The following is a 105,794-nucleotide window of genomic DNA, read 5'->3' on the forward strand; positions in this document are numbered from 1 at the left end:
GCCCGGCGATGTCTCCATCTTTGAAGTTATCAAAATTCTCACTGTACCACACGTCGCAAAACGCATTGAACCCCAAAAACAAGAGGACACAACTGAATGCCAAACTTCGCTTTAACATCTTCATAATAAGCCTCCTAAAAGTTTTGCTACTATAAAGTTTTGCTACTACACGGTGTCACACCATCAATTGTGGCTTCTATGCCGAAGAAATGCGTCTATTATATCAGAACTTCTGACCAAAGTCAAACGCCTTTTGAAAAAACACTTTAGTCCGACACACGAGGCCGAGACTGTCTCCGAAACCGGCTCCCCACGTCCGAGGTATCGGATACCTCCGAGACACGGACTCAGGATTAGATCTTAGTCTCGGAAACTGTGATAAAGCGAAAAAATTCGTATTATTCCGCGACTTCAACGGTGTCGTGGACATCATCTTCGTCTTCAGGAATCGCGCCAGCACCGGCATCTGGTGCCATACTCATTGCTGCCCGGATTTTCGCCTCAATTTCCGCGGCGATGTCAGGGTTGTCCTCCAAATACTTCTTGGCATTAGATCTACCTTGCCCAATGCGTTCACCGTTATAGGCGAACCAAGACCCGCTCTTCTGGATAAACTCATTATCAACGGCGATATCCAAGAGATTCCCCTCCTTGGAAATCCCCTTCCCGAAGGTAACGTCGTATTCCGTTTCCTTGAAAGGCGGTGCTACTTTATTTTTTGCCACTTTGACGCGCACACTGCTTCCAAGAATCTCATTCCCCTCTTTGATCTGCGTGCCACGGCGGAGTTCTAACCGGACAGAGGCGTGGAACTTGAGTGCGAGTCCACCCGGTGTAGTGTCCGGGTTACCGAACATGATTCCAATTTTCTGTCGGATCTGGTTCGTAAAGATAACACACGTCTGAGACTTATTGGTAACACCGGATAACTTTCGCAGCGCCTTGGACATCAAGCGCGGCAACAACCCGACGTGCGAGTCGCTCATTTCACCCTCAATTTCGGCTTGTGGTGTCAACGCCGCGACGGAATCAACAACGACAAGATCAATAGCACCGCTCCGGATGAGTGTCTCAACAATCTCCAATGCTTGTTCGCCTGCATCGGGTTGCGCAATCAATAGGTTCTCCATGTTGACACCGATACTTCTTGCGTAGGTGGTATCCAGTGCGTGTTCAACATCAATAAACACAGCAGTGCCTCCCATTTTTTGGACTTCGGAGACGATATGCAATGCGAGGGTTGTCTTTCCTGTGCCTTCATGCCCGAAAATCTCAATGATTCTGCCACGGGGTACACCACCGATACCCAGGGCAAGGTCAAGCGAGAGGGCACCGGTCGGGATCGCTTCGACAGGGACAACATCACTGTCTGTGAAACGCATGATCGCACCTTTACCGAATTCACGTTCCACCTGTGAGATCGCCTGGTCGATAGCTTTCTGTTTTTGTTCATCTAACATGTTCTAAAGTTTCTCCTTTATGGCACCTACCACCAAAGGCAGTGCCGCAGGTTGTGTTGTACTACGCCGAAAAATGACAGACGTTTAGAGGCGTATAGATCGCTCCATTAGGGTGAAGTTGACTTTGCATGACAGTGATTTCATTGACGTTCACCGTTGCACCATCAATTGTATCATATTTACGTAGAATACTTTTTAGCGGTTGCAGATTCACCGGACTTCTGAGCCGCCCGAGTGTAAGATGCGGATGAAAGCGGTTGTCCGTTGGAAAACCGAGATGTTTCAGGTCAAGGTTCACGGCTTTCGCAAGGTTTGAGACAGTCGCTGCGCCGTGTTTAATACCCACCCAGATAACGCGCGGACGCGCAAGCGTCGGAAACGCCCCAATACCCCCGAATTCAATAGAAAATGGACACTGTGTCGCAGCGACGTTTTCAACGGCTTCACTCACAGCACCTATCGCTTCAGGACGAACATCACCGAGAAACTTTAGGGTGAGATGGAAGTTGCCAGGCTTTGTCCACGAAGCTTTGCGAATCGGCGAAAGCACGCCATCACGATGATCTGCCGAAGCGACCCATCCCGATGATCCGGATCGGGCGACTTCAGAGGGATCGCGTGACTTTCCCAAGGATTGAAGGCGTGTTTGCACAGGCTTTAGCAACGCCTGTACCGGTTTTGGTATTTCAATCGCTACAAAACAGCGGACTCCATCACCTTTAGCTGCGGACATCAGGCACCTGCTTCTGGATCGTAACGGGTTGAAAAAATCAGTGCGGATAACGCTTTGCGGTTATTGACGAGAAACTCCACACCAGACCCAATTGTGAGTGCTAACGGTAGATACATCATAAAATAGATCGGACCGTGGGATTTCAAAATAAATGCAGTGGTCTGCTCATTCTGGACCGCGAGCAAAACTAAACCGATAATCATGACAGTTAGCTGGGAAGTCATTTTATATTTTCCCCACTGACTCGCGGAGACCACCTGCCCGTACTTTGCAGCGAAAACAACTCGCAAAAGTGTAACGAGAACTTCACGCCCCATAATGATAACAACCATCCATATCGGGACGAGTCCACCATCAATGCCCTCAAAAAGGGTTAAACAGATTAAGGCAGCCCCGATCAATAACTTATCTGCGAGCGGATCCATAAACTTCCCGAAACTGGTGACCCCTTGTTTCCGCGCGACTTTTCCATCAATATTGTCTGTTAGCGCAGCGAGGACAAAAATGGCGAGGGCAGGCACCATCATATCTGCCTGAAAACAAAAAATGAAGGGCGGTATCAAGAATAGCCGTAAAATCGTTAGGAGATTTGCCAACCGAAGAAGCGTACCGAAATCCATAATATATATTGCCGACATATCAGAAATTATCTCATAATCGGAAATAGTTTCTAATTTTCGGAAAGATTGATGACCTCGGCATCTTTAGGCACCACAAATTTGAAAAAGTCCGGTGTAAGTTTTTTATCTCGTTTAATCTCCGAAAACTTAACAATTGCGCTTTGGCGGGATCCGTCTTCAAGTTCAATTTCGTGCCCAACTTGAACGGGGAGCCATCCATCGGATTTGACCCAGATTTGAAACTTCTCCTTGACGTTCGGATTCGCGAATTCCTTTTTAGGGGTTAACTCAATGTTGTGTATACCTTTCGGATTCGCGAATTCGTCAGGAACAAGTACCATATCAAATCTCGCTTCAAAATCGTCAAGCGATGCGCCGATACCCGGAAATAACTGACCTTTTGGGTTGTTCAATTTCATCTTATTCACTTGGTTGAGCGTCGGTGTATACGTCCAACCGTACTTCCCATCAAAAACAGTAATTTGGATGACTTTAGAGGCATCTTTTCGACCCACATACTCTCTACGGAGCAAATTCGGTTTCCTAAAAACAATTCGCCCGCGCGCAACGCTTTTTTTCTTCGCAAACAGCGTTGTCTCCTCAAAATTCGCGCTAAAATTATCAGATTTGTCATACGCCTGTTTGAAATTTTGAAAAATTTCATCAACATTTTGCGGATACGCATTACTAACAAACAGCAAAGAAAGGAACAACGCCACGAATAGAAAATTTAGGAATCTGGTAGATTTCCCCGAGGCATTACTCCAATAGGTTCGTTGGATCATTGCCGTCTCCTGTTTCTCCAAATCGTGTTTTGGAAACTGATTTTCACCTAATATTATACCTATTTTATTTTTGGATGTCAACGCATTTTTTTGGCGATTAACTCGCCAATCGTGTCCAGTTTGTCAGAATGACCTCGGCATCGTTGGGTTCGTCCAAAGCATGCGCGACGAGCCGTTCCAAAACTTCGGCGACTGGTGGCTCCCGGAATATCGCCTGAAACCAGTTCGCAAAGGTTTTGATGGCATCCGGGGACTCGGCAGATACCCAGAAAACAACCCGACAGAAATCGAGACCTTCGTCTACTGATTTTTCAGAAATCCAGACATCTTCTGGGAAACCGTGAAAAATTGGCAAGAGATCCGCTATGAGAACCGGGAGGTCTTCATTGAGATAAGAAATCTCTGGAAGGATGTCAAAATGGATGGCGTATTTATGGGAATGTGGTGAACGTTGCAGTTCTTCGTTTCGGTTTTGCATGGGCATCTCGTAGACTTTAAATGGACAAAGTGGCTTTTGATGTGGTATATTATAACACGTAATGTATGCATAGGACGGCCGCATGTCGCACTATGATAGCATAAATAGCAGTTGGCTGTTAGGATGTTTTTGCCTAACAAAGTGTTTCTCTACCCGTAGCTCGTAATGTAATGGAGAGCGGATTTATGGAACGCACTTTATCGTTAAAACGTATGTTCTGCCTCCGCAAGGTAAATTAAAAATATGGTAAATTAAAAATATGGTAGATGCTGAACGAATAACATATCTTAAAAACGAACTGGAAAAACGGATACTAATTCTTGACGGTGCGATGGGATCACTGTTGCAGACCTATCGGCTGACAGAAGCAGATTTTCGCGGCAATCAGTTTGCAGATCACTCCTGCGAACTTAAAGGTTATAACGACCTACTCTCTATAACACAACCCCACATTGTCCGAGAAATACACGCAAGCTATTGCAGTGCAGGTGCGGACATCATCGAAACAAACACCTTTACCAGCACATCCGTCTCAATGGCGGATTATCAACTCCAAGATATTGCGTATCAGGTAAACTATGCAGCTGCACAAATCGCTCGTGAAGTCGCAGATAAATGGACATCACCAAATAAACCGCGTTTCGTTGCCGGAAGCATGGGACCTACGAATCGCAGCTGCACCATTTCGCCGAACGTCAACGATCCTGGCTATCGGAATATCACGTTCTCACAACTCGTTTCTGCCTATACAACGCAAGCAGAGGGCTTAATTGACGGTGGTGCTGATTTCCTCCTCGTCGAAACCGTCATGGACACACTCAATTGCAAAGCCGCCCTCTTTGCGATACAGACCCTCTCAGAGACGCGAGGCATCGATATCCCGCTTATCGTCTCCTCTGACAGAAGTGGCGGTGGTGGACGTAATCTTTCAGGGCAAACGGTTGAAGCGTTTTGGAACTCCGTTCGGCATGCCAACCTGCTCGCTGTCGGATTGAACTGCGGGTTTGGTGCGCAACAAATCCGTCCGTACCTCGCAGAGATGGCAAAAATGGCGGACATACCCGTTATCTGCTACCCGAACGCTGGACTCCCCAACGAACTCGGTCAGTATACACAGACACCAGCGAAAATGGGGGATTGGATGCATGAATTCGCGCAAAACGGCTTCGTCAATATCATCGGTGGATGTTGCGGCAGCCAACCTGAACATATCGAAACGATTGCCAAAGTCGCCGCTGAATACCCGCCGCGTCAACCGACACCACAAGAACGCGCCTGCCGTCTCAGCGGTTTAGAAGCGTTTAACATCACACCGGATTCTCTCTTTGTTAACGTTGGTGAACGGACAAACGTAACAGGTTCACGCCGATTCGCGACACTCATTAAAAATGAGGACTACGAAACCGCGTTAGAGGTTGCTCGCGACCAAGTAGAAAACGGGGCACAACTCATCGATATTAACATGGATGCAGGCATGTTAGATGCCAAAACCGCAATCGTCAAGTTCTTGAACCTGATTGCCGCTGAACCGGACATTAGCCGTGTACCTATCATGCTGGATTCGAGCCGGTGGGAGGTGATAGAAGCGGGATTGGCGTGCGTTCAGGGGAAAGGGGTCGTCAACTCGATTAGCTTAAAAGAAGGGGAGGAAGATTTCTTAGCCAAAGCGCGACTGATCCGTCGATACGGTGCCGCCGTTATTGTCATGGCGTTTGACGAAGCCGGGCAAGCCGATACCTATGACCGGAAGGTGGAGATCTGCCGTAGGGCGTACCGACTCCTGACAGAAGCAGTCGGGTTCCCACCAGAGGACATCATCTTTGATCCGAACATCTTCGCCGTTGCAACCGGCATTGAGGAACACAACACATACGCGAAGGCGTTTATTGAGGCGTGTGAGGCGATTAAAGCCACCTGTCCGGATGCCTTGGTGAGCGGCGGCGTTAGCAATATCTCCTTTGCCTTCCGTGGTAACGATACGGTACGAGAGGCGATGCACGCAGCGTTCCTCTACCACGCCATCAATGCCGGTATGGACATGGGAATTGTCAATGCCGGGCAGCTCGCCGTCTATGACGACCTACCGAAACCGCTTCTCGAAGCAGTGGAGGATGTCCTATTCGACCGACGAGAAGATGCCACGGATAGGCTTGTCAACCTCGCTGGCACGCTGCAAAGGAAAGGGAAAAAGAAGCGTGTGAGCCGAAAATGGCGGAAACTTCCGGTCAAAGAACGACTCAGTCATGCACTCGTTGAAGGCATTATCGAATACATTGAAGCAGACACGGAAGAAGCACGGCTGACATACGAACGGCCGATACAGGTGATCGAAGGCCCGTTGATGGACGGCATGAACCGCGTCGGTGAACTCTTCGGCGATGGTAAAATGTTCCTGCCGCAAGTGGTTAAAAGCGCGCGTGTGATGAAAAAGGCGGTCGCGCATCTCATCCCCTTTATTGAAAAAGAACAAGCGGAAGGGGCTATCCAATCGAGGGGCAAAATTGTGATGGCGACGGTGAAAGGCGATGTACACGACATCGGTAAGAATATTGTCGGTGTTGTGCTTGGCTGCAACAACTACGAAGTTATTGATCTCGGTGTGATGGTGCCTGCGGAAGAGATTCTGGAGACGGCACGGAAAGAAAATGCCGATATTATCGGATTGAGTGGACTCATCACACCGTCATTAGATGAGATGGTGTATGTCGCTGAAGAGATGGCGCGCGAAGGTTTCCGCATCCCACTTCTCATCGGCGGCGCGACAACTTCCAAGATACATACCGCTGTGCAAATCGAACCTACTTACAACGGCGCAACGATTCACGTCAAAGATGCCTCCCGAAGCGTTGGCGTTGTCAGCGATTTGATGAGCAGTGAAAGACACGAGGGGTTCACCAAACAAATCCGTGAAGAATATACAGAAATCCGAGAACACCGTGCAAAAAACCGCAAACAAGCGAACCTGCTACCGTTCGATGTCGCGCAACAACGGAAATTCACACCCGACTGGCAGAATTACCGTCCTTCTACACCTTCTACGATAGGCGTTACGGTTTTTGATGACTACGATCTGGCAAAACTTGTTGACTACATCGACTGGAGTCCATTCTTTATGACTTGGGGACTCCGTGGCAAATACCCGAATATTTTGGAGAATTCGGACGTCGGTAAGGAAGCAGTCAAACTCCTAAAAGATGCCGAAACACTTCTGCGTATCATTGTCGAAGAGAAAAGGTTTCAGGCGCGGGCTGTCGTCGGACTTTTCCCTGCCAGCGGTGTCGGTGAAGCGACCGAAATCTACGCGGATGAAGCGCGGACGGACGCGATCGGTACACTGTACCACCTACGTCAACAGACGGAACAGCCATTCACGAGGCCGAATCTCAGCCTCGGTGATTTCATCGCGCCGAAAGTGACAACAGTGTCAGACTATATCGGCGCGTTTGCGGTGACAACGGGTATCGGTGTCTCTGAATTCTGTGCCGAATTTGAGCAGCAGCAGGACGATTATAATAGCATTATGGCGAAGGCATTGGCAGACCGACTCGCAGAGGCTTTCGCGGAGCGGATGCATCAGTACGTCCGCACAAAACTTTGGGGGTATGCCGCTGACGAGACGTTGGATAACGATGCCTTGATTGGCGAAAAATACCGAGGGATCCGTCCAGCACCGGGCTACCCTGCCTGTCCCGACCATAACCAGAAACGGGTGTTGTTTGACTTATTGAAGGTTACAGAAAACACGGGTATCTCCCTCACCGAGAGTCTGGCGATGTTCCCGGCGGCATCCGTGAGTGGATGGTATTATTCGCATCCAGAGGCGCGGTATTTCAGCATCGGCAGAATCGGGGAGGATCAGGTTGCGGATTACGCGGAACGCACCGGCATGGACATCGAAACGGCGAAACGCTGGCTAAAACCGTTGCTGACCTAAGTTTCCCTACAATGAAAAAGAAACAGGACGGTGAAATTCAGTTTACCGTCCTGTTTGTTGTGCGTCTCTGCGTTAAAGCTGCGATTTCAGATTGGTGCGATCGCAGATTCGATATTTACGCCTCAGGTTTATACAAACCGAGACAGTTCCCGCTTGGGTCAAGGAACATAGCAAAAGATCCGTTGCCTCCCGGAATAACGGTAGGAGGTACACAGGTTTTGCCACCGAGACTTTCAGCCTTGTCAAGTGATGCCTGAAGGTCTTCAACCTCAACATAAATCGAGACATAGTTGGAGACAGGCATGTCGTCGGTTGTCGGAAGTATGTGTCCACATACCTTGTTTTCCGCTGCCGGTTCCAATCCGTAAACACCACCTGGAATTTGGCCGGCTGCATCCCAATCAAACAACGAACTATAAAATTCGCTCAATGATTCCGCATCCTTTCCGGCTATTTCAAAATGTACGACGGGATTTCCCATTGGAATTAATTCCTTTCTTTACATAAAATTATTTTATATTAAGTAATTATACATTAATATTTATAAAAAAGCAAATTTATTTTTTCATTTAGAACGGAACCGTTTTAGATCAAGTTTATCAGTCTGCTGCCGCGTTAATTTTCCGATTTCTGATTCGGGTGGCCGCTGTGTGGTTCGTGAGGAATGCTTTGTCTTGGGGCATATAGGCCGATGCAATTACCGCTCGGGTCGAGAAACAGTGCGAAGGACCCCATGCCACTTGGAATCGCCCGGGGCGGTACAAGTGTCTGTCCACCGAGCCCCTCTGCTTTCTCAAGCGATGCCTGAAGGTCATCAACCTCAACATAAATTGTAACGCCGTTAGTAGAGCACATATCATCGGTGGTTGTAAAGATGTGTCCATCTACGCCGTTCTCCGACTCTGGGTCCACACTATAGATGCCGTGCGTGTTGTAGTTAATATTCCAACCAAAGGCGGAACGATAAAATTCGCTCAATGCTTCGCCATCCTTGCCTGATATCTCAAAATGTACAACTGGATTTCCCATTAAATTTATTTCCTTTCTAAAATGGAACATAATTGGCACCCACAAGGAATGCCTCTACAAGATGTCTACCCCTAACAGTATAACATGCATCTGGCGAGGTATCAAACTTCGTCAGTGTATGGGTTTTACAATCTTCGCTGCAACAGACCGATCTTGTTGCCACTCGGATCACGGAACATCGCGAAGTGGCTTGCATTGCCCGGAATTTCTTGTGGTGGTATAAGGATCTGACCGCCGAGATTTTCCACCCGTGATAGACATACCTGTATATCATCAACCTCCACATAGATGATGACGTTGTTTGCAGAATCCGTTTCTTCGGTTGCTTGAAATAGATGCCCTTGTATCCCTTTGTCTGATCCCGGATCCGCAATATGCAATTCATCGCTTAACGGAATTATGTCCCACGCAAACACAGCCCCGTAGAATTCGATTAACTTTTCGACATCCTTTCCGCCAATTTCAAAATGCACGACTGGATTTCCCATTCAGATACTCCTTAGTATGCGTATTATGAACTTTGATATTAATTATACACCAAACCATCACCCAAAATGCGAATTAATCTTTTCATGCTCCCGTAGTTTTCTATTCCTTGAATTTCAGTTGATATTCAAGCAAATTTTTGTTATAATTGAACTTCAAGATTTAGGAGTTAAACAATGAAGTGCGATATTTGTGGAGAAGAGGGTGCGCTAACGTTATGTTTCGCGAAGTTATGGCAAAGGTGAGTCACTTCTCGTCATCGAAAATGTGCCTACGATCCATTGTCCGAATTGTGGTGAGGGATACTTGACGGCGCAGACCCTAAAAGAAATTGAACGTATTAAGCAGAATCAGCAAACTGTCGCGCCAAAACGCCCAGTGTCAGTCGCCGTTTTCGACTAATTTGGTAAACGAAAAACATGCAAACATCTCATAAATATTTAGATCCGGTTGCACTTTCTCGGATTGGCGGTATGGAACTCGTCGCACGGCTCGTCGTCGAAGGGTTCGTCACGGGTCTGCACAAAAGTCCGTATCAAGGGTTCAGTGTCGAATTCGCGGAACACCGGCAATATATGCCCGGCGATGAAATCCGCTATATCGATTGGAAGGTCTTCGGGAAATCTGACCGGTATTACGTCAAAAAGTTTGAAGAAGAGACGAACCTACGTGCCTATATTCTACTCGACACCAGCGCGTCAATGAACTATAAACACGCAGAGGAAGGATTGACGAAGTTTGAATACGGCTGTTACCTCGCGGCGACGCTCACTTATCTCATGCTGAAACAGAGGGATTCTGTTGGATTGGCACTCTTTGATACGGACATTACACAATACATTCCACCACGGGGTGCAGCAACACACCTTCAAGCGATTATGTCCGCATTGGAGAACGCGACTCCCGGTCAGGAAACCAAGTTGAGCAGTCTTTTCCACGAACTCGCCAAACGGATTGTGCGCCGCGGTTTGGTCATCGTTATCTCGGATCTGCTCGATGAACCCTCGCAAGTTATCTCGGCATTGAAACATCTCCGCCACCAGAAACATGAAGTGATCGTCTTTCACCTGCTTGATCCTGCCGAACTTACCTTCCCTTATACCGGCTCTGTCGTTTTTCGGGATATGGAAACGGGGGAGACACTTTCAACCCAAGCAGATACACTGAAAACGGACTACCTTGAAAAACTGAACGGGTTTATTCAGAGTTACCGTCGTGGGTGCGGGGCAAGCCAGATCGATTACGTGCAGATGGATACCGCGACACCCTTCGACTACGCGCTGTCTGCGTACTTATCTCGCCGAAAGTAGACATTCGTACGCTGCCGTTTCCGATGCTACATCGGCAATAACATCCCTACCCAGATGCAGACACGCGTTTGATAACAACAAGCGTCAAATCATCGTACTGTTCTGCTTCTTCAACAAACCTCTGAACATCTTCAACGATATGTTGAATCACTTCCTCAGCGGTACATTCGTTTCGGATTTGGGAAACCAATGCTTTTAAGCGATCAGTCCCGTACATTTCTTCGTCAGGGTTGAGGGCTTCAATCAGACCATCGGAATGGAAGATAAGCACATCGCCTTCAGCGAAATCAAAAGTGATAGATTCATATTGAACACTCTTCATACTACCGAGCGGTAGTTCACTACTTTCGATTTCAATGATTTCAGAACCTCTTTTGAGAATAGGGTAAGGTTGCCCACCATTGGCGTAGTCAACACGTTTCTCGGATTCATTCAAGATTGCTAAGTTGAGAGCGACAAAGCTGGGTCCGTACATTCGGGGTGCTAATCCTGCATTGAGGGTAGTGAGAATGACATCTGCCCTGGATTTGAACCTGGCAACTTCATGCAGCATCCCGTTCGTGAGCACGGCATTCATTGCACCGCGTAATCCTTTTCCTGCGGCATCTGCGACTGCAATAGCAGTTTGTCCGTTTGCGACGGTCAGGTACTCGTAAAAATCGCCGCCCACCTGCGTTGCAGGGACCGACACGCCAGCAATATCAAATCCTTTTGTGTCTGGTGATTCTGTAGGGAGTAGCCCCATTTGAATGTTTTGTGCCTCGTCCAACTCAGCACGGATCCGCTGTATTTCTGCTTCCTCCTTTTGCGACATTTCGTTGCGAAGCTGCACAGTGCGCCTTCGGGTGATGAACAACCTACCGATAAGCGCGAGGACAATCGTCATGAACATGAATGTCGGGAGATATGTTCGCCACTGAGCCCAGAAGGGTGGCGGGATACTAAAGTCGACCACGGCGGGGGACTGTGTATAGGGCCAATCTTTTCGGAAAGCCTTGACGATGAAACTGTAGGTGCCCGCTTTGAGTCCGGTATATCGTATACATAGAATACCATTTTGGTTTTGAAATTCCTGATGCACACCATCATTGTCCGTAGGTTGTTGCGTTGCTAATCCGGATGCAGGAAACCATCTATTAGATAGAACGCCGGAAACACTCGCAGGCAAAAGTGAAAACTCCTCCGCTGACAGCTCTGTCCAGCCAGGACTCTCTAACCCGACTATTTTAAATTGATAGGAGAGGTCTTCCCGGAGCGAACTGATACCACGGACATAAAAGGTGATATGCTTGTTTCGGCGTGCCGGTAGGGTAATATTGGATGAGAGGTCAGTGTAGGTCTTATCAGTCTGTAGGGCAGTCAGTCGATAAAAAGGGAGTCCACCGCGCGTCGGTGTATATTGTGTAACGCCACCTTCAGTTGCGAACCAAATATCTTTGTCAGCAGATTCATAAATTTTCGAGATGTTGTTATGTGCCAAACCGTCCTTTGTAGTGAGCGTATCAAAAGTCTCACCATCATAGCGGACGATGCCGCCGCCCTTTGTTGCGAACCATAGACTCCCGTGACTATCCTCTATCACATCCTGTACATTATCGACAAGAAATCTCTCTTTCCTGGGATTCTGGGATGTACTTTTAGTTGTATACGTTATGAGTCTTTTCCCGTCATAGCGAACCGCTCCATGAGATGTAGCGAGCCAGAGATCGCCTTCCTGAGAGATCAAGGACGCGTTTACTGAAGCCAGCTCAATATCATTCGTTGTGATTAACTCTTTGTCAAGATATGTCTTAAGAGCATCTGGAAAGAGGAAAGTGACTTTTCCATACAGTTCTTTCGGGTTCTGCCACACACCGAGCGGGGCAGCATTAGAATTTCGCTTGAGCACTGCTGGTTTATGCGGCTCGGAGATATTCCAACGTATCAACTTCCCAGTCACGGCGTTGTAAAACCATTTATCACCTGATGGCATTTTCAACATTTTTGTGACTTTAATCAGGCGCGGAAGGGTGTCCGGCTGAATATTTATAGCAGTTGCGGGGCCAATTGTTTTTGGATAGGACTGCACTTTTCCGTTCTCATAAAGCACCCATAATTTGTCGTTAGCATCTGTATGCAAGGCATTTATAGGGGATTCAGCATGCTCGATTTCTAAATCTGTTTGGAAAGGAATTCTCTGGAAGTGGTTTGTAAACCATGATAACCCAGTCGCGTCTGCTTTGAAGATATGCCCGCCAAAAGCCATCCATCGGTGTTCTCCATCAGTAACAAATAGATTAGGATTCCTATCAGAGCGTCTCCTGATGTGCCCTGGCCTGGGTTTAATAAAGACCGAAACCTGATCAAAGAGTTCGTTTCTGTACCGGAAGAACGTGTATTGCGTAACATCTTCGCTGAATATCGGTTTGTTAACAAACCAGATATATCCGTCAATTTCAAATACTTTTACAATGTCTGTCCATAATGCAAAATTCGATTTCCCTCGAACGCTACTACCGGTGCCGGTCCCATGATTCTGAATTGCGGGTATCGGGTTAAATACTGTCGCGCCATTATCATGTCCAAACCATAAATCCCCGTTAATCGCCTCAAAAATGGTGTGAACTCGGTCAATACCGAGCCCCCCACTGACACGATAAGGCGTTAACTTAAGCGTCGCGTCGTATTGGTGTACCTCACCCCGCGCATCAGTAAACCACAAATTTCCCCAGGCGTCCTCAATTTTAAAGACCTCTTGCATATTGCTGGAGGTTTGCAGTTGTGAACCATCCCACCACCTTGTGAGACGACCATCACTAAACCAGAGCCGTCCTTTCGTGTCCGTCTCGAATGCGGCTTGCTTGAGAGATCTATACCGCTCAAGATTGCTTTGTCCTGAACGTAAAGGGAGCATCTGGTCGAAGGTTTCTCCATCAAACTTCAGGAGCAGGTTATAACCTCCGAACCAAAGATTCCCGGAAGTATCTTCCGTTATCGCCTCAATAGCACCAGCGACATTAACGGTATCGTAACGCGTAAACCCGATATTCGGTTGGATGCGCGATGTTTCGGTTTCTGCTTTCTTATTTCCGCTTGCCCGATGCGCCTCACGAAAACTAAGGATTACCGCGCTTTTTTCCCGTGTGCCTTCACTACCGCCAAGCCAGAAGGTTCCATCTTCGCTTTGAAAGATAACCTTTATTGTCAATGTTTCTTCCGTCGATTGGTCTGGCACCTTACCTTCAATTGCGTTGCGATGTTCCTCCGGACGTTTTTGGACACCTGAGGTGACGTACTTCGTTAGCCACCGATTTTCGCTAACCCACACGTCGCCCCAGTTGTCAACAATTAATAAGTTTCCTGTTCCTATCAGTTTGATGGAAATGCCATCAAAACGACTGACGCGCCCCGTTTCTTCTGAATCATCTCGCGTAAGAAACCAGATGTGTCCCCACTTATCTTCAACAATTTGCCGCGTCCGTCCGAGCAATGCCCCGGCGTGAACGCCAGATGCTGGTACCTCCTCCAAAGTGATCGGGGAAGCCATGTAAGGCAGAAAAGTTGTACCATCAAAACGACTGACCCCGCCCCTACCAGAACCGAACCAAAGCACCCCTCGACTGTCCTCAAAAATAACTGGAATTATAGGACCCACAAGACCATCAGCAACTGTATAGGTTTCCAACCGCTCGAAAGCTAAGGAAGATTGAACAAAAATGATGAAGAAACATAAAATTAAGATGAATACAAATTTTATCAAGCTATTCACTGCAAACCCCCTTTAAGGGTTCAAAAAAACCACTTAGAATGCCATTGTGAAAAAGACTGAATCCGAGAAATAGCCTTTGAATTAGTGCATTATAGTAAAGCCCATAATTATTTGGACGGGCTGTTGCTCGTAGGCGTGTTTTTGCTGAGGTGTTTCTTCGAGGGCAACCGGTTTCCCCTACGAGCGGGCAACGTTATCGTGGAGTGTCAACTTATCTGCGTGCTTTACTATAAAATAAATAAGAAAAATCAGGCATAATTTCTTAGGACTTACGAACTGCTTCTTAAAGTCCTCCTGATAAAGGGCGGGGAATGCCCATACGGGGAATGCCATAAGGCATTCATACCGTTGATTCTGAGTCTTTAGGGGGTTAAAAACATGGGAAATATCGCTTTTTTGCGTCCAAACGTCCGATATTTGCTCAGCTTGCGTAAGTCCTATTTTATTATCTTGAAAAAATAACAGACTTGAGAAATCAAGTCAAGAAAAATCAAACCCGTTGACCTCTTAAACGAATTATGATACATTATGATACAATGGAAACATCAACAGTATAGGCAAACGGACGAAGGATAATCAAGCGTGCGAAAGGAGATAACCATGAAAACATATCGGATCGGAATTTTGGGATGTAGAGGACGCGGTAGCGCAGCGGCACGGGCATATCATGCCCATCCACGCACAGAAATTGTCGCGCTCTGTGATCTAATTGAAGAACGCCTGAATACCCTGGGCGAAGAAGTCAGCGTCACAGCACGGTTCACGGATTTAGACGAGATGATCCAACAGACGCAACCCGACATCGTCGCGATCCCGACCGGCACGGAGTTCCATTACGATCTGTGTATGCGTGTGTTGGAACACGGGGTCAATATTGAGGTCGAAAAACCGATGTGCGTAGATCTCGTGCAAGCGGATGCTGTTATCGCTAAAGCGAAAGAGAAAGGCGTGCAGGTTGCAGTGCATCATCAGGGACGCGTTGGTGCGTCTATGCAGGCACTCGCGCGCGCTTTTGACGCAGGTAAAATCGGTGAACTGCGCTATATGTACGGCAGCGGGAAAGGCTATTACGGCGGCTACGGATTGATGAACATCGGCACACACATGCTGAACAATATGCTGCACTTCGGGAAACGCTGCGAAAGCGTTGTCGCACACCTAACGACGGGGGCAAAACAGATCACGCCTACAGATGTTGTACCCTCACCGAGCGGTATGGGAACGATCGCGGGCGAATACATCACCGCGACATTACAATATGAAGGTCACGTTACCGGCACGCTGCTCCAACACCGGTTTCATAAGATGGATACCGATGCGTATTCTATGGAACTCTACGGCACTGAGGGACGGCTTTTCTGGAAGAGCGGCGGCGCATGGTGTCTGCCGACACCGCACTATCTCCCCGACGGCACACACGACCAGTGGGAAACGCTGGAACTTATCTACCCTGAACACTATGACCCCAAAAGTAGTGCCTCGGAAGCCGATTACTGGTTCGTGGAGGATTATGTCAACGCTTTAGATGAAGGCAGACCGCATACGTGCAGCGGTACTGAGGGACGACACATCATTGAGATGATGATGGGGATATTTGAGTCGGCGGCTTACGGCACCCGTGTTGATCTTCCGCAATCCGATCGGCGGCACCCATTGCTACGATGGCGTGAAGAATCGGGATTGGAATCGCCAACAGAGATGCCAAGAGCCTATGGAGATTGGCTGACTTTAGAATCCAACCGAATTCGTTAAAAGTAGTAGGCACACGCCGTGTGCCGTCCCCCAAACGCCCTACTACAAGCAGAACCGTTCGTAGTAGGGCGATTCATCGCCCGTCGTCTAATCCAAATGATTTAACTTATTTCCCTATCTACGTTCAACGGCACCGAACCCAAATCAAGAAAAACACTTACATTATTTCCGCGATAATTGCATTCGTCCGCAACCCCGACTCACCTGAGCACCGGATCGGTTCACCCGTCTTGAGATGATTCACAAAATCTTCTACGAGACCCGTATGCGTATGCGGCAACGGAGTCTGATGCAGTTCAACCAATCCTTCTGACTTCGTTTCAAGCGTCAGATTCCCCGAATTCAAAGGCGAACACCGCATACCCCCTTCTGTGCCGTAGACCTCCACATCGTCAATCGAGACACCGACATTCCAATTGATATTCGCAACGGCATGCGCGCCACTCTCGAAACGGAGCGTAAACACAGCAGAATCGTCAACGTCAATGTCCAGATGGACTGCCTCGGCGTAACCTTGCACAGATGCGATGTCCCCCATTAGATACTGCAGGAGCGAGATCCTGTGGCTACCGAGATCCATCAGTACACCGCCACCACTGATTTCGGGATCCACCCGCCAACTGCTTAGGTCGTGTCGATTCGGGTTATAGAAACCGGTATGATTCACCTTCGCAAGCACCACATCACCGATAGTCCCCTCATCTATCAACGTCTTCATCTTTACGATGTTCGGATAGAAGTTCCGGTAATAAGCGAGCATCAAGGTGACACCGGCATCGTGGCAGGCATCCACCATTCGCTGGCACTCGTCTACCGTCATCGCCATCGGTTTCTCACAGAGAACGTGCTTACCAGCTTCTGCCGTGCGGATAACGTGCTCACAGTGCAGATACGGCGGCGTCGCGATGTAGATCGCATTGAGTTCATCATCTGCGAGGAGTGCGTCAACATCGGTATAGACGCGTTTCGCGCCGTGTCGCTCAGCGAAAGATTCCGCTTTGGCACGGTCTCGTCGCATCACAGCAATGAGTTCCGAATCATCAACACCATAAAGCGGCGGTCCGCCCTTATATTCAGCGACATCGCCACAACCGAGTATGCCCCATCTGAGCGTTGCCATGAAATCTGTTCCTCATGGTTAGTGAAAGGTAGTAACTGAAAGCGACCTATAAACACCCGCTACGATACTTCAAAAGCAGTGACGGTTAGCGCGAGTCGTTGCCATTCGTCGTTACGATTAAGCCTAAAGTTTGCCAGAACGCCTCAAGGCTCGGTGTCTGTAGTGCCTCACGGCGCAACTGTCTGAGACGTTGCACGTCGTCTACGTGTTCAAGTGTTGATGCCACCACTTGCAAGTTACGTGCATTGAAACGGACTTCCAAATTTTCAAGGATCCCCTCAACAATACTTTCGCGTGTTCCGCGTTCAATGCCTTGTTCAATGCCTTGTTCAATGCCTTGTTCAATGCCTTGTTCAATGCCTTTCTGTAGGAAATGTTGGATAACTGATGATTCTTGCATGATCGTCTCCATTATGGTCTCACGAACAGTTGGATAATCAAATACTAACCCGCCCAAAATCGCTAAATCTGCCAAATAATCCGCCTTTGCTATATCATCTTGTGGTACAGAGTCGGCGGCTTCAACGCATTGCCGGATCCATTCTTTAGGTTCCATATTTTCAGGGGCTTCATTAACGGCGTAAAAGGTATCAAACCCTTCATCCCTCCTTCCAGAAACGGTGAACCTTCTAAATCATACAAGCGGATCACCTTGTATTTGATGCGAATCTCATAATCTTGCATCTCTTGAATATATTCACCCGGGTCTGTTCTACCCGCCCGTGGGTGCAGATAGATAACGTGTGAATAAATTGGCAGCTGAAAAGACTCAATACCCCTGCCAGCATAACCTGCCATACGATACGGCATCGGTACCTCTCTGCTGTCGTGCGTTTGCATTTCCAAATGCACAATAACTTCTTTGCCGTGGACATTCGCGCGTATAAAACTATCCGCACGATTGGATTTGACAGTAGGCTGCTCGGTTTCAAGCACCTCAATCACCTCTGCTTCCGGGATGCCGAGGCTAAATCTCAACCAGTCTTCAGGATTTTGGTGAATCAGTGCTTTTGAAGCAGTATCATATTGTCCGCGCGCGTTGGAAGCCGGAAGTTCCTGTTTTCTTGCCATATCGGATACACTTATTGCGGATGCAAGGTCTGTGCTGTTCTCTCCATTCTCGTTGATATGTCGCTGTTGCAGTTTACCATACATCAACCATGAGTGTCAAATAATTTTCGGTTCCTGCAGAGTTATTTATGTTCGGCAATTGGGACGTGCAGATGTCAAGTGGCCCGTGGGAATGTGACGTTTTTTCGCTATTTTTCCGTGTGAGTTATTGACTTGATTCAATTTTAACCTTTAGTTATGAATACACTTTAGTTATGTAACATTTTAGTTAAAAAATGTTACACCAGTGTAACATTTGGTGTACAGGGTATATCACCAGAGAACCCAGTGGATATAAGGGTTTATAGACGTTTTATTTTCCGATTTTCCGCGGTGAAAAAAATAATTCGGTGGAAGTGTAACATCTTGGATCCTGTAAAGGACATCAGGGTAAAACATGAATCCTATTTCCTGTATAGTATAATTATATCATGTATTTGTGCAGGTGTCAAGTTTTTTAGTTTCTTGAATACGGGCGGGAAATCTGTTAGGATATTGGAGAAAAAACAATCAGGAGGATGGACAATGGCAAACAACGCAACACTTGAGAGAATCTACCCATTTTTTATCGTCGATAACCTTGCGGCGTCGATTGACTTCTACAATCAAAAACTCGGTTTCGAGACAGATCTACTTGTCCCAGAAGATGACCCGTTTTTTGGGATTGTGTCTCGTGATAACGTGCGGATACTCCTCAAACATATCACTGAATTTATTCATCCCGTACCGAACCATACCCGACACGAGTGGGCAAGATGGGACGCTTTTATTTTTACTCCCGATCCGGATACGCTGTTTGCCGAGTATCAGTCGCGTGGATTGGAATTCCACGAACCGCTTGCAGACACCGACGACGGTCTACGAGCGTTTGAACTCAAGGATCATGATGGATATGTTTTGTGTTTTGGGAAACCGCTTTGAACAGACAGATTGAGATTTGATAAACTATTGTTGGATGTTTTCAATCACTCTCAAAAGATTTCGGGCGAGCCGATAATTAGCCTCAATTTCTATAGCCCGCTCAACAGAACTCTCCGCTTCTTTACGGGCACCACTTCTGAGATGAGCAAAACCCAAGTTGTAGTACGCTTCTTTAAATTCAGGATCAATGGCTACAGCCTCACTAAACGAACTTATAGCCTCGGAAAACTCTTTTGTTTGCAAGTAGGTACACCCAAGATTGTAATGTACTATTGCAGGCTTTGCGTCCGTTTTTATCGCCGTTCTGAAATGTGCAATTGCTTTGTTATAATCTTTACGGTTAAAGGCTATAACCCCTTGATTATTATGAGACCCTGCTCCAGAAATAACATTCTGAATTTCCTTAAGGGGTTCTGGGCCAACTACCGTATTAGTATCTTCCTGACTGGTTTTGTTCAATTGATTTCGTAAAGTGGTATTCTCGTTGCGCAAACTTTTGTTCTGAGCAGTGAGCACCTCTTTTTCATCCCGCAATTTCTGATTTTGACGTTGTATCTCTATTTTTTCCTCTTTTAACAACTGGCTGGCAGCATTTTGATCTTTAGTCCCGGATTCACCTCCATCTATTTGACCCTGCAACGGTCGGTTTTTGCTGAGCATAGTCGCATTGTCGTTTCGTAACTGCCGGATTTCAGCATCTTTTTTAACGAGTTGACCCTGCAAATTTCGATTTTCACCTTTCAGTGTATCCAGCTGTCTCTGCAAACTTACTACACTCTTAGATGTTGTTCCTCTCGAAGAAATTCCATCACTGTCTCGGTTTTCCGATCCATTAATTTTTTGACTGAGCGTTTCATTTTCATCTGCTAAGGTTTGAACCGAAGTATTTAGGCTTTGAATTTCCTGATTTTTTCGACGAATTTCAGATATCTTTTTATCAAGCTGACCTGTCAACACAGCGTTTTGGTGCACTGCATCCTCTGTTGCATTCCTTTGCATTAGAAATAGAACACCCATGAAAAAAAATAAAACAAAACCGACAATACCTAAAGGAATAACAATAGGCTGCCAACGGTGGAGTTTTGATTTTAGGTTCTCTAAGTGCTGCATCTCAATCTCCTATTCTGATTTTCAGTTTCTTTCGTCTTTGTTGTGCCATTATGTCTCTCTCGCATTTGTTTCAGAGTATATAAAGCCGCTGTTTCATACTGCTTTTGTTGTAGGCGTGATCACCCGCGGTGCTGTAGTCCGTTCAGCCGTTACAATAAGTATACCGTAAAACGCTAAATTTTTCAACTGTTTCTTCAAGGATCAACAAGGCTGTTTAGTTTTCCGGTTTGGAAACTCATTTTCAATACCAATTTCTGCTACTGAACCGAATTTATTCATCCAGTCCCGAACCATACTCGGCATGAGTGGCAAAATGGAACACTTTCATTCTAACTTCCGATCCGGATGCGCTGTTTGCTGAGTTTCAGCCACGTGGATTGGAATTCCACGACCCCTCTCGGACACCGACGACAGTCTCCGTGCCTTTGAATTCAAGGACCATGATGGATATGTTTTGTGTTTCGGGAAACCGCTTTGAAAAGATATGGAATGAAAATAGATATTTGGTCTTTTATTCTTTAATCGTGTTCGGGGCAAAATTTGCATAGCATCTGAATAATTCGGTTTAATTAAAGGTTGGCTACCCGCGGTCGGAAAACCTCATCTAACCTTTCAAGATTCAAACGAAGCCATTCAAATTGATCGCGCCAGTCTTCCTCATTCATCCAATCTACGTTGTTGTAAAAGCCCAGCCTATAAGGTACATTGCGAGAGGATTTCCACCATTTAAATTCTCCATCAAATCCAGATTGGTGATTGTCCAGATGGGCTTTCAGCGTAGAAAAGTGCTCTTTGGCTACACCGGACAGATGGAGATTAGCAGCAATCTGTCTCTGTCTTGGATCTAGCCATGCTGCTATCCAAATTTGGTCTGTAGAAACACCAATGTCAAAACCCAAATAGAACGGGTTACCAGATTGAAAAATATTAGCCGCAATCGGACTGTTCACCTCTTCAGTCAAATATTCACGAAATTTGGACCGGAACCGCACGCGCCAATCACCCTCTATTACTGGAGGGACCCAATTTTTGGGTTTGGCAATAATAGTGAATTTTGGTGCTGGACGCGAATCATCAATCTGAATTAACTCAAGTTTCACGGCAAAAAATTGAAATCGTTCATCCATATTTTCATTCAGCCAGTCAAAGGTGTTGCGATGTTCATTCGTGAATTCTGCTGCAATCCAGATGACCGTAACCGCACCCAATTCAGCCGCATAAGCCAATACTTTACCAAGGTGATCATGGTCAGTTTCTCCTAACTGATTTTCAATAACTACATGTGAATTATCAGCTGTGTTACAGCATACAATATCCGCATAAAATTGCCCTACCTCCATTTCTTTCTCTAAAGGGTCAAATTTCATATTCAAAACATCAGCTAGTCGGGTTAGGTTTTCCTCCTTAAACAGCCACGGTGTGAAGTCTTCATCCTCGCGGGGCCAGATGTGGCGTAAGTCAATAGATTTAAGGTTACCAAGCTCAGGCATAATTCGGTATTTCCTCTATTTTTCTTTATTAAGTTCTTGAAGCAGTTGTTCTACATCGGCTTTGAGATCCTCTTTACCTTGCTGTTCCGAGAGTTCCAAAGCGATCTGAGAATCCGATTTTGCTTCCTCACATCTACCAAGAGCATACTTCGCATTTCCTCGATTGTAGTAAGCATCAACATAATCTGGATCTATGCGAATAACTTCATCAAAGTCGGTGATAGCAGCTTCGTGTTGTTTAAGAATGCCCTTCGCAGCCCCGCGGTTATAGTAAGCATCAATGTAGTTTGGGTTTAAATGGATAGCGTTATTAAAGTCCGTAATAGCAGCATCATATTGACTGAATATCATCTTGGCAATTCCGCGACTGTAGCGGATCTCGGCAAATTTTGGGCTTAGGTGGATGGCTTTATCGTAATCGGCAAAGGTTTCGTTATACTGACCAAGCCTTGCATTCACATTTCCTCTATTCGCGTAGGCTTTAGCTAAAGTTGGATTAAGATCAATTGCTTTATCATAGTCTTCAATGGCGGCCTCAAGTTGACCTAAATCAGCCTTGGCAGCTCCCGATTGACATACACCTCTGCATCATTCTTTTTACCGCTAATCGCCTTATCATAGTCCTTAATGGCAGCCTCAAGTTGACCTATCCTACTTTTTGCATTGCCCCGATTGTAGTAGGCATCAGTGTTGTCAGGGTCTAGTTCAATTGCTTTATCATGATCAGCAACGGCTTCCTTATGTTTACCAATCTCGCTTTTCACAATACCTCGATTAGAATAGGCCCCTGCATAATCCGGTTTAAGAGCAATCGCTTTATCATGGTCTGCGATGGCTTTCTTATACTGACCCAATTCTAGCATCACAGTTCCCCGGTTCGTGTAAGGCTCGGCTAAATTCGGATTTAGGTGAATCGTTTTATCAAAGTCTGCAACAGCTTCCTTATATAGACCTAAGGCTTTTTTAGAGGCACCACGATTATTATAAGCCTCGGCATAATCTGATTTCAGGCGGAGTGCCAAATCGTAGGCACAAATAGTCTCTTCTACCTTGCCTGCTTCTGAAAGGATGAAGCCAACCGAGAAGAAAACTGTAGCAGCAAGATCTGTTTCAGTTTGCTCTAACGTAGAAGCACTACAGTTAGGACCTTCACTAGCCAATTCAACCTTTATTTTCTTTGCCAATTCAGGATAGAGATCTGCTAACTTTGGAAAGTGGGCATCCTCATACGCTTTAATAAGCATACCGACCAATGCCATTGTTTCCGACAAGGGGTGATCCTCGTCTTCACCAATACCATAGATTAAATCCTCCAGCACTGCTAAAAGTTGTTGGTACTCGGTTTCTGTTACCGTGAGGAGGCTAAGGTCTTCATTCCGATTCACAATACCTACTAATAGATTTAGCAAACCGATAAGCCACTGTGTGGTACTATCTGGGCAGGGCGCAACATCAACAGATTCCTGAGTGGAGGGTTGTGTGGATTTAAGTGACACCTGTTTTTCTAAGTCCTGTGTTGTGTTTAAGAATTCCTTAGTTCATATTGAATGTTTCGATAGAAGTATGCTTGCCGACAACGCTAAACCTCTACCTTCTATCCTGTTAAGTACCATGCAAATTATACATCGATTTACAAAAAATTTCAAGGAAAAGAGATCACAAGAACAGAGTCATTCAGTTTTAAGAAATTATAGAGTTTCTCGTCTTTTTTCAGGATCCGGTCCGGTTAGGAACGCAGATCGCAAATGTAAAGCATTCTCACTGGAAAGCAAAATTCGGTTTCCGCGTGTGGGAAACCAAATTTGGGTGTGTACACCGCAAAACCGCACCTACCGGGCTTGGGGGGTTCAAAATTGGACTAAAAAACCGAGAGCTGAATGGTTCTGATCAGAAGAATAAATTTGACTTTTTAGATTAAATATGTTATCATATATATTGTATTAACGACTCTTTTCAACAAAATCTAAGCCTACAAAACCACCTTCAGAATTAACAGTAAGTTAACAATAAAAAATGAGGTAAAATCACATTTCGTGAACAATGTAAAAATGAACCAACATCATCGTGTGCCATCATGCCTTGTATCCATTGGCTTTATAGCACCTCAAAGCAAAGTTCACTGAAAAAAATATTGCCCAATTGTTCACAAAAATTCCGAAAATATAGAATTTTAGAACCCCACAAACCTATGTAACCAGTGGTGTGAAAGCCTTACAAATTCACCTATAAGCATCGTGAACAATTTCATGAACAATCATGAACAAAGCAGCATCGCATGAGAGACAAATTATCGAAACGAACGTAGTCTATGGCTCACTTCAGAGGCTGTCACCCTGCAAATATAAAAAATGAACATTTCGCAATTGTTCATGATTTTTCATGGCATGTTCACGAAATGTTCATAAAATCCCCAGATTTTACACCCCAAGATCAAGAAGAAACAACGGTTGAAAAAAGTTAACGTTTAGGTAATTTTAGATAAATTATCGGATTTTCTCAATTTTTGAATCTTCTTTTTCAAGTCTGAATAACCCAGCCCCATTCGCAGGATCACGGCAACACATCCCCGCTTGCAAAGTTACCCGAAACACTGTATAATAGACGCAAATTTGGGCTTCAGCAGGAATGGGAATGGAAACCAACGGAAACAGGAAACAGAACCTCGTCAAACCGCATATTCTACTGATTGGGTTGGTACTCGTCGCTTTTAATAGCTACTGGTGCCTGATGGGGACAGAGGTATGGCACTCCACGCAGTTGACAATCGCCTCGCTGTTCTTTAATGCCGTTTTCACCCTCCTCGTTTTCGTGCTTGTCAATCTACTCTTCCAGCGATTCATGCCGCGGCTGGCGATGTCCGAAGCAGATTTGCAAACCATTTATGTCATGGTCGTGATGGTATCAACCATCAGCGGACATACAATGATGGGGTACCTCATCCCTGTCCTCGCGCATACATTTCAGTTCGCAACCCCCGAAAATGAGTGGCTATCGCTCTTTGGGAACAGCATCCCGAGTTGGATCGCCGTCAAAAGCCCGCGTATCGTAGACGGGTTCTACAACGGAGATTCTACCCTCTATAATTCCGCCACTTTAAACGCATGGATACCGCCGGTGCTATCTTGGTCGAGTTTTGTGATTGCGCTCTGGCTGACGTTATTAGCCGTAACGATCTTCCTCCGTAAGCAATGGACAGAAAATGAACGCCTGAATTATCCGATCGTTCAACTCCCGCTGGCATTGACGAGCAACCCGAAACGTTTTTTTACTTCACCGTGGATGTGGCTCGGATTCGCACTTGCGGGGAGTGCGGAACTGCTAAATGGACTGAGTTTCCTGTTTCCAGAGATCCCTTCCTTACCGATTAGAAATAAATCGCTTGGACAATTCAGTTCAAAACCGTGGAGTGCGATGGGACAGATTCGCATCTCCTTCTATCCGTTTAGCATCGGGTTGATGTTCTTCACACCGCTGGATCTCTCGTTTTCGTGCTGGTTCTTCTGGCTCCTGACCCGCCTTCAGATGGTCGTGACAGATATGTTTGGCGCACGCAATATCTATAACCTCGAACAGCAGACGGGTGCTTGGATCGCGTTCGGATGCATCCCGTTGTGGATGGGACGACGGCACTATGGACGCATCATTCGGAAGGTATTCGGGATCACGCAACGCCGTGGCGAACCACCGCCTGACGATTCCGGTGAACCGATGCGTTACCGCACGGCTGCCGGACTGTTCACTGTAGGGTTGATATTCCTTTTCTTCTTCTGCTTTCAAATGGGGATGACGTTCTGGGCGATTGGACTCTTTTTTCTTTTCTACTTTCCGATGATTCTCGGTATCACGCGTATCCGCGCCGAAATTGGGCCGCCCCTGCATCAACTCGTCCTTGTAGATCCGGGGCGGACGATGGTATTGGCGTTAGGCACACGCCGTTTAGGCACAGGTAATCTAATGGGACTGACGTTCCTCTATCCGTTTGTCCGCTGTTTCCGCGCGCACCCGACACCAAGTGAACTGGAGGCGTTCCGTCTCGCAGAACGGACGAACATCGGGTATCGGCAACTCCTTATCGGGATGATATTGGCGATTGTATTCGGTATCCTGATAACGTTTTGGGCATATCTACACGTCCTCTACGATATGGGTGCAGGAAGCAAAGCACGCGGCTGGATTGTGTATATGGGGTGGGAAACGTTCAACCGCCTGCAAACGTGGCTTGTCAGTCCACGGGAGACGAGCGTACCGGAACTCGGCGTTATCGGTAGCAGTTTCCTCTTCACGATATTCCTGATGGTCATGAAAATACGGTTCCTGTGGTGGCCCCTACATCCTGCCGGTTACGTGTTAGTCAGCGGCACGGGAATGGGACGGTTGTGGTTCACTATTTTCCTCGGTTGGCTGGCGAAGGCGATCGTGCTAAAGATTGGCGGCGTGAAACTCTACCGACAAGCCATCCCGTTCTTTCTGGGACTAATCTTAGGCGATTATACGCTCGGATGTGTCTGGAGCCTCATCGGGTTGGTGCTGGAAATACCGACCTATATTGTGTGGCATTGAGGATTTAGTTGTCAGTTATCAGTTGTCAGTTGTCAGTTTGCCTCACAGTGAGAATCCTATAGCGAAAGGACCTTGATTGGGATAACTGAATGTTTCTGAAGTGAAACACATCCACCCTTGCAAACTTATGTAAAAGGCGGTATAATAGACGGAAACTTCTGCTGAGGTGCTACCCAATTGAGCGACGTTCCGAAAACACATCCCCGATACCTTTCACTCACACTCAGAGATACCATCGTTGCAGGCGTAGAACAAGGGATTACCTCTATCCACGGACTCATCGCGCATGGACGCGGGGAGGCTTTTGACTACCTTCTCGGAGAGGCGACACAACCGTTTGCGATTGAGGCAATTCACGCTGCGGCAGCGATGCTCTGTCTGGCAGAACACCCCGTCATCTCCGTCAACGGGAATGTGGCAGCGTTAGCACCGGACAGACTCATCGAACTGGGGCAGGTCCTGAACGCGCCGTTAGAGGTGAACATCTTCCATACGGAAACGGGACGGGAACAGAAAATCCGAGCGTACCTCCTAAAGCACGGCGCGCCAGATGTACTGATGCCGACAACCGATGCGCAACTCTCCTATATCGACTCCAACCGGAAGTTCGTGCATCCAGAGGGCATCTTTAAAGCGGATGTCGTCTTTGTGCCGCTTGAGGACGGCGACCGATGTGAGGCACTCCGAAAGATGGGTAAAGATGTCGTGACCGTTGACCTGAACCCGATGTCGCGCACCGCGAAGCAGGCGAGCATCACGATTGTGGATAACGTTGTGCGGGCATTGCCACTGTTATGCGAAAAGATTCGGGAACTGTCAAGTGATGCTACAGCACAAGACCTTCTGAAAAGATACAGCAACACAGCGGTTTTACAGCAAGCACTACAGTACATCAGCAGGAGCGGGAATGGAAACCAACGGAAACAGTAAAATCAATCTCGTCAAACCGCATATTCTGCTGATTGGGTTGGTTCTCGTCGCTTTTAATAGTTACTGGTGCCTGATGGGGACGGAGGTATGGCACTCTACGCAGCTGACGATTGCCTCGCTGTTCTTCAATGCGGTTTTCACGCTCCTCGTCTTCGTGCTTGCCAACCTATTGCTACAGCGATTCATGCCGCGGCTGGCGATGTCCCAAGCCGACTTGCAAACCATCTATGTCATGGTCGTGATGCTGACAACGATCAGTGGGCATACCATGATGGGGTACCTCATCCCCGTCCTCGCGCACACTTTCCAATTCGCATCGCCAGAAAACGAATGGATCCCACTTTTTGGACATCATATCCCGACGTGGATCGCCGTCAAAAGCCCGCGTATCTTGGACGGCTTCTACAACGGAGATTCTACACTCTACACCTCTACCACCCTAAACGCATGGATACCACCGGTGTTATCTTGGTCAAGTTTTGTCATCGCGCTCTGGCTGACGTTGTTAGCCGTAACTGTCTTTCTCCGTAAGCAGTGGACAGAAAACGAACGCCTGAATTACCCAATTGTGCAACTTCCGTTGGCATTGACGAGCAACCCGAAACGTTTCTTTACTTCACCGTGGATGTGGCTCGGATTCGCACTCGCGGGCAGCGCAGAATTACTGAATGGTTTGAACTATCTGTTTCCTGATGTACCCGCGCTACCCATCAAAGGCAAAACCATCGGGCAATTCAGCTCAAGACCGTGGAGTGCGATGGGCCCGATACATATCTCCTTTTATCCATTCAGTATCGGGTTGATGTTTTTCACACCACTGGACCTCTCGTTTTCGTGCTGGTTCTTCTGGCTTCTCAGTCGCATCCAACTGATTGTGACAGATGCGTTCGGGGCGCGGAATATCTATCATCTCGAACAGCAGACAGGTGCGTGGATAGCGTTCGGGTGTATTCCGTTATGGATGGGACGGAAACACTACGGACGCATTATTCGGAAGGTATTCGGCATCGCACAACGCAGAGGTGAAGCCGCACCCGACGATTCCCGTGAACCGATGCGCTATCGCACTGCGGCAGGACTGTTTACTGTCGGGATGCTGTTTCTGTTCTTCTTCTGTTATCAAATGGGGATGACCTTCTGGGCAATCGGACTCTTTTTTCTCTTCTATTTCCCATTGGTTATCGGCATTACCCGTATCCGTGCCGAAATCGGACCGCCACTGCATCAACTCATTTTTGTTGACCCCGGGCGGACGATGGTGCTTGCACTCGGAACACGCCGACTCGGTGCAGGCAACCTGACGGGACTAACGTTTCTCTATCCGTTTGTCCGCTGTTTCCGCGCACATCCGACACCGAGTGAGTTAGAGGCATTTCGTTTGGCAGAGCGGAGTCGCATCGGGTACCGACAATTGCTTATTGGGATGATACTGGCGATTGTGTTCGGTATCCTGATAACGTTCTGGGCATACCTGCATGTCCTCTACGATATGGGTGCGGGGAGCAAAGCACGTGGCTGGATCGTCTATATGGGATGGGAGACGTTCAACCGCCTGCAAACGTGGCTTGTTAGTCCACGCGAGACGAGCGTACCGGAACTCGGCGTTATCGGCAGCAGTTTCCTGTTTACGATATTCCTGATGATTATGAAGATCCGATTCCTGTGGTGGCCCCTGCATCCAGGTGGCTATGTACTCGTAAGCGGGACAGGGATGGGTGGCTTGTGGTTTCCGATATTTTTGAGTTGGTTAGCAAAGGCAGTTGTGCTGAAGATTGGCGGTGTGAAACTCTATCGGCAAGCCGTGCCGTTCTTTCTGGGACTGATCTTGGGGGATTATACGCTTGGATGTGTATGGAGTCTCATCGGGTTGGTGCTGCAAATGCCGACTTATATTGTCTGGCATTGAGGCGTTAATATCTCCTCTAAATCATCCACAAAAAATTAGCATTTTAAGTGTCTGTATGGTATGCTATATAGTAGTGTAGTATAGGCGAATCAGTCAAACTCGAAAAAGACGGCTCTAAAGGAGATACGAGAATGGCTCACGTTTGGAGAAAAGAATATAAAAACCACAATAGAATCCTTGATAAATTCTACACTAAACAGGCAGTCGTCAAAAGGTGTTTAGATGAAGTAAATAAATTACCTTACAGATATGATTGCGTGATAGAACCGTCTGCAGGGGATGGTGCTTTCTACAAAAATATAGAACATGAGACCAAAATAGGAATTGATATCGATCCGCAACATGATGAGATTATCAAAGGTGACTGGTTCAATTATAATATTAGTGAAATGTACAAGTACGTATTGGTTATAGGGAATCCGCCATTTGGTCAATATCAGAAACTATCTTCAAAATTTATATCTCATGCTCTCTCATTTAATAATGTCCAAACAATCGCTTTTATTTTACCAGATGTTTATAGAAAACATACACGGCAAAAAATATTGCCTTATGATTGGAGAATAGTCTCTATCACTGAATTAGGAAGGGATTGTTTTACACTGGAAGGGGAGGCATACCATGTGCCTGCAAGTTTCTTCATTTTTGATAAATCAGAAGGAAAAGATCTAAGAGTTAATCCGAATGCCTACACAGAAACGAATGATTTTAAATTCTCCAATAAAGAGGATTTTGACATATTTGTATTTGGTGCTTCCCCAAAAAGAATTACCAAAACGCCGACACCAAACAACCGAGGCTACTTCCTTAAATCGAAAATTCCAGTGGAAGATTTAATAGCCAGAATCAAAGCTGTTGATTGGAGTGGCAATTCTTGTGCAAACGGTGGTGTGTATTGGCTAACAAAATTTGAATTTTTGGAACAATATATAAAATGCCATGAGCCGAATAGAACTGAAGAAAACCAAGGGAGCTTGTTTGATCTCCTTTAGGTTGAACATGTTAAATGCTATGAACAGGAAAGAATTAAATGAAACGATAAGCTTCATATTAGACAATATAGATAGCAGTAGAATCGTGATGAATAGCGTAGCAAGTATTCGGCATCAATTAATTGATTTAACCATTGAAGAACAAGTTATTTCTGAAGAGGATTTTTACAAAATAAGCAGCGTTCTGTCCACACAATCAAGGAGTCCTTTGTGGGAAAACTATTTCATAAAAAAGCATGATTGTGAAAGAGTTAGTAAAAATGAGAATAGAGGGGATCTAAAAAAGAACGGCAGATACTATGAGTATAAAAGTTCTGGTTACAATCAGAATAATTCCGTTAATATTCTTCAAATTAGACCGTGGCAGGATTGCGATTACATTATTCAGTCAATCTCCGATGATGGAGCAACCACGTTTGTTTTAGCACATGAAGAAATGATGTTAGAAATGGATAAACTTAAAGCCTCTCCCGCACATGGAACTCAAGAAGCTTTAGAAGATAACAAAACCATAGAATACATGATGAGAGTAGAAAGAGATTCTGCGGATTGGGATAGATGGATTAGCAACGATTGCAAAGAGGGTGATATTTTCAATCCGGAAACAGAATGAAACCGTCCGTATCGCCTATTCTTCTACAAACTTCTTTTACCCTCCTGCCCCTTATATTGCAACTGATACAACCGATAATAGATACCAGCCTGTTGCAACAACTCGTTATGTGTACCGGTCTCCCGGATTTCGCCGCGGTGCATGACGATAATCTTATCCGCATTCTGGATGGTTGAAAGCCGGTGCGCGATGACGACAGAGGTGCGATTTTCCATCAGACGGCTCACCGCATCTTCAATCAGGAGCTCAGTTTCGGTGTCAACACTTGAGGTCGCTTCGTCAAGGATGAGGACACTCGGATCGGAGGCTAAGGCACGCGCAAAGGCGACCAACTGCTTCTGCCCAACGGATAACCCAGCCCCATCCTCTTTAATCTCCGTGCCGTAGACCTCCGGCATTTTCTGCACAAACCTGTCCAAATGTACATCTTCCGATGCACGTTTCACCTGCTCCGACGAAATCGATGGATCTCCTAAAGTGATATTCCGCTCAATAGAGTCAGAAAACAGAAAGATATTCTGTTGTACGATACTAACCGCGCCTCGTAGATCTTCCAAGTTCATCTCTCGGATATCTACCCCGTCAATCAAGATCTGTCCCTTGTTGATCTCATAGAACCGGCAGAGCAGGTTGATGATAGAGGTTTTCCCTGCCCCCGTATGCCCTACGAGTGCGACCTTCTCCCCCGGTTTCACCTTGAACGAGACATCCCGTAAGACGTAATCATCATCGTTATAGGCGAACCAGACGTTTTTGAATTCAATCTCGCCTTTCAGACTGTCGGTGCCAGTTTTAGGTGCTGCAGAAATGATAGACGGTTGTGTATCGAGGAGTTGGAAAATCCGTTCCGAGGACGCCATCGCGTTTTGGAAGATGGTATATTTTTCGCTCAGTTCGCGGATGGGCCAGAAGAACTGTTGCGCGTAGCCCATGAACATCACCAGCCCGCCAAACGTCAGTGCATTTTGTATAATTTGTCCGCCGCCATACCAGATAATCACAGCTGTTGCGAGCGATGCCGCCACCTCTATCAGCGGGTGAAAGATCGAAAAATAGAAGATGCTCTTCAGGTTGGCAGCGAGGTATCGCCGATTGCGCTCGTTAAAGCGGAGATGGCTTCGCCGTTCTTGTGCGAACAGCTTCATTGTCGTCATACCGACGATGTTTTCTTGTAGAAAAGCATTGATACGCGCAAGCTGCTTACGTTGCTCTCGAAACGCGCGACGCGAATAGATCTGATAAACAAGCGTCGCGCCGAAAATAATTGGGATCACCGTGAACGTAACGAGTGCGAGCTTCCAATTATAGAGAAGCATCACCACGACAATGCCACAAATACGGAGCAGATTCGCGAAGATGGTAATCACACCGGAGGAAAAGAGTTCATTGAGGACTTGAACGTCGCCCATAACGCGGGTCATCAATCTACCGACCGGATTTTTATCAAAAAACTGTACGTCCAAGCGTTGTAAATGCGAAAAAAGCCCCTGACGGAGATCGCGCATGACATGTTGCCCGATCATCTGTGTGCGATACTCTTCAGAGTACCCGAACACGAACAGACTCATCAATGAGAACACGTAAAGCGTCGCTATTGTACTTAAGCCTTCTCGTGTACCGGGGGTAATATAGTCGTCAATGGCAAGTTGCATCAGAAACGGTCCTGCCAATTGCGAGAGTGTATTCCCGATCATGAGAAATCCGATGATGAGCAGCTGGACTTTGTACGGTTTGAGGTACGCCAGAAGTCGCTTCATCAACACTCGGTCATAGACTTTTCCGAGGTCTTGTTCTTCATCGCTATATTCGTATAGGTCACTGCCCATGCCAAACATTGGTGGATTTCCCCTTTGATAACACGTTGTTGCTCGGCGCGCTTACAAACCGCGCCCGCAGCTGCGTAAGTTATAGTTTCTCAAGTTCCTCTTGCAAGAGTTGTGTTTCATAGATACCGGCATAAATCCCGTTCTGTTCGAGAAGTTGTTCGTGTGTGCCTGCCTCAACAATGCTGCCCTCGTCAAGGACGACGATGTGGTCGGCACCCTTCACGGTAGAGATACGATGTGAAATGAGGATAGTCGTGCGATCCTTCATAATTTCGGTGAGCCGACTGAGAATCGTGTCTTCTGTTTGGGTATCCACATTTGCGAATGCGTCGTCAAGGATCAAAATTTTCGGTTTAATGATAATCGCGCGAGCGAGTGCGGTCCGTTGGCGTTGCCCCCCTGAAATTGTCATCCCACGTTCACCGAGGAAGGTTTCTAACCCATCGGGGAACTCCTCAATCTGTTCAAGGAGATCTGCGGTGTGCGCTGCGTCTTTTATCTGTACCTCGTCCGGTGTTTCGAGACCGTAGGCGATATTATTTTGCAAATAGTCAGAGAAAAGGAACGGTTCCTGCTCGACGACCCCGACGCTGGATCGGAGAACATTTAACGGTATATCCTGAATGTCTACGCCATCGACAAAGACGGTGCCACGTGCTGCTTGACGGATGCGTGGAATGAGGTTGACAAGTGTAGATTTCCCAGACCCCGTTCCACCGACAATCGCAAGCGTCTTACCGCGTTCAATTTTGAGGTTAATGCCCTTAAGCACAGGTGTTCCATCGGGATACGCAAAATTAAGGTCTCTAAATTCGATCTCACCTTCAATATCTTTGATCCCCCATTTCACCTGCTCGCCATCAAAGATTTCAGGCTTCTCATTGAGAATCGCTTGGATGCGTCCCATAGACGCTGCGCCGCGTTCAAAGGTGTTGACGATGAAGCCGAGCGTAATCATCGGACGGATGAGCATCATGAGATAGGCGTGGAACGCGACGAAATCGCCGAGCGACATTTCGCCGTCAATGACCCGGAGCCCACCCATCCAAAGCAGGACGACAATACCGATCCCTGGCAAACAGCGGAAGATTGGGAAAAAGAAAGTCATCAGTCGGATCTGTTCGTGGTTACGGTCAACAAACTCTCGGTTCAATGCTTGGAAGTGTTCGATTTCGCTCGCTTCGAGTGTGTACGCTTTCACCACGCGGACCCCAGACAAATTCTCCTGCACTTTGGTGTTCAACGTTGAGAACGCCTCTTGGATTCGCTCATAACGTGCATGCAACCGTTTTCCAAGAAAGCGAATCAGGAGTGCGAGCACTGGATAGGGCAGCAGTGCGACAAGGGTCAAACCTACATCAATACGAAGCATAATGGTGAGTGCGAGTCCGAAAAATACGATTGCGTCTGCTGTATACATGACAGCACTGCTCAGCACCATTCTGATGGCATTTAGATCGCTGGTTGCCCGCGTCATCAGGTCGCCGGTACGGACGTTATCGTAATACGCTGCCGAGAGTTTTTGAAGATGCAGAAAGAAGTCGGCACGGAGGTGGAACTCCATCTGCCGCGCGACCCCTTGGATGGTGCGCCGTTGGATGAAGCGTAGGATACCCGCAAAGAGCGCGATCCCAAAGATAAGTAGCGCGAAAAAGAGGATGCGTTCCGGAGAGATCGTAAAGAGTGGCCCCACATAATCCGGATCATAAGCACTTTTCCAAGCGAGGCCTAACTCATCAACAACCGTCTTGAGGATTTGGGGGCTAATCAGGAGAAGCACATTCGTCACGACCACAAGAAAGAAACTGAATATAATGGCGTACCGGTACCGAATGACATACTTCTTAAGACCGAGTAGACTACGAATGGTGAAACTCCTTTTGGGCAGGTAAACCGCGCGTGATTATTTTATATTTTGACGTAAATGTTAGATATGTGTTTAATCAAGTTTTCGGTCATAGTAAGAAGCCTCTTTCTGTAGGATCGAGCTGTGCTTGCGACTTCTGGAAATGTATGTTCTGTAGGAGCGAGCTGCGCTCGAGATTCTTGGGAAGTGTGTGAAGGTGCATCCAAAGATGTGCATAGATGAACCATTATCTGTATACGGTGTAACGAAATCTATCTATGCAACCTTTATTACAAAGAACTATCATTAAGGAGTCAATATGAAACAAAATCGAAGACCGGCACCATTCAATGTTGTGCCGAGTGACACCGAAGGAATTACATGGGCATTACCAGAAGGCGCAATCGCCCGACTTGGGAAAGGAATTGCCTTGTCCAGTGGAGGACCAAAACTGGGACTCCCTCCCGGCGGCGTGTATTTCGCCGTTCAAACCCGTATAGGTCTCTGGTGGTATGAAATGTCGTCAAAGTCGCCTATAGCATTGTGGGAAACAGAGCGCGGAATGATCTCCACTGTCGATTTCTCGCAAGATGGTGAGTGGATTGCTATCGCCAATTACGACGGTATCATTAAGGTGGTGGATATTCAGAGTGGTGAATGCCTCGCGCAGATGAAGCGGACGGAAGAACATAATATCTATTGGCGCATTAACTTTTCTCCGGATTGTAAATGGATCGCCACCGCGAATTTTAGCGGCATCGTTGAAGTGTTAGATGTCCATCGCGGTGTGTGCATCGCAGAGATGGATCGAGGTGAACGTGAAGTTGTATCAGCTGATATTTATGGATTGGAATTCTCCCCAAATGGACAGTACGTCGCTGCGACTGCAGATAATCTTGGCACAGAAGGCACACAAACTTACATCTGGGACCCTGAGACAGGCAAGTTAATTTTCAAGTTTGCGGGTGGAAATTTTAACTTCTCTCAAGACAGTTGTCTACTGGCAGGAGTGACCTCTGACGATCCCATTGGTGATGCCGATCCTATTAATCACTACATCTCAGTATGGAATATAACGACAGGTAAACGTATCTCTCACTTTAGCGTGAAAAGTGCTTGGATGGATACTATTATCTTTTCACCTTGCGGCGAGTTCCTCGCATCCAGTAGTAGAGATGAAAGCTTACGCGTGTGGGACGTAGCAAAGGGTGCGCAAAAGATGGCTTATAATGACTTTCAAACGCCTCGGACAGTGCCATTTTATTCAACAGATGGGGAGTTATTTGCAATTGTGGATAGGCAAGACACTATTGAAGTCTGGAATATGGAACATCGTGAAAAAATACAGATCCTAGAACTACATCCGAGGAGTATTGATGCCGCATGGTTTAGAGAATTTCCGCAGGTGGCTCTTGCTGACATGTGTACCGACACTACACAGAACAAAAAGCGTCAGCCTGGTAACATACATACATTCTCAACACTTCGTGAATCTGCCTGTTTTCCAGATCCGGTTATGTTTTTACCGGATGGAAAGACACTGGCAACAAGAGGGTATCGGAACGGTATCGTGTTATGGGATGTTGAAAGTAAGCAGGTTCAGGAAACATTATTGGAAGATCAGCGTATTGCCTCTTTTACTGTGTTGCCCTCTGGGAACATACTATCTGCCCATAGTGAAGACAACAACATCAAAGTTTGGGATGCCGAGAAACCTGATGCACCGATTGCGGAATTCACTGAAACCGATCCGGTCCGATTGATATGGAACATCGCATTCGCACCGACAGGTGATCTACTTGCAGTTGGAAGTAGAGAAGGTACTATCTATCTATACGATTTCATACGTAAGGCGCGGTTAAAACCGCTCATAGGGCATACCGAGCACATTTGGTCGGTGTGCTTCTCGCCAGATGGCAAACGACTGGTAAGCGGCTCAGATGATAGAATCGCTCGGCTATGGGATGTTGAATCCGGTGAAGAAATTGCCACATTGCCATTAGGTGAACCTCACACACTTATGGATATAGCATTTTCACCGTGTGGTAACTTGATCGCGGGTGGACTGTCCGGCGAACTCCGTTTATGGAACGCCGAAACCTTAACAACCCTTTTTGCAATACCACATCCAGAGAGTCGGGCACCTTGGGCATTGGCATTCTCGCCGTGTGGTAAGTATCTGGCATCGGGCACTTGGTGGGAGGAAGGCATGGAGAAGATGGCAATTCGGTTATGGGAAGTGGCGAGCGGTGAGAATATCGCGACCCTGTGGGGACATCCGACAGACATTCAGTCGCTTGCATTTTCGCCAGATAGCACAATTTTGGCGAGTGGCAGTTTTGACTGCTCCACCCTGCTATGGGATTTGAAACCTTTTATAGATTCTTAAAACTCAACCACTTCTTCTTTATTTTTCTATTGACATTATTGCCTCCTACAGTGTATGATATGAAAAATACACACTATCATAGGAGGAAAATAGATTTGGCGGCAGATATTGGACTCATCGGATTAGCAGTGATGGGCGAAAACCTCGCACTGAACATGGAAAGCAAAGGCTTTGAGGTGGCGGTCTTTAACCGGACTGTCTCACGTGTAGACGCTTTCATAGAAGGTGCAGCAAACGGCAAAAATATCACTGGCGCGCACTCAATTCCAGAATTCATTGGGAAATTAGATACACCTCGGAAAATCATTTTAATGGTGAAAGCAGGGGAACCGGTCGACGCGTTTATTGAGTTATTGGTCCCTCACCTCTCAAAAGGCGACCTCATTATTGACGGCGGGAACTCTAATTTCAACGATACCGTCCGCAGACACGCCGAGCTGGCTGAACAGGATATCCTGTTTATCGGCACAGGTATCTCCGGTGGTGAAGAAGGAGCACTCAAAGGACCCGCAATGATGCCCGGAGGTTCAGCCGAGGCTTACGCGCTTGTAGAGCCGATCTTTACGAAAATTGCGGCGCAGGTAGATGGCACGCCGTGCTGCTCCTACATCGGACCCGATGGCGCGGGGCATTACGTCAAGATGGTGCACAATGGCATCGAATACGGCGACATGCAACTGATATGCGAAGCCTACTCGCTGATGAAAAGTGTCTTGGGCATGAACGCGGACGAGATGCACGCCGTTTTTAGCGAATGGAACAGCGGCGAACTGAATTCCTACCTCATCGAAATCACCGCTGACATCTTCACACAACTCGATAGCAGCGGCACACCTTTTGTGGATGTTGTGTTGGACCAAGCGGGGCAAAAAGGTACTGGCAAATGGACAAGTATCTCGGCACTGGATCTCGGCATCTCCGCACCGACGATTGCTGAGGCGGTTTTTGCACGTTGTATCTCTGCTGTTAAAAGCGAACGTGTTGCAGCGGAAGAGGTTATTCAAGGACCAGTGGGAACATTCCAAGGCGACCGAGATGAAGCATTAAAAGCGATTCACGACGCACTCTACGCCGCGAAAATCTGCTCTTATGCCCAAGGTTTCGCCTTAATGCGGGAAGCCAGCGAAGAATTCGGGTGGAACTTAGACCTCGGTCAAATCAGTCTCGGTTGGCGTGGTGGGTGTATCATCCGCGCAAAATTCCTACATCGGATTGCTGAGGCGTTTGAACGCAACCCGGAACTCCCGAATCTACTCCTCGATTCCTATTTCCGAGGCGTGATTGAAGCGGCACAACCGAACTGGCGAAACGTCATCGGCACCGCCACGCAACTCGGTGTCCCGATTCCGGCATTCAGCTCGGCTTTAGCCTATTTCGATAGCTACCGTAGCGGCAGGCTCTCTGCAAATCTCATCCAAGCGATGCGCGACTACTTCGGCGCTCACACCTATCATAAACTCGATGCAGACGGGAACACGGTTCTCGGAAAAGACGGCGAGCCGACGGTCTTCCATACCGAATGGATGCTCGAAGGTCGTCCAGAAGTCGTTATTGAGTAAAGTAGCAGGCATGCTCCGCCGTGCCGTAGCCATTGAGCGTTCCAAAGTAGCAGGCACGCCCCGCCGTGCCGTAGCCATTGAGCGTTCCAAAGTAGCAGGCACGCTCCGCGTGCCGTAGCCATTGAGCGTTCTAAAGTAACAGGCACGCCCCGCCGTGCCGTAGCCATTGAGCGTTCTAAAGTAGCAGGCACGCCCCGCCGTGCCGTAGCCCAAGATACTAAGCGTTTTTTGAAAGGAAAATGTATGGCTCAAGAACCCCAACAAGCACTCTACGATTTTGAACCACAGCACGAGTTTTTTGTCGGCATCGACTCAGACGGTTGCGTTTTCAACAGCATGGAGGTCAAACACAACGACTGCTTCAGCGTGAACCTCGTCAAGCATTTCGGATTGGCATCCATCTCACGACAAGTGCATCAGGCATGGGATTTTGTGAATCTCTACTCAAAGACGCGTGGCACGAATCGGTTCAAGGCAATCCTGTTGGTGTGCGATTTCTTACGCGAGATGTCGCTCGTGCAGAAGATGGGTGTCGTAGTGCCGGAACTGCCCTACCTACGCGAATGGTCAGAAACGGAAACGAAACTCGGTAATCCTGCCCTACAAACTGCCATTGACAACGCCACCGGTGAGAGGCTCGACGAACTGAACCAAGTCATGGCGTGGAGTCTCGGTGTGAACGAAAGTGTCGCTGAGATCGTCTATAACCTCCCACCGTTTCCCGGCGTGCGTGAAACGTTGCAGCGACTTCAAGGCAAAGCAGATGTCATCGTTGTCTCTGCTACACCGGACGAGGCACTTCAACGTGAATGGGATGAACACGAAATTGATACTTATGTCGCGCTGATCGCCGGTCAAGAGATGGGGACGAAAACGGAACACCTCACGATAACGACGAAAGATAGGTATCCCGAAAACCACGTCCTAATGCTCGGTGATTCACCCGGCGACCTGAAAGCAGCACAGGATGTAGGCGCACTATTCTTTCCTGTTAATCCGGGTGCCGAGGACACATCGTGGCAACTGTTCCTCGATGAAGCGATGGGCAAATTTTTTGATGGACAATACGCAGGTGCCTATGAGGATGCATTGATTGATAAATTTCAGGAATTGTTGCCCGAAACCCCACCGTGGCAATAAAAATCAGAGGGTACGGTGGAAGAAGGACGGAAATTTGGAAGGAACCGTTCCTTCGCTTACCCATTCCATTCTTCCATTCTTCCACGCTTCCAATTACCTATATCGCATTACGAAAGGAAATCTATGAAAATTCTACTTCAAGGACGTGTTGAAGGTGAACTCCTCCAGAGATTGGAAAGTATCGTCGGTGATGAACACACCTACGTTGCTCCAGATTCACGCGAGGCACTGATTGAGGAAGGCAAAGATGCCGATATCTTCTACGGCTACTGTAGCGAGGACCTTTTCCCGCACTTTCCGAACATCAAATGGATCCAATCTTCCAGTGCAGGCATGGACCGGCACATGTATCCCGCGCTCCGTGAGAGTGATGTTCTTTTGACAAACGCTGCTGGCTTATATGGAACGCATGTTGCTGACCAAGCGTTCGCACTCCTGCTCGGCTTGGCGCGTGGTATTCATGAATCCGTTCGGAATCAGGACAACCACCAATGGGGCGGTGCAAGGACAATGCCGATGATCGAGATTGACGGGTTCAAGATCGGTATCGTTGGGATGGGTGGCATCGGGATGCAGATGGCAAAACGCGCAAAAGGGTTCGATATGCACGTTATCGCTGTCGATGCCTACCGCACCGATAAACCGGATAACGTCGATGAATTGGTGCCGATGGATCAACTCTCAAACATGATGAGTCAAGTGGATGTCGTGATGATTGCGTGTCCGTTGACTGAAGAGACACGGGGTCTTATCAATAAGGATAACCTATCAGTGATGCAACCGACAGCGTTTTTTATTAATGTCGCTCGCGGACCGATCGTCAACGAACCCGATTTGATTGAGATTCTACAAGCCGGTAAAATCGCTGCGGCTGGTTTAGATGTAACTGAGGTCGAGCCTCTCCAAGAAGACAGCCCATTGTGGGATTTTGACAACGTTATCATTTCGCCACATTCCGCAGGTGGTTCACAGCACCGCATGCGCCGTATCACCGAGTTCTTCTTGGATAACTTGGAACGGTACCTGAAGGGTGAGGAACTGAAGAACGTTGTAAATAAGCAGCTTGGATTTTAGCAGAAATATCCATTTTTTTAGTGCCTTGATCTTGAAATCAAGGCACTGCTTTGAGAGCCATGATCGAATACAAAAGTTATATCGGCGCTGTTGATTTTGCCCAGAAATAGACCCCTTTCATGGAACAGTGATTAATACACAGGACGTAATCACATTTTATGGTGCCTCTGTAACTGAACTACGGGAAAAGATGCAAAAGTCACTTGAGGTCTACTTCGAGGTTTGTGAAGAACAAGGAAAAGTGCCAGACAAACCTTTGGCTGAAAAACCACAAGGGAAACAGACATGAGAAGGTTTGGTACGCAGGGACCTGTGAACCCTGAACAGCACTATGTTGTCGCTCGGACTGACGAACTCGCGGAGTTCATAAAGCGCGTTAAGGAGGGACGTTATATTGTCATCTTCGCACCACGGCAGACGGGGAAGACGACTTTTTTCCAACGCGCAGTTGAAGTCCTCACTGCTGAAGACTTAACTTACTTTCCCATTCAACTGAATTTTGAAACCTATGAAGACTGCACGCGTTCTGAATTTTACGACTCTCTCACGAAACAAATTCGCAAGGAAGTTGAACGGATTTTCCAAGGGCGCGGAGAAGGATTTGACAAAATCTTAAAGCATTTTCTTGATAATGCTCAGATAACCACCCATTTGTCAATGATGGAGTTCTTTGAACAACTTCAGGAACTCTTGAAATACGCGAAGGTCGTCCTGATTATCGACGAATTTGATGGTATCCCCCGATCCGCGCTGAAGGGTTTTTTACACGCGTTTCGACATATTTATATCTCTCACGTGACACCTCGATGTCCCTACAGTCTTGGTATCATTGGTGTCAAGAGCATCGCACAACTTAACTACGATCGCTCTGTTTCTCCGTTCAATATCCAAGATGAATTCGGTTTGGCTAATTTTACGCTTCCCCAAGTGCAAGAACTTTTCGGACAATACACCGCCGAGGTTGGACAAGTTTTCGCCCCGGAAGTCATTGAATCCATTCACACACAGACAGGCGGACAGCCTTTTCTTGTCAATCGATACGCACAGATACTCACAGAGGAACTGGACATCCCTAAAACCGAAGTAATTGCGATGGCGCACTTCGCAACAGCACATACCCAACTCCTTGACGAACGCAACACCAATATTGAACATCTTCTAACCAATATCCGCAAAGACCGCCGCTTTGAGACCCTCCTCATGCAAATCGTCTCTTATGAGAACAGCGTGCAATTCAATCCTGACAATGACATCATCAATGAACTCACTACTTATGGTGTCATCGCGAGAGGTGCTGACAGAAGATGTGAGATTGTCAATCCGATTTACCTGCACCGTATCATACAAGCGTTCAAACCGATAGTCAACGGACTGGAGCGCGATTACTTCCCCGAAGATACCGATGGATTTCAGTACCTCACCGACACTGGACAGATTCAGATGGAACGGCTCTTGGATAACTTCCGAGACTTTATTGCCCGCGCAGGCTTTAGGATCCTGCAAGTCCCGGAAACCCCTCAAGAGTTCATCGGACAGCACCTGCTCTTTGCCTATCTTGATCAGTTCATTACCAGCGTGAACGGGGCAATGTATATGGAAGTCCCAACCGGACGCGGTAGGATGGATCTGATCATTCTCCACAACCAGAGAAAATATGTCGTTGAAACAAAGATATGGAGAAGTGAAAGGGGTTATGCCGAAGGGAAGCAACAACTCGCGGCGTATCTATCAACAGAAGGCGTTGTGCGGGGTTACTACGTCGTGTTCGATCACCGCGAGGCACCGGAACCGCGCACAGAGACGGAGGCGATAGACGGCCTGACGATTCGGAGCTACGTCATTCCTGTGGTGCAAGAGCGGCCTTCAAGAGATGACGCTTGATAGCTGCCCCTTCTCTCCCATCTGCTATGAATCTTCAGCCTCAATCCGCACGGCGCAGAATTTTAACTCCGGTTGCTTAGACACCGGATCGAGCGCAGGATTCGTCACGTAATTCGCATTCGTTTCTGCATGGAAGAGATCGCCCCAATGGAACGGTGTGAAGAGCAAGCCTCGACGAATCGCCTCTGTGACACGTGCCTTCGCATAACACCTTCCACGTCGCCCAACAAGATAAACCCATTCACCGTCTTCAACATTGTTCTCTATAGCATCGTCCGGATGGATTTCCACAAACGGTTCCGGATCCTTACGCACCAGCTGCGGCACTTTGCCTGTACGGGTGCGGGTATGCCACTGGCTCTCAATCCGTCCCGTCGTCAATCCGAGCGGGAACGCCTCATTTACCTCCTCATCGGGTGGCTGATAGACCGGCGTTTTGAACTGTGCCTTTCCAGAATCGGTAAAAAACTTCGTGCGGACATATCGGCGCGCCGTACCCGGATGCCGTGGATGCGGACAGGGCCAGCGCAATGATGTCTTCGCGAGTCGTTCATTCGTCATTCCCATCTGATCACACGGTGTGCCTGCAGTCAGCATCCGATATTCGTCCCATACCTCCTCAGCAGTATAGAAGTCGAAATTCCGCTTGTATCCCATCGCTCTCGCGACCTGCGTGAATATCCACCAATCCGGCTTCGCTTCACCGGGTGGGGTCAGGAACTGATCGCTGCGGACGACGAGCCGTTCGCTGTTTGTCATTGTACCTCGCTTTTCGCCCCACTGCGCCGCGGGGAGCAGCACGTCCGCATACTCGGCAGTCTCTGTCGGGTAATAGCAATCCTGCACGATGACCAAGTCCGCCCGACGCAACCCTTCTTGCGAAACCTTTGTATCGGGCATGCTGACGGCTGGATTCGTGCAGGCGATCCAGAGTGCGCGAACCTTACCCTCAGCCGCCGCCTCAAACATTGGCACTGCCGTCAAACCCGGATTCGGATCAATGCTACCCGGTGGTACTCGCCACGCGCCTTCCAGATAGGCACGGTGCATATCATTAGTGACGACACGATAGCCGGGGAGTTGGTGCGACAGATAACCGACCTCTCTGCCACCCATCGCATTCGGTTGTCCCGTCAACGAAAACGGACCCGCGCCCCTTTTGCCAACTTCACCCAACTGTAGATGTAAGTTGATGAGGGCGACATTTTTGTCAACGCCGCTTGTGCTCTGATTGGTGCCTTGGCAGTAGAAACTGAGTAACCGACTCGGTTTAGAGAGATATTCAACGATCTCGTCAATACGTGCGGGATGAATATCACAGGCAGCGAGCAGCGCGTCTTCGTCTAAACTCTTCAGATGGTTCTCATAAGCACTGAAGTTTTCTGTACTTCTGCGGATGAAACGGCTATTGACTCGTCCGACGGCAAGGAGACGCTTGGCAATGAGTTGAAGGAAAGCAACGTCACTCCCGGGCGCGAGCGGCACATGGATATCTGAGAAATCGGCAGTCTTCGTGCGGCGCGGATCTACGGCGATAATCCGTGTATTTGGCTCAACTGCCCGCCGTTTCCGAATCATCTGGAAGAGCACGGGATGATTCACCGCCATGTTCGCACCGATAATCAGGAAAACATCGGCGTGCTGAATATCATCATAGCAGGTAGGAGGTCCATCTGAACCGAACGCCTGCATGTAACCGACCACCGCGGACGACATACAGAGCCGACTATTTGTGTCTACGTTATTCGTGCGGAGAAATCCTTTGAACAATTTGTTGAACACGTAGGAAGTCTCTGTATCCAACTGTCCAGAACCGTAGAGCGCAATAGAATCCTTGCCGTGCTCCAGTCGGATTTCGTGAAGCCGATTTGCCGTGAAAGCGATCGCCTCGTCCCACGAAACCTGGCGCGGGGGTTCACCACGGCGATCCCGAATCATGGGATACGCGAGTCTACCGTCATGATTTTGAAAGACCTGTTTCAGATGCGCGCCTTTTGGACAGAGCATTCCATAATTAGGAGCGACATCATCGTCTGCTGAGATTCTCGTAATTTTATTATCTTGGACGGTTGCTTGGATGACGCAACCGACCCCACAATAGGGACATACCGCTTTTCCCGTCGAATTTTGCACTGGTTTCTCCATTGTCAAAGATCTCATATTATTTCGTTCCGGTGCGGTTAGAATGCAAATCACATTTGAGCGAGTACGCCGCAAAACCGCACCTACCGGCTTGGGAATGGACTTTAGGATAAAGCACCTGCTTCGGTTTTCAGCCGTTGTCTCTCCGCGAGTGCTGCATCAAACGCCTTTTGCTCTGCAGCTTGGACTGCGGGCGAGAATCTCACTAACACTGTCCCAAACGAAGCAACTGCAACCATTACACCGAGATACAGCAAGCCTTGCTGCATCGTGATACTCTCAGACCGGAACAGGAAACCCGCTGCAACGGCACCAGCATTGCCACCCGCGCCGACGATACCGGCTACGGCTCCTAACGCCTTTCTATTGATAAACGGAACGATTCCAAACGTCGCGCCTTCCGACATCTGCACGAAAAGACTGAAGACAATCATCGTTCCAACGGCAAGCACGAGCACCGCCATTTGTGAGAACACCATCAACAGGATCCCTTCACCTAACAGTCCCACGAAGAGGAACATGACACGCCCGCGGAGTCCCATCCTTTTCGCAAAGAAATCGGAGAAAAACCCACCGAGACTTCGGGCAAAAATATTCATCAAACCGAACAAGCCAGCGATGAGTCCCGCGGTCTTGACATCCAAGTGGAACTGATCGTGATAGTAGAGCGCAGCGACGTTGTTAATGGTTAATTCCACCCCGAAACAAGCGGCATAAATAAAGAAAAGTGCCCAGACGCGGTAGTCTTTAATCGCCAGCATGAAAGATTCCTTGCCTTTGCCCTCTGAAGGTTCAAGTTCACCGCGTTCACGGAGTTCCTTATAGTTTCCATCGGGGGCATCTTGGGTCAAGAAGTAATAAGCAAACCCAGTGATAAACAGCGCGATACCGGGAACAATCATCGCCAATCGCCATCCGAGGAATTCGCTCACACCGAAGCTGAGAATAGCCGTAAAAATGAGCGGCATGACCATCTGCGTAACACCGCCGCCGAGGTTCCCCCACCCGGCTGTCGTCGCATTCGCTGTGCCGATAACATTCGGTGCGAACATCACCGACGTGTGATACTGCGTGATGACGAACGACGCACCGATTGCACCGATTGCCAGTCGGAACAGCAGAAACGATTCGTAATTCTGAGCGAGTCCGATACCCATGACAGGCAGCGAACCGAGGATCAGGAGCCATGTATACGCCTTTCGGGAACCGATCTTATCGCAGAGCGGTCCGATTAAGACACGCACCAGCACCGTAATTGCCACAGAGGCGATAATCGTATTACCGATCTGTGTTTTTGTTAACATTAGGTCTTCGCGCACAATCGCCATAAGCGGAGCAATCCCAAACCAACCGAAAAATGCGAGGAAGAACGCGAACCATGTGGTATGAAAGGTTCGCATCTGGATCGTTTTTAAGCTAAAGAGATTTATCCGTGTTGCTTTATTTTTTATATCCATAATTTTATATTTCCTTGCGGATAAGTTTCATTGATTGGTAACTTGACCGTTTTCGAGTCGCTTTGAACGTTGTTCAAAGCTAATACTATTTTTCGACATTCGGCAAAAGCGATATTACCGCCGTGAAAGGTAAGGGACGAGTCCTTCAAGCACTTGCGGTAAATCGTCACAAGGTACATTTTCCAATACTTTGGGCGCGACTTTCGGGTTTGCACCAGCATCTCCTTTGAGGAACACGTCCACCGCATCGGTAACAACACCATCAATCTTAATTCTCTTACCAAGCAGTCCAATATCAGCGGCAGCGTGATTGCCACACCCGTTCGGACAGCCAGACCAATGTATCGTGAGCGGTTTCGTATTGCCAAGCCTCGCTTCCAAATGCCGGATCGCTTCCATCGCGCGTTCTTTCGTTTCAATCAGTGAGAAGTGGCAGTAGTCGATACCTGTGCAACTCACCATACCGCGCATGACTTCCGAAGGATCATAGCGGAGTTCGTGTAGGAGCGGTTCTGCGGTTAATTCTCCGAGCTTTGCGTCCGGTACGTTGGTAATAATCAGGTTCTGTCCCTGCGTGAGACGGATATCGCCGTTGCCATATTCCTCCGCGAGCCGAGCGACCTCGAAAAGTTGTGTTGTCGTAATACGTCCGACAGGGACAACAAGCCCGACGTAGTTGAGATGTGGCTGTTTCTGTGAGAAGATACCGGTATGGTCAGTCTTCTTCTTCCCGCGCGCATCTTTACCCGCCCTCAGGAGCGGTTGTTTTCTATGCCGACGACTTTCTAATTCTTCCCGGAATTTTTCTACACCCCAGTCTGCAATCAGAAAAGCGAGGCGAGATTTATTACGAGCCGTCCGAGGTCCGTGATCTCGAAAAATTAGCGTAATATCCGCACACAAAACCGAGGCTTCCTCAGGGATAATAAACACATCAAGTGGTTGTGCCAGTGTGTACCCCCCAGACCCCATCTTTCCGCCAACAGCGACGTTAAAGCCTTTTGTCTCCTGACCATCAATCTCCTTTACCGCAGGCGTAAGCGCGATGTCTTGTGAGGCGGTATGCGTACAGTTATCCAAACATCCCGTGATACCGACATTAAACTTGCGTGGAATATCGGTGAATTCCTTGTTGCCGACAATGAGGTTCGTGAATTCCCTGCCGACATGCGAAGCGTCAAACAATTCGTTCGGCGTTAACCCAGCGACGGGGCACCCAATTACACCGCGAATGTTATCGAAACCGGTTTGGAGTGAACCTAAACCGACCGCTTCCAGCCGATTCCAGATGTGCTGAACATTTTCAATCGTGAAACCGCGGAGCTGTATCTGCTGACGCGTCGTGAGATCCACAAATCCCGGTCCGTGTGCCTCACTGATTTCAGCGATGGCGCGGAACTGTTCGGCGTTGCTAAAACCGCTGGACATGCGGAGCCGCATCATAAATGCCCCAGGGGTCTGTTTTCGGTAAAAGACACCTACCCATTTGAGTCGGTCGCGTTCGTTTGCCGGAATAGATTCCCAACCGTTCCGAATGTAGTTCGGAATGTCGTTGATCACCTCAAGCCCGTTTTTTTCTTGTTTGAGGACCTCTGCGGCGTTTATCTTGGGCTTCCTTTTTTTCGCAGCCGCCGTTGGTGCTGAACGCACCTTTCGACTTGCAGGAATAACTTTCTTTTTTGATCTTGATTCGTTCACCTTTGAACCTCCTTCAGAAATAAATGGCATTCAAACGGATACATAACCTGAATATAAAGACAGAAAAAAAGGCATCTATCGGCAAGCACAATGCTTCGCCAAATAGACACCTGTGTCTGGTTCCAGACCGTCTTTGGTTGGAATCGTCGTTATTATCTATTATGCCTAATAACACAAAACATATTCATCTGTATTAGGCAAAATCGGTAATTCTCATGTGTACGTTTCGTTCATCCTTGAACATACGTACTTTCAAAGCGGAAATGGATATATCCGCCTATAATTTATTTGTCAACACTTCTGCAACCGACAGAATATCCTGCGAGACTTCTGCGAGCCGCTTTCTGCGATTCATCGCCATTTTTCGTAAAATTTGATACGCCTGCGCTTCATTACAGCCACGTTGCTGGGCGACAAGCTCCTTTGCACGTTCAATGATTTTGCGTTCAGCAAGGTTTGTTTTTGTCTTTTCGAGTTCCTCTTGCAATGCCCGGAATTCATAAAATCGAGCGATGGCTGCCTCGATGATCGTTTTAACTCTGGCACCGGTGAGTTTCCCGACCGCATACGCCGACACACCCGCACGTGTCGCCGCCTGAATCGTCTCCGACCGTTCATCGCGCGAAAACATGACCGTCGGACACGGATAGTCCTCATGAAGTGCCGCAACCCAATCGAGTATTGCGTGCCCCGGAAAATCGACACCGATCAGTATGATGTCCGGCTTTATGCGTGAGACTTGATCCGCCAAACCTTCCTGTAGACGCAGCGGCACAGCGACGTTGTACCGACTCGCTTCCAGAATTTGGACTAACGAAGTTGCACGCTCTGGGTTGTTATCAATGATTAAAACGCTCGGTGTTGTGGTGCTTGCTCCCATCTGCGACCCTTCCGAAGTTAATGCCTTGTAAATGTGCTGAAATGACAAGGCATGTTAACCTTACATATCAGCATTAGCAAGAACCTTGCCAAAAGTCCGAATTATTGATTTCCGTAGGGCGCGTAAGGTTTCTGGAAAATGAAAGCTGCAGAGAGCGTCCGCGGGGTGCGAATTTTTGCCTATTTTTTTAGCAGAATTTACGCGTATTTTCCTATTTTTTGGGCAATACAGAAAAAGAAGACTGGAAGATTGGAGGAAGAGAAAACCGGAAATGGGATTACAACGCCTTTCACGCGTTTACGCGTCGGACGGTGTAGATAGAAACTCGGTTAGTCCTTCCGTCCAACTTAACAGGATAAATAGATTTCTGATAGGTAAAGCCGTTGTCATTGAGCAATTTGAAAAATCCGATAGCGTTCTTTCGGTTTGGCTCGGAAAAGAGGGCAACACCGTTTGGGGTAAGGTAATCTTGAAGTAAAGTCGCAATCGGTTGCCAGTGGTGTTCTTCATAGATAACATCGGCGGCGAGAATATAGCGGAATTTGCAGTTGAAGCAGGGCGTATTCCAATCCATCTGGACGAAATCGGCTCTCTTTTCAACGCCGTTTTGTTCCGCGTTGTGGTGCGCGAAGCGGAGTGCTTCGCGTTCCGCGTCCGTGAAAACCACTTTCGCATCCATCCGACATGCGACAATTCCTGTGAGTCCAAACCCACACCCGATCTCAAGAGTCGGTGCTTCTCTGAGTTGTGCGCCAAGTGTCTCTACATGGCGAGCAAGACCGATAGAAGATTCCCAGAGATAGGTCCAGTAAGGGAGATAGAGTTTACCTTCAGTGTCCTCTCGACTGAGTTGTTCGAGGAACCAATCGGGTTCTTCTATAAGTGTGAGTTGTACGCGACCGGTCTTCAACTTAACGACGGTACTTGTGAGGGGGTAGTCTCGTAATTGGGTGTCCATTTCCGCTATGATACCCCAAAATCAAGTCGTATTCAAGAAAATTGTCCTGAAATATAGCACTTTACTTGAAATTGGTTATAGAGTTGGAAGGGAAAAAGAAAGGGCAGCTACCTGTTGATATGATGGTGACACGAACGTGCTCGTTTCGGTTCTGTAAGGGAGTCGCGACCGGGAGTGCTTCGCAGTGAGAATTCCACAGAAACATGTCGGGATTGAAATCCCTCCTACGGCAAATCTGAAAAACTTGCACTTTAAGATATTTTGTTATATCATAATAGTATAAGGTGAAAGTGGAAGGATAACTGAGAAATGACGAAATTGAGAAATAAAACACAGAATAAATCGCGGGGTTTGAAGGTCTGGTTTTTGCTTGCGCTGACTGTTCCGGTTTGTGTGTTGGTGCAAGCCGATGAGCATGTTCCTGATGTTGAAACTATCGTCAAAAAGATTGATCAACTCTATCGGAGCGAGACAAGCCATGCCGAGATGGAGATGCACATCGTCACGCCACATTGGGAACGCACGCTCGCAATGACGGTTTGGACACAGGGGATGAACAAGACTTTTATCCGAATTACGGCACCCAAGAAAGAACAGGGAGTCGCGACACTGCGTATCGGGAACGAGATGTGGAACTATCTGCCGAAGACAAACAAGACGATGAAGATCCCGCCATCAATGATGATGGGGTCGTGGATGGGTTCCGATTTTACGAATGACGACTTGGTCCGGGAGTCGTCGATGCTCGACGATTATACTTATCAGTACGTTACACCAGAAGACGCATCCGCGGATCATCTCTATGTCCAGCTGACACCAAAAGAGGATTCTCCAATCGTTTGGGGCAAGATTGTTGCCGCCGTGCAGTCCGACGATTATATACCGGTGTGGCAGCGGTTCTATGACGAGAAAGGGAACCTGATGCGAGTGATGAACTTCAAAGAGATCAAGACCTTTGGTGACAAAATCGCGCCATCCCTGATGGAGATGATTCCACAGAACAAAGAAGGACACAAAACGGTTGTCCGATGGTTGAATGCAACTTTCGATTCGGACATCGACGATAAAATCTTCACACGCCGAAATCTTCAGAGAAGAAGATAGGTTAGACGGCACGCGGCGCGTGCCTACTACTATGATACTTAAGATTGCGTTTCGTAATATCTTCCGCCAAAAACGGCGTACAATCCTTACCGCCCTCGCGATGATTGTCGGTTTTACGCTCTTATCGCTAACTATTGGCTTGTCCGACGGTGCGTATGGGAATATTATTGCGATGTTTACGCGCAACCGTATCGGACACATTCAGGTGCATCGCGACGGGTATCTCGATAAACCGTCGCTCTACAAAACGATCGACAACACCTCTGCTGTAGGTGAGACGATTCAGCGTATTGTAGGCGTTGAAGCGTGGACCCCACGTGTCTACGGGGCAGGACTCGGCTCGGTTGGTGAAAAGAGTACAGGTGTACAAATCATTGGGGTTGATGTGGCACGTGAAACCGCAGCAACCCGTTTTGACCAAAAAGTCGTTGAAGGTAGGACACTCAGCGAAACGCCATCGCATGAGGCAGTTATTGGGAAAGGGTTGGCGAAAATTGTGTCTGCAACGGTTGACAGTGAAATTGTAATCGTTTCACAGGGGGCTGACGGTTCGATTGCGAACGACGTGTATAAAATCGTCGGTATCGCAGAGAGCGGAGACGACCTAACGGACCGCGTGGCGTGTTATCTGCACATTGAAGACGCTCAAGAATTGCTTGTGCTCGCCGAACGCGTTCACGAAATTGTTGTGATTGTCTCAAACATCAACCGGGTCAATAAAATTACGGGCGCAATCGAAACGCAACTCAATGATCCGACGCTTGATGTAGCACCGTGGCAGGTGGTCGCCAAATCCTTTTATCGCGCCATGCGAACCGATCAACAAGGTGATATGATCGGTCGTCTGGTGATTATGCTGATTGTTGCTATGGGTGTCCTCAATACAGTGCTGATGTCGGTGCTGGAACGGACGCGTGAATACGGTGTGCTGAAGGCAGTCGGGACAAAACCGGTGCAAATCTTCTGGCTCGTCGTTTGCGAAGTGGTCATCATAGCACTGGGCAGTATCTGTGTTGGCGCGCTCCTTGGGGCCTTGATTAACTATCTGTTCTCTATATACGGTTTCCCTTACCCTGAAGAAATTACCTATGGCGGCATGAAACTCAAGACGTTGTATGCTGAAGTCAACGTTCGATGTCTGGTTACTCCAGCTATCATCGTTATGTTATCAGCGACGATCTTCAGTCTGTTTCCTGCGATAAAAGCTGCGCGTATTATGCCTGCGAAGGCGATGCGGACACATTGATATAGTTGTCAGTTATCAGTTATCAGTTAAGAGGTTTTCGGGGTATCCTAAAGTCTCTTTCTGATAACCGAACTGTTCTCACTGCGAAGCATGACGACTACTGAAAACTGATAACTATTACACAGAAAAACCGAACTGTTCTCACTGCGAAGCATGACGACTACTGAAAACTGGAAGGTTTTTTTGAAAAAAAAACGAACTGACAACTGATAACTATGTCTTGGATTTTAATTAAACTCGCTTGGCGAAATATCTTTCGGAATAAACGGCGTACGATTATTGCTGCAACAGCGATCGGCCTCGGTTTGGCTGCGCTGATTTTTGTTGATGCGTTAATGATCGGGATGACAGACAATATGGTGCGGACTGCCACTGCCTCTTTCCTCGGCGACGCGCAGATTCATCGGGCAGGTTTTCGAGACGTACAAGAGGTCTCATTGACGATTCAGGCACTTGACGAAGTAACGGAGAGTCTCGCTCAGGAAGGGATTGTCGAACATTTCACCCAAAGGGTACTTGCGCCAGGTATGATTACGTCTCCAGCGAATGTCAGTGCAATTGCGCTTGTGGGGGTTCATCCGCCGACAGAAAAATTTCTGTCCCAAATTGATGATGCGATCACGGAAGGTGTCTATTTTGAAGGCGGTAGCAGCCGTGAGATCGTTATTGGTGCGAAACTTGCAGAAATCTTGGAAATTGGGCTTGGGGACCGAGTGGTCGTGACAGTCGCGCAAGCCGAAACCGGAGACCTCTCCCAAGAGATGTTCAGGATTTCCGGTATCTATTATTTTGCGAGTGAAGAAATGAACGCCGCCATGGCATTTGTTCGGATTGAAAAAGCACAAGAGATGCTCGCGATTGGGAACGCTGCACATGAAATCGCCATTAAATTTACTGCTCTTGCCTACTCGCAAGATCCAGCACTGCCGTTTTGGGAGGCGTATTCCCGACACGGCAACGAAGTCTTAAGTTGGACGGAACTGATGTCGCAATTAACAGCGATATTAGAAATGACAAAATACAGCAAATACATCATGGGGGGCATCTTGTTTGTTTTGGTTGCCTTTGGAATTATCAACACGCTTTTTATGTCGTTGTACGAGCGGATGTTTGAGTTTGGTGTGTTACGTGCTGTCGGAACGCGTCCTTTCGGGATGGCACGCGTTATCTTGTTTGAAGCGGGTGCCTTAGCGATCGTGAGTATTGGGCTCGGGGCGACACTTGGATTTGTTTTGACAGCAGTTTTTGCGCATGTCGGAATTAATTATATAGGCATTGAATTTGCTGGCGTGACCGTACAGGAGTTCATCCGTCCGGTCATGACGGTTGAACAGTTCACTGCTTATCCGGTGTGGTTTTTTATTTTTACGATCATCGCTGGACTCTATCCGGCACGCTACACAGCGAAAATGTCGCCAGCAGCGGCAATGCGGCGGAGTTTTTAAATTTTTTACCTATGAAGTTCTCGCTCTGCTTTTTTCTACGTCAAAAGCGGGTTTTCGCTAAATTCAGATCCAACTTGACAAAACAGTTTTTTAGGAAGTCACAATGGAACAGGTACAGAACACAGATGTTATTGTTACAGCAGGTGTGACGAAGGTTTATGAAGCGGATGGGATTCCTGTCAACGCGCTTAACGGGATCGATTTAACCATTCAGTCGAGGGAATTTACGGCACTGGTGGGGCCATCTGGTTCCGGCAAAACAACCTTTCTCAACATCATTTCCGGGTTGGATAACCCTACAGCAGGGAAAGTGTGGCTTGCGGGTAAGGTGCTATCGGAGATGAGTGGCAACGAACTCTCTGACTTTCGGCGTGATAACATCGGATTCATCTTTCAGGCTTACAACCTGATACCTGTGCTGACAGTCGAGGAAAACGTTGAGTACATCATGCTCTTGGCGGGTGTCCCGAAAGCGGAGCGGCACGAGCGGGTTATCGCAATGCTTGAAACGGTCGGGTTGAAGGGGGTTGCCGACCGAAAACCGACGCAGCTTTCAGGTGGACAGCAACAGCGCGTCGCTATCGCACGTGCGATGGTCTCTGAACCTGAGATTATCCTTGCCGATGAACCAACAGCGAATCTCGACTCGAAAACGGGTGCCGATCTGCTTGAGATGATGCGTCACCTCAATGAAGAAACGGGTATGACGTTCATCTTCTCGACCCATGATCCGATGGTGATGGAGAGTGCAACGCGTCTGATTACGCTTCGCGACGGGCGGGTAGATACGGATGAGACGAAATAATAGTTGTCAGTTGTCAGTTTTAATAGTTTTCAGTTTTCGGTTATCAGTTATCAGTTAAGAAAAATAAGAATTTCTGATGAAAAAGATCCTGGTACTCGTCATCTATTTAGTAACAACGCTCCTTGTACGGATCGCTGATGCTGAATTCCGAGTTGGTGGTTACTACAAAAACTTTTCCACTGTATTCAATTCACCACTTCCAGACGCACCAATAACGGGGATCGTGGTCAATCGGCTACGGCTTAATCTCTCCTACGCCCCCGCGGACGCGCTTTCATTTGCTTTCGCTTACGATTTTACGCCTCGTGTTCAAGACCCGTTACTCTTTTCGCAGTCGCCGTTTGCTGTCGGTGTCGCTTCGTCGAGTTACCGCATCGCAGATTTGGACTCGCCAATCTATCCGAGTGAAGAAGAACCAGTTGGCAGTGTCGGTATTTATCATAATCTCGATCGCGCCTCGGTTCAGTTCAGCACAGAATTCGCTGATTTTTCCATCGGTCGAGACGCTATTGCTTGGGGGAGTGCGCGGATCATAAATCCAACCGATGTTATCGCGCCCTATACTTACGATCAACTGGATACGGAAGACCGCGTTGGGGTAGACGCTATCCGGGTGCGGATTCCTGTCGGTGTGATGGGAGAGGTAGATGCCGGTTACATCGCCGGTGCCGATTTTGATTTTGATAAGAGTGCGGTCTTTCTCCGAACACAATTGAACGCCGCGGAAACGGACTTTTCAATTTTACTGTTGGAATTTCAGAGGGATCTGCTTGTCGGTTTGGATATCGCTCGCGGTATTGGCGGTGCGGGGTTCTGGTTGGAAACGGCTTATGTTTTGACTACTCCGTTTGATGATGAACCTGATGCATCGGCAGATTATCTGCGTACCTCTGTCGGTTTGGACTATAGCTTCGGCGGCGAGACTTACGCCTTTATTGAATATCATTTCAATGGCGCGGGTGCGAGGAACTCCGAAAATTACCTCACCAATTTAGAGCGATCAGCGTATACCCGTGGTGGTGTTTATCTACTGGGTAGGCACTATCTCGCTCCCGGATTCACCCATCAACTGACCCCGCTGGTGAGTTTCAGCGGACAGATGCTGTTTAATCTATCCGATCCATCGACTTTCGTTGCGCCACAGATAGCCTATAACGTCGCCGAGGATATTCACCTCTCTATGGGTGGTTTTGTTAGTATCGGCAAGCGACCTAAAAACGGTGAATCACCCAAATTCCAATCGGAATTTGGTAGTTACCCGAATCTTTTCTTTTCCTCATTTCGCGTCTATTTTTGAGACTTTGACAAGTTGTACGAAAACTGGTATAATGTGTGGTACAAATCAGAAATCATTGGACGAAAAAAATAAAGTATGAATAAAAAACGGATGCTTTTCATAGGTATTTTCGGCATTGTGGTTTTGTGCGTAGGACTCTTCTATTGGCATACCCAACGCCAAGCGAACTACGCGAAAACACGAGAACTTTTCGCGCCTATCTATGAATATTCGGGAAGACTCACACCAGAAGAACAAAAACGTTATTCTGAATTCACGCATTCGATTATGAACGTTGAACTTTCTGTGGCGAAAAAATACGTCTTACCCAAGCGAGAGATGCTTCAGTTAGAGGCACACAGCATGACGTTATATCGCAACAATCCTGAACTGATGTTTGTGAACAGTACGCCGCCTTACCCCGCCGGCACGGATGTCGAGCCGTTTATACGACATTTCAGTATCTTGGCACTGATCGCTAAAACCAAGTTAGCAGATTTGCCTGCTGACAGCAGAAAGTCAATAATCTCGCACCTTGAAGCGTTCCAAAAACGCCTGACGAAAAATAGCGTTGAGGTCTATATTCAAGAAGTCAGAGATATGTCTTTGCGTCCGAGCCAAAAACTGCCGCCGATGCGTTTCGGCGTTGCGTCTGCTCCGCAAACAGCAGGCGGGGGTGTTATCCAAATCACTGATACTTATGAAAATATGTACGAGGTTGATTTGGATGATCCAACGGATACGGGAACAACAGAGGATACCACCGAATTGTATGCGAAGATTGACCGGATTTTTGAACATCTTACCGATGCGGAGTTCCAACGGCTTTCGGATCTCAATAAGGCAGACCGTTCGGCAGAAATCGAGAAATTGTTTTTAACAGAATAGATGTGTCCTGTCACCAAATGAGACGGGCAATGAAGGGTTTTCCTACTACGAACCCTTATTTTTTAGTTCCAGTTGTTTCATTCCATCCACTTGGTATATAAGTCCCTTTTCCCACAGAAACAGTTGTCAGCATTGGTTGATCGCTTGTCGTAATTCTGTCTCTTGCGTTGCAGGTTGGCTTGTGCTAAACTGATGTATTATGCGAAAGCAAGACTTGACAAAAGACAAGACTGACGGCACTGCCCTTATCAAAACGGACCCGTTGCTGAAACCGTATAGAACACAACTGCGTGAGCGGTTCGCGCACTATCAACGCTTTAAAGCCGAGATTGAGAAGAGAGGCGGTGTATTAGGCGAGATAAGCCGAGGACACCGATATTTCGGTTTCAACCATGGTGAACACGAAGGCGAAGCTGGTGTCTGGTACCGCGAATGGGCACCGGGTGCGGAGAGGCTTGCGCTTATCGGCGATTTTAACGACTGGTCGCGCGATGCGAACCCGATGTCCGTTGATGATTGGGGTGTGTGGCACATCTTTTTGCCAGACAGCGAACATGCTGATAGGTTCACACACGGCAGCCTCGTTAAGGTGCATATCGTCTCTGAATTCGGTGGACTTGATCGGATTCCGGCATATATTCAGCGCGTCGTTCAGGAAGGCGATGCTGATTTCATAGGTCAGTATTGGGCACCCCCGCATCCGTATCAGTGGCAGCACCGCGCACCCGATTTTGACATCAACACTGAGGGATTACGGATTTACGAGGCGCACGTCGGCATGGCACAAGAGGCGGAGAGAGTCGGGACTTTCGCTGAGTTTGCGCAAAACATCTTGCCCCGGATTGTGGATTTAGGCTATAACGCTGTGCAGCTAATGGCGGTGATGGAGCATCCCTACTATGCAAGTTTTGGGTATCATGTAAGCAACTTTTTCGCTGTTTCAAGCCGTTTCGGGACCCCCGAAGAACTCAAAGAGCTGGTTGATACGGCACACGGTCTGGGGTTGCTGGTTATCATGGATCTCGTGCATAGCCATGCGGTTAAAAATCTCAACGAAGGGTTGAGCCGTTTTGATGGCACGGAACATCAGTATTTCCACGCCGGTGCGAAAGGTGAACACGTCGCATGGGATTCGCTATGTTTTGATTATAGCAAGTACGAGGTACAACGTTTCCTGTTGAGCAATATTCGCTACTGGTTGGAGACCTATCGGTTTGATGGATTTAGGTTTGATGGTGTCACGAGTATGCTCTATAGCGACCACGGGTTAGAGCGAAAATTTACGGGCTATGCCGATTACTTTGACACCGATGTTGAACCGGACGCTATCGCCTACCTCATGTTGGCAAATGAGGTTGTTCATGCTGTCAACCCCGCTGCCATTTCGATTGCTGAAGACATGAGCGGTATGCCTGGTCTCGCACGGCCTATCGAAGAAGGTGGACTCGGCTTCGATTATCGGCTTGCAATGGGTATCCCGGATTATTGGATTCGATTGTTAAAAGAGAAACAGGACGAAGCGTGGCACATCGGCGAGATTTACGGCATGTTACGCAACCGCCGCGCAGGCGAAAAAAATATCGCTTATGTTGAGAGCCACGACCAGTCAATTGTCGGCGATAAGACGCTTGCTATGCAACTCATGGACGCTGAACTCTATACGAACATGAGTATTTCCACGACGAGCCATCTTATTTCTCGCGGCATCGCGCTCCACAAACTCATTCGACTCCTGACGTTTAGTTTAGGGGGTGAGGGGTATCTGAACTTTATAGGAAATGAGTTTGGACATCCTGAGTGGATTGATTTCCCACGTGCGGGGAACAATAATTCCTACTGGTATGCGCGCAGGCAGTGGCATCTTGTCGAAGATGAAACCCTCCGCTACAAAGACCTCAACGCTTTTGACGGCGCGATGCAGCACCTTGATAAAGCGTCCCATTTACTTACTGATACGGACATCCAGTTATTATTCATTCATGAGGAAGCGAAGCAGATCGTCTATGCGCGGGGTGGACTTGTTTTTGCCTTCAACTTTCATCCGACTGAATCTGTTACAGATTGGCGGGTCCCTGTCCCTGAGAAGGCGGATTACCGACTCGTTCTCAATACCGATGATCCAGTATATGGTGGTTATGGTGCCGTAGCGGGGGTCCACTATCCGTGGCAGGATGTCGCGATAGAGGGGCAGGCACAGTCGATTCAACTCTACGTCCCTGCCCGAAGTGCGCAGGTGTTAGGGTCTGAATCATGAATAGTATTTGTTTTGACGATTAGACCTTTATAACATAAAGTCAAGTGAAAAATAGAAAAGGCAGGATTCCGCAAAAATATTCACTTTTTTGACCAATTGTGATATGATTCTGAAAAAATGTTGAGAGGTGAAAAATGAAAAAATCGAGACAACGCACGGATCGCAATCGCTGGGTACCTGTGCTGGCTGGGTTGCTTTTTTTGTCACTTATTATTGTCGGCATTGTATTTGAGAATAGGAGCCAAAAGAGTTCAGAACCTCGTATTTCTAAGCCAACCCCACAGTTTAAGGATGTAGAATCTCAAGTTAGCGAGCCTACTTATCAACCAACGGTCACATCTATTTCGGCGGATAAACTTTATGAAGCGTATGACGCAAACGCTATTGATGCAGATATGACATACAAAGGCAGAACCATAAATATTTATGGAACAATAAAAAATATTGGGACCGATATTCTCAACCAACCTTATTTAGTTGTTGGAGGGAGCGGATTTCTTGATGGTGTTCAATGTATATTTCCTAAAGAGCAAATGTCTTCTCTTGCTAAATTATCAAAAAATCAGTACGTTCGTATCAGAGGCGAGGTCCAAGGCAAAGTGGTTGGTAATGTTTTAATGAAAAAATGCCTTTTGCTACCAAACTAATAATGACGAAATGAGCGATATAGCATAAGGCACGCCTTTTTCTTTTATAAAAAAAGACAAAGAAAAAATCGCGATAAATGACAAAACCGTGCTGACAAAGGGTTCTGATAATTTTCATAATGTCCTCGTTTCTGTCACTTCTTTATCCTCATGCCTCTCGTGTAAAATCCGCCCGTAATGCAAAATCGCCTATTTTTGAGTTGAATTCTGTGTTTCATACGACTAAGTGTAGATCGCCAAGCATGTGTTTCGGTCGTACAGGCGTTTTTTAGCCGTTTCAAGTTTGAATTTTAGGTTATGTTCGTAGTAGTGCAATCTTGCGGTGTACTCGCCCAAATGTGCTCTGCATTATTGCACTACTTCGCAGCGAGAACACGCCCCAAACGGGCAATAAATTGCCCTACTACAAACCACATTGTCTACTTCCAATTTCAAAATGGACAAAACACTATGCTTCTCGATCGCGCCGAATTGACCTTTGTCATCACGTGGTATTATTATCCAACGAATACGCACGGTTTCCACCCGGACCGCCACCAATTGCCCATGTGCCACGGAACAACGATTGGCGTTTCGGTGGCATCGTTTCGATAATTTCGTGGCTCAGGTTCAGCCGATGCCACTGTGCCCAGATGGAGTTATAGCAATTGAAAACAGCGCACCGTGGATTCGATGGATTCGTCCAATCGTTGGCAGCATGGACGAGACTTTCCGTGAAGATGACAACAGAACCCGGTGGGCAGCTATAGTCATCCATCATCTCACGCATGCTCCCTTCCCACGGTGATTCGCCGATATTCGGACGATACTTGTCAGGACCGCCGTAGTTGAAATGCGCTTTATGGGATCCACTGAGGAAAGAGGTAGCACCTTGTCCTGCCTTCACCTCTTCAAGTTCCCAGACGACACGCGTTAGCCCCGCAAAAATCTTTTCACCGGCGACCTGATACCGCATCGCGTTCGCCTGCTGCGGTGGACGTACAACGTGCGGCAGCCCGTTATCGCCACGTTCCGACACAGTCCAACCGGGTTCTCGGACAGTAGTAAAAGACCCCTCACACCGAAATCCGTAGCAATCGTCGTGTTGTACAAAAGGGGCTTCGGACAGAATTTCATTTAGAACCCCTACAATTGCAGGATGGTCAAGGAGGTTCTGAAGTGCGCCTTGATAACTTTGTCTTGCACCCGCATACACTTCTGCTTTCATCTCTTCGATTTCTGAGTCCGATAATATTGATGGCAATAAAATCCAACCCCGTAAATCGAAGAAAAACTTCTGTTCTGGGGTCATCGGCACGGGTTGATCATTAAACGTTTCTTTTGTCATGGATATCTCCTTGTAACTTGAAAAGTCTTTGAATTATGTGGTGTTATTCTCCAGCGAATATGCACGATTCCCACCGGGACCACCACCTATTGCCCAAGTGCCACGGAATAAAGATTGACGTTTCGGCGGCATCTTTTCTATGATTTCATGACTTAGATTCAGTCGAAACCATTGCGCCCATATTGAATTGTAACAATTAAACACAGCACAACGCGGATTGTCAGGGTTCGTCCAGTTGTTGGTAGCATGTACAACGCTCTCAGTAAAAATAAGCACCGACCCAGGCGGACAACTATAGTCCTCCATCATATCCTTTATCTTATTCTCCCAAGGGGATTCACTAATATTCGGACGGTATGGGTCCGGTCCACCATAGTCGAAATGCGCCTTATGAGACCCATTCAGAAAAGTCGTGCCCCCTTGTCCGGCTTTCACCTCTTCAAGTTCCCAAATCACACGTGTGAGTCCTGCGAATATCTTTCCACCGGCAACCTGATACCGCATCGCATTTGCTTGTTGTGGCGGTCGTACGACATGTGGCACCGCAGTACCCCTATCAGAAGCAGTGCTCCAGCCAGGTTTCCTGACCGTCGTAACCGAATTCTCACATCGAAAGCCGTAGCAATCGTCAAAGATAAATCGTTCATCAGCAAGGATTTCGTTGAGAATCCCTACAAGCGCAGGATGATCCAGTAAATTCTGGAGTGCTCCCTGATAACTATGTCTGGCACCCGCATAGACTTCCGCTTTCATCTCTTCGATTTCCGACGCTGATAATACCGATGGTAATAAAATCCAACCCCGTAAGTCGAAGAAAAACTTCTGTTCGGGTGTCATCAATTTCTCTCCGGGAGCCAATGGCATTGGATCATTAGAATTACGGACTTCTCGCATAATAACCAAATCCTTTTATGGACAAACTGTCCAAATATTACAACGCCTGTTTCAATCCAGGCAAGAAATAATCCTTAACGACAACCTCCCAACTCATCCGGGAAGCGATGTCGTAGCCTTCTCGCAGCATGTCCTCTACATCACGGGGTTTACGCGGCAAGCGTCCTAAAAGCTTCGCCGCGATGTCTCGGCTATTCTCCATTTCAATCGCGTTCCGTTCCGCTAAGCCAATGTGCAGCACATCATCCAACGATTTCGGCGGGATCTGTAGCTGCGTATAGTCGGCAACGACAATATTCGGGACTTCGCGGTTGTCGGTGGCACGTTGAATGAAACCGCAACATCCGCACACATTGCTAACGACACAAATCGCGCCGAAACTCAGCGGTTCCACTTGGGCGATTCCGAAGGGTTCATAAATAGACTGCCCAAACTCTGCATCACTTCCCTTACGGATGTCCATGAACTCCATCTCTACCGGCATCCGTTTGCCGCAAGCGTCCTGGCTCCATCCAAACTGATTGACAAAGACGACTTTGATTGCCTTAGATTGTAGGTTGAAAGCCGAGACACCGTTGTTCAATTCGATTTCTGCGCCGACCAAATCCGGATAACCGATTTTATGGTACATGGGCCATCCGTAGGCTTCCTCCATTTCGTGAATGCTTTCGTTCGGTCTTCCTGTTGCAATTTCTGTGGAGAGGATGAACAGCACAGCGGTTTTATCGTTAGAAGCGAGGAGGTCATCAAGATGCATGAGCACCTGTAAATCGCGCCACAAGCCTTTGCTTTTAACGAGCCGCGTTACGTGTGTAAAGACGTAATCGGGACGATAATCTAACAATGTTTTCGCATATTTTTGGAGCAGGGCTTTCGATGTTAACTTTTCTTGTAGACTCACCTCAAACGCCGGGATACCGTTATAAACAAGGTTAATCGGAAAATCCTCAAACGGTTTTGCCAAGAACCGGAGTTCGTCTACAACGAGATCTCCGACCGCAAAAATGGTATCACAAAGGTGTGATTTGTCAATCAAGGCGTGCTTGAAATACCAGAACGGATCGTCAAACACATCGCGGATGGATTGTCCTTGCGCTTTTGCCTGATCTAAAGCGTTGTAAAAACGGACATCGTGGCCGGGATGCCCTTCAACAATCGGACGTATCGTTGCCACTTCGTGCGCGTAGAAGACGGTGCGCATGTTCTGCGCTTTTTCATTCTTCTTCCGTTCAATAAGCACTTTGAGCGCAAGGGGCATCCCCATGAATTCGTGCGAGACAACAAACACAGGGGTCGTTGTCTCTTCACCGATGATTGCCTGCAGTGCCGCATACGCGGGTTCGGCAAGACGGACGTATTCCTCAAATTCCCATTCGCTTTCGTAACGATTTGATTCTATTTGGAAGTGTTCATAAAGCTGCCATTTGAATTGACCAGTCAGTGCTTCGTTGCTGCTGGAGACGTTCACCAAGATGACATCTGTGAGGATTGTAACTTTCTGACTTTTGTCCTCAAATTGTCGTTGTCCATAGACGAGTTCCACATGGTAGGTCTGCTCAATCTCACTAAGCACCTTTGCGTGCGGTGTATCTATTATCCCACTGCTCGCGTGGTACAAGAGGGTATCTAATCCCCCTAAATCGGCACCCGAAAAGAGAGGACCCACGAGAAAAGTGCGCTCAATCGCTGCGTTGTAGCTGCGGGTTGTCAATAATCCTTCCAAAACTGCACCGATGCCCCCCATTTTTTGGATGGCTTCGTGTGTAACGTGAACAACAATGCTCAAATTTTTACCTCGTTTAGCGTTTTTTATATAGGTCTGCAAGTAAAGTCCTAAAAGAATAAAAAGATAATAAGGACGGTTCAGGAATCATATATCCGTTGCGAAATTATAACACAATGTTCAAATAGATGTCAAATTCGTGTCAGTGTCTATTACGCTTGACAACCCCACCGAAAGTAACTATAATATATTCTCGAGCCTTGTGCGGCACCTTTTGATTTACTATAAGAAATTTTCGGCGTAAACTGTACAAGGCATAGGCTAAAATGTATTCAAAAAATCCCTCAATTTTTATATGCTTTTGGAGGTAGCAATGTTAGAAGATATTGGAAGCGTAGCGGGTGCTATCTGGCACTACCTTGAAGAAAATAGCGAAGCCACCGTTACCAAATTAACACGCGAACTCGGTGAGACCGAACGCACTGTTCTCATGGCGATCGGTTGGCTTGCCCGCGAAGGCAAATTAGATTTTGAAAAACGGAAACAGGGTACTTATATCACACTAAAAACACAACACTCAGACGCAGCAGCGGCATAGATCTCGGAAGGAGAACGGAATTAAATGAAGCCACTTCACCAACTCACAGTGGTGCCTACCTTACCCGCGAATCTTGAACCCCTGCGTGAACTTGCTTTAAACCTATGGTGGACCTGGGATCGCGAAGCATTGGATCTGTTTCATCATCTCGATGCGGAATTGTGGGAAAAAACCTATCATAACCCCGTCGCAATGCTCGGTCAGATCTCACAAGAACGGTTGGAGACGACTTCAAAAAACAGCGTGTTCCTCGCACGGCTTGAGGTCATCCACAAGAAGTTTAGAGAATACCATAAAACCCCTTCATGGTTTGAGACAAATTACAAAGATGATACACTCAAGAACCTACAAATTGCCTATTTTTCAATGGAGTATGGCTTGACGGAGTGCATGCCGCTCTACTCTGGCGGTTTAGGGGTCTTAGCAGGCGACCATCTAAAATCCACGAGTTACTTAGGACTCCCTTTCGTCGCAGTTGGGCTGCTCTATCAGCACGGCTACTTCCGCCAGACCCTTACCGCCGATGGCTGGCAGATGGCGGATTACCCCACCAATGACTTTTACAATATGCCAATTCAGCCAGCGACACTCGCTGATGGGGCCCCGCTTTTCGTCGAAGTCGAATATCCAGAAGGCAAAGCGATCGCTAAAGTCTGGTGTGCCCAGGTCGGGCGCATTTCGCTGTATCTGCTGGATACAAATATCCCCGAAAACCAGAACGAAGAGTTGCGGAGTATCACGGATTACCTATATGGTGGTGATGAGCGCCTCCGTATCAAACAGGAAATTCTGCTCGGTATTGGTGGCTATCGTGCCTTAACAGCACTCGGCATCCAACCAACCGTTTGCCACATGAATGAGGGGCACGCCGCGTTTCTCGCGATTGAGCGTATCCGGCAGATGATGTCGCAGACAGGTATCCGTTTTGAAGAAGCCTGCGAAGCGACAAAGGCAGGAAATATCTTCACGACACATACGCCTGTTCCGGCTGGCATCGACTGGTTTCCGCCCGATTTAGTCAACCACTACTTCAGCAGTTATTACCGTGAACTCGGTGTCTCCATGGATACCTTTCTCGGTCTCGGTAGAACGAATCCGTTGAACACGCATAGTGAATTCAGCCCCGCGCTTCTTGCCCTTCGGCTCTCCGCAATGTGCAACGGCGTGAGCCAACTGCACGGAGAGGTTGCCCGTGAGATGTGGAAAGACCTCTGGCCCGGTACGCCTGTACATGAGGTGCCTATTGGTGCGATTACGAACGGCATTCACACGCGTTCATGGGTCTCTGGCGATATGCAGAGCCTTTTTGACAGATACCTTGGACCTCGTTGGATAGTCGAACTCACGAATCAAGCAGTGTGGACACAAATCTCGCAAATACCGGACTCCGAACTGTGGCGAACCCACGAACGAAGGCGTGAGCGTCTGATTACATTCGCTCGTCAACGGCAGGAACAGAAGCAGGCACTCGGCGGCAGCATTTCCAAGCGTCCGCAAGAGAGTGACACCATGGCAACGAAAACACTCAATTCAGCGGCGTTGACGATTGGCTTTGCGCGTCGGTTTGCGACTTATAAACGCGCGACCTTACTGTTCCATGATGTTGATCGGCTTGATAAGATTCTCAACCACCCGGAACGTTCTGTTCAACTGATTTTCGCGGGGAAAGCGCATCCACATGACTATGAGGGAAAATTGCTTATCCAGCGTATCGCTCGGATCGCTGCGGAACCGCGATTTTATCATAAAATCGTCTTCATCGAAAATTACGATATTTGTGTCGGACGTTATCTCGTTGAAGGTGTTGATGTGTGGCTTAACAACCCGTTACGTCCAAATGAAGCGAGCGGTACGAGCGGTATGAAGGCTGCAGCGAACGGGGTGCTGAATCTCAGCATCGCAGACGGCTGGTGGGCTGAGGCAAATCATCTGGGCGGTGGGTGGACGATTGACACGGGCCCCGTTATAGAGGATTCCAAATCCACCAATAAAGCGCACGCGAATGCCATCTATGATCTCCTTGAAAACGAGATTGTGCCGCTTTTCTACCAACGTAACTCCGTTGACGATGTTCCGCATGAATGGGTCGCACGGATGAAGACTGCAATGCAGAATCTCGCACCTATTTTCAATACAAAACGGATGGTGTCAGAATACGCAGAGCAGTTATATTTTCCGGCACATCGGCGTTGGCAAGAACTCAATGCATCCGAGACGAAGCGTAGCATCGCCTTAGCGCGTTGGAAAAGTCATATCCGAGACCATTGGAGCGACCTTCGAGTTGAGGAAAAGCGGACGGATGCGAAAACCACTGCCGCGCAAAACGCTGAGCTTGGGGTGGGTGAGTCAACAACAGTGAAAGCCGTCGTCCGAACCGACGTGCTGTTTCCTCACGAACTCGCCGTGCAAATCTATCACGGTGTATTAGATGAAGCAGGCGAAATTCACAATGGAACTGTGAGTCCAATGGCGTATAAAGACGACCTCGGGGGCGGTACTTACCTTTTTGAAGGGACGCTGACCTTGAAACAGACAGGCTTGCACGGCTATACTGTGCGCGCCTTGCCCAACCATGAGGATCTGCAATCTCCACACGAACTTGGGTTAGTGACGTGGGCTTAACGGTATACCTTCCATCTTTTGGGCGGGAGGGTTGCTTTTGCGTTGCTGAAAACCATTTTTAAGCGTATAATAGTTAAGTAAGACACCTGTGTACTCGTGTCTCGAAAAAAGAGAGATTTCCTAACTTCGTAAAGCGTTCCCTTTAACGAAAACCCGTTTTCTGACAACGGAAGAAAACGGAGCAGAAAGGCCCATAGTTAAAAAATCGGTATGGACAGAAAAGTAGCAATTGCCCGCGAAACAGCAGAGACCCGCATCCAGCTCAGTCTTGACCTCGACGGAACAGGGGCATCCACTATTAATACGGGTGTCGGATTCTTGGATCACATGTTAGAACTCTTTGCCAAACACGGGTTCTTTGACCTTGAGATTGAGGCAAAGGGTGATTTACATGTAGATGCACATCATACGACGGAGGATGTCGGCATCTGCCTTGGACAAGCCCTCCAAAAAGCAGTACTTGACAAAGCGGGGATGCAACGGTTCGGCAGTTTTAGCGTTCCGATGTATGAATCCCTCGCCAAAGTTGACTTGGATGTCTGCGGACGGCCTTACCTCCACTTTGAGACACCGCTGAGTTCCGGGAAAGTCGGTGATTTCGATATTGAACTCGCCGAAGAATTTTTTCACGGATTTGTGAACCATAGCGGTACAACCTTGCACATCAACGTCCCGTACGGCACGAATCAACACCACATCATTGAAGCCATCTTTAAGGCGGTTGCGAAGGCGTTGCATATTGCAACACGCCTTGATGAAAATATCACGGGTGTACTGTCCACTAAAGGGAGTTTATAGTAATGAGTAACGGGAGCGTTATTGCGGTTATTCTTGGCGGCGGTCGCGGCACACGGCTATTTCCACTGACACGAGATCGAGCGAAACCGAGTGTCCCGATTGCAGGCAAATTTCGACTGGTGGACATACCAATTAGCAATTGCCTCCATTCAGGATTGGAAAAAATCTATGTTTTGACGCAATTCAACTCTGTCTCCTTGAATCGACATATTGCACAAACGTATCGCTTTGATACCTATCGCCGCGGATTCGTCCAAATTCTCGCAGCGCAACAGACGCTGATGGGCGAAGAGTGGTATCAAGGAACAGCGGATGCCATCAAGCACAATGAACCTTATATTCTCAACCCTCGCTTCAAAGACGACCATGTTCTCATCCTTGCCGGTGACCATCTCTATCGGATGGATTATCAAAAAATGTTGGCTGTTCACACTGAATCCAATGCGGACATCACAGTCTCTGTTATCCCGGTGGAGAAAGAGGTCACGAGCGGACTCGGCATTCTCCAAGCAGATGCGAATGGACGTATCGTTGATTTCGTTGAAAAACCGCAAACGGAGGATGAACTTCAGCGGCTGCGCGTTGAACCTGAGGTCTTTACATCACGGGACATTGAACCACAAGGAAGGGAATACATCGCTTCAATGGGGATCTATATTTTTAATCGTGAGGTCTTACAAGAGGTGCTTCGAGATGAATCAAATGTAGACTTCGGTAAGGATATTATTCCAAAGAGCATTCAGGCGCGTACGGTCTCAGCCTATTTTTTCGATGGCTATTGGGAGGATATTGGTACGATCCACGCTTTCTATTCGGCAAATATAGCACTCACGGATGCTACACCGGCGTTCAACTTCTACGATGAACAGGCACCGATTTATACCAACCGTCGGCACCTACCAAGCACGAAAGTCAACAGCAGTAGTGTCCGTTCATCGATTCTTGCCGAAGGTTCTATCATTGATGATTCTGAACTCGATAGAACGATTGTCGGCATCCGAAGTATCATCTCCGGTGGCAGTCGAATTTACCAGTCTATACTTATGGGAGCAGATTACTATGAGTCAGATGTATCGCGAGTGGAGCATGAAAAGTCAGGTATTCCTAATGTCGGTATTGGACGCAATTGCCTGATCCAGAATGCAATTATTGACAAAAATGCGCGTATCGGTGATAATTCAGTACTTGTAAACCGAGACGGAATTGACAACTACGATGGTGAAGACTACTACATTCGGGATGGTATTGTGATTGTTCCAAAAGACGCGACGATCCCTCCCGAAACCGTCGTCTAAACGATAGCCTTGAATTTCAGCATCAAGGTCTGTTTAAAACGGGGAGTTTTTGATGTACAGAGTACTAACATTTTTAATCCTGAGTCTTTTTGCGCTAATGCATCTCATAGCAACACAGGTCGTAGCACTGGATACAGACGGTCTTGTTGGTGCGTGGTTGTTCGATGAAGGCAAAGGAGAAACCGTTACGGATTCCTCCGATAACGGATTGGATGGAAAAATCGCGCAGGGTAAACCGAAGTGGGTTGATGGCAAATTTGATGGTGCGATGGAATTCGGCGGGCAAGATATGGTAACCGTTGATGATGATAATGCGCTTGATTTAGCGGAATTCACAATCGCCGCATGGGTGAATATCCCGAAAGTCTCCGGTGCGTGGCAAATTATTGCCACTAAAGAAAACCGTAATCCGACGGGCAGAAACTATGGGCTTTTCGGTCATATTAACTCCGGTGTTGTCCATTACTCCTTCACAACAAATTCCGGATGGAAATCATTTGATGCCAAAACTGTTGTAACGGATGGTGACTGGCATCACGTTGCAGGCACTTACGATGGCTCAGACTTCAAATTCTATCTTGATGGAGCGATTGATGCACAAGTCGCACCCGGAACAAAACCGGATAACCACGATAATTTCCTGTTTATTGGGGGCTGCGACATCGGTAACTACTGGATGACAGGCACTATTGACGAGGTGGTTCTCTATGACAGAGCCCTCAGCGAGAAGGAACTCAACGAACTAATGGAAGATGGGATGTCTGTCGCGTTAGACGTGCAACCCGGCGGAAAACTGGTGACGACTTGGAGTCGAATTAAGACGCAATAACGTCCAAGGCGGGCAGGTCTCATAAGCGCGTTTACAGAGCGTGTTCCAAGGAAGGCTAACTCTCAACATGTCTGAATTAAGACAAAAACTTCTGGTGCTGCATCTGCACACACCTGACCTCAATAGTAGCGTTGTCGCTTGGGCAATGTACGATGGTACTGGTGAGAAACGCCATACGACAGGTGATAGCGAGGCACCGCCGTATAATTCGGTGATGGAAGCGATGCGTGATGGCTGGCGGGTAATTCAGTTTCCACAACAATTCCCTGCCTACCCCGGCATGGAATATCATACTTCATATCTCAGGTTTGAATATATCCTGGAGAAATTGGAGGAAATCCAATGATTGACAAAAAGTATTTGCTCACTACAGAACAGATGGCGAATTTCGTTGCGGACGGTTACCTCCGCTTCGATAAGTTAATCCCTGATGAATTAAATAAAGCCGCACATGCGGAGATGGAAGCCGGTGTGAGTGTCCGTGGCGGCGGCGGCACGGTTTTAAACGATGTCTGGAACGATGCGTCTGCAGTCGGCAGCGTTTTCGGGATGCCAGAGGTGCAGGGCATTGTTCAGAGCCTTGTCGGTGAGGATCCGCTCTACGATCACCACGCCGTTCACATCGTCCGTCCGCAAAACGAGGTCGGTCAGATTTGGCATGCCGACGCGATCATTGACTTGCGGATGCATTTTGATATCCAATTTTTCTATTTCTCGCACGATACGCCGCGTGAAATGGGTGGGACGATGATTCTACCCGGAAGCCATTATCGTCGTGTCTGTGAGACAGACATCGCGCGTTACCAAAACTTCCTCAGTCAACTGCCGATTGCTTGCGAAGCAGGAACGCTCTTTGTGGTGCATCACGGGATGTGGCACTGTGCGCAACCGAACCTCACAGAGCAGACACGCTACATGTTCAAACTCCGCCTCAACCCGACGGTGCGTCAGTGTAAACTCTGGAACACAGACGATATCGATACAGCACCGATCCACGGCATCTTAGGCAGGAATCACAGATGGTACGGGAACGATGTCCGGCTTGAGATTGTCAATCGGATCAAGCAGTGGCGTTTTCTTATCGGTGACGAGTCGTTTGATGTTGGCTACTGGCTGTCTCGACTTGAAAACATGCCAGAGAACGCTCAGGAAGCAGCATAGTTATTTCAACAGGACTTATGTATTTCCATTAAAGTCCTTGATAAGGGGATTTAGGGGGTTAAATACAACTTCTCTGTTTAATTTGCATGAGCCTTATTGAACAAAAAGGCGCGGTTAGAAACCGCGCCTTGAAATAAATTGAAATGTGCCTCTTAAAGTAATCGCAATACTATCAATCGCGACCGCGACCTCTTCTACCACGTTCTCTCCGGAATTTCTCTATCATTTCTCGCCGCTCCTCTGCTGAGGCATGCTTCATTTTTTCCATCATCTCCTGCCTCATTCTTTCTGCATTTGCCCGCCCTTTCTGCTCCATTTCCCTGCGCTTTGCATCAGCCATTTGTCTGGCTCGGTTTTGTCCCTCGTTATTGCCTGCTTTTTCGGACCCACCTTCGCCACGATTTTCACCTCTGTCGCCACCGCGTTCTTGTGTAGCCGTGAGGGGTTGGAACCCACCGGTTTTGAGTTTTATTGTCTCTCCTGCTTTGTCCAAGGTTACCTGTTTGGCTTGGATGTCCTTGACTGTCATATCGCCAAGTTTTGTCCCGATGGTGACAAAGTGATAGCGATTAGATCTCTTTTCCAGCAGCGTCGCTTGTGATATTGCGCCGTTCGCGTCAACAGCCTTGGTGCCAATCAGACTATAGGAAGGTTCATTGTTTGGCGGGGTCCAGCCCAGCGGACGGAAGAGGTTGTGGTCAACAATGGTTTTGTAAAACGCTGCGTTCTCTCCGAAGTCAACTCCGCCACGGTTTTGGCGACCCCAAGATCTGTTATTACGTTGTGGTTCGGGTTGTTCTTTTGCTTTCGCCATCGCCTGCATTTTAGCAGCTTCCATCTCTTTCATTTTAGCGAAGTTCATCTCAGGTTGTGTGCCGATGAACTCCGATTTTGTTTTTTCTTGCGCATAGAGCAGTATCCCAAAACCGAGGAATAGACATACAAGACAGCCTATTCCGATTTTTGCAATGACGCTTCTCCGATTATTAGCAATTTTCACTTGCTTTTCCTCCGGTGTTTTCCATTTCCAAGCGCGTTTCTTAAATGTCCCACTTCGCAGCGTTCGCATTTGGGAACGCTTTATAGACATCTTTTTGATACTTAAGACAGGTTCTGTTGCGAAAGGTTCTCTTTAATTTTACTATGGATTTTGCTGAATGTCAAATCAAGCAGCTCCAAACTTAGAGGTATTCAGTTATTCAATAGTCAGCAGTCAGCGTTCTGTTGTCCAAATTTCCCTTCTTGCGTAAGGGCAAACTGGATAATGGCTATCGATCCGGACTTTACGCCTCTAATTTGTGAATCCACTTTTATATGCTTAGACGCAAAAGTTACTTGTGCGTTTATTTTTTCTAACCATAGTTGCTTAGCACAAGTCTTGCTTGTCATTGCAAAAAGCGTTGACTTTCGAGAAAAAATAGAGTAAACTTTATAGAAACAGGTTTATTTTATAAAGGAACAGACTTGACATGAAGCACTATAATCTCAATCAAAAATACATTGCATTTGTGTGTAGTTGCCTCCTCATATTCGTCTTAACGAGTCAGCATGCGGATGCGGCGCGCCGATCGCGCGTGCTTTCGATCGCACTTTTTGCCTCTGGCATGAGTTTCCAACTCGGTGGCACGCTTCTCAAAGCCTCTGCTCAAGAGCGTTACGATGCCTATCTCAACGCCGCAATCCAAGCGGACATTCAGGCACACAAAGATGCTTTCCTCGTCAGGCGAAATGCTGGTAGCATTATGTCCGGTGTCGGCCTCGGGTGTGTAGGACTTGCCGTACTCTTCTCAGTCTATAGTCAACTCGACACACCCTCAGAATCGTCTGAACTTGCGGAAGGCGATGCCTTTTCTGGGTCCCGTTCGCAAACGCTGAGAACAAATCTACACACTCGGAAAATTGATTTCACAAATTACCGATTTGGAAACACCGGTCTGCTGTTTCCGCGTGCCTCGTTCCAATTACTACCGCACTATGATTTCCAAAACCAGCGGGCAAGTCTGAAACTTCTACACTACTTTTAACTATTCGTTTCTGTCCGATTTTCCCTTCCCCGTAAGGGATGGGGACCTCTGTCAAGATAAGGTTTTCAGTTGGTTTGAAGAACGTTGGTTATAATTGCGTTGTTTTTCAAGGAGCAAAAATTATGCGTCTATTCCACACCTTATCCAACCGTAAGGTTGGTGTGCTCAGTTTTTTTATATTCTCTGTTTTAGTTCTCCTGTACGCCTGCACAAGTAGCGAGGATTTCGCGAATCCGCTTGACCCAGACAACCTCCGCACTTCTGGTGCACCCGATGGACTTACGCTCTTTGCCGGTGATAAACAGGTGCGAGTCACATGGAACGATATTGGACAGGAAGGTATCAAGGCTTACCGGATCTATAGACGCTCTACAGGCGGAACGGATACGGAGTTTGCTTTAGTCGGCTCCGTTGACGCACCCGCAAATGAATTTATTGACACGCAAAATCTCGAAAATGACCGGCTTGATGCTTCTGGACAGCTCCTCGCTTATGAATATCGCATTACTTATGTTGATGTCAACGGGATAGAAACACCTGATCCGACGCATCCGCCAATTGAGACTGAAGAACCGCGTCGTATTTGGAAAACAGCCTTAGCCACACCAAGCATCCCGCCGCCGGCCCCTGTTGTAACGCTCGGTGATCCGACCGACCTCACCGTTAAGCTCTTTTGGGAAGGTTATGAACTATCTGATGATTTCTCTGTCTTCCGCATTTATGCTGCACTTGACAACGAAGACGGGAAACCGCTACGTTTTAAAGTAATTGCCGAACCGAAACGAGACCGGCTCTACTATTTCGACCACGATTTTGAGGTAGATGGCACCCGGAAAGTCTATCGCGTCGCTGCTGTAGATACATTTGGCGCAGAAGCATTTGCTACAATCAACGCAGCAACGCCGAATGTCCCGCCTGCACCACCGAAAAACGTTCGTGTGATTTATCGACCGCGCTCACTGTTTAACACGAAATACGATGCCGTTATCTCATGGACACCGAATATCGAACCTGATCTTGATGGTTACCAACTCTATACCGAAGATGCATCCGGAAATTTTCTCCTGCGTCCCGCACCGGGAAAAAAGGATCGCACTTGGACGATCCCCGGTGAAGACCCAATTCTTGTCGGACAAGACCTGCTATTCAGAAAGTACTGGATAACTGCCTTTGACAATACACCTGGACCCGATGGACAGCGAGACGAAAGCGCAAAGCAGTTAGCGCGATCGCAATAATCGTAAAACTTTAGTAAAAGACTTAAATAACAACATAATTCCAAAGGATAAATCTATGCACCCTAACTTTTCTGGCGCGAATTTTCGGCGGACAGGTGAGACGAAAAAAAAGAGACACCCCAACACACAAACCCTCATATATATGATCTGTGGACTCCTTCTTATTGGCATGGCATCGCCGCTCTCAGCACAATTGCCAGCCATTCCACATCTCAGTACGATTCAGACCGCGGAGCCGGTCGGCAAGGGCGGCTCCAGCACTACGTTTGGGCTACTTCAATACTCAAAAGTTGATCTGCTACCGGATCAACGCCAAAAAGTGAATATCGGTGGATTTGAGGAACTGCATCGCGTATCGCTCCAAGTCGAGACCTTCCTCGTGCCAGTCAGATTCAATTACGGTTTGAGCGACGAACTTGATTTGGTGTTGGGCGGTACGTTTTCAACGGGTGGTGTCCGGAAAGTCGTTCACGATTTCTATAATGTTGCCGAAGAGACCGATGTCGATCCAACCACGGATCGCCGCGTCTACGATCAACCACTATTTGACGGTGTTATCGGACTCAAGTATAACATCAAACCCGATCGGAACGATAATTTCCCAAGTATCTCCGTCGGTGGTGACGCACAGTTCGGTTACACTGCCGATGATCGGCTCAACACGGACAACGAATTCCTTGATTATAGCCCTGCCGATGGGTTTCCGTTTTTCGGAATCAATACCTATATCGTAGGCACCCAAAGATTCGGGAGTCTCTTTAAACTCCATGCCGGTGTTGGTGTCTTTTTAACGTCAAAGTTATTGAAAACGACTGATTTTTTTACACTTAATTGGCAGGTCGGTGGCGAAGTTGCCATTGCAGATAACATGTGGTTGGTGGCTGATTTCTCGCGCGAACTTCCGTATGCAGGTATAAACGTAACGAATTTTATGGGATTTGCTTTCCGTTATGAGGTCTCGAATACCCTCGCGTTCCAACTCGGATTTAACAGTCAACCCGGATTCCAGTTTAACTTGACCTTCGGCGGCGAGAAAGCACAAGCGATTGATGAAGGGAATCTGCTGTTTTAGCGTGAGCGATTGGAGGAACTACCGATGAGAGCAGTCGTTCAACGTGTTAAATCTGCCAGTGTTAGGGTAGATGGTAAACTCGTTTCCGAAATTGAGGCAGGTGTACTTGTCTTCCTCGGCGTTGCGCATGACGATACCAAAACAGAACTGGAATATATTGCCAATAAAGTCGCTAACCTGCGTATCTTCGAGGATGAAGACGGCAAAATGAATCGTTCGCTTCTCGAAACAGGAGGGGCAGCTCTGGTTGTCTCGCAATTCACGCTCTACGGTGATTGCCGTAAAGGACGACGACCGAGTTTTATTAATGCCGCCCGCCCTGAAGTCGCAAACACACTTTATGAGCAGTTCATCACCCTCCTAAAACAGCAGAATATCCCAACGCAAGGCGGTACCTTTCAGGCGATGATGGATGTGCAACTCATTAATGACGGTCCTGTCACCATTTTACTGGATAGCAACAAGCAATTTTGAACCTATGAAGGAGAAGGTTATGGCACGCAAGATGCGTCTCGGTTTAGGTCAATTCAGTGAACTCAGTGAAGAACGGTTGAAGTTTATCAAACAACTCGGTGTCGAAGATGTCTTGCTCAACACGGCACAACTCCCCGGTACAGAACGGTGGGAATTTGAGGACATCTTGCAACTTCGGAAAGCGGTAGAAGCGGTTGGACTCCGGTTAGCAGCACTTGAGAATGTGCCGGTCCCGTTTTACGACAAAGCGATGCTCGGTCTACCGGGTCGTGATGAGCAAATTGAGAATATGGCGACAACGATTCGCAATATCGGTAAGGCTGGCGTTGAGATCTTCGGATACCACTGGATGCCGAGCGGTGTCTGGCGAACTTCTCGAACTACACCCGGTAGAGGCGGTGCCGAAGTTACGAGTTTTGATATGGACGAAGTTAAAGACGCACCGCTATCGCACGGACGCGTTTTCACTGAAGCCGAAATGTGGGAAAACTACGAATACTACATGAACGCCATCCTGCCCGTCGCAGAAGAAGCAGGCGTTAAACTCGCACTCCACCCCGATGATCCGCCTGTTGAATCTCTTGCAGGCGTACCGCGTCTGTTCCGCAATTTTGAAGGCTTCAAACGCGGCATGGAGATCGCTGACAGTCCAATACACGGACTCGATTTCTGCGTCGGTTCTTGGTCGGAGATGGGACCGGGTGTCACGGATGCGATCCGCTATTTCGGAGAACGCGACAAGATTTTCTATGTCCATTTCCGTGATGTGGAAGGACACGTCCCAAAATTTGCTGAATCCTTTGTTGACACCGGCAATTGCGATATGTTTGATGTAATGCGCACGCTCAAAGAAGTCGGTTTCACAGGTTTCATGATTACCGACCATGTGCCTCACATCGTAGATGACACAGGTTGGGGACACCGAGGCCGCGCGTATGCCATCGGATATATGACAGCGTTCCTTGAAATTTTATCAACGACGTAAACTTGGATAGGTAAAGAAATGGGACATCCTGAATATATTGACACCATCAAGCAGGGGGACTGCATTGCGTTGATGTCCGAAATGCCGGATGAATGTGTTGATCTCATCATAACGGATCCGCCTTTTGCGATCGACTTCAAGGCAACTCGTCACAATTACAACCGAAAAGGGGATCGTGTCCTTCAGGGTTACAACGAAGTCAAGGGAAGTGATTATCTTGCTTTTACGCTTGACTGGCTTACCGCTGCGACGAGAGTCCTAAAGGATTCTGGTAGTATGTATATCTTTTCAGGTTGGAACTATCTAAAAGATCTTCTGATAGCAATTGATCAGTGCAAGCTCACGACTGTCAATCACCTCATTTGGAAATATCAGTTTGGTGTTGTTACGAAGCGTAAGTACGTAACCTCCCACTACCATTGTCTTTTCTTGTGCAAAAACGACAGGAAACGAAAGTTTTATCCCTATCGCCGATTTGATAAGGATGCAAAGACTGAAAGCGGCGGATCGGCACACTACAAAGACAAAGAAGACGTTTGGGAAATCAAGAGAGAATATTGGCAAGGTGCCATCAAAACGCCAACGAAATTGCCAGCTGAACTCATTGAAAAGATACTTGATTACTCCAGTGAAAAAGGCGATGTTGTTTTGGATCCGTTTTTGGGTTCTGGGCAGGTTGCTGTCGTCAGCAAAATGAAAGAACGGCATTACATAGGCTTCGAGATTGTGCCAGCATATTACGAATTCGCTCTTGATCGGCTTGAATCGGGAAAATACTTAATTCAAAAAACGGAAGAACAACCTGTATGGGACTTATTTAGTCAGGACACGTGATTTTGTTATGATAAACGAAAAGATAGTTGACACGGTTGAGAAACTGCAAAACGCCTCTCGAAACATGCCAAAAGTTTGGGATGGGAGAAGTGCCATTCTTGAAATGAAAGAGGGCGGTTCCAGACAGTGGCGGCAGATGGAATGGATGGGGTTTTATTTTGAATTTTTGTGTCAAAAACATTTTGATGCCATAATCGAAATGCCAGGTAAAAAATATGGCAGGACAGAGTTTGACGCGTTTCGTGAAATCTCATGGGACTTTAAGACACATGCGGCCAATACGACAAATCATACGGTTATTACAAACGATACCGAAGCCATAGTAAACACGATAAGTGATTACGGTTACTACGGAGTGATTCTCGCAATCGGTGAGGTAGAATACAACGACGAAGAACGAACCTTTAAAAAATGGCATGATGAACTGAAAGAAGGGATCAGCAAATATGAAGTGAACCGGATAAACAGGGGAGCAATGTCGCGAAGGCGTAAAACAGAGTTTATCTTATCAGAAATCCACTTTGTCTGTTTTGATACTAAAACACTGAGTCAATGTGGTGGTTCATTTCAGAAAGGGTTTAGAAATGCTGATGGCAGTCCGAGGCGCGAGAAAGTCACAGTAAATATTCGGAGAATTCCAGATGCTGCCCTTATTGTCACCGAGGAATTTGAAAAAACAGTACCGCATCAAATCAACACATGAAGATTAAGAATTTAATCGGGTAACGCTAAGACGTATGATAACAAGCAGATCGGTTCGTAGTAGTGCGATTCATCGCACGTCGCATAGCCGCAATTACCCAATTTATTTTTTAAACCTCATCTGTCGATTTGCTTTTTCCCGTATTTTTTGTAGTAAGTATTTTCTGCCAAACACCGCTAAAAAAGATTTGACATTTTCTCAAAAATGTAGTACAGTTAAAGGGTCAGTTGGACAGGAATAGCATCACGTGCATCCTTGCACGTGTCCTGTCCACCGAATGCTATCGGTAGGCTGGCACTGATATACCTACAAGAGCGGCACTCTTCAGCCAACAGAAATTGTCAATATATACCGGGCTATCTTCAACCCTTTCGTAAGAAGGGCTCTCCGACATGCCATCGCGTTAGATACGTAGGTAGAACCTTCTTGTAAGGAGAACCTTTGTTTGTGCTGGAAGTTGTGTGAATCTCGGAGATTTTTTATTCCGAGCTTTAGACTGAGGTGAAACATGAGAATAACAACGGAACTTCAATATGCGACACTTGATGATCTTTATCTTGATGCGAAGAATCCCAGAATCGGTCGTCATCAAACAGATGCTAATCTTTCTCAGGAAGAGATCCTTGGAATGATGGGCAATTGGGATCTTGATGAACTTGCTATGTCTTACTTGGAGAACGGTTTTTGGAGACATGAGGCGTTATTGGTCGTCAAAGAAGAATCGGATGGAGAACAACGATTTGTTGTCGTAGATGGTAATCGGCGCGTCGCTGCCCTAATCTATCTTCGTCACGCCATTAACGGGAAAGAGATTTTCAAAGGATGGGCTCCACTTGTTGAAAACAAGAGTGTTCCCGAAAAACTTTTTGAGAAAATACCGTACATACAGATTCATTCTCGTCAGGAAGTTGAATCGTTCCAAGCGTTTCATCATGGTGTTACTGGCATCAAACAATGGTTTCCAACACAAAAATCGGAATATATCGCCAAATTGATTGATGAACAAGGTATGAGTTATGAAGATGTGAACCGAATGATTGGAAGCAGCATTTCCAGGGTTCGATATCACTATATATCCTATCGGCTTCTGCGGCAAATGGAGGACGTTTTAGAGGGTTTTTCTGCCGCAGACGCTGAATTTAGATTCATCACTATGTCTTTTTCCATCCAAACGTTAGGAGTTCAAAAGTATCTGGGGTTTGACATCTTTGCCGAGCCAGATGACGCAAAAACGCCAGTTCCCAAACACCGTTTGGGTGCACTCGCGAATTTTGCGCGATGGTTATTTGGTACTCAACAGCATCCACCGCTTTTGACCGGTTCACGAAACGCTGCTGACTTCGGCAGGCTTCTTGAAAATCCTCAGGCCGTTCAATACCTCGAAAATAATAAGCAGGCGCGTTTTGATGTTGCTTGGCAATTAGCATATGGTGATGAAGAAATCATTCAGTTAATCGATGAGGCACATAATAAGATTGTAATTTCCTTGAGTCACATCCATCATTATAAAGACTCTCCGGAGGTGCAACGCGCTGTTGAAAAGCTTGCTATCAACTCCAAGGAATTGCTTAGCCAGTTTCCAAGTATTCGCGCCGACCTCTTAGAGGATAACTGAAACTGCCGTACTAATCTACTAGCTACTTTCAACTTCAGAGTCATTCAGTTTTAAGAAATTATAGAATTTCTCGTCCTTTTTTCAGGATCCGGTGCGGTTAGGAAACCGCACCTACCGGGCCCGGGGGGTCCAAAATTGGAGTAAAAAACTGAGAACCGAATGGCTCTGCTTTCAACTTGCTCTTTACTTAAAAGGCACTCATGGATATGCTAAGATACCAACTGTTTCCCAGATCCCAAGGCATAACCGAGCAAATTCAACACGTTATTGAATGTTTTGAACAGACGTACGATCAGATAAGGTCTCCTGAAAACAAACTGAAAAGTGACGAAGTTTTGGACATATTGAGGTCTCATCTTGAACAGATCGGATTCACAGTAGAAACCGGAAAAACAAAAGGACAAAAAATTCCTGTGCCCGTTCTTTTCGGCTTGAATAATACCATTGACCAGTCTTTCAACGCCGATGGTGTAAGCAATGATGGGAAAATAGTTATTGAAGTTGAAGCGGGCAGAGCAACTGCTAATTATGCATTTCTTAAAGACATTTTTCAGGCATCAATGATGCATGGCGTTGAATTCCTAATCTTGGCTGTTAGAAATGATTATAGGGGTGGCGACGATTTTCAGAAAGTTTATACCTTTTTGGAAACGTTATACATCAGCAGCCGATTGGTGCTGCCTTTGAAAGGTATTATTCTGATTGGGTATTAACGGTAAAGCGTAATGGTACAAACCTCTTTTCCTAGGGATACTTCTACTATCGCCACGTGTTTTACTAAGAAAATTAATCTAATTGATTTGATGTCTCTTATATCGCAAACGAAGGGAGTCCAAAATGGCTCAAGTTGTTCCCTTACGATACGACACCGCTTTTAAGAAAGCGTTCGGTCAACCCGAGATCTTCTGTCAATTTGCTGAGGATGTCTTAGGTATCAAATTCCATACCGATGAGGTACATCGCGGCTACAAATTCCTTGAACCCATTGGGCAGGTTGATATTGAATACGATTTGTTTGCTGAGGATCCGGAATCTCGTATTGTGGTTGAGATACAACACGTCAAAGAAGGCCACTTCTATGATCGTTTCCTATATTATCATCTCATCAACCTCGTCGAACAGGTGAAGAACAGCAAGGCGTATCAGTTTGACCGGACAGTTTACACAATTGTTGTCCTAACGAGTCCTTACAGCGAGAACGAAATAGACTTTAGTGTTGCTATCACAGATTTCAATCCTGTCAACGAATTTAACCGTAAAGTCAATGTCTATCCGCATCAACTTGTGTTTGTGGTACCGCGTATGGTCAACGATAAGACCCCGTCTGGCATCAAAGTGTGGTTGGAACTCGTTTTGGATTCCCTGGATGGCGAGATAGACGAGAGCCACTACAACTCCCCAATTTTCGAGAGGGTGATTGATGCGGTTAAACTTGATAACATCTCGCCAGCGGAGCGCAGGGTACTCAAAGATGAAGAGTCTTGGGAAGACACGCTAATAGATGAACATAATCGAGGAAGGCAGAAAGAAAAGGAAGCGATTACCCGTTCACTGATCCGTGAAGGCATAAGCACCGAAGTTATTACACGAACAACGGGTCTCACAGCAGCAGAAATCGAAAAACTGAGGCAATCCTAAACGCCGAGGCGTGTTAATAACGGTGCAACACCATGAAGTGGTAAAAACAAATATACACAACGAGGTGACCTCATGTTTAACAGACCTCCAACCATCGGCGAATACTTAATCAGAAAACTCGAAAGTTACGATATTGAACACATTTTCGGTATCCCCGGCGACTATGTGCTGCGGTTCTATGACCTCATAGAAAAAAGTTCAATTCGGCATATCGGTATGACCCGTGAGGACGCAGCAGGATATGCCGCCGATGCCTACGCACGCACAAAAGGCATGGGCGCAGTCTGTGTCACCTATTGTGTCGGTGGGTTATCAACGGTGAATGCTGTCGCGGGTGCTTACGCCGAAAAATCACCTGTCGTCGTTATTAGCGGTGCGCCGGGTATCAGAGAACGCGGGAAGGATGCACTCCTACACCATAAAGTCAGGGACTTCCATACACAGCAACATATCTATGACGAGATTACCGTCGCGACTGCACTGCTGGATGAACCTTTTACGGCTTTCAACGAAATTGATCGGGTGCTGGATGCAGTGTATCGCTATAAACGCCCTGGTTACTTGGAACTCCCGCGCGATATGGTGGATGTCCGCGGCACGCTCTACCAACGTCCCTCAACGGGTGGACATCTCAGTGACCCGGACACATTAGATGCCGCTGTTGAGGAGGCTATTGATTTCATTAATCAGAGTAAAAAACCGGTGGTGCTCGCGGGCGTAGAGGTACACAGATTCGGCTATCAAAACAAATTGATCCGCTTTGTAGAAGAGAAACGTATTCCTGTGGTGGCAACGCTCCTCGGAAAATCGGTGATGCCGGAATCACATCCGCTTTACTTAGGTATCTATGAAGGTGCGATGGGGCGGGAAGAAGTTAGACAATTTGTTGAAGATTCGGATTGTGTTATCATCCTCGGTGCGTTCATGACAGACGTGAATCTTGGGATTTACACTGCCAACCTGGACCGGGCGCGCTCGATTTATGCTACGTCGGAAAAAATCACAGTTCGCTATCACTCTTATGAAGAGGTGATGTTTGATGATTTTATTGACGGCATCCATTCGCCGAAACTCCGAAAGCGGCGGAAACCGAATTTGGAATGGGCACACCGAGATTCAAAGCCGTTTGTTGTCGAGCCTGACGCACGTCTAACGGTTCGCCGTCTGTTCCGACACCTCAACGAATTTATTAGCGAGGGATTGGTCGTTATTGCGGATGTTGGCGATAGTCTCTTCGGGGCTGTGGAATTGCGAATGTCTCAAAACACGGATTTTATCAGTCCTGCCTACTATACCTCAATGGGATTTGCCGTACCAGCATCGATCGGCGCGCAACTCAGTATGCCGAATACACGTCCCCTTGTTATCGTCGGCGATGGTGCTTTCCAGATGACCGGCACCGAACTCTCAACAACCCTGCGTTACGGGCTTAATCCAATTATCCTTCTTTTAAACAACCACGGATATGGCACGGAACGGCATCTGCTTGAAGGACCGTTTAACGATATCGGGTGTTGGAACTATAGCAGCATACCTGCACTCTTTAGTGCAGGGCGCGGCATTCATGTCCGAACGGAAGGTGAGTTTGAAGCTGCCATCAAAACCGCACTCGCTGAGACGCAACACTTTACACTGATCGAGGCAGAACTCGAAAAGTTGGATACGTCGCCTGCACTTGCTCGGTTAGCGGAACGGATGTCCGGCACAGTTTGAAATTAATAGTAGTAGGCACGCGCCGACGTGCCGTAACATAGTAATAGGCACGCGCCGTGTGCCGTATACACTTCTACAGCGCAGCGATTTTCTCACGCAAGAAGTTCGTACAAAAAGGCACTTGCGCTTCCGACAGTCCATGCAGTACGACTGCGCCATCATAACCGTTCTCCTTTAGCAAACCGAGATATTGATCGTAGTCCAGCAGCCCTGTCCCCGCGGCGAGGTGTCCCGCCTGACCGTCCCGATCCAAGTCTTTGGCGTGTGCAAGCGCGATGTCTCCGCCGAGGAGTGCGAACGCTTCATCAAGGATTTCACGCATCTTTGGGAGCTCACCTTTGTGGAAGATATTCGCGCCGTCCATACACACCTTCAAGTAAGGGGATTGCATCTCGTCAAGCAAACGACGCGCTTTTTGTGCAGAGTCAATCACGTTTGCCACTTCAGGTTCAAGCGCAAGCACTACGTCGTATTCCTCCGCTACTGCTAACGCCTGTTGCATAGATTCAACGAGATCGCGCCACGCTTCTGGCGTGTTATTATCAGGATGTGCGCGCCACATGCTCTGCGGGTCACGAGAACCGGTGCAGAGCGTAATGACCGATGTCTGCATCGGCGCGCATTTCTCTGCGACAGAACGCAACATCCGCAACCCGGCGTGGCGTTTCTCAACATCTGGATCAATCATGTTATAAGTGCCTGAAAGTGCGGAAATTGTAATCTGTCGAGCGTCCATCTCTTCGCGGATATCGGCGACCGAGGGTCCCGATGCTGGCACATGATACTGTAGATGATGGACACCGTGTTCCACAACGGCATCAAGATTCTCGGTGAGTGTTTCTCGGCGAATCGTTCCTTCCATGAGTCCAACGTGCATAAATCTCTCCTAATGCGCAAAAATTGTCTAAATCTCGAATTTTCGTAGATAATGGTGGCTGTATAAGTCCTAATGAGAAAGAAAAACTGCTTTTTCTATCGAGACTCCTCTCTTTTCATTTCGCCCCATGTTGTCGTGAGCAAATGCGGTTGTGGCGATACCGGCAACGCATACGCCGGATCAAACCAATCTCCCTGAAAATTCGCTTGATGAAAAGGCGCTCCAATATGCGTCAACTGCGTCCGAACCCCGCTATTTATATCCAACTTGAAGAGTTGCTCATTCCCGTTAATTTCCTGTGCATAAAGCACTTGCGAACCATCCGGCGATAACTCAGCAACACTTATATTGGGCCCGGCTTCCTCAACAAGTTGCCGCAGCCCCGTGCCATCGCGATTGACAATATAGACTGTTGTTTTGTCCCGCCATGCCTCGTGCAGGTCCCTATCCAAAATGGCAGGGATCGGATGTTTGTTCCCAGAAATCGCAAGTCTATCGCCTGCAGCAGACCAAGACGGAAGGCGTTGCCATGGTAGTACTTTATCGGGGAGCGGTTGTTCTCGGTCTCGTGTGCGGACGTTGATAAAGGTCAGTCGAGCTCCCAGCGCGTGAGAGACAGAGCAGGCAATCTCTGAACCATCTGGAGACCACGCAGGGGAATTCCCATACGGCAAGGGTTCAACATCCTCTTCACCAAACGTCCCAAGATAGAGACCGGACTTTCGACGGTCCCGGTCCCGGTAATTGTAAGCAAACTGTTTACCATCGAAAGACCACGTCGCGTTTATTCTCTCCGCCTTTATTTTTTTTTTAAAGACGCGTCGGACATTCGTGCCATCCGGATCCATCAGATACAGGTCCCACACACCGCCACGCTCCGAGGAGAACAGAATCTGCTCACCCGTAGGGGACCATACGGCACTAACATCACGGGCGGGATGCTGTGTTAAGTTCACCTGTTCGGAGCCATCGGGATTCATCATGTACACCTCGTGATTGCCGTCCCGTGTGGACGTAAACAGGATTTTCGGCGTTGTCGGGGCTTTCGCAAAAACCTGACACACGCCCACACACATCAACATCAAGAGGATTAGAGAAAAAACCGACAAAAATCTCATATCTGTTTCCCCTACGGTCAATTTTTAGACTCTACTGCCAAGGTCGCGTAAGTCCTGAACTATATCGCGATTATACAACAGAAAAGATGAGGTGGCAAGCAAATTGCTCAAAAACGTGCTTCGTAGCAGTAGAAGACACCGCTCTAATCCTGAAATCCTGATTCTGACGACTCTCACTGCAAGGTAACCTGAAAACGACTCAGGGTCATTCAATTGTCCGTTTTTGGTGTTGTATTTTCGCAGGTGTTAACACTTAATATATGTTATGTTTTTTTAAAAAACCGCTGAAATTTTCGCAGCCTGTCGCAGCCCGTCGCAGCGTTTCGCACCGGATCCTGCAAAAAAAGACGTCCAATCCAATAATTTCTTAAAATTGAATGATCCTGGAAAACTACTCCATCATACTTGACCTTTTAAGCTGTTTATGATAGCATATTTTCATTCAGCAGTGCGGAGGTGCTATTTGTGGTAAACGCGGCATTGATTATCACTAAAATATGCAATGCTATTGATCTGATGATCGAAAGTAGTAAGCCATACAAAGGGCTGTTCCCATCCATTCTACATCCGAAAACGGGCGAGATGCTAACAGAGAAACCGCCCAAGATTCCGGGGCAAAGGGATGGTGATCGCGCACACCTCGGTTGTAATCTTATTCACGATGAACCGTTGCTCGCCACAATGAACGCGCTTGCTGAAACTGAATCGAAACCGGAATACGCCGAAGCAGTAGATCGCTACTTGGCGCACTTTGCCCAGCATTGCACGCGGACGGCGACGGGCCTGTTCCCTTGGGGCGAGCATTCGTTTTGGCAGCTGATTGAAGAACGGGTCGGATGTTCGCGGAATCCGGCAGGGGGTGCCGCTATTCACGACCATCTGCGTCAGGTTCCGCTGTGGCTCTGGCAAAAACTGAATACCTTTAACCCCGCTTGTGTGCAAAGTTTCGCCGATGGGCTGGATTATCACTGGACGGAGGGCGATGGACTTGAATATATCCGTCATGCGAATATCGACACAAAAGCACACCTCGTTCGCGGGGGTCGCGCCTGTGATTTTCCACGGCATTCAGGTTTTTACATCCTCGATTTGGCGTTCGCATATACGCAAGAACAACGTCCTGAAACCCTTCAACAGATCCAGAATTATACCAACTACTGGTGGGAAAAACGGGATACGCGTGGACTTTTGCGTATCGAGAGTCGTTCACCCAAAGAGGCAGAACGGTTTTTTGAGATGAACGCCCCCACGCAAACGTTTTCATTGGGGATCAGTCTGCTTGAATCTGCAACGTTGATAGCATCGCTTCTCCCTGAATTGGCAGACCAGATGCGGCAATACGGCTCGGTTTACATTGACGGATTTCTCGCTGCACCGCATAACCTCGAAACGCGTGAATTTATCAGTTTATGCGAGTGCGAGACGGATCGGATTGTTGAACGTATGTCCGCATGGGGAAGTGTCTACGGTGCCGGAACTTCGTGCAGTACTGGGGTGTTATGCCTCGGTGGATGGCGGTTGACGCAGAATGAACGCTTGATGGAATACGCGCTCGCGGTGGGTAACACCTATCTTGATGAGAAATTTCCGGTCGATCGCGTTCAGACGGAAGCGTTCAAGATTCCAGCATCGGATGCCGGTCTTACGCTTGAATTGTTCGCCGATCTCTACGACATCACCGGTGAATCGGTGTGGTTGGATGGCGGCATTGAACTTGCCGAGACAGTATTAGAGGTCTATTTCCCAGAAACGCTGCCCTACGGTGCATCGGGGATAAATTGGTATGAATCACAAATGGGCGCAGCGTTCCTAATTCACGGTTTGGCACGAGTGGCACTCTTATCACGCCACCGAACCTGTCCACTCGCACCCAATTATACTGCACGATAGGCGTTCTGAAATGGCAAGGGTTGTCCTGCCTTTTTTATAAGTTAACAACAAATTTTATTAGCGGAACGCATTACGCTTCTGCGAAAGCACATGAAAGGAAAATCATGGCAAGAGTACCGATTGGTTTAGAACTGTTTTCTGTCCGAAATGAGTTGGCGGAGGATGCCCGCGGCACGATAAAAGCGGTCGCAGAGATGGGTTACGAAGGCGTTGAATTCGCCGGTCCCCCGCAACACCCTGCTGAAGAATTGAAAGGCTATCTTGACGAGTTCGGCTTGGTCTGCTGTGGGTGGCATACACCGTTCAACCTCGTCCAAGAAGACACCCTCGCCGAAACGATTGAATTCAATAAAGTTTTGGAGAACCGTTATATTATCGTTCCGGGGATACCGGGCGAACTGCGTCAATCGCGGGCAGATTGGTTGAAGTTAGCCGATACGTTCAATGAAATCGCCGATAAACTCGCCGAACACGATATGGTGACAGGTTACCATAACCATCACGTCGAATTTACGCCGCTCGATGGTGAGCAACCGTGGGATACCTTCTTCGGGAATACGAATGACGGCGTTGTGATGCAGCTGGATATGGGCAACGCGTTGTCTGGTGGCGCCGATCTCGTCGGTATTCTGGAGAGATACCCGGGACGCGCTGGCACAGTCCATCTCAAGCCGTATGACGAATCAATAGGTGAAACGGACAGACACGCCGGTTTCCGCCCTATTATCGGTGAAGACAGTGTGCAGTGGGACGAGATCTTCCGAATCTGCGAAACAACTGGTGGCACGGAATGGTACATCGTTGAATATGAAAGCGATGCCTACCCGCCACTTGAGGCTGTCGAACGTTGTCTAACTGCACTCAAGGAAATGGGTAAATAGCGGTCAGCCATCAGCAGTCAGCGGTCAGCAAGAGAGCCTTGTGGCAGTAGGTTGGGTTGAACGCCGTTGAAAAGGGTTTTGAAGTCTTCAAGGTTTTCGTGTAAAATCCGGTTCGGTTGGGAAACCGAACCTACCGGGCCTAGTGGCGCGGCGGTTATTCCTGTCTAAAATTGACACTTATAGGGGTAAAAATTATGAGAACCTATTGTGCAAGTACCCTTCCATTTTCCGCTTTTCCTTTGACGGCATTTGTGACCGAGTTATCCGAAGGCGGTGTATCCGCTATTGAACTCGCGCAACCCCATTTTTCGGATGTGGAAGCCGAAACTATTGACACACTTCGAGAAGAGACTGGGCTCAATTTCAAATCCATGCTGAGCACGGTCCGGGTTGACGCGCCAGATGGTCTTGAAGCGTTAATCTCAATTCTCGACACTGCCCAAAGGCTTTCCGTTCCAATCGTCAGCATCGCGAGTGGTGGCAATGAAGATGCCACCACTCGTGAGATTGACACGATTATTGATCATCTCAAAACGGTCACTGCGGAAGCGGAAACCCGCAATTTGACCCTTGTCCTCTATGCGCACGAGGGAAGTCTCGCCTATAACCTTGAACGCACGCAGCAGATACTCAACGCGATCCCTTCCGAAAATTTTGGCTTTTACTACAGCCCGTATCACTTCCAGCGCGCCGGAGACGATCCTGTTATTGCCTTACGTACGTTGTCAGAACGACTGGTTAGCGTCTATTTCAACTGCGGTGTCGATTCGCAAACAGGCAGCGAACCGTTCTGGGCACCGGAGATGGATTTTCCTGCTATCTGTCAGGAAATAGACCGGGTCGGCTACACCGAAGAAATCATGCTGATCTATTTAGGATTGAACGCGGAGACACCACAACCGATTGTTGAAGGTGTCTTGAACGCTCGCGCGAAGTTAGAAACCTACTTTTAATTGAAGACGCTTCACTATCCTATTCCACACGTTACATGAAAACGATGGATGAAAACGGGCAAAATGTTGGGAACTTTGCTTTTCACGTTGTGCGTTATGTGTGGTCATACTTGTGGTTTCTCAAAACCCAATGCCAACATGCTGTTTGTTTTCTCCAAATTTCTTTAGTATATTCCTATAATTACTCCCGTCTCACAAAAAAATCCTTTCAAAAGTGTCCAAACGTCTTGCAGGGACACTCATTGTGTGTTTTCCCTCCGCAATCGGGGTTTATCCTGCGTTTAGAACCGATACTCGCAGAACAACTGCTAAAAATCCTGATTTTTTGTTATTTTTTTTCAAATGATGTGAGTTTTCCGCCCAAAGCTTCGTCTTTAATAATAGAAGATATGAACCGTATCGCCCTACGTAGTTTTACAAGATTCGGCATCTGATTAAGCCCCTTCGGCGGATACGGACACGCCCCAACTGTTTATTGGAAGGACACCTCGTGGAAAAAGAAAATGATGTTCAACTGATTCAAAGAATATTATCAGGCGATGAAGCAGCGTTTGATGTCTTGGTCCAAAGGCACCAGAAGAGCGTGCACGCCTTGGCGTGGCGGAAGATCGGCGATTTTCACGATGCTGAGGAGATTACACAGGACACATTCCTTCAAGTATACAAAAAACTCCCGACCCTCAAGGACCCTTATAAATTTGCTGGGTGGCTGTATGTCATCACAAATCGGCTTTGTTTTGATCGGATGCGGCAGAAAAATCTTACGATACAATCGTTGGAGGACACACCTGTGGAAGAAGTTGAAAAATCCTCTTATACCCATCACGTATCGGAACAACGGCATACAGAAATCACCGAGCGTCGCCGTGCTATCGTCAAAAAACTTCTCGAAAAACTCCCGGAGAGTGAACGGACAGTCATGATCCTCCATTATCTCGGCGAGATGACGGTGAAAGAAATTAGCAAGTTCTTGGGTGTCTCTGCAAACGCAATTCATAACCGGCTGTATCGGGCACGAAAGCGGTTACAAGAGGAAGAAGCCCTCCTTGTTCAAGAAGTTCTCAGCGGTGTGCAGATACCAACGAGTGTAGGTCAAAACATTATGCAGCGGGTCGCTGACATAAAACTCGCGCCGCAAACAACGCCAAAGCCCGTTATTCCCTGGATCGCTTTCGGTACCGCTTTCCTTCTGCTCGCCTTACTCTTTGGCGCGAGCAATCAATACCTCACCCGTTTTCAGAGACCCTATAGTTTCGAGGCGGCATCTGAACCGACCATTGCCATCATTGACGCACCCGTCGTTCTTGAGACTGACGCGAAACCCGCACTGCGAAGCCAAGTTGGACAGGATACTGCCTTAAATCAAAGAACTGGTGCAGACTTACATGGATCTGAAACTGTCTCAACAACCGAGTTACCGATGCAGCGAGAAAATATTGAGGCATGGATGCCAGATGAAAATCTACGTCGGGCTATTCAATCTGAACTCAAACTTGGCGATATTCCGCTCGAGATAGAACATCTCCAGCAACTTGAGCGGTTACTCAGTATGGATGGCGGTATAGAAAGTATTATGGGTTTAGAACACGCTGTCAATCTTAAATTTCTACATCTTGCGCCCAACAAAATCTCGGATATCACACCACTCGCAAACCTACACAATCTTCGGACACTGAAACTCTATCTCAACAGACTCGTAGACGTTTCACCCCTTGCGGGATTAGTAGGTTTAGAGATTTTGCATCTATCAAATAACAGGATCGTTGACATCTCACCCCTTGAGAGGCTTGTGAACCTAAGAGATTTACGACTCGACTACAATCGCATCGAATATTTTTCACCGCTCGCCGGATTAACAAAACTTCAGATCCTTAGGATTAACGACAATTGGGGCATCGATATTTCATCTGTCCCGACATCCAATTTGACAGAATTTCTGTATGACCCTACCTTTAATATCCCAGAGATGCCGAACCGTGACCGGATCATGGCTCGCCAGTATCCATCCGTTTTCGCAGCTTGGCATAACATCATCAATCTACCGACGCTCTCATGGGACGAAAGATTAGTCTATCACGACCTGTATTTCTCTAACCCTATGTTCGGACTTCATTGGCGGTGGACTCCTACAAAAATGAAAATCTCTGGGAATTTTCGGACAGCAAAGCAACAGCGAGATACGATGCTCAAAGAGAATCCAAATATAATTTTTCTCGTCGGAATTTATCACTATGGTACACAAGATACATTCGTTCAGCAGGCTATTGAAGTTGCCAAATGTGGTATCTATGATGGTATCTTTTTAAATTGGTGGCAAGGCGATAGGGTTGATGCGAAAGTTGCTATACTGCAGAAAATTCGTGAAGTGGTTGGAGATGATTTTCTCATTATCGTCAACGGACTTCGCTCTAAAATTCCACACTTAGCACCCTATGTCAATGGCACATTCATGGAAACGAGACGATACCACCCACAGGGTTACACCCATACTGAACTTCAAGAGATTGAAAGTGCTTTGCTATGGTCAGAGAAAAATCTTCGATCTCCACAGATTAATTCCTTAGAGGGTTGGGGGCTCGCTGAGGAACCCTTAGATTCACCGCGTAACCAGCAATGGATGCGGGTTTTTACAACCTTGAGTTTAACGCATTCTGACGGTTATGTTTCGTATGTGACGGGGATTTCATCGTTAACCCACACACATCATCATCCCATTTGGGAAGGACATTCCGACGAACACGCACAAGGAAAACTACACGATCATACGCATCAGCACTACTGGTATGATTTCTGGGACACCGATCTCGGCCAGCCAGTAGGTGAAAAAGGGCAGCTCTACCGCGGTCGCGAGGGTTTATTCATCCGCGAGTTTGCCAACGGTTGGGCGGTCTATAACCGCAGTGGGAAAGCACAGCAGATCCAGTTGCCAATGCAAACCACCGGTGTCGCGAGTGGTATCACCAGCACATCACACCCACTCCCTGATTTAGATGGTGAGATTTACCTGAAGTAGGTCTCACCGCCCGTAGATGTCAATGAGATGGCACAGTGAATATCTTAGATTTAACGCAAGTTGCCACCTTTGTAGCGTACGCATTATGAACTTCTTCATGAAAAACACAGGTCTGCATACCTAAAATTTTGTAAGTATCAAGTTGGATTAGATTTGGTCGCCATCGCAAATAGTTTCTAACCCCAGAGAGACAAACGAATCCCTACATAGGAGGAGAATACGCCTTATGAAAATTAATGGATTTTTATTTACAATTATATTGACCGGACTGCTACTGATTACCACACTCGGAGACATCACACACGCCCAAGACGAAGAAGACTGGATGCCGGATCCCTACTTAGAGCGGGCGGTCCGTAAAAATTTAGGAATTCCCGACACAATACCGATACATCCCGCAGATATAGCGGAATTATCCCATCTACATCTAATAACAGAACACAATATTCAGCGTTTGAAAGGGCTCGAACATGCCGTGAACCTTAGGGACTTGATTATCGACAGAAGTGAAGTCTCAGATTTAGCACCCCTTGCAGGACTTGAGAATCTACAGGCCTTAAGGTTGAATTATAATCGCATCACGGATATTTCACCCCTTTCTGGGTTGGTGAACCTACAACGCTTGCAATTGCACAACAATCAAATTGTAGACATTTCACCGCTCGCAGGATTGATAGGGCTACGAGACTTACGAATGAAAAGCAATGAAGTTGTGGATATTACACCCCTTTCTGGGTTGGTGAACCTACGATACTTGGAATTACAGGGCAATCAGATTTCAGATATCACACCGCTTCAAGGGTTAGTGAACCTTGAGGTGTTGATCCTCGGAGGAAATCCGATTACCGATTTTACACCCATTTACGGGCTTGTCGAAGTCGCCGAAGTAACAATAGAGATCGGCGGGATACCTATAGACTTTGAAACACTTCAGAGACTGAATCCAATAGACCGTATTGTTTGCGATATAGAGAGAGAACCGATACGTCCTCGTATTGAAAACAGGACGTATCCGTCTATTTTTCAAGTAACATGTGCGTATATTATCAACCGTCCAGAACTTTCTTGGTTGGAGAGCATAGCATACGATCTATATTCCTGCGGGTTGTTCGGAGCGGAATTTTTTCAAGGTCCAGACGGCCTGGTTCTCAGGATCCGTGAGAAGAGTGGGGAAGCCGAAGGAATACGCAAACGGCGTCCAAATATACTTTTCCTTGCAAGTATAGGCTTTCATGGTGCAGGCGTAGACAAGTATCCAGAGGATTCGCCGTATTGGTTCAGAGATAAATCTGGAAATAGAATAATAGATCGCAGATGGGGGACTGTTGCTCTCCTGGACTTCAGGCATCCTGATGTTCAAAAACGGGTTATAGAGGAGGCACGTGAGCTTTCGAGATGTGGGATTTTTGACGGAATAGCCATAGATAAATGGGCATCGTCTGGACATGGAGATATGCCCCGAGAAGAACACGTTGCCGCAAAGGATCGCATGATACAAGGCATTCGTGATGCCGTCGATGATGATTTCTTGATACTGGTAACGACGGGGAACGATATTATACCGACGCGGCATCATGCGGAATATATCAATGGTTTTTTCATGGAAACGAGTGAAAATTATGAGGGCGGTTATACGCACGCAGGACTCTTTCACATCGAGAACACGCTGTCGTGGGCTGAAGAAAACCTTCGAGAACCTCAAATCAACTGTTTGGCAGGCAGGGGTGTTCGCAACGAACTGCTGGATTCTCCGAGAAATCTACAATGGATGCGTCTGTGGACGACAATGAGTCTGACACATTCTGACGGCTATGTCGTATTTACGATGGGTGCCAACCCTGGCCATCCCCCCCACCCTTTTGAATTTTGGCCAGGTCATGCGGATCTTCATGCACAGGGCATACGTCACAATCACCAAAACACCCACTACCACTATGACTTCTGGGATGCGGACTTGGGTCGCCCGGTCGGTGGTGATGAAACGAAAGCGCAGCTTTATGAGAATCGCGAGGGGTTGTTTATCCGAGAGTTCACTAACGGCTGGGCGGTCTATAATCGGAGTGGTGCAGCACAAGAGATAGAACTTCCGCAGGCGGTTTCCGGCTGGTCGAGTGGTGTAAAAGATAAACGTCGGCATACGTTGGCGGATTTGGACGGCGAGATTTATTTGAAAGTAGGAACGCCTCTTACTGTGGATGTCAATAATGATGGCGTTGTGAATATACAAGATCTGGTGATTGTGGCGAATGCGTTGGGGGAAACGGAACCGGATCTGAATGGTGATGGCATTGTCAATATCCAGGATTTGGTGATTGTCGCAAATGCGTTTTAAGAAAGGACATTAACGTATGACAATAAAAGAAAAAATGTGTAAATCATTGTGGTTTCAGTTGTTCCTCGCGTCCGTTGTGGGCATACTTTTCTATAATGCTTCCGTCCATACAGAAGATGCTGAGGACTGGATGCCGGATCCTGCGCTCCGCGAGGCTGTCCGTGAGAAACTCCGAATCCCTGATGGTATACCGATACATCCCGCAGATATGGCAGCATTAACAGTTCTGCTGGCAGAACGCGATATTCAGAGTTTAAAAGGACTCGAATATGCCATCAATCTTGAATTCTTGCATATCAGTAGGTGTGAAGTCTCAGAGTTAACACCGCTTGCAGGACTTGAGAATTTACAGGTCTTGAAGTTGTATAATAATCGCATCACGGATATTACACCCCTTTCTGGGTTGGTGAACCTACAACACTTGGGATTACAAAACAATCAGATTTCAGATATTACACCCCTTTCTGGGTTGGTAAACCTACGACACTTGAAAATACACGGCAATCAGATTTCAGATATTTCACCGCTCGCGGGGTTGGTAAACCTACAAGAATTGGAAGTGGGACACAATCAAGTTGTGGATGTTTCTCCGCTCGCAGGATTGATAGGGCTACGACACCTGAATTTAGAGCATAATCTTATCTCGGATTTGACACCCCTCGTGCCTCTAACGAATTTGGAAATCCTTTTGATATTTGGCAATCCTATTCCATTAGGAAACCAAGTCACGGTAGAAGTTCCACATCTGAAAGCAGCGGTCGCTGGTGCTATTTGTGAGATTCCAGTACCTTCCTATACAACTCCCGTGACAGAACGTATAAACACTCGCAACTACCCCTCTGCTTTCCTGTCGCATAAGAGAGCGGGCGACCCTGAACAATATCCAAGTACATTCGATCAGTTCATCCGCTACGATTTCTCTTTCAGGTCTGAACCGTTCCATCCACTGACTAATCTACATACCTTTAATTCTCCATTTGGTGGTGCGGTCCGGGGTGGGGACCTTGGTGCTATGGCAAAACTCCCAGAAATTCATAGGGATGCGATTCGTGAAAATCCGAATATGATATTCATTGTTGAGATCGCATATTTCGATGGTCGTTTTTTAAATCTTCCTGACGATTCACCGTATTGGTTCCGAAATCCCGACGGTTCGATAGCCGTTCGTGAATGGTACATAGATGAGTCCGGGAACCTGGATGGAGAACGCCTTGTCAATTTCACACATCCCGATGTTATCGAAATAATAATTCAGCGAACAATTGCAATTGCAAAGTGCGGACTGTACGATGGTATCTGGCTGGATCGTTGGCACCCTGATTTTGGTGGTGAACTGAGTCATCTCGTCTCACCAGAAGCTGAACGGAATGCAAGGCTCCAAATACTTCAAGGCATCCGGGCAAATGTCCGAGAAGATTTTTTGATTATAATCAATTCAAGGCGAGAATTTCCGCATTTTGCGCCGTATATCAATGGTGTTTTTATAGAAGCGCACGAGCCAAATCCAATCTACACATATAAAGATTTGTATCGTTTTGAGAATCTTATAGAGTGGTATGAATCGAACTTGAGAGAACCCGCTTTTACACTCTTATGGGGTCAAGCGGCGCATAAACCTCCAAGAAGCCAACGCGTAATGCGCCTCTTTACAACGTTGAGCCTGACACATTCAAATGGATATGTGTCCCTGAGTGCGGAACCTCATCCCCTTGTAACCTACTATTATGACTTCTGGGATGCGGACTTGGGCCGTCCGGTCGGTGGTGATGAAACGAAAGCGCAGCTTTATGAGAATCGCGAGGGGTTGTTTATCCGAGAGTTCACTAACGGCTGGGCGGTCTATAATCGGAGTGGTGCAGCACAAGAGATAGAACTTCCGCAGGCGGTTTCCGGCTGGTCGAGTGGTGTAAAAGATAAACGTCGGCATACGTTGGCGGATTTGGACGGCGAGATTTATTTGAAAGTAGGAACGCCTCTTACTGTGGATGTCAATAATGATGGCGTTGTGAATATACAAGATCTGGTGATTGTGGCGAATGCGTTGGGGGAAACGGAACCCGATCTGAATGGTGATGGCATTGTCAATATCCAGGATTTAGTGATTGTCGCAAATGCATTTTGATAGGACTTACGCAAGGCGCAATAATGCACTTCGCATTTGGGCGAGTACGCCGCAGAATTGCGCCACTACGAACCGGATCGCCTTTGAGAAACACACATATTTCTAAGGTTCATCTGTTTGTAGTGATGCGATTTATCGCATCTCTGCGTAAGTCCTGTTTGAAAAAGGAGATTACATTATCTTATGACAATGAGAAAAATATATCGTCCATCATTATGGTTTCAGTTGTGCCTCGCGTCCGTTGTGGGCATACTCGTCTATAATGCTTTTACCTATGCGGAAGATGCCGAAGATTGGATGCCGGATCCCCACCTACAACATGCCATCCGTGAAGCACTCGAAATCCCTGATGGTATACCGATACATCCCGCAGATATAGCGGAATTATCCCATCTACATCTAATAACAGAACACAATATTCAGCGTTTGAAAGGGCTCGAACATGCCGTGAACCTTAGGGACTTGATTATCGACAGAAGTGAAGTCTCAGATTTAGCACCCCTTGCAGGACTTGAGAATCTACAGGCCTTAAGGTTGAATTATAATCGCATCACGGATATTTCACCCCTTTCTGGGTTGGTGAACCTACAACGCTTGCAATTGCACAACAATCAAATTGTAGACATTTCACCGCTCGCAGGATTGATAGGGCTACGAGACTTACGAATGAAAAGCAATGAAGTTGTGGATATTTCACCCCTTTCTGGATTGGTAAACCTACAATGCTTGAAATTACATGACAATCAGATTTCAGATTTGACACCGCTTGTGGGATTGATAGGGCTACAGGAACTTCGTTTAGGGAGTAGTTTGATCTCGGATTTGACACCGCTGGCAAACTTACAAAACCTCAGAGTATTAAGTCTACAGGGCGAGCAGATTTCAGATGTTTCACCCCTTGCGGGATTGGTAGGGCTACAGGAACTTATTTTAGAGAATAACGCCATCTCAGATTTCACGCCCCTTGTGAGTCTAACGAATTTAAAAACCTTTGTTATCTATCCGAATCCGATTCCATTAGGGAACCAATTTATAGGTATAGACGCATCGCATCTTCAGGCAGCAGAAGAAAATTTTATCTGTGAACACCCAAGACCTTCCTATACAGTCCCTGTGGCGGAACGACTTAACAATCGCGACTATCCGTCTGTTTTTCTGACACATAAAAGGAGCAACTATGAAGAAGATCCGGATCCATTCAATCAGTTGGTCCACTACGATTTCTCTTTCATGTTCGAGCCGTTCCATCCACTTGTTCATCCACGTACCTTTAATTCTCCATTTGGTGGTGCGGTACGGACTGGATCGCATGAAACGATAGCACATCTCTCACACGTCCATAGGGAGGCGATCCGTGAAAATCCGAATATGATATTTATTGTTGAGATTCCATATTTCGATGGGCGTTTCTTCAACCTTCCTGAAGACTCGCCTTATTGGTTCCGAAATCCTGACGGTTCGATAGCGCGTCGTTTATGGAAAGTAGATCGTCTCGGTAACGAATATTGGGAACCCCTTCTCAATTTTACACATCCCGATGTTATCGAAATAATAATTCAACAAACTGTTGCGATTGCAAAGTGTGGACTCTATGATGGTATCTGGCTGGATCGCTGGAAGGAGTTGGAGGGCGATTTTCGTGGCGAACTCAGCCATCTCGTAACGAAAGAAGATGAACTGAATGCAAGGCTCCAAATACTTCAAGGGATCCGTGAGGCTGTCTCAGATGATTTTTTGATTATGGTCAATTCAAAGGCAGAACTTCCACAGTCTGCGCCGTATATCAATGGTGTTTTTATAGAAGCTGGTGCTCCAAAATCAATCTACACACATAAAGCTTTGTATCATTTTGAGAACATTATAAAGTGGTATGAATCGAACTTGCGAGAACCCGCCTTTACACTCTTGTGGGGGGCCGTTGACCATAAACCTCCAACAAGCCAACGCACGGTGCGTCAGTTTACAACGCTCAGCCTCACGCATTCAGATGGGTATGTCAACGTGAGTTCGGGTACTCCGGATGGTAGGAGTCTTTGGTATGATTTCTGGGATGCGCCTTTGGGTCGTCCGATCGGTGGCGACGAAACCAAAGCGCAGCTTTATGAGGATCGCGAGGGGTTGTTCATTCGCGAGTTCACTAACGGCTGGGCGGTGTATAATCGGTCTGGTAAGGAACAGGAGATAGAACTTCCACAGGCGGTTTCCAGCTGGTCAAGCGGTGTGGAGCATCAACGTCGGCATACTTTGGCAGATTTGGATGGTGAGATTTATTTGAAGGCGGAACTCCTTCCTACGGTGGATGTCAATCGTGATGGTATTGTGAATATACAAGACTTAGTTATTGTCGCGAATGCCCTTGGGGAAGCGGAACCGGATCTGAATGGTGATGGTGTTGTGAATATACAGGATTTGGTGATTGTCGCGAATGCGTTTTGAAAACCGCTTGTGCTAATTGTTTGACAGAGGCATTATGTAGCATAGGAGACCGTTAGTCTCCTGTGCCATAAGACGCACAATCTCACAAATGATGCTACAAAATCAACGATAGGGCACATCTTTAAGGAACCCAAGCCAATTAACTGAGGGTGTTTCATTGTCTGAAAACCCTTCATTGCAAGCAAATTTCATCCTCAATCTTTCCCATCATCAATATTTTCGTGCTTGCCCTCATTTCGTCCTCACCTCGTTCTCATCTCATTCTCATTACGCAACATTTAATCGGATGCAAATAAGAACGTCTGTAGCGTTGTGTGCTAACACTTCCGGACTTTACATAATTGACGGTTTATCACGTCCTGAAACCTAACCTTCCTTCCGGATAACCGTTAAAAAATAGAAATTTTCATTTTTTTTCAGATTATGCACGTTTTCCCTACCCAAATTACGTCTTTAGAAATCAAGCGATAAAACAATCGTTTTGTTTACTGATTTTCGTTTATAGCAAAATCCGAAAATAAGTTTACACTTGTCCCATAGAAAACTGTTGGTTTCCTGTGCCATTTCATAGAGGTTATTATAAATATGTTTCTGAAAACAAACGCCCTCATCACCAAACGATCCAAACTTCTGCTTGGGGTCTTTATATTTTTCAATATGTGTGTGTTTAGATTTGCTTCAGGACCTGTCGAAGCTGTTAGTGGTGGTTTAGTTGCTGTCGGCATATTGGTACTCATGATTATGGAGTCCAAGATCGGTATGATTGTCGTAGGGTCGCTGATAGTCGGTAGCGGATCATTTCTGTTCGGACACATGCTCGGAAGACTTTTAGGATGAAGAAAACAACTCTAACCATTCTCATTATTGTTTCTCTAATCGGATTTATTGCTGGATACCTCACAGCTGTACTGCCCTGTGATCATTGCAAAATTGTGGTTTTGAAGGTAGGAAGGCAGCGGGTTTGGGTGGAAAGATTTGAGAACGCGGACAATCATGTGTGTTGGTTACAGTTTATAGTAAAACCTAAAAATAAAGAGACACTTTACCTCCCCCCGGTAGGGTTTTTGATAGGGTGTTTCTTCGCGGTTTCCTAACCGAACCGGTGTGGAGTGTCCTGTTAATTCTAAACTTTACTATAAAATGTGTTATACTTCATGATTACGACAAGCATCAATCTTTCCGAAGAGAGACAACCATAAATAATTTTCATTTTTTTCAGATTATGCACGTTTTCCGCATCAAAATTACGTCTTTAGAAATCAAGCGATAAAACAATCGCTTTGTTTACTGATTTTCGTTTAAGGTTTTAAAGGCTTAACATTACGGTTGTATGCAGAGGAGAAAAAGATGTCAAAAACTTTTAACTCGGAAACTTTTCAAAAAACGTTTGACGCGTATGTCCGAAAGTGGCATATATCGGAAGCAGTTTTATTGATTGTGGCTTTCCTGCCTTTCTTGGCGTACGGCATAGTGAAATGTTTGGAATTTTCCAAAATAGAAATTACACCATTTCTAAATGCCTGGCATTCATGGGTACCTATCTTGGGTGACATAACTTTTGGGGCAGTAGCATCTGGTCTTATCTCTTTTGGATCAATCTCTTTTGGAGCGATCTCCTTTGGAGCGATCTCTTTTGGACTTGTTTCGATTGGTGCTATTTCCTTTGGTTGCATAGCTATTGGCAGTTCATCTTGCGGAATCATCTCGATCGGTGTAACATCCGCGGGCGTTTTTGCTTTTGGAAATGCCTCCGCTGCTGGACTTATCGCCATTTCTACAGGTTCAACCGGGGTAACGCCCCGGGTTGGTGGCACTGCTTTTGGGATTATAGCGATCGGTCGGCATGCAAACGGCGTATACACGCTTTCCTATGACAGAAAAGGCAACGGTGTTTATCAGTTTTCACCGGAACGTCAAGATATAGAGGCTGTTGCACTGTTTACTCGCTGTCTCCGAAAGTTTAAGAAGGTGTATGCATAACCGCCTTAAACTGACATGCGGAACAACCGTTCAAGGTTTTTGAAGACCTAACACTTGGAGGTAATTAAAGATGATCAGCAGAATTAAACACGCCATCGTGGTATTATTTGTCCTTGGTAATTTTTCTCTCGCTTTCGCTGCGCCGCCTGAGGTGACACGCTTTACCTTAAGTAACGGCATTAAGGTCGTCAATCTCTACGTTGAGGATTCCACGGATGTCGGAATTTTCAGTTATTTGCCCCTCGGACTTGTTGCTGATGGTAAGGCAAAAACACAGTGGAGCCATCTCATTGAGCATCTGGTATTACGCACCACGGGACCCATTAGCAATTATATGGAACGTAATGGGCAAACAACGTACCATGGAATGCATCTGGACTTTATGGGCACAACGGACAATTGGGAGCAAGGTTTAGAATTGCAAACCAAATGGCTGTCCAATTCTCCACTTTCAGAAACGGATTTAGTTGAAGAATTACCCAGAGCCTTAAGTGAACTCGACTTTGTTACCAATAATCTGCATACCGGGCTCTTCGCTATGGCAGCGTGGAACCAAGTTTTTCGGCATGGCGAAACCGATATAGCGATGCGCGGTGCGATTGAATCCGCCGAGTTGAATGAGCTACAAGCATACAGAAACCGCCACTTGGTCCACGCAGATCGCGTGCTTTTATGTGTCATCGGTGGGATTGCATCCGAAACATTGCAAACAGCAATGGAAGAACAACTCGGGCAAATTAAATTAACTGCTAACACGCTTCCGAGTGCAACAACACCAGCAGCGGAAAACAATCGGCGTGCTACTTGGGACGTGAACGTAACGCATTATATGGAAACTTATGCAATTCCGAACGCAACACATGAACACTACCCTGCGTTTTTTGTAGCGAATGTGCTTTTGAATCAATCACTCATGATGGATTCGGAGCTAAAGCAGCTGACGGGTAGTATCTTCTGCGGTGTAGATCTCATCACGCCCGAACAGACATATTTGTTCGTCACAGCGGCACTCAAACCGGATTCAGATATAGAAAAGGTTCAGCAGCGGATTGGGCAGCTGATAAACCCGTTAAAACAGCCAGAGAACAATTGGCAGGTTGCAATGATGGCTCCAGCACTCTCCCAGCAATTCAGTGCACCCATGGATATAGAGATGGTAATGCAGCAGCACAAACCTGCAGGTATGACAGAAACTATGATGCTTGGGAACCTGGGTTTACAGTGGGGTTTGCTTGAATACCAACATGGTGATGCCTTACCTACGTTTGCGAACGCGCTTGCCAATGTCTCAGCGGATGATGTCGCCGATGTTGTTAATCGGTATCTCACCGAAGATGCGCGGATGACGTTAGTTCTCACACCGCGGGCATCGGAGTGATATAAGACATTAGCAGCAATGCTGTTGTTTGTGTTGATGCATTATGGAGAGCCCTGATGGATAAAAACGACGTTCAGTTGATTCACAACATCCTATCTGGCGACGATGAGGCGTTTAGCACCTTGGTTCAAAGATACCAAAAGAGTGTTCACGCCTTGGCGTGGCGGAAGATCGGTGATTTTCATTATGCTGAGGAAATTATGCAAGACACCTTCCTTCAAGCCTATGAGAAACTCCCGACACTCAAGAATCGCAATCAGTTTGCGGGGTGGCTGTATGTCATTACAAATAATCTATGCACCGATTGGCTCCGAAAGAAGAAACCTGCGATGCAATCGCTGGGGGACGCGTCTGTGAAAGCTATAGATAAGTTAACCTATGAGCGTTATATATTGGAACAGCGCGAGACAGAAGCAACTCAGCATCGTCATGAAATCGTCAAGCAACTTCTGGAAAAATTACCAGAGAGTGAACGCACGGTGGTGACGCTCTACTATCTCGGCGAGATGACCACGAAGGAAATTGGCAAGTTCCTGGGTGTATCGGTGAACACCATTACGAGTCGGCTTCAGCGGGCGCGGGAGCGTTTACAAACATCAGATGAACGCTTGATTAACGAAACGCTTGCCGGTTGGCAATTGTCTGGTAACCTCCTTGAGAACATCATGCGGCAAGTTGCTGACATAAGACCCGTATCACCGCCAACAGGAAAACCGTTGTTGCCATGGATGGCTCTTGGTACAGCGACGGTTTTGGTTATATTGCTGCTCGGTGTGAGTCATCAATATCTCGCCAGATTTCAGAGACCGTATAGTTTCGAGGCACAGTCGGAACCCACTATTGAAATTATTGAGGCAGTTGTCGTTCTTGAAACTGATGCAAAACCGGATATGCGAAATCAAATCGGGCAGGCTGCTATCCCCGGCAAAAACAGTAGTGTCGGTTCACAGGTCTCTGAGGAGGTCATCGTCCCTACTGCATCAGAGGATTTCCCGAATCTTTTTACTTCTAATGTTGTCCCTAAAGTGACACGCTTTACGCTAAGCAACGGTATCCGGATTGTCAATCTCCATGTCGAAAATTCCACGGATGTCGGTATCTTCAGTTATTTACCCCTTGGACTTGTCACTGACGGGAAAGCAAAGGCACAGTGGAGCCATCTCGTTAATTACCTGACACTCCGAACTGCAGGTCCTATTGACTACAAAACAAATAACGGTGAAACAATGGTTGACAATATGCGCATGGATTTCATCGGTAATACGGATACATGGACGCAAGGTTTAGCGTTACACGCGAAATGGCTCGCCGGTCTACCTTTTTCGGCAGAAAGTCTCGCTGAGGCACGTCCGAACGTTTTGTCCCAGATTGACTATATCGAAGCCAACTTAGTAACGCATAAGTTGGCAAAAAGTGCGTGGAACCAAGTCTTCCGGCACGGTGAAACCGATATAGCAATGCGCGAGGACATTCAATCGGCGCAACTCAGTGAACTCGAAGAATATCGCGATCAACATCTGGTCCAAGCAGATCGCGTCCTTTTGTGTGTCATTGGCGGCGTTAATCCTGAAACACTGAAAGAAACTATGGAGAAACAACTCGGAACTATTAGCTTAACCGAGAAAACGCTTCCGCGACCGACAGCCCCTCAAAAGATAGCGAAAGATCAAAACGCCACTTGGGATGTCAATGTAACGCATTATATGGAAGCCTACCCGATTCCTCGCCCTGAAAACGGAGACTATCCAGCACTCTATATCGCGAGTCTGCTTTGGCGGTTAGCTTGTACACAGGATGCCCAATTGAAGGAATTGACAGGTTACATTCATTGTGGCGTTGATCTCGTCACGCCTGAACAGGTATACCTATATGGCAGTGCTTCGCTCAAGCCGAATGCAGATATAGAAAGGGTAAAACAGCGAATTCGAGAGTTGATGAACCCCTTAAAGCAAGCCCAAAACAATGCACAGGTTCCTATGATTGCGCAGTCTCTTTCCACAGAACTCAGCATACCGCCAGATATGAAAACGCTCATGCAACATAAACCCGAGAATCTGCCAGAGAATCTGATGCTCCTCCAGCTCGGTGTGAGTTGGGGGACAATAGAATACCAGTATGGTAATACCTTACCGCAGCTTGCGAGTGCATTCACCGATGTTGCCGCGGCTGATGTTGCCAGCGTCGTTAACCGATATCTAACTGAAGATCATCGGATGACGTTACTTCTCACGCCACAACCAGGCGTTAATCCCCAGACCCAGTAGGGTGTTTTTGCCAGGGGATTTCTGCGAATTTCTTCACGGCTTCCTAACCCTACCGGGACTGAAAGGGGAAAATCAAACATCTATGAAATCCAATAATTTATCTAAAACTAAATGCCACTACACTCACTGACTTGCTTTCACAATAGTGTGCTGCTCAGGTTGACCATCAACAATTTTCAACACGCGGATACCTGCAGCAGGTTTGATAGGATGACGGTTCTCATCAAAGCCGGAAATAGCTGTCGCACCTTGGTAGTTAGTGATAGCAGCAACCGCGTCCCGAATCATAACAGGGTCGGTTGATTGCACGTTTTCAATCGCTATTGCCAATAACTTCATCGCATCGTAACCTAACGGCGCAATACCAATAGGCCGATCTTTAAACATTGTTTCATAAGCAGCAATAAAATCTGCAGCAAGATCATCCGAGATACTACAATAGTAGGAATTTTCGAGCGGCGTGTTATCTTCTAAAATGTCTAACATCAACGCATCATCCCAACCATCACTGCCGATAAAGGTGGACTTAATGCCCATCTCCCGTGCTTGCTTCACTATGATGGGGTTCTCTGGCGGAAAACTTGCGAGCAGCAGAATATCAGGGCTTGCCTCTTTGATGATCCCAAGTTGTCCATCAAACATTGTATCGCCTTGTTCATAGATTTGATTGGCAACAATGCGACCGCCAAGTTCCTTGAAATTTGCATCAAATGCGTTAACGAAACCTTTAGAGTAGACATCCCCGTTCTGCCAAATCATCGCTGCAGTTTTCTTGCCGAGGTCGTTCACCACAAAACCTGCCATCACTTTTGCTTGTAACGCATTTGAATTCGCCACGAGAAACAGAAAATCTCGCGGATCATTCCCAGTATTCGTCACATCGGCACCTGTTGCCCCCACAATGACAGGGATATTGATGATCGGTCCAACTTTAACAGCACTACTTGAAAACATCGGACCTAATATAGCGACAACATTTTCCTTCTCAGCTAATTCTCTCGCAGAATCAGCAATGCTTCCCGTTTCTACTTTATAGATAAGCTCTACCTGCCTCCCAAGCACACCCCCCGCCTTGTTGATTTCGGCTAAGGCAAGTTTTGCACCATCACCAAAAGTGGCATAATTTAGCAACGGATGAATCAAACCCACTTTCAGTATAGGCATCGGCTCTTCAGTTATTCCAACATCTTCCGTGCTCTCCTCCGCAGCAAGGTAAGCGACTGAGAGAACGAATAATACGTATAGTGTTAACCTAAAAATTTTCGGATTCATAAATTACTCCTATGTTTTTAGACCAACGCACTCAGCGCAGGACAGTCTAATATTCTGTAACTAAAATAATGTAAACACAACTTAAACTTTTTCAAACACACGTTAATATGTACTATAGTTTTGACAATTTTAA

Annotated in this window: 83 protein-coding genes; 53 read left to right on the top strand and 30 right to left on the bottom strand. The window is 47.2% G+C overall.

What is annotated here, in order from left to right; translation table 11 throughout:
* Positions 1-398: 398 nt before the first annotated feature.
* The 5 genes from recA to OXH00_06810 all read right to left on the bottom strand — a co-directional run bounded on the left by recA (position 399) and on the right by OXH00_06810 (position 4,076).
* Positions 399-1,460 carry a recombinase RecA gene (recA, locus tag OXH00_06790; protein MCY3740706.1) on the bottom strand — a complete coding sequence of 354 codons (1,062 nt, stop codon included), beginning with the start codon at positions 1,458-1,460 and terminating at the stop codon, positions 399-401.
* Between the two features lie 61 nt (positions 1,461-1,521).
* Complete coding sequence (thpR, locus tag OXH00_06795) at positions 1,522-2,193, bottom strand: RNA 2',3'-cyclic phosphodiesterase (GenBank protein MCY3740707.1); 672 nt, start codon at positions 2,191-2,193, stop codon at positions 1,522-1,524.
* Positions 2,193-2,831 (bottom strand): CDP-diacylglycerol--glycerol-3-phosphate 3-phosphatidyltransferase, encoded by a 639-nt coding sequence (pgsA, locus tag OXH00_06800; protein ID MCY3740708.1) that lies wholly within the window; start codon positions 2,829-2,831, stop codon positions 2,193-2,195. Before pgsA ends, thpR begins: the two co-directional genes overlap by 1 nt.
* A gap of 32 nt (positions 2,832-2,863) precedes the next feature.
* Positions 2,864-3,598, bottom strand: coding sequence for an outer membrane lipoprotein carrier protein LolA (locus OXH00_06805; protein MCY3740709.1), 735 nt, complete (start codon positions 3,596-3,598; stop codon positions 2,864-2,866).
* Positions 3,599-3,695: 97 nt separating this feature from the next.
* Positions 3,696-4,076, bottom strand: a complete 381-nt coding sequence (locus OXH00_06810) for a hypothetical protein (protein MCY3740710.1) — start codon at positions 4,074-4,076, stop codon at positions 3,696-3,698.
* Positions 4,077-4,335: 259 nt separating this feature from the next.
* On the opposite strand from OXH00_06810, the gene metH reads away from it, so the two are divergent.
* Positions 4,336-8,010 (top strand): methionine synthase, encoded by a 3,675-nt coding sequence (metH, locus tag OXH00_06815; GenBank protein MCY3740711.1) that lies wholly within the window; start codon positions 4,336-4,338, stop codon positions 8,008-8,010.
* Between the two features lie 115 nt (positions 8,011-8,125).
* Here the strand turns inward: metH and OXH00_06820 are convergent, their stop codons facing one another.
* From OXH00_06820 to OXH00_06830, 3 genes are all read right to left on the bottom strand, one after another.
* A complete protein-coding gene (locus OXH00_06820) occupies positions 8,126-8,491 on the bottom strand; it encodes a VOC family protein (protein MCY3740712.1) in 366 nt (121 codons plus the stop codon).
* Positions 8,492-8,625: 134 nt separating this feature from the next.
* The gene (locus tag OXH00_06825; protein MCY3740713.1) at positions 8,626-9,039 is read right to left on the bottom strand and encodes a VOC family protein; all 414 of its coding nucleotides are present in this window, start codon (positions 9,037-9,039) and stop codon (positions 8,626-8,628) included.
* 125 nt (positions 9,040-9,164) lie between these two features.
* Positions 9,165-9,527, bottom strand: coding sequence for a VOC family protein (locus tag OXH00_06830; GenBank protein ID MCY3740714.1), 363 nt, complete (start codon positions 9,525-9,527; stop codon positions 9,165-9,167).
* 256 nt (positions 9,528-9,783) lie between these two features.
* Here OXH00_06830 and OXH00_06835 point away from each other — a divergent pair, with 256 nt between their 5' ends.
* Positions 9,784-9,927, top strand: a complete 144-nt coding sequence (locus OXH00_06835) for a YgiT-type zinc finger protein (GenBank protein MCY3740715.1) — start codon at positions 9,784-9,786, stop codon at positions 9,925-9,927.
* Between the two features lie 17 nt (positions 9,928-9,944).
* Positions 9,945-10,835: a DUF58 domain-containing protein gene (locus OXH00_06840; protein MCY3740716.1), complete on the top strand. Its 891-nt coding sequence runs from the start codon at positions 9,945-9,947 to the stop codon at positions 10,833-10,835.
* A 46-nt stretch (positions 10,836-10,881) separates the two neighbouring features.
* On the opposite strand, the gene OXH00_06845 is transcribed toward OXH00_06840, so the two are convergent.
* Positions 10,882-14,583 carry a SpoIIE family protein phosphatase gene (locus OXH00_06845; protein ID MCY3740717.1) on the bottom strand — a complete coding sequence of 1,234 codons (3,702 nt, stop codon included), beginning with the start codon at positions 14,581-14,583 and terminating at the stop codon, positions 10,882-10,884.
* Positions 14,584-15,183: 600 nt separating this feature from the next.
* On the opposite strand from OXH00_06845, the gene OXH00_06850 reads away from it, so the two are divergent.
* The gene (locus OXH00_06850; GenBank protein MCY3740718.1) at positions 15,184-16,335 is read left to right on the top strand and encodes a Gfo/Idh/MocA family oxidoreductase; all 1,152 of its coding nucleotides are present in this window, start codon (positions 15,184-15,186) and stop codon (positions 16,333-16,335) included.
* Between the two features lie 157 nt (positions 16,336-16,492).
* Here OXH00_06850 and OXH00_06855 read toward each other — a convergent pair whose 3' ends face one another.
* From OXH00_06855 to OXH00_06865, 3 genes are all read right to left on the bottom strand, one after another.
* Complete coding sequence (locus OXH00_06855; GenBank protein MCY3740719.1) at positions 16,493-17,455, bottom strand: Gfo/Idh/MocA family oxidoreductase; 963 nt, start codon at positions 17,453-17,455, stop codon at positions 16,493-16,495.
* An 85-nt stretch (positions 17,456-17,540) separates the two neighbouring features.
* The gene (locus OXH00_06860) at positions 17,541-18,011 is read right to left on the bottom strand and encodes a hypothetical protein (protein MCY3740720.1); all 471 of its coding nucleotides are present in this window, start codon (positions 18,009-18,011) and stop codon (positions 17,541-17,543) included.
* Entirely contained in the window at positions 17,945-18,610 is a 666-nt protein-coding gene (locus OXH00_06865) for a hypothetical protein (protein ID MCY3740721.1), read from the bottom strand. Before OXH00_06865 ends, OXH00_06860 begins: the two co-directional genes overlap by 67 nt.
* A 480-nt stretch (positions 18,611-19,090) precedes the next feature.
* Here OXH00_06865 and OXH00_06870 point away from each other — a divergent pair, with 480 nt between their 5' ends.
* Positions 19,091-19,486: a VOC family protein gene (locus tag OXH00_06870; GenBank protein ID MCY3740722.1), complete on the top strand. Its 396-nt coding sequence runs from the start codon at positions 19,091-19,093 to the stop codon at positions 19,484-19,486.
* A 24-nt stretch (positions 19,487-19,510) separates the two neighbouring features.
* Here OXH00_06870 and OXH00_06875 read toward each other — a convergent pair whose 3' ends face one another.
* From OXH00_06875 to OXH00_06890, 4 genes are all read right to left on the bottom strand, one after another.
* Complete coding sequence (locus OXH00_06875; protein MCY3740723.1) at positions 19,511-20,596, bottom strand: tetratricopeptide repeat protein; 1,086 nt, start codon at positions 20,594-20,596, stop codon at positions 19,511-19,513.
* Positions 20,597-21,165: 569 nt separating this feature from the next.
* Positions 21,166-22,086: a DUF4268 domain-containing protein gene (locus OXH00_06880; GenBank protein MCY3740724.1), complete on the bottom strand. Its 921-nt coding sequence runs from the start codon at positions 22,084-22,086 to the stop codon at positions 21,166-21,168.
* A 15-nt stretch (positions 22,087-22,101) separates the two neighbouring features.
* A complete protein-coding gene (locus tag OXH00_06885) occupies positions 22,102-22,593 on the bottom strand; it encodes a tetratricopeptide repeat protein (protein ID MCY3740725.1) in 492 nt (163 codons plus the stop codon).
* Between the two features lie 38 nt (positions 22,594-22,631).
* On the bottom strand, positions 22,632-23,582 hold the full coding sequence (locus OXH00_06890) for a tetratricopeptide repeat protein (GenBank protein MCY3740726.1): 951 nt from the start codon (positions 23,580-23,582) through the stop codon (positions 22,632-22,634).
* 1,135 nt (positions 23,583-24,717) lie between these two features.
* Between OXH00_06890 and OXH00_06895 the strand changes: the two genes are divergently transcribed.
* From OXH00_06895 to OXH00_06915, 5 genes are all read left to right on the top strand, one after another.
* Complete coding sequence (locus OXH00_06895; GenBank protein MCY3740727.1) at positions 24,718-26,646, top strand: hypothetical protein; 1,929 nt, start codon at positions 24,718-24,720, stop codon at positions 26,644-26,646.
* 177 nt (positions 26,647-26,823) lie between these two features.
* Positions 26,824-27,576, top strand: a complete 753-nt coding sequence (locus tag OXH00_06900) for a 4-phosphopantoate--beta-alanine ligase (GenBank protein MCY3740728.1) — start codon at positions 26,824-26,826, stop codon at positions 27,574-27,576.
* Positions 27,554-29,482 carry a hypothetical protein gene (locus OXH00_06905; protein MCY3740729.1) on the top strand — a complete coding sequence of 643 codons (1,929 nt, stop codon included), beginning with the start codon at positions 27,554-27,556 and terminating at the stop codon, positions 29,480-29,482. The genes OXH00_06900 and OXH00_06905 overlap by 23 nt, the downstream gene beginning before the upstream one ends.
* A gap of 131 nt (positions 29,483-29,613) precedes the next feature.
* Complete coding sequence (locus OXH00_06910) at positions 29,614-30,474, top strand: hypothetical protein (protein ID MCY3740730.1); 861 nt, start codon at positions 29,614-29,616, stop codon at positions 30,472-30,474.
* Between the two features lie 88 nt (positions 30,475-30,562).
* Entirely contained in the window at positions 30,563-31,087 is a 525-nt protein-coding gene (locus OXH00_06915; GenBank protein MCY3740731.1) for a hypothetical protein, read from the top strand.
* 23 nt (positions 31,088-31,110) lie between these two features.
* Here the strand turns inward: OXH00_06915 and OXH00_06920 are convergent, their stop codons facing one another.
* The gene (locus tag OXH00_06920; protein MCY3740732.1) at positions 31,111-32,922 is read right to left on the bottom strand and encodes an ABC transporter ATP-binding protein; all 1,812 of its coding nucleotides are present in this window, start codon (positions 32,920-32,922) and stop codon (positions 31,111-31,113) included.
* 70 nt (positions 32,923-32,992) lie between these two features.
* Entirely contained in the window at positions 32,993-34,726 is a 1,734-nt protein-coding gene (locus OXH00_06925; protein MCY3740733.1) for an ABC transporter ATP-binding protein, read from the bottom strand.
* A 352-nt stretch (positions 34,727-35,078) separates the two neighbouring features.
* Between OXH00_06925 and OXH00_06930 the strand changes: the two genes are divergently transcribed.
* The 6 genes from OXH00_06930 (at position 35,079) to OXH00_06955 (ending at position 42,802) form a co-directional block, all read left to right on the top strand.
* Entirely contained in the window at positions 35,079-37,148 is a 2,070-nt protein-coding gene (locus tag OXH00_06930; GenBank protein ID MCY3740734.1) for a WD40 repeat domain-containing protein, read from the top strand.
* Between the two features lie 59 nt (positions 37,149-37,207).
* Positions 37,208-38,707, top strand: a complete 1,500-nt coding sequence (gnd, locus tag OXH00_06935) for a decarboxylating NADP(+)-dependent phosphogluconate dehydrogenase (GenBank protein MCY3740735.1) — start codon at positions 37,208-37,210, stop codon at positions 38,705-38,707.
* Entirely contained in the window at positions 38,700-38,825 is a 126-nt protein-coding gene (locus OXH00_06940) for a hypothetical protein (protein ID MCY3740736.1), read from the top strand. Before gnd ends, OXH00_06940 begins: the two co-directional genes overlap by 8 nt.
* Positions 38,826-38,950: 125 nt before the next feature.
* Positions 38,951-39,847, top strand: coding sequence for an HAD hydrolase-like protein (locus OXH00_06945; protein MCY3740737.1), 897 nt, complete (start codon positions 38,951-38,953; stop codon positions 39,845-39,847).
* A gap of 123 nt (positions 39,848-39,970) precedes the next feature.
* Positions 39,971-40,921, top strand: a complete 951-nt coding sequence (locus tag OXH00_06950; GenBank protein ID MCY3740738.1) for a D-2-hydroxyacid dehydrogenase — start codon at positions 39,971-39,973, stop codon at positions 40,919-40,921.
* Positions 40,922-41,206: 285 nt separating this feature from the next.
* Positions 41,207-42,802, top strand: coding sequence for an AAA-like domain-containing protein (locus tag OXH00_06955; protein MCY3740739.1), 1,596 nt, complete (start codon positions 41,207-41,209; stop codon positions 42,800-42,802).
* A gap of 24 nt (positions 42,803-42,826) precedes the next feature.
* Here the strand turns inward: OXH00_06955 and OXH00_06960 are convergent, their stop codons facing one another.
* The 5 genes from OXH00_06960 to OXH00_06980 all read right to left on the bottom strand — a co-directional run bounded on the left by OXH00_06960 (position 42,827) and on the right by OXH00_06980 (position 49,937).
* Positions 42,827-44,935, bottom strand: coding sequence for a nitrate reductase (locus OXH00_06960; GenBank protein ID MCY3740740.1), 2,109 nt, complete (start codon positions 44,933-44,935; stop codon positions 42,827-42,829).
* Positions 44,936-45,048: 113 nt separating this feature from the next.
* Positions 45,049-46,401: an MFS transporter gene (locus OXH00_06965; GenBank protein MCY3740741.1), complete on the bottom strand. Its 1,353-nt coding sequence runs from the start codon at positions 46,399-46,401 to the stop codon at positions 45,049-45,051.
* Positions 46,402-46,515: 114 nt separating this feature from the next.
* A complete protein-coding gene (locus tag OXH00_06970) occupies positions 46,516-48,099 on the bottom strand; it encodes a ferredoxin--nitrite reductase (GenBank protein ID MCY3740742.1) in 1,584 nt (527 codons plus the stop codon).
* A 277-nt stretch (positions 48,100-48,376) separates the two neighbouring features.
* The gene (locus tag OXH00_06975; GenBank protein MCY3740743.1) at positions 48,377-48,979 is read right to left on the bottom strand and encodes an ANTAR domain-containing protein; all 603 of its coding nucleotides are present in this window, start codon (positions 48,977-48,979) and stop codon (positions 48,377-48,379) included.
* A 289-nt stretch (positions 48,980-49,268) separates the two neighbouring features.
* Positions 49,269-49,937 carry a methyltransferase domain-containing protein gene (locus OXH00_06980; protein MCY3740744.1) on the bottom strand — a complete coding sequence of 223 codons (669 nt, stop codon included), beginning with the start codon at positions 49,935-49,937 and terminating at the stop codon, positions 49,269-49,271.
* Between the two features lie 309 nt (positions 49,938-50,246).
* Between OXH00_06980 and OXH00_06985 the strand changes: the two genes are divergently transcribed.
* The 8 genes from OXH00_06985 (at position 50,247) to OXH00_07020 (ending at position 59,602) form a co-directional block, all read left to right on the top strand.
* On the top strand, positions 50,247-51,041 hold the full coding sequence (locus tag OXH00_06985; protein MCY3740745.1) for an outer membrane lipoprotein-sorting protein: 795 nt from the start codon (positions 50,247-50,249) through the stop codon (positions 51,039-51,041).
* Positions 50,974-52,287 (top strand): ABC transporter permease, encoded by a 1,314-nt coding sequence (locus OXH00_06990; GenBank protein ID MCY3740746.1) that lies wholly within the window; start codon positions 50,974-50,976, stop codon positions 52,285-52,287. The genes OXH00_06985 and OXH00_06990 overlap by 68 nt, the downstream gene beginning before the upstream one ends.
* 215 nt (positions 52,288-52,502) lie before the next feature.
* Positions 52,503-53,732: an ABC transporter permease gene (locus tag OXH00_06995; protein ID MCY3740747.1), complete on the top strand. Its 1,230-nt coding sequence runs from the start codon at positions 52,503-52,505 to the stop codon at positions 53,730-53,732.
* Positions 53,733-53,835: 103 nt separating this feature from the next.
* Positions 53,836-54,537 carry an ABC transporter ATP-binding protein gene (locus tag OXH00_07000; protein ID MCY3740748.1) on the top strand — a complete coding sequence of 234 codons (702 nt, stop codon included), beginning with the start codon at positions 53,836-53,838 and terminating at the stop codon, positions 54,535-54,537.
* A gap of 76 nt (positions 54,538-54,613) precedes the next feature.
* Entirely contained in the window at positions 54,614-55,834 is a 1,221-nt protein-coding gene (locus OXH00_07005; protein MCY3740749.1) for a hypothetical protein, read from the top strand.
* A gap of 75 nt (positions 55,835-55,909) precedes the next feature.
* Positions 55,910-56,701 (top strand): hypothetical protein, encoded by a 792-nt coding sequence (locus OXH00_07010; protein MCY3740750.1) that lies wholly within the window; start codon positions 55,910-55,912, stop codon positions 56,699-56,701.
* Positions 56,702-56,900: 199 nt separating this feature from the next.
* Complete coding sequence (locus OXH00_07015) at positions 56,901-58,955, top strand: alpha amylase C-terminal domain-containing protein (protein ID MCY3740751.1); 2,055 nt, start codon at positions 56,901-56,903, stop codon at positions 58,953-58,955.
* A gap of 134 nt (positions 58,956-59,089) precedes the next feature.
* Complete coding sequence (locus tag OXH00_07020) at positions 59,090-59,602, top strand: hypothetical protein (protein ID MCY3740752.1); 513 nt, start codon at positions 59,090-59,092, stop codon at positions 59,600-59,602.
* Positions 59,603-60,086: 484 nt separating this feature from the next.
* On the opposite strand, the gene OXH00_07025 is transcribed toward OXH00_07020, so the two are convergent.
* From OXH00_07025 to OXH00_07035, 3 genes are read right to left on the bottom strand one after another with little or no spacing between them, the layout of a single operon-like run.
* The gene (locus OXH00_07025; GenBank protein MCY3740753.1) at positions 60,087-60,929 is read right to left on the bottom strand and encodes a phytanoyl-CoA dioxygenase family protein; all 843 of its coding nucleotides are present in this window, start codon (positions 60,927-60,929) and stop codon (positions 60,087-60,089) included.
* 33 nt (positions 60,930-60,962) lie between these two features.
* Entirely contained in the window at positions 60,963-61,823 is an 861-nt protein-coding gene (locus tag OXH00_07030; protein ID MCY3740754.1) for a phytanoyl-CoA dioxygenase family protein, read from the bottom strand.
* Positions 61,824-61,860: 37 nt separating this feature from the next.
* The gene (locus tag OXH00_07035; protein ID MCY3740755.1) at positions 61,861-63,609 is read right to left on the bottom strand and encodes a hypothetical protein; all 1,749 of its coding nucleotides are present in this window, start codon (positions 63,607-63,609) and stop codon (positions 61,861-61,863) included.
* Between the two features lie 310 nt (positions 63,610-63,919).
* Here OXH00_07035 and OXH00_07040 point away from each other — a divergent pair, with 310 nt between their 5' ends.
* From OXH00_07040 to OXH00_07070, 7 genes are all read left to right on the top strand, one after another.
* Positions 63,920-64,144, top strand: coding sequence for a winged helix-turn-helix domain-containing protein (locus OXH00_07040; GenBank protein MCY3740756.1), 225 nt, complete (start codon positions 63,920-63,922; stop codon positions 64,142-64,144).
* Between the two features lie 24 nt (positions 64,145-64,168).
* Complete coding sequence (gene glgP / locus OXH00_07045) at positions 64,169-66,766, top strand: alpha-glucan family phosphorylase (protein MCY3740757.1); 2,598 nt, start codon at positions 64,169-64,171, stop codon at positions 66,764-66,766.
* A gap of 210 nt (positions 66,767-66,976) precedes the next feature.
* Positions 66,977-67,564, top strand: coding sequence for an imidazoleglycerol-phosphate dehydratase HisB (gene hisB, locus OXH00_07050; GenBank protein MCY3740758.1), 588 nt, complete (start codon positions 66,977-66,979; stop codon positions 67,562-67,564).
* A gap of 2 nt (positions 67,565-67,566) precedes the next feature.
* Positions 67,567-68,859 carry a glucose-1-phosphate adenylyltransferase gene (locus tag OXH00_07055; protein ID MCY3740759.1) on the top strand — a complete coding sequence of 431 codons (1,293 nt, stop codon included), beginning with the start codon at positions 67,567-67,569 and terminating at the stop codon, positions 68,857-68,859.
* 52 nt (positions 68,860-68,911) lie between these two features.
* A complete protein-coding gene (locus OXH00_07060) occupies positions 68,912-69,688 on the top strand; it encodes a LamG domain-containing protein (protein ID MCY3740760.1) in 777 nt (258 codons plus the stop codon).
* 67 nt (positions 69,689-69,755) lie between these two features.
* Entirely contained in the window at positions 69,756-70,034 is a 279-nt protein-coding gene (locus tag OXH00_07065; protein MCY3740761.1) for a hypothetical protein, read from the top strand.
* Positions 70,031-70,849, top strand: a complete 819-nt coding sequence (locus tag OXH00_07070; GenBank protein ID MCY3740762.1) for a phytanoyl-CoA dioxygenase family protein — start codon at positions 70,031-70,033, stop codon at positions 70,847-70,849. The genes OXH00_07065 and OXH00_07070 overlap by 4 nt, the downstream gene beginning before the upstream one ends.
* 172 nt (positions 70,850-71,021) lie before the next feature.
* On the opposite strand, the gene OXH00_07075 is transcribed toward OXH00_07070, so the two are convergent.
* Positions 71,022-71,849 (bottom strand): hypothetical protein, encoded by an 828-nt coding sequence (locus tag OXH00_07075; protein ID MCY3740763.1) that lies wholly within the window; start codon positions 71,847-71,849, stop codon positions 71,022-71,024.
* A 469-nt stretch (positions 71,850-72,318) separates the two neighbouring features.
* On the opposite strand from OXH00_07075, the gene OXH00_07080 reads away from it, so the two are divergent.
* From OXH00_07080 to OXH00_07130, 11 genes are all read left to right on the top strand, one after another.
* Positions 72,319-72,873: a hypothetical protein gene (locus OXH00_07080; protein ID MCY3740764.1), complete on the top strand. Its 555-nt coding sequence runs from the start codon at positions 72,319-72,321 to the stop codon at positions 72,871-72,873.
* A gap of 122 nt (positions 72,874-72,995) precedes the next feature.
* Positions 72,996-74,111, top strand: a complete 1,116-nt coding sequence (locus OXH00_07085; GenBank protein ID MCY3740765.1) for a hypothetical protein — start codon at positions 72,996-72,998, stop codon at positions 74,109-74,111.
* Positions 74,112-74,166: 55 nt separating this feature from the next.
* Positions 74,167-75,183 carry a hypothetical protein gene (locus tag OXH00_07090; GenBank protein MCY3740766.1) on the top strand — a complete coding sequence of 339 codons (1,017 nt, stop codon included), beginning with the start codon at positions 74,167-74,169 and terminating at the stop codon, positions 75,181-75,183.
* Positions 75,184-75,207: 24 nt separating this feature from the next.
* The gene (gene dtd / locus OXH00_07095) at positions 75,208-75,657 is read left to right on the top strand and encodes a D-aminoacyl-tRNA deacylase (GenBank protein ID MCY3740767.1); all 450 of its coding nucleotides are present in this window, start codon (positions 75,208-75,210) and stop codon (positions 75,655-75,657) included.
* Positions 75,658-75,676: 19 nt separating this feature from the next.
* Positions 75,677-76,642, top strand: coding sequence for a mannonate dehydratase (locus OXH00_07100; protein MCY3740768.1), 966 nt, complete (start codon positions 75,677-75,679; stop codon positions 76,640-76,642).
* 18 nt (positions 76,643-76,660) lie between these two features.
* On the top strand, positions 76,661-77,476 hold the full coding sequence (locus OXH00_07105) for a site-specific DNA-methyltransferase (GenBank protein MCY3740769.1): 816 nt from the start codon (positions 76,661-76,663) through the stop codon (positions 77,474-77,476).
* A 7-nt stretch (positions 77,477-77,483) separates the two neighbouring features.
* Positions 77,484-78,179, top strand: coding sequence for a hypothetical protein (locus tag OXH00_07110; protein ID MCY3740770.1), 696 nt, complete (start codon positions 77,484-77,486; stop codon positions 78,177-78,179).
* Positions 78,180-78,687: 508 nt separating this feature from the next.
* A complete protein-coding gene (locus OXH00_07115; GenBank protein ID MCY3740771.1) occupies positions 78,688-79,794 on the top strand; it encodes a ParB/Srx family N-terminal domain-containing protein in 1,107 nt (368 codons plus the stop codon).
* A gap of 200 nt (positions 79,795-79,994) precedes the next feature.
* Positions 79,995-80,507, top strand: coding sequence for a hypothetical protein (locus OXH00_07120; GenBank protein MCY3740772.1), 513 nt, complete (start codon positions 79,995-79,997; stop codon positions 80,505-80,507).
* 124 nt (positions 80,508-80,631) lie between these two features.
* Positions 80,632-81,432 carry a PD-(D/E)XK nuclease family transposase gene (locus tag OXH00_07125; GenBank protein ID MCY3740773.1) on the top strand — a complete coding sequence of 267 codons (801 nt, stop codon included), beginning with the start codon at positions 80,632-80,634 and terminating at the stop codon, positions 81,430-81,432.
* Between the two features lie 72 nt (positions 81,433-81,504).
* Positions 81,505-83,145 carry a thiamine pyrophosphate-binding protein gene (locus OXH00_07130; protein ID MCY3740774.1) on the top strand — a complete coding sequence of 547 codons (1,641 nt, stop codon included), beginning with the start codon at positions 81,505-81,507 and terminating at the stop codon, positions 83,143-83,145.
* Positions 83,146-83,218: 73 nt separating this feature from the next.
* Here the strand turns inward: OXH00_07130 and OXH00_07135 are convergent, their stop codons facing one another.
* Both OXH00_07135 and OXH00_07140 read right to left on the bottom strand, forming a co-directional pair.
* A complete protein-coding gene (locus OXH00_07135) occupies positions 83,219-84,022 on the bottom strand; it encodes a sugar phosphate isomerase/epimerase (protein ID MCY3740775.1) in 804 nt (267 codons plus the stop codon).
* 95 nt (positions 84,023-84,117) lie between these two features.
* Positions 84,118-85,140 (bottom strand): hypothetical protein, encoded by a 1,023-nt coding sequence (locus OXH00_07140; protein ID MCY3740776.1) that lies wholly within the window; start codon positions 85,138-85,140, stop codon positions 84,118-84,120.
* A gap of 465 nt (positions 85,141-85,605) precedes the next feature.
* Here OXH00_07140 and OXH00_07145 point away from each other — a divergent pair, with 465 nt between their 5' ends.
* The 11 genes from OXH00_07145 to OXH00_07195 all read left to right on the top strand — a co-directional run bounded on the left by OXH00_07145 (position 85,606) and on the right by OXH00_07195 (position 104,389).
* On the top strand, positions 85,606-87,030 hold the full coding sequence (locus OXH00_07145) for a hypothetical protein (protein ID MCY3740777.1): 1,425 nt from the start codon (positions 85,606-85,608) through the stop codon (positions 87,028-87,030).
* A gap of 104 nt (positions 87,031-87,134) precedes the next feature.
* On the top strand, positions 87,135-87,911 hold the full coding sequence (locus OXH00_07150) for a sugar phosphate isomerase/epimerase (GenBank protein ID MCY3740778.1): 777 nt from the start codon (positions 87,135-87,137) through the stop codon (positions 87,909-87,911).
* A 194-nt stretch (positions 87,912-88,105) separates the two neighbouring features.
* Positions 88,106-88,864 (top strand): TIM barrel protein, encoded by a 759-nt coding sequence (locus OXH00_07155; GenBank protein ID MCY3740779.1) that lies wholly within the window; start codon positions 88,106-88,108, stop codon positions 88,862-88,864.
* A gap of 490 nt (positions 88,865-89,354) precedes the next feature.
* Entirely contained in the window at positions 89,355-91,877 is a 2,523-nt protein-coding gene (locus OXH00_07160; protein MCY3740780.1) for a sigma-70 family RNA polymerase sigma factor, read from the top strand.
* Positions 91,878-92,103: 226 nt separating this feature from the next.
* On the top strand, positions 92,104-94,209 hold the full coding sequence (locus tag OXH00_07165) for a leucine-rich repeat domain-containing protein (GenBank protein ID MCY3740781.1): 2,106 nt from the start codon (positions 92,104-92,106) through the stop codon (positions 94,207-94,209).
* Positions 94,210-94,225: 16 nt separating this feature from the next.
* On the top strand, positions 94,226-96,331 hold the full coding sequence (locus OXH00_07170) for a leucine-rich repeat domain-containing protein (GenBank protein MCY3740782.1): 2,106 nt from the start codon (positions 94,226-94,228) through the stop codon (positions 96,329-96,331).
* 183 nt (positions 96,332-96,514) lie between these two features.
* Entirely contained in the window at positions 96,515-98,767 is a 2,253-nt protein-coding gene (locus OXH00_07175; GenBank protein ID MCY3740783.1) for a leucine-rich repeat domain-containing protein, read from the top strand.
* Between the two features lie 585 nt (positions 98,768-99,352).
* A complete protein-coding gene (locus tag OXH00_07180; protein ID MCY3740784.1) occupies positions 99,353-99,604 on the top strand; it encodes a hypothetical protein in 252 nt (83 codons plus the stop codon).
* 510 nt (positions 99,605-100,114) lie between these two features.
* Complete coding sequence (locus tag OXH00_07185; GenBank protein ID MCY3740785.1) at positions 100,115-100,747, top strand: hypothetical protein; 633 nt, start codon at positions 100,115-100,117, stop codon at positions 100,745-100,747.
* Between the two features lie 70 nt (positions 100,748-100,817).
* The gene (locus OXH00_07190; protein ID MCY3740786.1) at positions 100,818-102,125 is read left to right on the top strand and encodes an insulinase family protein; all 1,308 of its coding nucleotides are present in this window, start codon (positions 100,818-100,820) and stop codon (positions 102,123-102,125) included.
* A 56-nt stretch (positions 102,126-102,181) separates the two neighbouring features.
* The gene (locus OXH00_07195; protein MCY3740787.1) at positions 102,182-104,389 is read left to right on the top strand and encodes a sigma-70 family RNA polymerase sigma factor; all 2,208 of its coding nucleotides are present in this window, start codon (positions 102,182-102,184) and stop codon (positions 104,387-104,389) included.
* 123 nt (positions 104,390-104,512) lie between these two features.
* Here OXH00_07195 and OXH00_07200 read toward each other — a convergent pair whose 3' ends face one another.
* On the bottom strand, positions 104,513-105,661 hold the full coding sequence (locus OXH00_07200) for an ABC transporter substrate-binding protein (GenBank protein ID MCY3740788.1): 1,149 nt from the start codon (positions 105,659-105,661) through the stop codon (positions 104,513-104,515).
* Positions 105,662-105,794 lie beyond the last annotated feature (133 nt).

Source organism: Candidatus Poribacteria bacterium, from assembly GCA_026706025.1.
Classification (GTDB): Bacteria; Poribacteria; WGA-4E; order WGA-4E; family WGA-3G; genus WGA-3G.

Bases quoted from the DNA above. Each gene is read 5' to 3' on its own strand.
- OXH00_06895 (MCY3740727.1), top strand. From the start codon at position 24,718: ATGGAAACCAACGGAAACAGGAAACAGAACCTCGTCAAACCGCATATT.
- OXH00_07110 (MCY3740770.1), top strand. From the start codon at position 77,484: ATGATAAACGAAAAGATAGTTGACACGGTTGAGAAACTGCAAAACGCC.
- OXH00_07090 (MCY3740766.1), top strand. From the start codon at position 74,167: ATGCACCCTAACTTTTCTGGCGCGAATTTTCGGCGGACAGGTGAGACG.
- OXH00_07020 (MCY3740752.1), top strand. From the start codon at position 59,090: ATGAAAAAATCGAGACAACGCACGGATCGCAATCGCTGGGTACCTGTG.
- OXH00_06875 (MCY3740723.1), bottom strand. From the start codon at position 20,596: ATGCAGCACTTAGAGAACCTAAAATCAAAACTCCACCGTTGGCAGCCT.
- thpR (MCY3740707.1), bottom strand. From the start codon at position 2,193: ATGTCCGCAGCTAAAGGTGATGGAGTCCGCTGTTTTGTAGCGATTGAA.
- OXH00_06805 (MCY3740709.1), bottom strand. From the start codon at position 3,598: ATGATCCAACGAACCTATTGGAGTAATGCCTCGGGGAAATCTACCAGA.
- OXH00_07165 (MCY3740781.1), top strand. From the start codon at position 92,104: ATGAAAATTAATGGATTTTTATTTACAATTATATTGACCGGACTGCTA.
- OXH00_07100 (MCY3740768.1), top strand. From the start codon at position 75,677: ATGGCACGCAAGATGCGTCTCGGTTTAGGTCAATTCAGTGAACTCAGT.
- OXH00_07140 (MCY3740776.1), bottom strand. From the start codon at position 85,140: ATGAGATTTTTGTCGGTTTTTTCTCTAATCCTCTTGATGTTGATGTGT.
- OXH00_06830 (MCY3740714.1), bottom strand. From the start codon at position 9,527: ATGGGAAATCCAGTCGTGCATTTTGAAATTGGCGGAAAGGATGTCGAA.
- OXH00_07010 (MCY3740750.1), top strand. From the start codon at position 55,910: ATGAATAAAAAACGGATGCTTTTCATAGGTATTTTCGGCATTGTGGTT.
- gnd (MCY3740735.1), top strand. From the start codon at position 37,208: ATGAAAAATACACACTATCATAGGAGGAAAATAGATTTGGCGGCAGAT.
- OXH00_06860 (MCY3740720.1), bottom strand. From the start codon at position 18,011: ATGGAACCTAAAGAATGGATCCGGCAATGCGTTGAAGCCGCCGACTCT.
- OXH00_06905 (MCY3740729.1), top strand. From the start codon at position 27,554: ATGGAAACCAACGGAAACAGTAAAATCAATCTCGTCAAACCGCATATT.
- OXH00_07185 (MCY3740785.1), top strand. From the start codon at position 100,115: ATGTCAAAAACTTTTAACTCGGAAACTTTTCAAAAAACGTTTGACGCG.
- recA (MCY3740706.1), bottom strand. From the start codon at position 1,460: ATGTTAGATGAACAAAAACAGAAAGCTATCGACCAGGCGATCTCACAG.
- OXH00_06855 (MCY3740719.1), bottom strand. From the start codon at position 17,455: ATGGCAACGCTCAGATGGGGCATACTCGGTTGTGGCGATGTCGCTGAA.
- OXH00_07155 (MCY3740779.1), top strand. From the start codon at position 88,106: ATGAGAACCTATTGTGCAAGTACCCTTCCATTTTCCGCTTTTCCTTTG.
- OXH00_07170 (MCY3740782.1), top strand. From the start codon at position 94,226: ATGACAATAAAAGAAAAAATGTGTAAATCATTGTGGTTTCAGTTGTTC.
- OXH00_07030 (MCY3740754.1), bottom strand. From the start codon at position 61,823: ATGCGAGAAGTCCGTAATTCTAATGATCCAATGCCATTGGCTCCCGGA.
- OXH00_07070 (MCY3740762.1), top strand. From the start codon at position 70,031: ATGATTGACAAAAAGTATTTGCTCACTACAGAACAGATGGCGAATTTC.
- OXH00_06975 (MCY3740743.1), bottom strand. From the start codon at position 48,979: ATGGGAGCAAGCACCACAACACCGAGCGTTTTAATCATTGATAACAAC.
- OXH00_07000 (MCY3740748.1), top strand. From the start codon at position 53,836: ATGGAACAGGTACAGAACACAGATGTTATTGTTACAGCAGGTGTGACG.
- OXH00_07130 (MCY3740774.1), top strand. From the start codon at position 81,505: ATGTTTAACAGACCTCCAACCATCGGCGAATACTTAATCAGAAAACTC.
- OXH00_06840 (MCY3740716.1), top strand. From the start codon at position 9,945: ATGCAAACATCTCATAAATATTTAGATCCGGTTGCACTTTCTCGGATT.
- OXH00_06865 (MCY3740721.1), bottom strand. From the start codon at position 18,610: ATGTATGGTAAACTGCAACAGCGACATATCAACGAGAATGGAGAGAAC.
- OXH00_07135 (MCY3740775.1), bottom strand. From the start codon at position 84,022: ATGCACGTTGGACTCATGGAAGGAACGATTCGCCGAGAAACACTCACC.
- OXH00_06880 (MCY3740724.1), bottom strand. From the start codon at position 22,086: ATGCCTGAGCTTGGTAACCTTAAATCTATTGACTTACGCCACATCTGG.
- OXH00_06915 (MCY3740731.1), top strand. From the start codon at position 30,563: ATGAATAGCGTAGCAAGTATTCGGCATCAATTAATTGATTTAACCATT.
- OXH00_07105 (MCY3740769.1), top strand. From the start codon at position 76,661: ATGGGACATCCTGAATATATTGACACCATCAAGCAGGGGGACTGCATT.
- OXH00_07125 (MCY3740773.1), top strand. From the start codon at position 80,632: ATGGCTCAAGTTGTTCCCTTACGATACGACACCGCTTTTAAGAAAGCG.
- hisB (MCY3740758.1), top strand. From the start codon at position 66,977: ATGGACAGAAAAGTAGCAATTGCCCGCGAAACAGCAGAGACCCGCATC.
- OXH00_06820 (MCY3740712.1), bottom strand. From the start codon at position 8,491: ATGGGAAATCCCGTCGTACATTTTGAAATAGCCGGAAAGGATGCGGAA.
- glgP (MCY3740757.1), top strand. From the start codon at position 64,169: ATGAAGCCACTTCACCAACTCACAGTGGTGCCTACCTTACCCGCGAAT.
- OXH00_07055 (MCY3740759.1), top strand. From the start codon at position 67,567: ATGAGTAACGGGAGCGTTATTGCGGTTATTCTTGGCGGCGGTCGCGGC.
- OXH00_06920 (MCY3740732.1), bottom strand. From the start codon at position 32,922: ATGTTTGGCATGGGCAGTGACCTATACGAATATAGCGATGAAGAACAA.
- OXH00_07150 (MCY3740778.1), top strand. From the start codon at position 87,135: ATGGCAAGAGTACCGATTGGTTTAGAACTGTTTTCTGTCCGAAATGAG.
- OXH00_07080 (MCY3740764.1), top strand. From the start codon at position 72,319: ATGAAGCACTATAATCTCAATCAAAAATACATTGCATTTGTGTGTAGT.
- OXH00_06930 (MCY3740734.1), top strand. From the start codon at position 35,079: ATGAAACAAAATCGAAGACCGGCACCATTCAATGTTGTGCCGAGTGAC.
- OXH00_06825 (MCY3740713.1), bottom strand. From the start codon at position 9,039: ATGGGAAATCCAGTTGTACATTTTGAGATATCAGGCAAGGATGGCGAA.
- OXH00_06990 (MCY3740746.1), top strand. From the start codon at position 50,974: ATGCAACTTTCGATTCGGACATCGACGATAAAATCTTCACACGCCGAA.
- OXH00_06870 (MCY3740722.1), top strand. From the start codon at position 19,091: ATGGCAAACAACGCAACACTTGAGAGAATCTACCCATTTTTTATCGTC.
- OXH00_06850 (MCY3740718.1), top strand. From the start codon at position 15,184: ATGAAAACATATCGGATCGGAATTTTGGGATGTAGAGGACGCGGTAGC.
- metH (MCY3740711.1), top strand. From the start codon at position 4,336: ATGGTAGATGCTGAACGAATAACATATCTTAAAAACGAACTGGAAAAA.
- OXH00_07180 (MCY3740784.1), top strand. From the start codon at position 99,353: ATGTTTCTGAAAACAAACGCCCTCATCACCAAACGATCCAAACTTCTG.
- pgsA (MCY3740708.1), bottom strand. From the start codon at position 2,831: ATGTCGGCAATATATATTATGGATTTCGGTACGCTTCTTCGGTTGGCA.
- OXH00_07065 (MCY3740761.1), top strand. From the start codon at position 69,756: ATGTCTGAATTAAGACAAAAACTTCTGGTGCTGCATCTGCACACACCT.
- OXH00_07005 (MCY3740749.1), top strand. From the start codon at position 54,614: ATGAAAAAGATCCTGGTACTCGTCATCTATTTAGTAACAACGCTCCTT.
- OXH00_07200 (MCY3740788.1), bottom strand. From the start codon at position 105,661: ATGAATCCGAAAATTTTTAGGTTAACACTATACGTATTATTCGTTCTC.
- OXH00_07195 (MCY3740787.1), top strand. From the start codon at position 102,182: ATGGATAAAAACGACGTTCAGTTGATTCACAACATCCTATCTGGCGAC.
- OXH00_07175 (MCY3740783.1), top strand. From the start codon at position 96,515: ATGACAATGAGAAAAATATATCGTCCATCATTATGGTTTCAGTTGTGC.
- OXH00_07015 (MCY3740751.1), top strand. From the start codon at position 56,901: ATGCGAAAGCAAGACTTGACAAAAGACAAGACTGACGGCACTGCCCTT.
- OXH00_06810 (MCY3740710.1), bottom strand. From the start codon at position 4,076: ATGCAAAACCGAAACGAAGAACTGCAACGTTCACCACATTCCCATAAA.
- OXH00_07025 (MCY3740753.1), bottom strand. From the start codon at position 60,929: ATGACAAAAGAAACGTTTAATGATCAACCCGTGCCGATGACCCCAGAA.
- OXH00_06955 (MCY3740739.1), top strand. From the start codon at position 41,207: ATGAGAAGGTTTGGTACGCAGGGACCTGTGAACCCTGAACAGCACTAT.
- OXH00_06950 (MCY3740738.1), top strand. From the start codon at position 39,971: ATGAAAATTCTACTTCAAGGACGTGTTGAAGGTGAACTCCTCCAGAGA.
- OXH00_06965 (MCY3740741.1), bottom strand. From the start codon at position 46,401: ATGGATATAAAAAATAAAGCAACACGGATAAATCTCTTTAGCTTAAAA.
- OXH00_07115 (MCY3740771.1), top strand. From the start codon at position 78,688: ATGAGAATAACAACGGAACTTCAATATGCGACACTTGATGATCTTTAT.
- OXH00_06980 (MCY3740744.1), bottom strand. From the start codon at position 49,937: ATGGACACCCAATTACGAGACTACCCCCTCACAAGTACCGTCGTTAAG.
- OXH00_06910 (MCY3740730.1), top strand. From the start codon at position 29,614: ATGGCTCACGTTTGGAGAAAAGAATATAAAAACCACAATAGAATCCTT.
- OXH00_06945 (MCY3740737.1), top strand. From the start codon at position 38,951: ATGGCTCAAGAACCCCAACAAGCACTCTACGATTTTGAACCACAGCAC.
- OXH00_07190 (MCY3740786.1), top strand. From the start codon at position 100,818: ATGATCAGCAGAATTAAACACGCCATCGTGGTATTATTTGTCCTTGGT.
- OXH00_07060 (MCY3740760.1), top strand. From the start codon at position 68,912: ATGTACAGAGTACTAACATTTTTAATCCTGAGTCTTTTTGCGCTAATG.
- OXH00_07040 (MCY3740756.1), top strand. From the start codon at position 63,920: ATGTTAGAAGATATTGGAAGCGTAGCGGGTGCTATCTGGCACTACCTT.
- OXH00_07085 (MCY3740765.1), top strand. From the start codon at position 72,996: ATGCGTCTATTCCACACCTTATCCAACCGTAAGGTTGGTGTGCTCAGT.
- OXH00_06985 (MCY3740745.1), top strand. From the start codon at position 50,247: ATGACGAAATTGAGAAATAAAACACAGAATAAATCGCGGGGTTTGAAG.
- OXH00_06995 (MCY3740747.1), top strand. From the start codon at position 52,503: ATGTCTTGGATTTTAATTAAACTCGCTTGGCGAAATATCTTTCGGAAT.
- OXH00_07120 (MCY3740772.1), top strand. From the start codon at position 79,995: ATGGATATGCTAAGATACCAACTGTTTCCCAGATCCCAAGGCATAACC.
- dtd (MCY3740767.1), top strand. From the start codon at position 75,208: ATGAGAGCAGTCGTTCAACGTGTTAAATCTGCCAGTGTTAGGGTAGAT.